The organism is Pseudomonas sp. PDM26, from assembly GCF_019219185.1.
Lineage (GTDB): Bacteria > Pseudomonadota > Gammaproteobacteria > Pseudomonadales > Pseudomonadaceae > Aquipseudomonas.
In genome coordinates this window covers 115,343-230,685 of sequence record NZ_JAHUWC010000002.1, presented here as the reverse complement: position 1 = coordinate 230,685, position 115,343 = coordinate 115,343, and the positions used below count along the sequence as shown (strand labels likewise).

Genomic DNA, 115,343 nt, shown 5'->3' with positions numbered 1-115,343 from the left:
GGCAATTCACGCATCCATGTGATGGCCGGGCTGTTGCCGTCGGAAAGCGATCGCCCACGGCATCACGCCGTGTACCTGGAAAACCTCGCCTACGCCACCGCCCAGGCGGCCAAGGCCGGCGTCACCGTATTGCTCGAACCGATCAATACCCGAGACATGCCAGGCTTTTTCCTCAACCGCCAGGACCAGGCCCAGGCCATCTGCAAGGAAGTGGGCGCCAGTAACCTCAAGGTTCAGTTCGACTGCTACCACTGCCAAATCGTCGAGGGCGACCTGGCCACCAAACTGCGTCGGGACTTCTATGGTATCGGCCATATCCAGATCGCCGGCGTGCCCGACCGGCATGAACCGGACCTGGGGGAAGTCCATTATCCCTATCTGTTCGAGCTGATCGACCAGTTGGGTTATGACGGCTGGGTAGGGTGCGAATACCGGCCGCGAGGCAATACGTCTGCCGGCTTGCAGTGGTTACGCGACTGGAAGGCGCGTTAAGAAACTTGTAGGAGCGAGCTTGCTCCGGGCGGCGTTCCGACGATGGACGTTAACGATACCGCGTGTTTACTGGATAAACACGTCGCCCTCAGCTCCATCGCGAGCAAGCTCGCTCCTACAAATCAGGCCAGGAGCCCGTCGTTTCAAGCCGGTGTATGGTCAGCCGGCAGCAACAGTTCGACACCCTGCTTGCGGATGCCATCGGCCGCGGCAGGGGTCAATGCGTCGTCGCTGAGGATGATGTCGAACTGCTCGAGCCCGGCAATCCTGTACATACTGAAGGTGCCGTATTTCGAACTGCTGGCCACCAGCACCACTTGCGCAGCCGATTGCATCGCGGCTTGCTTGACCTCGACCTTCAGCGCCGAAGGCGTGGTGAGGCCGCGCCGCAAATCCCATGAGCTGGTCGATATGAACGCGATATCGGTGACCACCTGACGCAAGGTGGCAACCGCCAGGCCGCCCACGCACGATTGATTGGAGTGATCCAGTTGCCCGCCGGTATGAATCACCGTGACATGGGGCGCTTCGATCAGTGCCTGGACAATGCCGAAGTCGTTCGTCACCACGGTCATGCCGGACAGCGCCTTGATGTAGGGGACAATTTCCAGCGTGCTGGTTCCCGCATCCAGGTAAACCGTCATGTCGGCATGCAATAGCCGGGCGGCGAGCCTGGCCATGGCCTGCTTCTGCGGCAACTCGACCACCGCCTTGGTCTGATGGCTGGGCTCACTGTGCAGCTGGCTGGCAATCCGCACCCCACCCGTTACCGAGTAAGCACGACCTTCCTGCTCCAGCAATGCAATGTCGCGGCGTATGGTCATGTGCGAGCAGTCGAACATTTCCATCAATTGATGAACGCTCAGCACCTGATGCTTGCGCAACTGACGCAGCATCAATTCACGGCGCTGTTCAGGGATCATCGGTGCGCCGCTTTCGGCGGCGATGTCCTTTTGACTAGGCATTCGGGCTCCAGAATGAAGAAATCCGCAGACGAGGAAGGCGGGGAATCATAGTAGCGAATCTGCGGCCGGATCAGTAGCGGGAGGAGATGTCGGGCCCATTCTTCTTTCGCTCGATCGGACTGGGGCTGGAGGATATCGCCATTGCCAATGAGCTTTATCAGTCGCATATGAAGAGCAACCGAGTAGAGGTTCAGAAGTCGTTCTGTCTATTTCAGCGTAATAATAAGCCGGGGGATGGAAACATCCCCCCGACTTATATTCGGGAGGGTGCCATGGCAGCTGTTACCGATACGCTTAAGCTGTTTCTCTGCGGCGACGTCATGACTGCCCGCGGCATCGACGCCGTACTGCCGCATCCTGGCGATCCGCGGCTTTACGAAGCTTACGTCAAGAATGCCGGCGATTACGTCCGGCTGGCAGAACGAGTCAATGGTTCGATTCCCCGCCCAGTCGATTTCACCTATGTCTGGGGCGCTGCGCTGGATGAGTTCGAAGTTCGCCAGCCTCACGCACGCATCATCAATCTGGAAACTGCGGTGTCCCGCCGCGGACGACCGGAGCCAAAGGGCATCAATTACCGCATGAGCCCGGAGAACTTCCCGGTCATCAGTGCAGCCGGCATCGACTGCTGCGTGCTGGCCAACAACCATGTCCTGGACTGGGGGGCCGCCGGCCTGGCCGATACGCTAGATACCCTGGCGAGCAATGGTATATGCAGCGCCGGCGCCGGGCACAACCGGCAATCTGCCGAAGCGCCCGCCGTGTTGCCGCTGCCTGGCGGGCGGCGCTTGCTGGTGTTTGGCCTCGGTGCGCCCGACAGCGGCATAGCGTCGGACTGGGCCGCCACGGATAAGGACGCGGGCGTCGCGCGGCTGGTGGATCTGTCGATGCAAAGCCTGCGCCCTGTGGCCAAACGGATTCTGGAGGGCAAAAAACCGCGGGATCTGGTGGTCGCCTCCATTCATTGGGGCGGCAACTGGGAGTTCGATATCCCGCGCGAGCAAGTCCAGTTCGCCCACGCCTTGATCGATGAGGCCGGAGTTGACGTGGTGCACGGGCATTCCTCGCACCACGTCAAAGGCATCGAGGTGTACCGCGAACACCTGATTCTCTATGGCTGCGGTGATCTTCTGAACGATTACGAAGGCATCGAGGGCTACACAGCCTTTCGCGGCGACCTGGGGCTTCTGTACTTTGCCTCGCTGGACCCGGGCGGGCACCTGCAGTCGCTGGACTTGATACCCACCCGCCTGCGGCGCTTTCGCCTCTGTCGCGCCGAAGGGGATGACCGTCAATGGCTGCACGACACGCTTTCTCGCGAGTGCGCACGCTTGGGCAGCAGCATCCAGCCGGGCGCGAAAAATGCCTTTGAGTTGCGTTGGTGAGCCCCTTTGGCGGCTCGACACTCGATTGCTTCGGGCGGCGTTCCGACGATGGACTGAAGGACGGCGCGTTTATTCAGAAAACACGCGTTATCGTTAACGTCCATCGCGAGCAGGCTCGCTCCCACAGGGGCGCAGCGTTTAGCCTGCGCACCTTCTTTGAAGTGTCGAGTGGTATTAAGCCCGAAGCCTTACATCGTCAGTTGCCGAAGGCTGCAGCAGCGAGAACAGGTTCTTGGGATCTTGCAGCTCTGGCACCAGCTGAATGTCGCTGCCAATGTCGAGCGTTCGTGCAACATCCAGCACATAGCGCAAGGCAGAGTAGTCCTCGATGGCGAAGCCGACCGAGTCGAACAAGGTGACTTCCTCGGCATGCTGGCGACCTTGGGTCTGACCATTGACGACTTTCCAGAATTCGATAACCGGTGAGTCGGCGGGCATCTGCTGAATTTCGCCTTCAATGCGGCTTTGCGGCTCGTACTCAACCATGACCCGCGCACGCTCGACGATGTCCCGGTGCAGTTCGGTCTTGCCGGGACAGTCGCCGCCCACTGCGTTGAGGTGCATCCCGGGCTCGATCATCTCGGGCGTTAAAATCGTTGCGTAGGCCTTGTCGGCTGTGACCGTGGTCACGATATCGGCGCCACGCACCGCTTCTGCGACGGTGTTGGCAACGGTCACCTGTATAGCGGGGTAGGCCCGCAGGTTGGCTACCAGCTTCGCCGTCGCGGCAGAATCGATGTCGTAGAGGCTGATTTCAGTGATGCCGAGCAGTGTATGGAATGCCAGGGCCTGAAATTCGCTCTGTGAGCCGTTGCCGATAAGTGCCATTCGGCGACTGTCCGGTCGGGCGAGGTAGCGGGCTGCGAGCGCAGAAGTGGCAGCGGTGCGAATGGCGGTCGTCAGGGTCATTTCACTCAGCAAGACAGGCTTGCCGGTATCGACGTCTCCCAGTGCACCAAAGGCCATGACCGTCAGCATGCCATTGTGGGTGTTCTTTGGATGCCCATTGACATACTTGAAGGCGTAGAGCGCTGCATCAGACACGGGCATCAGCTCGATGACGCCCTCGGGTGAGTGGTTCGCCAGGCGCGCGCACTTTTCGAAATCCGGCCAGCGTACGTAGTCTTGACGGATGTACTCGGCCATTTCGATCAGGCAACGGGGCAAGCCTTTTTCCTGCACCAGACGGCTCAGATCATTGACGTCGATGTAACGGGTCATATTGGGTTCCTTTGGGCGTTTTTTTTTGTGTGCCGGTCCGGACTATTGTCGAGGCAATGCAGAGAAGGTTTCGGCCAATACTGACCCGGGATACAGCAAGAAAAGTCGAAAAACAGCGAGCGCACAGCGCAATCGGCGAAGTGACAGTCACCGCAGTATCGTCATGCAGATGAAGACGGCCGCAAAGACAAGCACATGCCTGTGCCGCTCCCTTCAAGCGCAGACACAGTGACTTGCTGCGACGACAGAATCGGCTGTGAAAACTCTTTGTTCAGCGCAGGAAGGCTGTTTGAAGCAAGGGTTACGACACCAGCACTCTCCCGGCAATTGGCATTCTGACGGTCCGTTTCAAGCGCTTGTCGTTCGCTGCTTGAGATGGGGTGCAACTCCGGCGACTGGCTGCTTCCAGTCGAAAACAACAACAAAAACGGCTGCGGTGAAGACCGCATCGACTCTCCGCCCCTGTCAAAAAGTGTGGTCCGACGCAGGCGCCGGATCGCGATAAATCCAAATAATCCGGGACTCAAGAAGATGAACATCAAATGGCTGACTTTGCCGGCACTCGCGTTGCTGTGCTGCACCACTGGCGCCAGTGCCAAGGAATGGAAGGAGCTGCGATTTGGCGTCAACCCAAGCTACCCACCCTTTGAATCCACCACGGCCGATGGTGGGGTCCAGGGCTTCGGCGTGGATCTGGGCAATGCAATATGTGCCGAGTTGAAGTTGACCTGCGTGTGGGTCAGCAATGACTTCGACGGGCTGATTCCGGGGCTCAAGGCCGGTAAGTTCGATGCCATCGAATCTTCAATGACCGTTACCGACGCGCGCAAAAAACAGATCGACTTTACCGATCGCCTGTACGCCGGACCGACCGCCATCGTCACCCGCAAGGATTCCGGACTGCTGCCGACCGCCGAATCGCTGCGTGGAAAAACCATCGGTTACATGCAGGGCACGATTCAGGAAACCTACGCCAAGGCCAAGCTGGGGCCGGGCGGGGTGAAACTGCGGGCCTATCAGAACCAGGATCAGGTCTATGCCGACCTGGTATTTGGCCGTCTCGATGCATCGATCCAGGACAAGCTGCAAGCGCAGATGAGTTTCCTGACCTCGCCACAAGGGGCGGACTTCCAGAACAGTGAAGGCATCAGCGACCCGTTGGTGCCGGCGGAAATCGCCACTGGCGTGCGCAAGGACAACGAAGAGCTCAAAGGCATGCTCAATGCCGCCATCAAGGCCCTGCACGACAAGGGCATCTATGCGCAGATCCAGCAGAAACACTTCGGTGACCTGGACCTCTACAACAACTGATCCTCGCGCCCCGGTCACAGCGACCGGGGTGCATCAAGACAGGTGACTGGCGTGAACTCCTTCCTGAATCTAATCGGGGTCGACCTTTCGGCCCTGCAAGGCTATGGCCCTTTGTTGCTGCACGGCACCTGGGTCACCCTCAAACTGTCGGCGCTCGCGCTTTTGGTGAGCATGGCGCTGGGGCTGCTCGGCGCGGCGGCCAAGCTGTCGCCGTTGAAGCTGTTGAATCTCCCGGCGACCTTTTACACGACGCTGATCCGTGGCGTGCCCGACCTGGTGCTGATGCTGCTGATTTTCTACAGCCTGCAAGGCTGGCTCAGCGCCCTGACCGAGGCCATGGGCTGGCCGTACATGGAAATCGACCCGTTCGTGGCCGGCATCATCACCCTGGGTTTTATCTACGGTGCGTATTTCACCGAGACCTTTCGCGGGGCGATTCTGAGTGTGCCGCGCGGGCAACAGGAAGCCGCGGCGTGCTTTGGCCTGAACCGCTGGCAGCGCTTTCGATTCGTGGTGTTCCCGCAAATGATGCGTTTCGCCTTGCCGAGCCTGGGCAACAACTGGCTGGTGCTGCTCAAGGCCACGGCGCTGGTATCGATCATCGGTTTGTCAGACCTGGTCAAAGTCGCGCAGGAGGCCGGCAAAAGCACGTTCAATATGCTTGATTTCCTGCTGCTGGCCGCAGCGCTTTACCTGCTGATCACCAGCGCTTCAAACTACGTTTTGCGTGTGCTGGAACGGCGCTACAACCAGGGTGTACGGGGGATGGCGCGATGATCGAGTTGATTGCCGAATACTGGAAGCCCTTTCTGTTCAGCGATGGCGAGACCCTCACCGGGTTGGCCATGACCCTGTGGTTGCTGGTGGCGAGTATTGCCATGGGCTTTTTCCTGTCGTTGCCCCTGGCGATTTTGCGCGTCTCGCGCTTGGGCGTTTTGCGTTGGCCGGTCCAGTTGTTTACTTACGTCTTTCGCGGCACGCCGTTGTATATCCAGTTGCTGATTTGCTACAGCGGGATCTACGGCATCGCCGTGGTCCGTTCGCAGCCATTGCTCGAAGCGTTTTTCCGCGACGCGATGAATTGCACCCTGCTGGCGTTCACCCTCAACACCTGCGCCTACACCGTGGAGATTTTCGCCGGAGCGATCCGCAGCATTCCCTACGGTGAAATCGAAGCGGCACATGCCTATGGCCTCAGTGGCTGGCGCCTGTACCTGCAACTGATCCTGCCTTCGGCGCTGCGCCGCGCGCTGCCGTACTACAGCAACGAAGTGATCCTGATGTTGCACGCGACTTCGGTGGCATTTACCGCAACGATTCCGGACATCCTGAAAATCGCCCGGGATGCCAACGCCGCGACCTTCATGACCTTTCAGGCCTTCGGCATTGCCGGTCTGCTGTACCTCACGCTCTCGTTCGGGCTGGTCGGTGCGTTCCGCCTGGCGGAAAAACGCTGGCTGAGCTTTCTCGGCCCGGCCCACTGACTTCCACTCTTTATCCAGAGCGGCGCCGATAAGTCTGCCTCTCCAGGAGTATTCGCATGTACAAACTCACCGTTGAAAATCTGTATAAACGTTTTGGTGACAACGAAGTACTCAAGGGCGTCTCGTTAAACGCACGGGCAGGGGACGTGGTGAGCATGATCGGCGCCAGCGGTTCGGGCAAAAGCACCATGCTGCGCTGCATCAATTTTCTGGAGCGGGCCGACGAAGGCGCTATTGCTCTGGATGGCGAGCGAGTCCTCACCCGTCAGGGCGTCGGTGGCATGCGTGTCGCCAACCCGAAGCAGTTGCAGCGCTTGCGCACGCGATTGGCGATGGTGTTCCAGCATTTCAATCTGTGGAGTCACCTGACCGTACTGGAGAACATCGTGCTGGCGCCGTGTCGAGTTCTGGGCATGAGCCGCAAGACCGCTGAAGAAAGCGCGCGGGCGTATCTGGACAAGGTCGGCCTGGCGCAGCGGGTGGCCGATCAGTACCCGGCGTTTCTGTCGGGCGGGCAGCAGCAACGGGTGGCGATTGCCCGTGCTCTGGCGGTGGAACCGGAAATTCTGTTGTTCGACGAGCCGACCTCGGCGCTCGACCCGGAACTGGTGGGTGAAGTGCTGAAGGTGATTCAGGCGCTGGCCGAAGAAGGCCGGACCATGTTGATGGTGACCCACGAAATGGGATTTGCCCGGCAGGTCTCAAGCCAGGTGTTGTTCTTGCATCAGGGGCGGGTCGAGGAGCAGGGCGATGCTACGATACTCGACCGGCCGAACAGTGAACGTTTGCAGCAATTTCTATCGGGTCGTTTGAAGTGAGGCAAGGCGTACATGGCGGATATCCGCGATCTGTCGATCGTGCTTGATCGTATCGATCAGGCGATCATTGAAGTGTTGCGCCACGAAGGGCGCATCACCTATCAAAAGCTGTCCGAGCGCGTGCACCTGACCCCCAGGCCTTGTCTGGAGCGGGTGCGCAAGCTGGAACAGCTTGGGGTCATTCGCGGCTATGGCGCGATTCTCGATGAGAAGAAACTGACGCCGGGCTTGTCGCTGCTTGTGCTGGTGGCGTTGTCGAACCAGAGCGGACGCGCGGCGCAAAAGGCCTTCGAAGCCAAGGTTCGCGCCTGCCCGCAGGTGCTGGAATGTCGCCTGATCAGCGGCGCGTTCGACTACAGCCTGCGCATGCGCTGCCGTGACATGGAGCATTACCGGGTGTTGACCGAGGTCTGGTTCGACGACCCGGATTTGCACATCGACAAACTGGTCAGCCACCCGGAGCTGGCGATGGTCAAGACCACCATGGAGTAAGATCAAAAGATCGCAGCCTGCGGCAGCTCCTACTCGGACCGTGTTCACCGCAAATTTGCAGGTGAATGCCCATCCTGTAGGAGCTGCCGCAGGCTGCGATCTTTTGCTTTCCAGCGCCCGCCGAATCGGCTGGGCAATCGGGAATCTTCAGCCGTTTTCATCAGCGCAAAAGCCGTTATCAACCGGGTTTTTCCCGCTTCGAAACAGACAATGAGCCTCTCCCGACCCTCATTGAGTCTGTGCCCATGCAAACCACCAATACGGTTTTAATGATTCGCCCGACACGTTTCTCCTTCAATCAGGACACGGCGGCGAACAACCGATTCCAGCGTCCGGCAACCGTTGCCGAAGACGTACAACTCAAGGCCCTTGCCGAGTTCGATGGTTATGTTGACGCGTTGCGTCGGCACGGCGTCGAGGTCCTGGTGCATAACGATCGCGAAGCGCCGCATACCCCGGACTCGATCTTCCCCAACAACTGGTGGAGCAGCCACCCGGATGGCACCTTGGTCCTGTATCCGATGCAGGGGCACAACCGGCGTCTGGAGCGGGACAAAGGTGTACTCGACGGGTTGCTGGGTGAATACCGGGTCGAGAAGGTGCTGGACCTGTCCAGCCTCGAAGAGCAGGAGGTTTTCCTCGAGGGCACCGGCAGCATGGTCCTGGATCGGCAACAGCGGATCTGCTACGCCGGGTACTCGACTCGCACCCACGCCCGGGCACTGGATCAGTTGGTCAGTCATCTGGGCTATGAACTGTGCGCATTCAACGCGGTGGACCGCCAGGGCGTGGCGATTTATCACACCAATGTGATGATGAGTGTCGGCACCCGCGTGGCGGTGGTTTGCCTGGCGTCCGTGCCCCAACCGGGCGAACGTGCGGCGCTGCGTAATCGGCTTGAAACCAGCGGCAAACAGCTCATCGACTTGAACTGGGCGCAACTGGAGTCCTTTGCCGGCAACATGCTGCAAGTGCACAACGCAGCGGGCGAGCCGCTGTTGGTGATGTCGCGCACCGCCTGGCAATCCCTGGATGCCGATCAGCGTCGCTTGATCGAAACCCACACCACGCCGTTGCCGGTGAACATCGACACCATCGAGCGCATCGGTGGCGGCAGCGCGCGCTGCATGCTGGCCGAGGTGTTCCTGCCCAGGCATTCGTCCAACAAGGAACAAGTGCGATGATCGTCCGCCCGGCAACGCCTGACGATCTGCCGGCTCTGCTGGCTTTGGCCCATAGTGCCGGCACCGGATTGACCACCTTGCCGGCTGATGCATCGCCGGTGACAAGGTTATTACGGAAATGCGCGGTTATTCGATCGCAAAATTACCTTTGCCTGATCAGAAAATCTCCTGAAATGGATTTGGTCAGCGCTCGTTGACCACAGCTGTGCTGTTGCGCAACGTCAACTCAAACGGCAATACCACATGACGCTGTGCAATCGGTTTCTTCTCAATCAGAGAGATCAGCATATCGACGGCTTTCTGGCCGAAGACTTCGGCGGGTTGCGCGATGGTTGTCAGAGGCGGATCGCAGTACGCCGCGAAGGGGATGTCGTCGAAACCCACCAATGAAATATCCTCCGGTACCCGCAAGCCCTGTTGCTTGATTCGCTTCAACGCACCGATGGCCATTTCATCGTTTTCGCAAAACAGCGCGGTGGGACGATCAGATAGCTCCAGCATCGCTGCTGCTCCGTCATGACCCGCCTTCAAACTGAAATCACCGTGGCAGATCAGAGCGGGATCGGACGCGATGCCGGCTTGGCGCAATGCATCCTGATAGCCGGCCACACGGTCGCGGGTCAGCGGGCTGCTTTTCGGGCCTTTGATCAGACCGATCCGCCGGTGGCCCAGTTCGATCAGATGCTCGGTCATGGCCTTGGCGGCCGCGCGGTTATCGAGGCTGATCGTCGGATGGCGGCCGCCTTGAATCACCTCACAGGCGTTGACGATGGGTGGTAGCTCGGCGCTGGGGAAGGGGGCTTCAAAAGGGTCGTAGGCGCGCAGCTGAATCACGCCGTCGGCCTGATGGGCGTACACCAGCTCGGCGAATTCCCGTTCTACTTCCTCGCGGCCCTGGGTGTCGCACAGCAGAAGTCGGTACCCGGCGGCCTGGGCAGCCTGTTGGGCACCGCTGATCACCCGGGCGAAAAAGGTATTGGCGATGGTCGGCACCAGAATCACCAGGTTGCCGGTTCTGCGCGAGCGAAACTGCACCGCCATCAGGTTCGGTCGATAACCGGCCTTTTCCACGGCAGCGTTGACCTTGTCCCGAGTGTCGGGGAGCACGCGCTCAGGCGACTTCAGTGTTCTGGATACTGTGGCCACCGAGACGCCGGCAAGCCGGGCTACTTCACGGATATTGGACAAGACCACCTCATTATCGAACTGTGCGGTTGGCGAGCTTAGCGCAGGTCGGCCGTGCCCTGAAGTGTTCGTGGATTTTAATCCGGGTATTTGACACCTCGCAAAACTGCGCCTAAATTCTCGCCATGATGTAACCGGTTACATCATGACGAAAGATAAGCCTGACACCGCCTCAAACAGAGAAAAGTCACGATGAATGTTCCAGTGCCAAAAATAAGAATGGGGTTTGTCGGTGGCGGCGAGGGCGCCTTCATTGGCAAAGCCCATCGTCAGGCCGCCGCGCTCGACAATCGTTTTGAACTGGTGTGCGGTGCGTTTAGCCGAGACGCCCGCAACAACCAGGACACAGGCGCGGCGCATGGATTGCCCGCTTCGCGCTGCTACAGCGACTGGCAGCACATGCTCGATGCCGAGCACGCGCTACCCGCCGATCGGCGAATGGAACTGCTCGTCATCGTCACCCCTAATCACCTGCATGCCCCGATTGCCACTCAGGCGCTGAGTGCAGGGTTTCATGTGTTCAGCGAAAAACCCGCGGCGCTGAATCTGTCTGAGCTGTTACCCCTCAAAAAGCTGCTGGAGAGCAGCGACCGCCTCTATGGATTGGCCCACACCTACCTCGGTTATCCGATGGTCTGGCAGGCTCGGGAAATGGTCCGCGACGGTGTGATCGGCACGGTGCGCAAGGTCATCGTCGAGTATCCCCAAGGCTGGTTGAGTCAGGATGTGGCCGGGCAGGGCAACAAGCAGGCGGGCTGGCGCGATCAACCCGAACAGTCGGGGTTGGGAGGCTGCATTGGCGATATCGGTACCCATGCCTTTTCATTGGCCGAATTCGTGGCAGACCAACCCATCAAGCACCTGTGTGCGATGTTGAATACGCACCTTGCAAGCCGGCAACTGGACGACGACGCCGCGATGCTGTTCAAGATGGCCGACGGCGCGAGCGGTGTATTGATCGCCAGCCAGGTCTGCGCTGGCGAAGAGAACCCGTTGAAGATCCGCGTCTACGGTGACAAGGGCGGGCTGGAATGGCGTCAGGAAGAACCGTCGAGCCTGATTCATCGCTCTATTGATCAACCCTTGCGCATCCTGCGTTCCGGTGTCGGTCAACCCTGGTTGTGCGAAGCCGCGACCCGACGCATGCGTCTGCCCGCCGGACATCCCGAAGGCTATCTGGAGGCCATGGCCAACCTCTACGGCGACTTCGCCAGCGCGATCCGCAGCAACGTCGAAGGCAACGATGCCCCCGGCGTACCAGGCATCGAAGTTGGACTGCGCGGCATGGCCTTCATCGAAGCCGTGATCGCCAACCATCGTGGCGACACCAAGTGGACCGAACTGGTCTGCCATCCATGAATCCGGAGAATCCCCCCGTGAACCCTCCCCCCAAACCCCCGACAGGCTTGCGCGGGCCAGGTATTTTCCTGGCGCAGTTCATGTCCGCTGAAGCGCCATTCGATACACTGGCCAATATTGCTCGTTGGGCGGCGTCCCAAGGGTACAAGGCCATTCAGTTACCCACGTTGGGCACGCAATACATCGACCTGGCGCGCGCCGCCGACAGTCAGGATTATTGCGACGAATTGAAAGCCATCTGTGCTCAAGCGGGCGTCGAAATCAGTGAGCTGTCGACGCACTTGCAAGGCCAACTGGTAGCGGTGCATCCGGCGTTCGATGCCTTGTTCGATGACTTTGCGCCGGCGCACTTACGCGGTCAGCCGCAGGCGCGGACCGAATGGGCCATCGACCAACTGAAGCTGGCGGCCCGCGCCAGTCAGCGGTTGGGGTTGAAGGCCCATGCGACCTTTTCCGGCGCGCTGCTCTGGCCGTATCTCTACCCTTGGCCGCAGCGGCCGAGCGGTTTGGTCGAACAGGGTTTTGCAGAATTGGCCAAGCGCTGGTTGCCGATCCTCGAGTGTTTCGAAGAGGCCGGCGTCGACCTGTGCTACGAGATCCACCCCGGCGAAGACCTGCACGACGGCGCCTCGTTCGAGCGTTTTCTAGAGGCTGTCGACCATCATCCACGCGCCGCCATTCTGTATGACCCGAGTCATCTGCTGCTCCAGCAAATGGACTACCTGGGTTTCATCGATCGCTACCACGACCGCATCCGCATGTTCCACGTCAAGGACGCCGAGTTCCGGCCCGATGCCCGTTCGGGTGTCTACGGCGGGTATCAGGCATGGGTCGATCGACCGGGCCGCTTCCGTTCTCTGGGCGATGGCCAGATCGACTTCAAATCGATCTTCAGCAAACTGACCCAATACGACTTTGCCGGTTGGGCCGTGCTGGAGTGGGAGTGTTGTTTGAAGGATTCGGCACAGGGTGCCGCGCAAGGAGCGGCGTTCATTGAGCAGCACATGATCACCAGGACACAAAAGGCGTTCGACGACTTCGCCAGCGTGACGTCCGACGAAGGTTTCAATCGTCGACTGCTGGGTTTACCCGATGCCTGAATAAAACGTTGTTCGTTCCTTTCTCCAAAAAGAAAAACAATAAGACGGTGACTGTTATGACCATGATGACCGCGCGATTAAGCGCCATGATGTTCCTGCAATTCTTTATCTGGGGCGGATGGTTCGTCACCCTCGGTACATTCCTCGCCAGTAATCTGGGCGCCAGCGGCGGGCAGATCGGCATGGCATTCTCGACACAATCCTGGGGCGCGATCATCGCGCCGTTTGTGATCGGGTTGATCGCCGACCGTTTCTTCAATGCCGAGCGCATCCTCGCCGTGCTGCACCTGGTGGGCGCTGTGTTGCTATATCAGCTTTATCGAGCGCCAGATTTCAGCACGTTTTATCCGTTCGTACTGGCCTACATGATGATCTACATGCCGACCCTGGCATTGGTCAATTCGGTCGCGTTCCGGCAGATGAGCGACCCGGCCCTGGAGTTTTCCCGTATTCGCGTGTGGGGCACCCTCGGTTGGATTGTGGCCGGTGTGGTAATCAGCTTTGTGTTTGCATGGGACTCTCAAGTCGCAATTTCATCAGGTGGATTACGCAATACCTTTCTGATGTCGGCGGTTGCTTCTCTGGTTCTGGGCCTCTACAGCTTCACCTTGCCGCGCACCGCACCCCTGAAGCCAGCGTCGGGCAGCGGTGGCTTCAAGCAAATGCTCGGGCTGGACGCCTTGGGCTTGCTCAAAGACCGCAGCTACCTGGTGTTCTTCATCGCCTCCATTTTGATCTGCATTCCGCTGGCGTTTTATTACCAGAATGCCAATCCGTTTCTGGCGGACATCGGCATGACCAACCCCACGGCGAAAATGGCCATCGGTCAGGTCTCGGAAGTGTTGTTCATGCTGCTCCTGCCGCTGTTCATTCAGCGCTTCGGCATCAAAATCGCGCTCTTGGTGGGGATGCTGGCGTGGGCCTTGCGCTACCTGTTGTTCGCCTACGGTAACAATGACGACTTGGCCTTTATGCTGTTCACCGGCATCGCCCTGCACGGCATCTGCTACGACTTCTTCTTCGTCTCGGGCCAGATCTACACCGATGCCAAAGCCTCGGAACACTTCAGAAGCTCCGCCCAAGGCCTGATTACCCTGGCGACCTACGGCCTGGGCATGCTGATCGGCTTCTGGGTCGCCGGGCAGGTGACCGATCACTACGCGTTGGCGGACAGCCATGACTGGAAAAGCATCTGGTTGTTTCCGGCAGGTTTTGCCTTAGCGATTTTTTTCTGTTTTTCGCTGGCGTTCAAGGGACAGATCGTTGAGACGCCAGGTACTTCGCGCGAAGACGGACGAAACAGTAGGGTACCGCTGCACAAACCCTAGCGTCTCGGAATGTTCGTCCTGAGTATAAAAAACTGACTGGTGAGGGCAGGGGAGACAGCATTTAACTTATGGCCGATGACCGATGTTCATAAGCGGCTGTAATCCTGGATTTTGAGACCCGCTAGCCAGAAAGCAGGTTAGAGTGTTCATCAATGTCTATTCATAAGGGCCCTCCACTCGATTCGCGTAGTCGCGCCAAGCGGTTCCACCGAACGAACAGGGCAAAAAAAACCGTATATCAATCGTTGTTTGAAGAATGAATCGTCCGCTGTTTATTTCTCTGGATGGGCCCAAGGGAGCCGGCAAAACCACACTGTTGGAGGCCGTTACGAAAGTACTGAGGGCAGACAACAAAAAAGTGATCCGACTTTGCGAGAAAAAAAGCGATCCCTATAGGGGTGAAACAATGACCCTCGTTAACAAACTCGTCAGAAATCCCTCCCGGGATTTGGAGTTGGAGATTTGTGAGCGCTTTGCTGATAGCCGTACCTGGATTTCCCGGCACGTGCTGGCTAAACAGCCACCGGGTAGCATCATCTTGATCGATCGCTGGTACCCGTCTGATGCCGCGTTTCGCCGGATAGTCCCGTTTGCAGAGATTCTACAGTTGAACATCGATCGAAACGTGCGAGTGCCAGACCTGCATGTCGGGGTTGTCACCGCCCCTGATATTTCATGGGCGAGGGCAGCGGCACGACGGCGTGGGCTGAGCAGTACCGTGATCCATAAGCTGGAAGAACATGTCGCTTGTACCAAGGCGTTCGAGCGAGCGATTGCAGATCACGGCTGGGTTTTATGCCGTAATGAAGGAACGATCGAAGACGCGACGATGCAGGTTATTTCTGAGATCTATAGAGTCCTTCGATGCTAGCGAAGGCGCCAACAAACGCCCCGACATGTTCGGGGCGTTTGTTTTTGTGCTGGAAAAAAGCCTTTCAGCCAATTAATACCATCAATAGGTGAACATCAGCTGTAATGACTTGCCGAGCCAGCAGCGGGTTTGAGTTTCCTGGTATGGGTCAGCTGATAGGCAATCGCCAGCCATATGAACCACCCTGGCATGACAATCAAGGCAATACGGGTGTCAGGTCTCAATGCCAGCAGACAGAGAACGAAACCCAGAAACCCCAAGGAAAACCAGGCCATCGGCACGCCGCCCGGCATCTTGTAGGCCGATATCGCATGCAAATCGGGTCGCTTTTTGCGATAGGCAATGTACGACGCGAGGATGGTCGACCAGGTGAAAATCACCAGGATTGCCGACACGGTAGAGACGATGGTGAACGCGGTCATGACTTCTGGAACGATGAACAGCAACAACACGCCCACCAGCATCAACAGTGTGGTGAACGCCAGGCTCAGCAGAGGCACGCTATCGCTCGACAGACGTCGGAAAATCCCCGGAGCGTTGTCCTGATTAGCCAATCCAAACAGCATGCGGCTAGACGAAAATACACCACTGTTGGCCGATGAGGCGGCGGATGTCAGTACCACGAAGTTGACGATGCCGGCTGCTGCGGGAAACCCTGCAACCAGAAACAGTTCGACGAAGGGGCTCTTGTTGGGCGAAACCTGTTGCCAGGAAGTCACTGCAATAATGCAGGCCAGTGCCAGCACATAAAACAGGATGATTCTCAGTGGAATCGAGTTGATGGCTTTAGGCAGGGTCTTTTCGGGCGAGCGCGTTTCGGCGGCTGCGGTGCCGATCAGCTCGGTGCCCGCAAATGAGAAAATCGCCATCTGGAACCCGGCAAAGAAACCGAACAAGCCGTTGGGGAAGGCGGCCTGTTTATCCAGCAAGTGGTTCAGGGATGCGGTGACGCCACTGGGTGAGACAAAGGAGCTGGCAATCATCACCATGCTGACGCCAATCAGGGTGACGACGGCAATGATCTTGATGATCGCGAACCAGAACTCCACCTCACCGAAAAGCCTGACAGTCAGCACATTCAAGGCGAACAGTGTCATCAGCATGCCGATCGCGGGTATCCAGGCGGGTACATCGGGGAACCAATACTGAAAAAATCCACCCACCACGACTGCATCACCTATCACTGCAACGCTCCAGCTTAGCCAGTATGACCAGCCGAGAAAGAATGCTGCGCGTGGGCCAAGGTAGGCACCGGCAAAATCCGCGAAGGTTTTGAAGTTCAAGTTGGAAAGTAACAGTTCGCCCATGGCGCGCATGACGAAGTAGACGAACAGACCGATGATCATATAGATGAGGATGATCGACGTGCCGGAGAGGGCGATGATCTTCCCGGAACCCATAAACAGACCGGTACCGATGGCGCCTCCCATGGCCATTAACTGAATGTGACGATTGCTGAGTGTGCGCTGCAGCGCGGGCTGTTCAACCCGCTCGGACGGAGTCGATTTCATTACAAAACCTCTTGATTTTATGTTTTTGAGTTTTGGCAGAAAAGTGGGTGTTTAGCGTTCTTGTTGGAGATGTAACGGCTACTGACGGTGGTGATTTGCTGGCGGCAGGGTTGGTTGTCCACTCACACAGTGATTAGCCCCTTGGCACTTTGCTCAGGGGCATCACCAATGGCTATCAACTCACTGTGCGCAGGCGTGAGGGGACGATCGCTGGCGGTTGATCAAGCAGCTGGTAGAGGTTTTTTATATTGGCAGGCGTCGGCACCAGATGGATGCACTCACCGATTGCATGCTCCCGCGCCAGGTCATGCACGTAGCGCAGTGACGAAAAGTCTTCGAGGGCAAAACCCACCGAATCGAACACGGTGACCTGTGCGTCGTTCTCGCGGCCTGGGACTTCGCCCTGAACAATCCGGAAGAATTCGACGACGGGAGAGTCGGCATCCAGTTGTTGAATATCGCCTTCAATCCGGGTTTGCGGTTCGAATTCAACGATGACCCGGGCGTTTCGCAGGATGTCGGCGTGCAGTTCGGTTTTGCCTGGGCAGTCACCGCCTACGGCGTTGATGTGCATGCCGGGCTCAATCATCTCGGGCGTCAGAATCGTTGCATAGGCTTTGTCTGCGGTGACCGTGGTGACGATGTGCGCGCCCTTGACCGCTTCCTGTATCGAGTTGGCCAGAATCACTTCAATCCCAGGGAAAGCGGCAAGGTTCTGCTTCAACTTAAGTGAAGCGTCACGATCGATATCGAAAATGCGGATTTCCTTGATGGACAGCATTTCGTGGAAGGCGAGGGCCTGAAATTCGCTCTGGGCACCGTTGCCGATGATTGCCATGGAGCTTGCACCTGGGCGCGCCAAGGACTGCGCGACCAGGGCGGAGGTCGCTGCCGTGCGCACGGCTGTGGTCAGCGTCAGTTCACTGAGCAAGGTGGGATAGCCACTGTGGACATCGGCCAGGACACCGAAGGCCATGACCGTCAGCAATTTGCTTTGACCGTTGTCCGGGTGACCGTTCACGTATTTGAACGAGTACTGTTGGCCATCGTCGGTCGGCATCAACTCGATCACACCACTGTCCGAATGATTGGCGGTACGGGGCGACTTATCAAACTGCGCCCAGCGTGAGTAGTCAGCTTCGATGTAAGCCGCCATTTCGCGGATTGCCCGGCGGATTCCCACCGTGGCGAACAGGCGTGCAGCATGATCGACGTCTATAAAAAGAGTCATGTTTTTATTCTCCGATTCAATAGTTGAAGCGTTGCGACTCAGGGGATGACTCAGGCGCGTTTGCTCTCGTAGCCATGCAGTACGTTGACCGCATTGATCCCGATCTCATCGACCATGTAGCCGCCTTCCATGACGAACAGGGTGGGGCAGCCGACGCTCGCGATCAGCTCGCCGATGCCGATGAAGTCTTCGCTTTCCAGCAGGAAGTGACTGATGGGGTCGTCCTTGAACGTGTCGACGCCCAGTGAAATCACCAGCACTTCAGGCCCAAATTGCTGGAGTTTCTTGCAGGCGTGGAGCAAGGCGTTGCGATAACTTTCCCAGGTGGTGTTCTTCGGCAGCGGATAGTTCAGGTTGTAACCTTCGCCCTGGCCTGTGCCTACTTCGTGGCGGAACCCTGAGTAGTACGGATAGGACACCACCGGTTCGCCGTGCAGCGAGACAAACATGACGTCACCGCGCCCGTAGAAAATGTTCTGGGTGCCGTTGCCATGATGAAAGTCGACGTCCAGTACGGCGACACGTTTGGCACCTTGGGTAATGGCCTGCTGTGCAGCAATGGCGGCGTTGTTCAGATAGCAGTAACCGCCCATGTATTCACGCGCTGCGTGATGGCCGGGCGGTCGGCACAGGGCAAAAGCACTGTCGTGGCCTTCATCGATCAGCGCCAGGCCGGTGAGGGCGATGTCTGCACTGGTTTTCACCGCTTGCCAAGTGGTGGCGGTAATCGGGGAGCCGGCGTCCATTGCATAGAAACCGAGCTTGCCGTCGATGAACGTCGGGACTTGCTCGTTGGACAGGTCACGCACTGGCCATACCAGCGGTAGGGCATCGTGCGTACGTCCGGTGGCGCACCATTCTGACCAGGCGCTTTCTAGAAAGCTGACGTAGCGCTCGCTGTGCGCATTGACGTAACACGACCGGTCAAATGCTCGCGGTTCGATGATCTGGCCTAGGCCTACCTGCTTGACACGGTTATGGACGGTATCGGCTCGACTGGGCTGTTCGAACGATGGCTTGAGGACGCCGTCTTTCAATTCGGTGCCGTGGTGCAAGCGGTGGGAATCACTGAAAACTGTAAACATTCTGCGCATCCGTTAATGTGAGCCAGTGCAAATATTCTGTTCCGGCCGGGATGCGCTTTCTTTGCTTTGTTTTCGTGGTTTGCTAGATTGTTCGGGCGTTTTTACTCTGGAATGGCGTAATGCAGAAAAAATTATCCAAACGCATCAGTCTCGACGATACCGACTTGGCAATCCTCGCATTGCTGCAAGAAGATGCGAGTATTTCCAACGCTGAGCTCAGTGAGCGCTTGTCGTTAAGCCTGACACCTTGCTGGAGGCGGCGTAAGAGAATGGAGGAGGCGGGTGTGATCAAGGGCTATCAGGCGAACCTTGATCGACGAATGCTGGGGCTGGATATCATGGCGTTCGTGCACATCCGTTTTTCCACCCACGCCGATCATGCTCCCGACGCTTTCGAGGCGGTGATTGCTCAATTACCTGAAGTGTTGTCCTGTCACAAGATCACCGGGGATGCCGATTACGTGCTGCAAGTGTTGGCAGAGGATCTTGATAGCTACAGTGACTTTATCGAGCAGGTGCTCAGGCGTCAGGTGGGTATTGCGTCCATCCAGTCCAGTCTGGCTTTACGCGAGGTCAAGACCAGTAGCCGTATAGCGATACCCAAATCGAGCAAGGAGTGAATGGGCAGGGGTTAGATCACCTTTTGAAACCCTGTCTTTGACGTAGCCCGTTGTAGTCAACCGACACACTGTTGCTCGCTCAGTGACTGAGGCTTGTCCGTATTCTCACGGGCAAGCTCAATGGTCAGCCGTTGGTCTTTGCAGATGCCGTCAGTGGAGCCTGCTTTAATGCCACGGTCTCCATAAATCGACTCCATGATCAACGCATGGTAGTCCGCGCCAGATCATCTTCTGTAAGATGCAACGCCTATCCCACTACGAGCGTTGAAAATGGAATTTCACTCGATTCTTGCTTTTACCCTGGTCGCTGCGATTGCCATTGCGAGTCCAGGGCCTGCGACCCTGATGGCGATCAACAACAGCTTGGCCCACGGACAGCGCAGCGCCGTGTGGTCGTCCCTTGGTAATGCCAGTGGCCTGTTCTGCCTGTCGGCCGCTGCCATGCTGGGGCTGGGGGCGTTGCTTGCCAGTTCCGAATGGCTGTTCAATGCGGTGAAGATCATCGGTGCCGGCTACCTGTTCTACCTGGGGCTAAGGCAGTTGTTCAAAAAGAGCCCGATGCTCGCGGAAGGTATGCAGGATGGCTCGAAGAAGAGCAGACCCACTCGCTTAAAGTTGTACAAGTCGGCTTTCCTGACGGCGGTGACCAACCCTAAGGCGACGATGTTCTTCACTGCGCTGTTCCCGCAATTCATCGATCAGAGCGCGACGTTGCTGCCGCAGTTCCTGATCCTCACCTCGATCTTCATGGCGTTGTCGGTTACGTCGCTGAGCCTGTATGCCGCGCTTGCCTCCCGGGCCAAGGGCGTGCTGACGCGGCCTGATTTGTCCCGGTGGGTCAGCCGGGTGGTAGGGTCGACGTTCATCTGCTTCGGAGCCGCCATCCTGACCATGCGTCGACAGGCTGCATAAGAGGAGGGCGGCTAGTCGCCCGTTCGGGCATCACCGAATTAACTGAATCTCATAGCGATGCCCTAACCACCAATGGACAATCTACTGGCTGGGCTCCCGATACGTCGAGGGTCTCGATCAGGTGCCGGGCAGCCTTGCGACCGATCTCGTAGTACGGCAGTTGCACCGTGGTCAGCGGCGGGATGAACAGCTCGGCAATACCGATCATGTTGTCGTAGCCGAGCACGGCGACATCGTCGGGAATTTTCAGGCCACGGCCCAACAACAGCTGATAGGCACAAAAGGCAATGCGGTCGTTGCCACAGATCAGAACATCGAACTGGGGACGACCTTCGATGATGTGTCGGTCGAGGATGGCTGCCGTTTCACCATAGGCATCATGATCGGAAAGGTCGTATTGCAGCAGTGCGTCAGGCGCCAGGCCGAATGCCTGACAGGCGCGCTGCAGGCCTTTTTGTCGCAGTTCCCAGGCCAGACTCTGTTTGGGCAGATTGATACACAGAGGACGCCGATAGCCTTGGCTCAACGCGTGATGTACGGCGCGATACTGCCCCGATTCGTCGTCCGGCACATAACTGACCAGGTGACTGTCATCGGCCAGGCAATTGGCGAGGACCAGGGGTTTACTCTTCAAACGCTCGGGAATGCTCACCTGGCGAAATCCCATGGCGCTGAAGATCAACCCGTCGGGACGGTGCGACAACATCAGGTCGATGTTCTGGTCGGTGGGCGGATTGCTCAACAGGTTGAGGATAAAGACATTCCAGCCGGCTTGCTGTGCGGTCTGTTCGATGGACAGCAACAGTTCGACCGCGAACGGTGTGGTCGCGGTGTCCAGCGCGAACACTCCGATGGTTCGCGACTGGAGGTTGTCGCCGCGCATCTTGCGCGCCGACAGGCTCGGTACGAATTGCAGTTCATCAATGGCGCGACGCACCCGCTGAAGGGTTTCGGGGCTCAGTTTTTCCGGATTATTGAGCGCTCGAGAAACCGTCATCAGGGACACGCCGGCCAGCTGTGCAACATCTTTCACTGAAGTCATGCGAGATGAGACCGGTCAGGTTGACGCAGAATCATGACACAGGGCCCGGGCTTCTCGCGACTCGAATGACGCAGCTCACAGCCATCCAGAGCCCAGAGGCCATGCCTTGGGAATCGAGACACGCCCGCCACTTCCGCTGGCAAACAGCTTCACGCCCAGACTGTCGGGCCCCGGATAGAAGCGACTGCTAAGGCTGAAGCGCCCGTTCTCGTCGAACACTTCGATGGACGAGCGATCGAGAAACACACGCAGTTCCAGTCGCTCTTGTGTCGGGTCTATCGCCACGCTGCGCTGACCGGTGACTTGTGCACCCGAGCGGCTGCGGTCAAGCACCAGACGCTGCAGTGATGCATCGTAGTAGAGCAGGGTTTCTTCCTGACCATCGTCGCTGCAACGCAAGGCGATTCCCAGGTGGCCGTCGGTGCAGCCGAGCAAATCCAGATGCACATGGATTTCGAGCCGGTCGCCATTCACTTCCCGCACCCATCGGGCTCCCGAACCATCCCACCAGGACGTGCCCGGCAATGGCGCCTTACGCAGAGCGGTAAGCTCCCGTGCCGGATACACGTAAAGGCGATCTGCATGCAGTTCAAGTTCGCGCGGTAAACCGAGCATGCCGCACCAGTGATGGGCCTGGCTCGGCATCGGGCTTTCCCACATGTCGAGCCACGCCCATACAAGGCGCCGGCCGTCGGCGGCCAATAGCGTTTGCGCGGCATAGAAATCGTGGCCGTTATCCAGTTCGATAAAAGGCCCGCCGGTGAAGTGCCATTCGCTGTCGAGTCGGCCCACTCGATAACCGGTCTGGTACTTGTTGAGCCGTTCGTAACCCTCGGGTTGCATGCCCTGGGGGGAGTACAGCAGCACATCGCGCCCGTTCAGTCGGAACAGATCCGGGCACTCCCACATATAGCCATCGCCCTCGCTGCCGCTGGACACATAATCAAGGAATTCCCAGGTGTGCAGATCCGTGGAACGGTATAGCGGCAGTAGCGGTTTATCACCCAGACGCGCGCCGGCAATCAGGTACCAATAGTCTTCCTTCTGCCATACCTTGGGGTCACGAAAGTGCATGATCGTGTCTTGCGGCGCGTTCTCGATGACGGCGCCATGCTTGACGAACCGGATGCCGTCGATGCTGGTGGCCAGGCACTGGACCTGGCGGATCGAGCGTTCGTCACCCACTTCCCCCAGCCAGGTGTGCCCGGTGTAGATCAGTGCCAGGGTATCGCCACACACCACCGCGCTACCGGAAAAACAACCGTCACGGTCGAAGTCGTCGCCGGGCGCCAGCGCAATGGGCAAATGTTGCCAATGGACCAGATCGGCACTTTTGGCATGCCCCCAATACATCGGGCCCCATTTCGCTTCGAAAGGGTGGTGTTGATAGAACACATGGTATTCGCCACGAAAGTACACCACCCCGTTGGGGTCGTTCATCCAGCCCACGGGGGGAGCAAGATGATAATCGGGTCGATAATCGTGGATGACACGAGACAGGCCATCACTCAGCGCATGCTGCGCAATCTCAAGGGCAGCGGACATTGGAACGCTCATGGAATTCAAAGACACAGTCATAGGACGCCTGCTCGTGCCGAGCGTAGAGGGACGCCATCCGGCAGGGTTTCAATGGCGTGTGGGTGGCGCTTCAAGGCCGTGCCGTCGGCGTCGAACAGGTGCAGGTTGTCGACGTCCAGTTGCAGCTCGACCCGATCGCCCGCCTGCCATCCGGCGTTGACCTCACAACGACAGATCAGTGGCTCGTCCTGACCTGTATCCAGGTGCACATAGGTTTCGCTGCCCAGGTATTCGACCGCGGTCACGACGACGCCGGTAGTTCCCTGCGCCGCCTTGAGCGACACGTGTTCCGGGCGAACCCCCAGGCTCAGTGGAGCGTCCGCCGCCAGGTTCGAGCTGTCGAAGGGCAGGGAGGTCATACCCAGGACGGGAGTATCGACCAGGCTGGTTTCACCCGGTGCATGCAGGCGTGCCGCAAGAAAGTTCATTCTGGGCGAACCGAGGAAGCCGGCGACAAAGCGACTCGCTGGGCGCTCATAGAGTTCGCGCGGTGAGCCGACCTGTTCTACGCGACCGCCATTGAGCACGACAATTTTGTCGGCCAGGGTCATCGCTTCCACTTGATCGTGAGTGACGTAGATCATGGTCGAGCCCAGTCGGGCATGCAGCCGGGCGATTTCGTTGCGCATCTGCACCCGCAAGGATGCATCCAGATTGGAGAGCGGCTCATCGAACAACAAAATGTCCGGCTCACGCGCCATGGCTCTGCCCATTGCCACACGCTGGCGCTGACCTCCAGACAGTTCCTTTGGCTTGCGTTGCAGCAGTTTGTCCAACTGCAGGATTTGCGCAGTTTTCAGCACGCGCTCGCGCAAGCTGCTCTTTTCAGTCTTGGCCAGTTTGAGACCAAAGCTGATGTTGTCGTAGACGCTCATGTGCGGGTACAGCGCATAAGACTGAAACACCATGCCGACGCCACGCTCGCGCGGCTCCAGGTCGTTGACCCGTCGCCCGTCGATCAGCAGGTCGCCGCCGCAGATCGAATCCAGTCCGGCGATCAGTCGCAGCAGAGTCGACTTGCCGCAGCCCGAAGGGCCAACGAACACCACGAATTCACCCGCAGCGATCTCCAGGCTGACGTCGCGAAGAATCCGCGCGCCGCCCAATTGTTTGTTCACGTTGTCCAGTTTCAATTTGATCACGATGCTGTTCCTTGTAGTTGTCGGGCATCAACCCTTTAACGCGCCGGCAGTGAGACCGGAAACGATTCGGCGCTGGAAGATCAGCACCAGAATCACCAGTGGGACGGTGACCACCACCGATGCAGCCATCAATAATCCCCAAGGCAGCTCATGAGGACTCCCGCCGGAAATCAAGGCGATGGCGACCGGCACCGTGCGTTGCGTGTCTGTGAGGGTGAAGGTCAAGGCAAACAGGAACTCGTTCCACGCTGCGATAAAGGCCAACAAGCCAGTGGTGACCAATGCGGGCCATAGCAGCGGCAACAGCACCCGGGTAAGCGTGACCCAAGGCGAAGCGCCATCCATGATTGCCGCTTCTTCCAGTTCATGTGGCAGTTGCCCCATGAATGTGGTCAGCACCCAGACGGTGAAGGGCAGGGTGAAAATCGTGTAGCTCAGGATCAACGCCCAGGACGTGTTGTACAGGCCCAGGGCGCGGATCACTTCGAACAGACCCGACAGCACGGCGACTTGGGGAAACATCGACACGCCAAGAACCAACATCAACACCGTGCCACGCCCTCGGAACTTCACCCGGCCCAAGGCATAGGCGGCGGTCAGGCTGAGGAACAGCGCCAGCGTCACCACGCACAGCGCCACCACCAGCGAATTACCGATAGCCCGCAGGAATGAGGCTTGATGGAGTACCGCCGCGTAGTTGGAGAAGTCGGGGTTGTCGATCCAGTAGCTCACCTCGAACAAGGCGCTGGACGGCTTCAGTGAAGTCACGATGGCGTAGTAGAAAGGGAAAACCGCATACAGCAGCAATACCCCGATCAGGCACCAGAACCCGAGGCGCAACAGTGCTGTTTTCAGTAGGCGCAGGTTCATGACCGGACCTCCAGTTGACGGCGTCCGAGGTAGAGATAAAGCATGGCGATCACCGCAACCACCAGAAACAGCAGCGTCGAGGCCGCGCTGCCGTAACCGACGTCCTGGAACTCCACCAGGTGCTGGCGGGCATACACCGACATGCTCATGGTGCTCGACGAGTTCGAGGTCAGCACATAGATGACGTCGAATACCCGCAGGGAGTCGAGAATGCGGAAGATCGCCGCCACCAGCAATGCGGGCATCAGCAGGGGAAGGGTGACACGCCAGAACACTTTCAGCGGATGAATGCCATCGACCCTCGCGGCTTCGTAGCAATCGCTCGGCAACATCTGCAAGGCCGCCAGCATCAGCAGCGTGACAAACGGCACGGTCTTCCAGACGTCGACGAGGATCACCGCCCACATCGACAGGTCCGCATCGGCCGTCCAGGCCAGGGGCGCGTCAATCAGGCCGAGGCTCAGCATCAGGTGATTGATGATGCCGAACTGGTCGTTAAGCATCCATGACCAGATCTTCGCCGAGACAATGGTAGGAATCGCCCAGGGAATCAGAATCATCGCCCGCACCAGGGAACGGCCGGTGAACTTGATGTTCAGCAGCAACGCCACCAGCAGTCCCAGTACGACTTCCAGTCCCACCGATACCACGGTGAAATGCAAGGTGTTGCGCACAGCGTTCCACCATTGTGGATCGACCAGGATGCCCGACCAGGTGGAACCGTTGTGAAACAGATAATTGCTCAGGCCGACGAAGGATCCGCCAGCGGTGTCCGACAGACTGGCATCGGTCAGGCTGAACCAGAATGTACGCAGTAGCGGCCAGGCTGCCACCAGGGCCAGACACAACAGCATCGGTGTCAGAAACAGCCAGGCGGCGCGTACCCGGCGTCGTTGTACGGGCGTTTCCCTGGTGAGCAGAAGCTCGTCACAGGGGACATGGGTAGTAGAGACAGACATGGTGATTTTCTTCCTTGTGGCTTACCAGTTCCGGCGTTTGATGCGCGTGAGTTCGCTTTCCAGCTCGGCCAGCGCCTGATCCACAGGCAACTCGCCCGCCAGCACACCATGCACTCGATCGAAGAACGCATTGGAGACCCGTGGATAGCGATCGGCAGTGATGGAGGCGGGGCGCATGACCCCATCGTTGAGAATGCTATGGAGCTGACTGTAATAAGGCATTGCCGCGAGCAATTCGGGATCCTGATACAGCGACTCGATCACCGGGTTGTAGGCGGCAGCCAGAGCACGATGTTTTTGCTGTTGGGCACTGGTCAGGTAGCTCACCAGTTCTGCGGCAAGTTTTGGATGGGCGCTGTAACGCGACACCGCCAGGCCCCACCCACCGAGGGTGGAGGCATGGGTACCGGTCTCGCCGCCACGGGGCAGGGGAGCGACCCCGACCTTGTCTTTTACGGCACTGTCCTGGCTTTGCACCAGGGCCCAGACATAAGGCCAGTTACGCATGAACAGCGCATTGCCCGACTGGAATACGCCACGGCCTTCTTCCTCGGTGTAGTTGAGTACGCCACGCGGGGAGATGTCTCCTATCCAGCTTTTCGCCAGGGTCAATGCCGTTCTTGAGGCCTGGTTGTTGACCACGATGTCGCCTTGCGGATTGACCAGCCCGCCTTGCGGTTGGCTGCTGATCCACTCCAGCGCATTACACGTCAGGCCCTCGTAGGCGCGCCCTTGAAAGATGTAACCCCAGGCATTGGGGTTCCCGGCGTTGCGCTCGGCTTGCTGAACATCCCTGGCCGTAGCGGTCATATCCTCCCAGGTCTGGGGAACCTGCTTGTCGTACTTATTGAGCAAGTCCTTGCGGTAATACAGCAGGCCTGAGTCGGTGAACCACGGCATCGTCACCAGCCGTCCGTTCACCGTGGCGTTATCCACTTGTGCCTGGAAGTAGCCCTGGGTCGCATTGGCAGGAAGCACTTCGCGCAGATCCATCAGATGTTTGGCCAGCATCCCTGGCCACACCATATCGATCTGAATGATGTCGATGTCGGAGGACTGCGCACTGAGGATCTGTTGGTAGAACGACAACCTCTCGGTTGCCGAGTTAGGTGTTGAGACCACCTCGACGTGGTTGCCGGTCTGTTTGGACCACGCCTCGACAGCCTCTTTGCAGAGTTGTAGCTCCGCACCCACCGCGCCGCAGGAGATAGTCAAATCAGCTGCGTTCGAGAGGGATGGAAGCCCGGCACAAAGGGTGAGCAGTGCTGCTGGAAGAAGAGATTTAAGCTGTTTCATAAAGCCCTCTTTATTTTTGTTTTTAGAAAAGTTAACGTTAACATCGCCAAATGTAGCAGCGTATTTGCGATGAGGCACCTTTTTTTTCGTCGATTGCGACAATTCGCAACTCACGAAAAATGGCCGGTCGCGGGAACAAGACAATAAAAACAAAACAGGAAATCCACATGCAGAAAGCATCAAGCTGGCTACTCGCAGGCGTGCTCGGCACCTCGGCGGTAACCTCTCAGGCCGCGACTCTGGAAGAACGCATGGCCTCGTTCGAAGCCCGTGCCAGCGCCGCGGAAAAGCGTGCAGCCGCAGCCGAGCAGCAAACCCAGGCACTTGCCAGGGAATTGCAACAGATCAAGCTCGCCACTGCTCCCTTGCAGCCCGCCGCGTCTACTGCGGCAGTAGTTTCGGCGCCCGCTTTGGATACCCGAGTGGCAAAACTCGAGGCCCGTCAGCAAAGCCTGGAGAAAGAGGGCAGTACCGGACACCTCACTGATGGGTTCAGCTTCAACGGCTACGCCCGCTCCGGATTGCTGATCAACGATCGGCTGGGTGGTGGTCGTGGTGGCCCTTATGAAACGCCTGCCGGTTCAGTCGGTGGTGCAGTCGGGCGACTCGGTAACGAGGACGACACCTACATGCGTATAGACCTGTCGAAAGAAATCTATGCGCAAAACGGCACCCGTTCCAAATTCACGGTCTCCATCGCCGACGGTGTGGAAAGTTCCAATGACTGGACGGCCGACGAAAGCAAACTGAACGTGCGCCAGGTATTCACAGCGCTTGACCATCTCGCTGCGTTCAAGGGCAATTCAGTGTTCGAGAACGCCACCCTGTGGGCAGGCAAGCGATTCGATAGAGATAATTTCGATATCCACTGGCTGGACTCGGACGTTGTCTATCTGGCCGGCACCGGGGGTGGAATCTACGATATGCAGATGAACAAGAATTGGCGTTCGAACTACTCTTTGATCGGGCGTAACTACGGGGATTTCAGTCAAGGCGATCTTAGTGCCGATGTAGAAAGCTACATTCTGACCTCCAACCAGTTCTTCGAGGATGGTCAGTGGCAGTGGATGTTCAATGGCATCGGCGCAAAGAAAAACGATTTCGCTACCCGCACCAATGCAGCGGGTTTGACGCCTGCGGATTCCGGCTTGCACAGCATGCTGGCCAACCACCAGAAAAACTTTTTCGGCAGGGAAGGCTTCTTCAAAACGGCGCTGCTCTATGGGCAAGGTCTGGGAGCCGAGGTCAAGAACATCGGCTCGGATGGCGAACTCATCGACGATGCCCGCGCTCTGCGTCTGGCACTTTACGGTGAGACACCCCTTGCGCCTGACTGGCGTATCGGCCCTAGCTTGCTGGCCGAACAGAGCAAGGATAGATACGTCAAGGGTGACGACTACCGCTGGCTGACCCTGAACGTGCGTTTGGCCAATAAAATCAACAGCAATTTCGAGATGGCCTACGAAATAAGCTGGCAAACCATGAACCTCGACCCGAAGGACTATCTACAACGTAATGCGGTCGACGGTAACTTTTGGAAGTTCACTGTCGCCCCGACATTCAAACCTGAGGTTGGAGATCTTCTCACACGTCCCGAATTGCGAGTGTTTGCAAGCTTCATGAACTGGTCTTCGGATCTGGACGGATTCAGTACCACAGACTCCTTTGGCATGACGGACTTCAAAGCCGGAGGTGTATGGCAATACGGTATACAAATGGAAACCTGGTTTTAATATTTGAACGCGTCCGGCCAACATCTGCTTTGAGGTTGGCTAGGAGAACTTCTCTGACTTCAACAAACCCTGCCTTTCATCAAAGCGCATTGAGTCAGTGATTACCGGTCGAATCTGATCAGCCAGCAGTTCCCTACGACAAAAAATTGAGGAAATGACGATGGTATTGCCTCGCGCAGTAGTATTTGGCGAAGCCCTGACCGATCTTGTCCAAGGCACTCCTGGACAGTGGAAGGGCTACCCAGGTGGTGCTCCCTGGAACGTTGCACGAGCGCTAAGGCGCTTGGGTGTCAGCAGTGCTTTTGCTGGGTCGGTGAGCATGGATTCACTGGGTGACGAGATAGTTTCGCAGTCGGAAGCGGCAGCATTGGATATGAGGTTTATCCAACGGGTAGACCGAGATCCTTTGGTCGCCATCGTTCCGTCGAGCCGTCCTCCAAGGTACTTTTTTGCTGGAGATGCCGATCTGTTTTTTGATCCGGATCTGATGCCCGTAGGATGGATCAACCATGCAGAGCTGTGTCATTTCAGCTGCATCAGTTTGGCTCGACAGCCACTCGCAGACAGGCTGGTTAAAATTGCTCAGCAGGCCAAAGAAGCCGGTAAACGGATTAGCTATGATCCGAACTGGCGCAATTTAATGGATAGCCATTATCGGGAGCAGACCTTCCCTACGATGACCACCCTTGCTGACATGATTAAGCTTTCCGACGAAGACCTTCGGCAAATTTATCCAGGGCTGACAGAACACCAGGCAATGGATGAGCTTCGCGCTCTTAATCCTCAGGCGCAGATCCTTTTTACCCGAGGGGAACACGGGATGGTTCTCCACACCCCGGACAGCCAACTCGATCAGCCGGCTATTGCCGTGAAGGTAGAAGACACGGTTGGAGCAGGAGACGCTTGTATGGCTGGTTGGCTGGCTGCGCAGTTGTTGGGGATCTCAGACTTGAGAGAGCGCCTGCAATTTTCAGCGGCTTGCGCATCCATATCTTGCCGCCATGCAGGAGCCCATGCTCCAGCGCTAGCTGATGTGGAAGGTTTGCTGAAGCGGCTAACATTGGCAAACCCAGGGGATTGCTCATCCGTGTAAATCTGTCGCTACCACCTTGTGTTGGCAGTCAAATGCTCTAGTCCGAAGCTTTGGCCAATCGCTGTCGCAAAACTGTAATGTTGTCGTCATAGAATTGACATGACTTCTTACACACTTCAGCCGGCCTTTGGCCTTTTTCATGGATGAGCAAGCCCTATGCGTCGTGTCATATTCAATCAGAAAGGGGGCGTTGGGAAATCCAGCATTGCCTGCAACCTTGCCGCCGTGAGTGCTGCCGAAGGTTACCGAACGCTGCTGGTAGATCTCGATCCCCAGGCAAACTCGACTCACTACCTCACGGGCCTGACCAACGAGCACATTCCCGCAGGCATAGCCGACTTCTTCAAACAAACGTTGTCCAGTGGCTTTGAAGGCAGAAGGAATCGAGTGGCCATCACCGAGACCCTTTACGACAACCTTCACCTGGTGACTGCCAGCTCTGAACTGTCAGACCTCCAGTCAAAACTCGAGAGCAGGTTCAAGATCAACAAGCTGCGCAAGTTGCTGGTAGAGCTGTCCGAGGACTATGAGCGCATCTATATCGATACGCCTCCGTCGCTGAATTTCTACACATTCAGCGCGCTGGTGGCTGCAGATCGATTGCTGATTCCATTCGATTGCGACAGCTTTTCTCGCCAGGCGATGTACCGTGTTATCGCACAGGTAGAAGAACTACGTCTTGATCACAATGAATCACTGAAAGTGGAAGGGGTGGTGGTCAACCAGTTCACCGGGTATACCGGCCTGCATCAATCTCTCGTGAATGAGTTGCTGGCCGAAGGCTTGCCAGTGCTACCGGTCTATCTGAGCAGCTCCGTCAAGATGCGCGAATCTCACGAATTGTCAGTTCCCATCATCCATTTGGCCCCGCGACATAAGCTTTCGCTGGAGTTTGTTGGCTTGCTGGACGCCCTGGAGCGGGCCGCTTAGCTTCATCGCGGATGGGCTGTTACAAGTGAAATCGTCCCCTCAGGGGCGTCACTCCAGCTAGTGTCAAACCAGCCAGAGCCGGTGAATCAAAACCAGTTCGTGCAGTTGAAACACTAACGAAACATTCCGGCCATATGATTCGCACCACCGAAACCTGGGGGGGTTGTAGATGAATCGGCCATCAAGAAGCATGCGCAAACTGCTCGACGCCGTTGCCACCAACAATGAGGCTGCGTCGCTTGATGTGATGCGTGCTGCAGAGCAGCTCCAGGATGAGGTGTTGCGCCAACGATTGCTGAACTTGATTCATCGGCTCAACCAAGACGCCAATGACTTGCGAATGGCGCGGGACGATATCCAAGGCGGGGCCATCAAGCTTGCGTGACCTGCGTCCACCACTTAACGCTGGTCCGTCTATCCTGCCGATGCAGCGGGCGAGTGAGATTACGCAGCTGCTGCCGCATAACTGGACTTCCGCCTGATAACGTAAGCCGGGATGTACGGATGCTCACGTTGAAACTCCACAGGGAAGACTTGGAATGACTCGAATTATTGAAATCCTGATGTACACCTTAAAGCCAGGATCGGGATTGGATTTTCATCGAATAATGCAGAATGTAAGTGTTCCGCTTCACCTGGAAGCTGGCATGGATGTCGTTTCTTATGGCGGCTCATTGCATGATTGTGACAGCTATCACCTGATTCGCGCCTATGAAAGCGAGAGCCATCGCCTGGCATTTCAAGATGTTTTTTACGCAAGCGCTGCCTGGAAACAGGGCCCGCGAGCAGACATTATCAGTCGGATTGAAATCAGTACAACGACAGTTATGGCGCTCACTCAAGACGCAATTGATGCCTTGAGAGCTTCTAGAGCCGAAGCTCGATCCGCGTAGCTGACATCGACAAAGGCAGACCCCGTAGCCTTAATTGCGGGGATCAGGAAGATGTGTTGGCCGGACGGTTACCGTAGAAGCTCCATTCGTCGCAGTTATCGAATATCAGCGTCAAGCTTACCTCTGCCTGGTGGAGAAAATCGCTGGCATTTGGAGCTCCTTGTAGATAGCGAGAAACCTGAATCCTGAGGTAAATATCAAAGCGATCCAACCAGCGATCCGGATTGACGGAAATGTATCGCGCAGCAAGACATACAAGGTGCACCCCAGCAGGACTGGTGTGGCGTAGATCTCACGTGACATCAACAACGAGGCCCTGCCGGCTAGCACATCACGCGCTATGCCGCCCCCGATACTGGTCAGCACGCCCATCATCACCGCCAAAGGTGCACCAAGCTGTAATGCCATCACTTTCTCAGTAGCGACTAATCCGAACAGTGCGGCCGCAAAACCATCGAGATACAGCAATAGCTGATAGCGTTTGTGCAATCTATTGGTGAGAAAAAATGCCAGTAGTGAGGTAACCAATGCGACCCAGATGTAGTTGAAGTCTGCAATCCAGAAAATCGGTTGATCGAGCAGTAGGTCTCGAATGGTGCCACCACCAATAGCAGTGATGATGCCCAGCACTACGGCCCCGAACAGATCGACACCTACCTTTTGGATAGCCAACAATCCGGTAATGGCAAACACGGCGGTGCCCAACATTTGCTGAAAATAAAGCATCCGTTACTCCGTTCTCAGGGAACCCATCGGGTGAACGATGGCGATGTGGGGAATGCAGGCGCGCGCCATCTGCAAGGCATCGTCGTTGGCCTGGCAATGCGGGTTGTAAATGTAGAGGGTGCTTCACCCACCGGAAGTCTAGTGGGTTTGTGCCCTTCCCACATCGGAGACTGCATTGAGGTGGAGGAGAGGGGAGTGCTCGCATAAGAGTCGTCATCGTGCCTTTTCTGCCATAGGCGAGATCCAGGATGAATGTGCTGTGGTGTTCAGGCACAGGGTCGCCTTGTGGGCCAGTTGCCTGAGAAATCCTGCGTCCCGGGATAACGGTGTTAGAAAAGCATTTTCAGATCGGCACTCTCCGCCATCGCCTTGTTGCCAACATCACCGGGGTGCAGGTGGTCTCCCGAATCAATAAGTGGCAGCAAGCGAGTGGGGTGTTCAGGATCGCGGGTCAGGAGATCGAAGTCGATCACTGCGTCGAAGGCGTGACTGGTTCGTATCCAGTGGTTGATCGCCTGGCGCAATTGTTCTTTTTCCGGGCTGTGATAATTCTTCACGATCGTTCCCTCCAGGGCGCCTTCGACGGGCATCAGCGTTGTTCCAATGATGCGAATGTTGTTCCGGCGCGCTTGATCGATCAGTTGACGATAGCCAGCAATCAGTTTTTCCTTGGGCGGCACGAGCCTGTCTGGTTCGAAGGAGCTGCCCGGCCAACTGATGTCATTGATGCCGAGCATCAGAACCACCGTTTTTACCCCGGGTTTGACCAGCACATCACGCTCGAAACGTGCCAGCGCGCTGACCCCCATGCCATCCTCGAGCAGACGAGCCCCGGAGATGCCGGCGTTGAGTATGGCGAGCTTCTGTGTAATCAAGCGCTGGGCGAGGAAGTCCGTCCAGCGTCGATTGCTGTCCAGGGTCGAGCCATTGCCGTCGGTAATGGAGTCGCCGAGCACCACGAGCGCACGGGTGTCGGGCGGTGCGTCCACCAGAATGTCACTGAGAAACAGCCGCGCCTCCACGTGCTCGCGGCCTTCCAGCCGCTGAGCGTTGACCTGTTTTCCGGGTGTGATGAATGCCGTTTGTTTGCCATCCCAGTGGAAGGTCGTCAACGGCGTGTGCTGCGGCAGATAAAGAGAGATCGCAAGCTCACTGAGTGCTGGCACTGCCAGGTCTATCGGGTCACTGATCCGCGTTTCGCCCGCGGCGATGCTGACCTGCTCCTGATCGCTGAACGTCAGGCTGTGCCCGGAACCCGCGCGAATGTGATCGATACCCTCTATGAAGGCGACACGCGCGGCACCGATGACCAGCGGTTGCCGGCCATATTCGTTAGAGACCACCACGCGTATACGGCTGCCGCCGCTGCTGATACGCACTGTCTGGTGGATCGTGCTATCGGCCAGCGCTTGAGGAATTCGCGTGGGCAGCGGCAACTCATTGCCCCAGGTGGGTTGAGGGCTGGCCATCCAGGTGGTGACCCAGTTTTCCGTTGCCATGACAGGGCTTGCGGCAAGCAGGGCAGTCAATGCGAGAGACAAGGGTATTCTCGAGGGAAGGGCAGTCATCCAGGTTTCTCCTTGATCGGTAAATGGTTCAGGAAGACCAGATTGATCTATTCAAAATGAGTGTGATAGAAGGGGAAATCCCATACAGCCCATTCCTGAATCGAATACCCATGGACAATCTTAAGGCGATGCAGTGTTTCGTCCGCGCCGTCGAGCTAGGAAGTCTGTCATCTGCCGCCCGTGAGTCGGGCAGCACCCAGCCCACGGTCAGCAAGCTGATCGCCGCTCTGGAAAAGCAATTGGGAGCCCGCCTGCTGATTCGGGGCACGACCGGGCTGACACCTACCGAACCGGGAAAGCGTTTCTACGAACGTGCCAAAGGCGTGCTGGAGGAGTACAGCGAAGCTGTTGCAGAGGTGCGCGGTCTGACCGAACGCCCCGAGGGTTTTCTACGCATCAACGTTCCAGTCAGTCTAGGAGTGTTGCGTCTGAATGCGTTGCTGTTATCGTTCATGGAGCAGTATCCGGCCATTGAAGTGGAGCTGATCCTCAATGATCGTTTCGTCGACCTCACTGAGGAAAATGTCGACCTGGCCCTGCGCCTGGGAGGCAGCTTGCCACCGAACGCCGTCGCCCGACGCATAGCGACCTCACCGCGGTATCTGGTGGCAGCCCCTGAATACCTGCGTCAGCATTCCCCCTTGAAAAGCCCGGCAGACCTGAGCGACCACAATTTCCTGCGGTTTGCGTGGTTGACTGCAGGCGATCGTCTGCAACTCAATGGCCCTCTGGGTGAGCAGGTAAGCGTCACGATTCAGGGGCGCTATCGAACCAACAGCTCATTGGCCATTCGCGACGGTCTTCTGCAGGGCGCCGGGCTCTGCATCACCCCGGCCTGGCTTGTCAGCGACCTGCTTGAAAGCGGGCAGTTGGTACGTGTTCTGCCCGAGTGGAATGGCCCGCCAAACGACGCTTTTCTGATTTATCCCGAGCGCCGCTACCGCGCACTGCGTACGCGATTACTGATGCAATATCTGGCCGAGCGGGTGGGGCAGTTACCTGGGTTCATGCCCTAGCTAAAAACCTCTATTGACGCAAAACGGTTGGGTCACAGGGCGAGAGGCATACGGCCTCTTGCGTCAAGGAAAGCGCCAGCTCGGCGAGTCTACCTAAGCGTGCGGATCTCGAATGTGCTGTCGCCTGCGTTGAAAAAAGTCGAAAAAAGCCCGTTGACACTCATAAATTTTCACTCGTAGGATCAGGGCTCTTCAGGGAGCAACAACCGGGTCAGGGAATGACTGGTCTGCCGTTATGGCATGCGTGCCACAGGCACGTCCGTCGACAAGACTTCCCTCGCAGCCACCGAGCGCCACTCTATAAACAATCAGAGTGCCTCTTCGTACTGAGTTCCGAAAACCTGTAGAAGCTGCGGTGCGGCGATCCGACTTGCCAGCGATGGCGACCTTTCGGCCGAGCATTTTCTTCCTGGTGTACATATCCATTGTTGCGGTTACGGCCACTTAGGGTTCCGCCCTGACGGCGGGTCACTTGGAAAAGCCCCAAGTAACCAAGGGCTCTTGCCCCTGACATTCGGTGCCTCGCTGTGGCTCGGCATGCCCTCGCTCCGGTCCTGCTCCGTGGGCCCGCCGCGATCGGCCATCCATGGCCGTGCGCGGCTAACCCGGCATCCATGCCGGGTTGCCCACTGCGCAGAACCTGCGCTCGGCCTCTCGAGGGGGCGTGCACCGCAACAGCACCGCGAGGCGAGCTAACGCTCGACCTCTTGTTTGGTGGTGCACGCGTTCCCCTGTAGGAGCTGCCGGAGGCTGCGATCTTTTGATCTTGCTTTTGCGATCTGGAGATTGCTGAAGATCAAGATCAAAAAGATCGTCCGAACGCGGCCCGAACCTTCGGCAGCCCCTACAGATATTTCGTTATATGTGTTCCCCGGAATTCCGTGAAGAACCTTTTTTCAGACCTGTTGAGTGACTGTGCGGAGTTGATGATATGAAATTGTTCAGGCCGTTGCGTCAGCGGCCCGTAGCCTTGCTGTGGGGAGGGTTGGCGCTCTCTTCGATCGGTGACGAACTCTTCGCGATTGCCATCGCCTGGATGGCGGTGCAGATCGCCGGAACCGATGCAAGCTGGCTCAGTGCTTTACGCGGTGCTGCCGCGTTGGCAGGTGCTTTGCTGGGAGGAATATGGGCTGAGCGCTGGGACCACCGCCGCACGATGATCGGCGCCGACCTGGCGCGGGCCGGGCTTGCCTTGATTCCGGTGCTTGCTTGGGGGCTCGGCATCGTGAGTCTGTGGATGCTGGCGGTGCCGCTCATGCTCATGATGATCGTCAACTCGTTGTTCGAGCCGGCGCTGCGCGCCAGTCTGCCGCGCATTGCCGCGGCGCCGGACCAGCTGCAATCGGTCAACGCGCTGTTCGATGCGATCATCCGGGTCGCCCGGGTGATCGGGCCAATGCTGGCAGCGGCGATTACGCTGCTGATTCCGATCGAGCATCTGTTTACCCTGAACAGCATCACCTTCCTGATCTCCGCGTGGGCGGTCATGAAGTTGGGCAAGGCGTTGCCGCGCCAACCTGTCAAGGCAACAAGCCGGCGTGCCGGATTTACCGCCGGCTGGAGAAGTCTTGCGGGACGCAGCCAGATGCAGGCGGTGTATGTGTGTGCGGGACTGGGCAATGTTGCCTGGAGTGTGGGTATATCGATCGGCATGGCGCTGGCAGTCGTCAAATACGATATCCAGGGATTCGGCGTACAGGGTTTTGCTGCCTACGGCCTGATCATGGGGGCTTACGGGGCAGGGAACCTGATCTCCATTTTTGTTGTGGGCAATCTGCAGATCCGTCGCTTGTATCACGGGTTTACCTTCGGTTCCGTGGTTAACGGCCTGGGCATCGCGATCATCGGTGCGGCGGTGCTGTACCTGCCACCGGAACACGTCCTGACGGGGATGATGGTCGGCGCAAGTCTTGCGGCACTCGGCGGGCCACTGATCGACATCTCCTTCATTCTGCTGATTCAAACCCGGTTCAGACAAAGCGAAATCGCCGGGCTGGCACGGCTGCGTTTTGCGGCGCTGGGCGCGTCGATTCTGATTGCCGGTGCCTGCGGTGCTGCGCTGTATGCCCGCTTTGAAACCGGCCTGGTTATTGTCGGTGCCGGGATTTTCGAAGTGATCGTGGGGGCAATTGTGCTGCTAGCCCCCAAGGATAACGAAGTCGTGCAGGCGAACAGGGAAGACGGCTCTTCGTCGTCATCCTTGGCGGATGGCAGCGAGGTGGCCCGATGACCCCGACTATGCCGTCGGTGACCCTGACCCGGAAATTTCTCGAATAATCCGCAGTAAGTCTACTCCTCTACACGTACGGCAATACCTCAGGGGTTGGCCGTCTCTCTTGCATGCCTTTTTTGCATCATGACTTGGCGTTTTCGCTCCAGACGTCATCTCTTGGTGCATTTTTGTGATCATTAGTAGTGCGTCGCCATTAATCATCGTGCTGCGCGGGAGGCTTTGTATTACAAGGGCAATAAAAACAGTGAGTAGAAATTTCCCGCTTATAGGGCACAAAACCCACTTGAGTTGCTAATTGCACCGTTTTCGTACGCTTCAGAGTTGTGCAAGTTACAAGTGGAAAAACCGTTTCAGTAAGCTTTACGGTTTTCGACTCAAAAGTGACACAATATGTCGCCAAGGTATCTTTATTGAAGGGTTTTTGCCTTTTTGCCACCTGTAACACTACTTAGGCACAGCCTTTGCAAAAGTACTTTCAAATCACCGAAAGTGTGGTTTTCTACGAAAAAGATAATGGGGAGCGTTATAAATTGGGCGCCAGAAATCAAATCAGAAAGGCAAAATCTCTGGCGTCGGAACGCGTCAATAGATTGCCGAAATCATGAGGAATTTATTTTCGCATGAAACAGGAAGTTAAAGACGCACACTGAGGTGCTCAACAGAAACAGTACTCACTAAACAACGTAAGGCCTGATTTTATTGAAATAGCGAAGTTATAAGAAAATGCCGTCTGTATCGCGGCAAGGAGTAGGGTATGTCCCGAGCTTTTTTTAACGAAATGTATGATGCGAGTGGTGGCTGCCGCCCACATTACCAGGAGTTCGCGCGTTGGTTGGCGGACACACCTCTGGAGTTGCTGGATCAACGTCGTCGCGAAGCCGACCTGTTGTTCCACCGAGCCGGCATCACCTTCACCTTATACGGGGACGAGCAAGGCACAGAGCGGTTGATTCCGTTCGACATCATTCCACGCAGCATCACAGCCTGCGAATGGCAGACGGTCGAGCGTGGCTGCATTCAACGGGTCCAGGCATTGAACATGTTCCTGGCCGATATCTACCACGGGCAACGCATTCTCAAGGAGGGCATTATTCCGGCCGAACAGGTGTTGGCCAACGAGGGTTATCAGGTCGCCATGCAGGGCCTGAATCTGCACCGCGGCATTTATGCCCATATCTCCGGGGTCGATCTGGTCCGCGACGGTGATGGCAGTTACTACGTGCTGGAAGACAATCTGCGCACCCCCAGCGGCGTCAGCTACATGCTCGAAGACCGCAAGATGATGATGCGCTTATTCCCCGAACTCTTCGCCGCCCAGCGTGTGGCGCCCATCGATCACTATCCCAACCTGCTGCTGGACACCCTCAAGAGCTCCAGCCCCCTGGACAACCCCACTGCCGTGGTGCTGACCCCGGGTCGCTTCAACAGTGCCTACTTCGAACACGCGTTCCTGGCCCGTGAAATGGGTGTGGAGCTTGTGGAAGGCGCCGATCTGTTTGTCCGTGACGATCATGTCTACATGCGCACCACCGCTGGCCCGAAACAGGTGGATGTGATCTATCGCCGTCTCGACGATGCGTTCCTCGATCCGCTGTCCTTCAACCCGGACTCCATGCTCGGTGTGCCCGGCCTGATTGCCGCTTACCGCTCGGGCAATGTGGTGCTGGCGAACGCCGTCGGCACCGGTGTGGCCGACGACAAATCGATCTATCCCTATGTCGACGACATGATCCGCTTCTACCTCAGCGAGGAACCGATCCTCAAGAACGTGCCGACCTGGCAATGCCGCAAACCCGAAGAGCTGTCCCATGTGCTGGCTCATCTGCCCGAACTGGTGGTCAAGGAAACCCAAGGTTCCGGCGGCTACGGGATGCTGGTCGGCCCGGCCGCCACGGCGGCGGAAATCGAGGACTTCCGCCGGCGTCTCAAGGCGCGCCCTGAAGCCTACATAGCCCAACCGACCCTGTGCCTGTCGACGTGCCCAACCTTTGTCGAAAACGGCATCGCTCCACGCCACATTGACCTGCGCCCGTTTGTGTTGTCGGGCAGTGAAACCCGTCTGGTGCCCGGTGGCCTGACCCGCGTGGCATTGCGCGAAGGCTCGCTGGTGGTGAACTCGTCTCAGGGCGGCGGCACCAAAGACACTTGGGTAGTGGAGGACTAAGACATGCTTTCAAGAACCGCTTCGGACCTCTACTGGATGTCCCGTTACCTGGAGCGCGCCGAAAACCTGGCGCGCATGCTCGAAGTCAGTTACTCGCTGTCGCTGATGCCCCAGGCCGGGCGCACCGATGGCCGCGCCGAGTTGGCGATGTCGCTATTGGCCGCCGGCACGCTGGACGACTACAACGAACGCTACGGCGAACTCAACACCGAGCGCATGCTGCACTTCTTCGCGCTGGATGAAACCAACCCCGACAGTATCTATTGCTGCCTGCAGGCGGCTCGGTCCAATGCTCACGCCGTGCGCGGACGTATCACTGCCGATATGTGGGAGAACATCAACGCCACCTGGCTGGAAATGCGCAATATCGCCAGCAATGGTCTGGGTCGATACGGCATCAGCCATTTCTGCGAGTGGGTCAAGGAGCGCTCGCACCTGTTTCGCGGGGCGACCTCAGGCACGATCATGCGCAACGATGCCTACTGCTTCATTCGCCTGGGCACCTTCCTCGAACGGGCCGACAACACCCTGCGTCTGCTGGATGCGCGCTACGAAATGTTCGGCGAAGAGTCGGAGGAGGTGAGTGATAACTCGGCTCGCGGCTACTACCAGTGGAGCGCGTTGTTGCGGGCGCTGTCGTCGTTCGAAGCGTTCAACGAGATCTACCGCAATGCGCCCGGCGCCGAGCAGGTTTCCGAAATGCTGCTGTTGCGCGGCGATGTGCCACGCTCGCTGCACGCCTGCATCGAGGAACTGGACCAGATCCTCGCCGGCCTGCCAGGCAACAACGGTCGTCCGGCCCAACGCCTGGCCGCAGAACTGAATGCGCGGCTGCGTTACACCGGGATCGACGAGATTCTCGGCTTCGGTCTGCACCTGTGGCTGACTGATTTCATCTCCCAGGTTCGCCATCTCGGTCAGACCGTTCACGAATCCTATCTGGAGGTCGTATGAAACTGTCCATACGCCACGACACCACTTACAGCTACGCCGACGAAGTCTGCGCCAGCATCCAGTTCCTGCGTTTGACGCCCAAGAACACCGAGCGCCAGCACATTCTGGAGTGGCACCTGGAGCTGCCGCGCCTGGTGCGCAGCCAGCTCGATCCTTACGGCAACGTCTTGCATGTGTTGACGATGGACGAACCCCACGGCACCCTGGTACTGACTGCCTATGGTCAGGTTGAAATCGATCAGACGATGGACGTGGAGCACGACACTCAGTCGCCGCTGCCGTTCTTGCGCACCAGCCATCTGACCAAGGCCGATGACGCCCTTAACGCCTTTGCCTTGCAACACTGCGGCACGCGGCGTGACCGGGCGGCGCTGATCGACTTGATGAATGGCCTGGCCGACCACATGGTCTACAACCCGGGCGCGACCACGGTGGATACCACCGCAGCCGAGGCATTTGCGGGCGGAGGAGGGGTGTGCCAGGACCACACCCATGCTTTCCTGGCCTGCGCCCGCAGCCTGGGAATTCCCGCACGTTATGTCTCAGGCTACCTGTGTACCGAAGATGAAAATCACTTGGCCAGTCATGCTTGGGCCGAAGCGTGGTTCGACGATGGCTGGTACAGCTTCGACGTGACGAATCGGTTGGCCCGGCCCGAACGCCATTTGAAACTGGCGGTGGGTCTGGACTATCTGGACGCTTGTCCGGTACGCGGTATGCGTCGTGGCGGCGGGGCTGAGTCGATGCTGGCTCGGGTACAGGTAACGTCCCTGTTTCAGGTTCAACACCAATAACCCCCGAATCAGTCGCAGCAAACTGGCTATACCGTCGTGGAGACGGTATGGCCTCTCATCTCAAATTCATGAGTTAACACGAATGACTTATTGCGTCGCTATGCACTTGGCCGACGGGCTGGTGTTCATCTCCGACTCACGAACCAATGCGGGCATTGATCAGATTTCAACGTTCCGTAAGTTGTTTATTTTCAGCACGCCGGGCGAACGCCTGATTGTGTTGCAAGTCGCAGGCAACCTGGCCACTTCGCAATCGGTGGTCAACCTGCTCAAGCAGCGTTCCATGGGACAGGGCCCGCACCTGTTGAATGTCCGCTCGCTCTATGACGCCACGGTACTGGTGGCCGAAACCGTTCGCGAAGTCGTCGCCCGCGATCACACCAAGTTGGCAGGCAAGACCGACTTGAGTTGCTCATTTCTGGTCGGCGGGCAGATCGCGCACGGGCCGATGGACGTGTACAGCATTTACCCGCAAGGCAACTTCATTCAGGCGACAGAGGACACACCTTTCCTGCAATTGGGTGAAAGCAAATATGGCAGGCCGATCCTCGATCGCAACCTGACACATCGAGCGTCACTCGAGGAGGGCCTGCGTTGTGGGCTGATCTCGTTCGACTCGACCATGCACAGCAACCTGTCGGTAGGCATGCCGCTGGATCTGCTGGTGTACAGGAAAGACAGTTTTAGCGGTGCCAAAAGTTATCGCATCACAGCCGACGACCCGTACTTCATTCGTGTCCGAATGCAGTGGGCTGCCGGACTACGCGACATGCTTGCCGCACTGCCGGAACCGCCTGACACCTACATGTCGGGGGCCGCCAACAAAAACTGACGTGTCACCTTTTTTTCAGGCGCCGCCCGGATTCCCGGGCGGTTTGAGACGTCAGGGTCGTGGCGGATGAATATCCCAACGAATCAATGAGTCAAGAGACTAGTGAGGCCGTTTCCGGGGATTTCGCGATTGGAGCATTTGATAACCCTCAGATCGAAGACCCTTGCAGTGGGGGCCTGCCTCAATACACGATTTAACATAATATACATTATGCGTAATGATCTATACGGACGTGAGGGGCTCTGGTTATCAGATTTGAAGCCTGACGCGACTTATCTCACACGCCTGAACGATGTCCTTCATCCGTTGGCAGATGTCCGATCAAGCATGAACGAACCCTCGTTCATCTGATGCCGATCGTTAACGCTCAAATATGAACGCTAACGTTCAGGCTTGACCTACCCCTGGCTCACCAGAGAGCTACTTAGTCAGTAGCCAGATTTGAAGCACTGGCTCACAGGGTCTCCGGCTCCTGATCGGCATCCGGCAGCAGCTCCAGCGGCGGCATTCCATAACACACGATGAAAATGTCTTTGCAGCCCAGTTCGCGATACCAATGCACAACGTGTTCAATCAATTCGTCCAGGACACCGATCAAAATGTCGTCGTATCCTTTAGCGGCACCGTTCTCGTATTGATAACGCGCATTCGTGAAAACCTCGCGGTCTTTATCGATCCAATGCTCATGACGATCAAGCCGAATACGTCGCCTAATCGGTTCAGGTATCGCATAAAACAACGTAAGTAGATCGTGCTTATTAGGCGGTTTGTCCTTCCTATAAGCCGGAATTCTGTCTGCCGTTTTCAAATGTTCATGAGCAGACTTTATTACGCCGTAGTCCAGCTCGTAGGTTTCATCCACCTGGCCAAGTTTGCCATTGGGTTTCGATACAAAGCTTTTCAGCAGGATCTCCATGCCGATTGCAGCATTAATCTGCGCAATGTCCAGCATGTCATGGCCACGTCTCAGATGTTTTGCAGCCGTCAAATAACGGTAAGCGCTCTCGACCATCCTTGGCGTTAGATGCTGCTGCATTAGGCTTACTCCAGATTGAAATTTTCAACCAGAGCTTAACTCGAACAGATGCAGAGGGTTTGACAGTGGTATGAACACTCCCCTTCAGCTACGATTGATTTATAACTGGAAAGAATAACTAAACTAAATGACTATTTAGTTGAGCTATGTTTGGAAAAAAACTCAATCCTATTCTCTTCCGCGACAGCCAGTCTCCTTAACCCCCTCTGCCCCCTTCATTGCGTTCAGCGTGATGACGCCCAGGCTGGATTGCCAAATGCACAGGACGTGCTCAGGGGGCGAGTATTTCCTGAAGAAACTCAATGAACACATTGATGCGACTGGAACCACGATGATTGGGCAGGTACAGCGCATTGATACAAGTGCTCGCGCTGCCAGGGTTGACCTCATACTGCTCCAGCACGCGCGTCAGGCGACCTGCGCTGACATCGTCTCGCACCAGCCAATCAGCCAATAGCGTCACCCCGCCCCCGGCCAACGCTGCCTCGCGCAGAATGTCGGCGTTGTTACTTTGCAGCCTTCCTTGCACATTCAAGCGAATGATTTCCTCATCGCCCTTGAATGTCCAATTGTGGTGGCCCGTGCGGTAATCAAAACGCAGGCATTGATGCTCCAACAGATCACGGGGGTGTCGTGGCAGTCCGGTACGCGTCAGGTATTCGGGACTCGCCACAACCCAACGCTGGAAATCGCCCAGGCGCTTGCTGACGATGTCATCACTGACGACCGATGAACCAAGACGCACTGACACATCTATTTGCTCGCTGAGCAGGTCACTGACCTCGTCGCTCAGACAGAGGCTGATCTCCAGCCCGGGATGACGATCCAGCAGTCGCCCCAGATGAGGAGCGATGATGCGTCGGCCGAATTCCACCGGGACGCTGGCCCGTAAGCGTCCTTGAGCTTCGCTGCCACGATCGGTCACGACGGCATCCGCTTCGTCGATGGCCTCGAGGATCGCCACTGCCTTTTCGAAATAGCTCTGCCCCGCCACCGTGACGCTCGTGTTGCGCGTGGTGCGGTTCAACAAGCTGGCGCCCAGCTCACTTTCCAGCCCCGCTACCTGCCGAGTCACAGACGAAGTGGAGATGCCAAGTTTGCGCGCCGCTGACGAATAACCACCACAGCGTACGGTTTCGACAAACATTTTGAGCGCCAGCAACTTATCCATAAACGGCGTCCAGGATCGAAAAGGAAAGGTAACGACTGTGCATGACCAGGCGTCGTACGTCTTGCATGGCTGTGCTCAATCAGTAGTGGATCAAGCCCGATAAGGGCCGCTGATTCAGGATGGAGTGATGCCCATGATCCGATTGCCCATGCTCACCCCCCAGTCCCCCATGCGCCTGCCCTCTGCAAGTTGCTGTTTTTGCCAGGCCTGCAGGGCTTTATCGAGGTCGCCAATGTTGTCGATTGCCTGAGCCAGGAACAGTGCATTGCGGGCCGCCTTGGCCGTGCTTCCGGCGGTATGAGGTCGCGGCACAAAAGCGGCATCGCCGGTCAACAGCACACGTCCGAACACCATTTGAGGAACGTTGAGATCAAGGATCGCCTGGACAAAAATGTCCTTGGTCTGGCGAATCAATTCGCGAAAAGCCGGGTTCGCATGCCGCTCCGCCATTTCCCGTATGTAAGCCTCCTGCTCCGCAGCCAACGCCCCCGGTGGAATGGAGTGGCTACGTCGCTGGCCGTCGCGATCAGTGAGCACGGCGTCCAGTTCCCGCCCTTGCGCGGTTTTCAAATACCATAGCCAGTTGAACCGGCGCTCGCCAGGATCAATGGAGCCGTTCAAGCCCGGCACCATGTATTCCAGCATCAGCGATCCAGGGTCCTGTTGAAAAACAAAATCCTGGTAAAGCTGCGTCTTGGCGAAGTCTGGAAGTCGGTCTTCATCAACAAGCCCACGCCAAACCACATAGCCCGAATAGCTATGTTGCACCCCGGGCAACACCCTGCTTCGCACGGATGAGCCCGCACCATCGGCCCCCACCAGCAGGTCTGCCTCGGCACAACTGCCGTCGGCAAAAAACGCGGTCACTCGGTGCTCATTCTGAGTCAGATCCACCAGCGTCTTGCCACGGTGATAATGCTCGACAGGAAATGCAGAAAATAACGAGCCATACAGTGTGTTCCAGGACGTCTGCGTTTGCGGCATCGGTTCTTTATGCACGACGGTACCGGCTCGATCCAGATACAGACGATCATAGGACCGGACACCTAGCGCACGGGTATGTTGGATACCCGCATAGCGGAAATGCTGCAAGACATCCGCTTGCAGAACAATGCCACCGCCACGGCTATCCATTGCCGCAGGGGATCGCTCGAAAACATCGACCTGCCAGCCAATCGCCCGCAACGCCGTGGCGGCAAACAGTCCTCCCAGAGAACCACCAATGACCAGGGCCTTTGGAACATCCGGACTCTTCATTACCCTTCTCCTTGCAGAGTGGTGATTCCCATATCAAGCGGTTTTGAGCTGCGTCATGCCAGCGCCGGATAGTCGATGTACCCCTTGGCGTCGCCACCAAAAAAGCTGTTGCCGTCCGCCAGGTTGAGCTCGGTACGCCCGCGCAGGCGAGCCGGCAAGTCGGGGTTGGCAATGAACGGCCGACCGAAAGCGATGAGGTCGGCACGCCCCTGCGCGATGGCCAGTTCAGCGGTTTCTCCGTTGTAACCACCTGCCAGCATCAGAACGCCGTGGAAGTCAGTACGCAGCTGTTTGATGATGGCGTCCCAGCGCGGATCATTACTTTCATCGAGCACCGTGCCGACCATCATCGGTTCCACCAGGTGCAGGTAAGCGAGATTCCATTGATTGAGCCGGGAAGCAATGTAGCCAAAGGTCTGTTCCGGGGTGTCATCACCCATCCCCATGAAACGTCCCATCGGTGTCAGGCGCACAGCAACGCGTTCGGCACCTATTTCTTCGGTTACCGCTTGCACGACTTCGAGCAGTAGCCGCGCACGGTTTTCAATATTTCCACCGTAGCGATCGCTACGCTGATTGCTGGCACTGTTGATGAACTGGTCCAGCAGGTAGCCATTGCCCGCGTGGATTTCCACCCCGTCCATACCGGCCAGAAGCGCATTGCGCGCGGCCTTGCGGAAGTCGGAAACGATCGCTTCGATCCCCGGAATGTCCAGTTCCTGAGGGACAGGTACATCCCCCCACACCCCCTCGCCCTTCTCATTCAGGATGAAGGTCTTGCCGGGGACCGGCTGTGCGGTCGGTGCCACCGGTAAGCCGCCGTCGGGTTGAAACACGGGGTGTGACACCCTCCCCACATGCCAGAGCTGCAGGAATATGCGCCCGCCCTCTGCATGCACGGCGTCGCTGACCGCTTTCCAGCCGTGAATCTGCTCGTCGCTATGGATGCCCGACGTCCAGGCGTAACCCTGACCCTGCTGCGAAATCTGCGTAGCTTCGGTAATGATCAACGCGGCACTGGCGCGCTGGCGGTAGTACTCGACGTTCATCGATGTCGGTACGTTGCCCGGCTGCCCCGCCCGTGAGCGAGTCAGAGGGGCCATGGCGACACGGTGATTGAGGTTGAGTTGGCCGAGTTTGATTGGGCTGAACAAGTGATGGGACATGATGATTTCCTGAATGGATCGGGATTGAACAAGCGGCTCAAGCTGCCTGGTTTCGTTTCAGTATCTGGATCATTATTTCGCTGGGTTGCGCGCCACTGATCACGTCATCCGCGATCTGAATACTCGGCACCGAGCGCACACCGGACGCCTTGATTTGCTCTTCGAGCTTCAAGACTTCAGCAGTGCCTTTATCGGTGTTGAGAAAGTCGACAATGCCCCCTCGGTCCAGCCCTGTTTCGGCACCGATATCGGCCAACACATTAAGGTCGCCGATATCCCGCCCCTCGCCGAAGTACGCCTTGAAGATGGCCTTGACCAGGAATGAAGCGTCTTTACCCGCCTCTTGCTCCCGCCATACCAACCGATGCGCTGCCATGGTGTTGGGGGTTGTTTCGACACGCTCATAATGGAAGCCGAGGCCGACGGCCTTACCGGCGTGGGTGACCTGCGCGTCCATGGCCTGGCTGCGCGCCCAACTGCCGAATTTGCCAGAGCGATAGGCTTTACGATCCATGCCTCGAACAGGCATGTCCGGGTTCAATTGGTAAGGCAGGAAACTAATTCGGCGGTCAGTTGAAAAACCCGAAGCGGCAAGCGCGCGTTCGAGATTCACCTCACCGATCCAGCACCATGGGCAGATGAAGTCGTAAGTCACTTGAATAGTGGTGGAGTGCAAACTCATGACGGTCTCCGTGGTTGAATGTTTTCACCCCCCCAAGGTAAGCGTCCGACGCCCTTCGGAAAATCCACCTGCCGCGCAACATTGCTTTTCGCAAAACGCAACGATGAGGTGATCTGCGCGCCAGCGCACTGCCGTCGTTGCGCCCGGCGCAATGTAGCGTTGCGCCTTGATGGGGTACTCCATCACAAGCGCCCTGTCTAAGCTCGCTGAGCAGAAAATCGCCGTACGCCAATCGCACGCGGCGGATTGAAAAATCTGTCGTTTACTCAGTTCGAGAGGTTGGGCGATGCAGCGCAAGACGATCATCGGTGCCGTTCTGGCGCTTGGCGTGGTGGGGATAGCGTTCGCGTTCTGGATGATGTGGAGACCGGAAATAGCTACTGTCAGCCAGCCTCAGAGTGCCGGGCGCGAAACCCTGGACAGAGGCCGGCGCATCGTCGAAGCGGGAGACTGCGCGGTCTGCCACACGCGGCCAGGAGGCGATTACATGGCGGGCGGATTGCCATTGAAAACGCCCTTCGGAACACTCTTCACCACCAACATCACCCCGGACCGGGAAACCGGTATCGGCAAGTGGTCGCTGGAGGCCTTTGAACGAGCCATGCGTGAAGGCATCGCCCGCGACGGTCACTTTCTCTATCCGGCTTTCCCGTACGTGCATTACCGAAAGTTGAATGATGCCGATATCGCGGATGCCTACGCCTTCCTGATGAGCGTGGACCCGGTCAAGTACATCGCACCTGAAAACCAGATGGTTTTCCCCATGAACTTCCGTGCGCTGGTGTCTTTCTGGAACTTGCTGTTCCTGCATGGGGATCCATTGGAACCACTTCCCGACCGGTCAGCGCAATGGAACCGCGGACGCTACCTGGTCGAAGGCGCGGGACACTGTTCATCCTGTCATTCGCCCCTGAATCCGATTGGCGGCGAAAAGCGCAGCGAACTGTTCAGCGGCGCTATCGTCGACGGCTGGACGGCCCCCTCCCTGCGCGGGATGGCCGAAGCGCAACACCCCTGGAATGAAGCCCAATTGGTCGCCTATCTGACGGGCAAGGTCGCCGAAGATCACGGTGCAGCGGCGGGCCCGATGTTGCCGGTCAGCCTGAGCATCGCGCAATTGCCGGTGGAAGATGCCCATGCCATCGCCCGCTATATTCTTGACCTCAAAAAAACCTCTTCGCACGTGACGTCACCGCCCTGCCCCCCTGAGGCCAAGCCCAGTGCCAAGGCGCTGGCGGGCGCGTCGCTGTTCGACGGTGCCTGCGCAAGTTGCCACGGCTCCGCCGCCCCCATGCGCGCCATTGAATCGAGGCCCGCTCTGGCAAACACCAGCGCAGTGACGGCGGACTCGCCACGTAACCTGATCCAAACCATCCTGCAGGGCATCCCGATGTCCACCGCCGCTTCCAGCCACTACATGCCTGCCTTCGCAGACAGTCTGGATGACTCCCACCTCGCCGCAATTGCCGAGTACTTGCGCAACGAGAACTGCCCGACCAGACCCTGGACAGACCTCGACAAGACAATCAAGAGCATTCGGGCTCAGGAGTAGCAACCGTGATCACACTCGACATCAACGGCAAGACGCATGAACTGGACATCCCGCAAGACATGCCGCTGCTGTATGCCCTGCGCAACCAGGTAGGGCTCAATGGCGCGAAATACGGCTGCGGTTTGGGTCAGTGCGGCGCTTGCACCGTTTTAGTGAACGATAAACCGGTGTTTTCATGCCTGACACCCTGCGGCGCGCTGGCGGGCAAATCAGTGCGCACGGTGGAGAGCCTGGGCAGCGCCGACAAACCGGGGCCGTTGCAGAAAGCCTTTATCGACGAACAGGCGGCCCAGTGTGGCTATTGCATCGCGGGGATGATCGTACGGGCGCAGGCTCTATTGGAGGCCAACCCTCATCCGGACGATGCAACGATCCGTCGCCACATGGCGCCCAACCTGTGCCGCTGCGGCACTCATGTGCGGATCCTTGCCGCTATCAAGTCGGTCATCGCACAGGGAGACATGGTATGAAACCCACAACGCAAAACGTCGATCTGAGCCGCCGCGCCTTCGTGATAAACGGCGCGTTGGTGATGGGGTTCGCAATGCTCCCGGGTATTCCACGCGCCTTCGCTGACACCGAAGTGGACACCTTGGGTACGGCGATCCTGGCGCCTGATCTGCCGGGCAACCTGCGGGCCACGCCCTATCTGGACGCCTGGATCCGCATTGACGCGAAAGACGGCATCACCGTCTACACCGGCAAAGTGGAGCTGGGCACTGGCGTCAAGACTGCGCTCCTGCAGATCGCCGCTGAGCGCCTGGAAGTATCACCCGGTCTCATCCGCTTTCTCACAGCCGACACTGCGCTGACACCCAACGAGGGTTACACCGCCGGCAGCCATACGATCGTCGACAGCGGCACTGCATTGTTCAATGCCGCCGCCCAGGTGCGTCAGTTGTTACTCGAATCCGCGGCACGCCAATGGCGATGCAACATCGACAGCCTGAGCACGCGGGACGCTGTGATCTACGATGGGCAAGGCCACAGCATGACCTACACACAAGCGGTGGTCGGGGTTCAATTGCATCGCTATGCATCGGCGAGTTCCCCCTTCAAGCCAGCCAGCAGTTTCACCCTGATCGGCAAATCATTGCCTAGGCTGGACATCCCGGACAAGGTCAGCGGCGGTTCGGCCTATGTGCAGGACATGCGCCTGCCCGATATGCTGCATGCCCGCGTGATACGTCCACCCCGGCGCGGCAGTCTGCTTCTGGACATTGACGAAGCCGCACTCAACAAACTCCCCGGTGTGGTAAAGCTGGTCCGCAACGGCAGTTACCTCGCCGTGGTCGCCACCGATGAATGGCTGGCGGTCAAAGCGATGCGCGAGGGCTACGCCACTACCCGCTGGACAGAAGGTAATCCGTTACCTGATTCGACACATATCCATCAATTCCTCACCGAGCTGCCAGCGCGGCGCTACCCGGTGAGCGCCAAGGGTAACCTCACGCAACCTGAGTCGCGTGCGTACAACGCACGGGTGACCAAGCAATACCTGATGCACGGTTCCATCGGGCCGTCTTGCGCTGTGGCGTGGTTCAAGGATGGGACGCTGACCGTCTGGACCCACACCCAGGGTGTTTATCCTCTGCGGATGGGCATCGCCGAGATGCTAGGTCTGCCTGTGCAGCAGGTACGCTGCATCCATGCTGAAGGCTCCGGCTGCTATGGTCACAACGGCGCCGATGACGCCGCCGCCGATGCTGCGTTGATCGCCATGACCCTGCCTGGCAAGCCAATACGGGTGCAATGGATGCGCGAACAGGAAAATCTCTGGGAGCCCTACAGCTCGGCAATGCTGGCCGAAGTGGAAGCGGGACTGGACGACAGCGGGCGTCTTCGTGACTGGAAATACGAGCTCTGGAGTACTCCGCACAACGAACGCATCGTCAATGCCGGGCGCCTGTTACCGGCGTGGCTATTGGCCAAACCCTTCACCCCTGCTCCTTCAGTCCCGATCGCCCAACCCGAGGGAGACGGCGACCGTAACGCAGTTCCGTTGTATGAGATACCCAACCTGCAGGTTGACCTGAATTTTGTGCTGACCATGCCATTCAGGACTTCGGCCATGCGTTCGCTCGGTGCCCATATCAACGTGTTCGCCATCGAAAGCACGGTGGATGAACTAGCGGCTCGGGCCGCTGTGGATCCGGTGCAATTTCGCCTGGATCACTTGAGCGATCCGCGTGCACGGGCGGTGGTGGATCGCGTGGTCAGTGCGTTCCGCTGGCCGCAAAAAGCAACAGGCCCCGGCAGCGGAATCGGCTTCGCCTTCGCACGCTATAAAAACATCATGGGTTACTGCGCCATCGCCGTGCAGTTGCATGTACAGCGCCAGACCGGGCAAGTGACGATTGATCGGGTGGTTGCCGCCGTCGATGTGGGGCAAATTGTCAGCCCCGATGGGCTGCTCAATCAGATTCAGGGCGGCATCGTGCAGTCCGCCAGCTGGACGCTCTATGAGCGAATCCTCTATGACGCCAGTGGCCTGCATAGCTTCGATTGGAGTGGCTATCCGATCATGCGTTTTCCCGAGGTGCCGAAACAGGTCGAGGTCCACATGATCGATCAGCCGGATCAGCCATTTCTCGGTGCCGCGGAAATCGTCCAGGGCCCCATGGCCGCAGCGCTGGGCAACGCCATCAGCGATGCCACCGGCAAGCGTTTGCTTGATCTTCCACTGGCTCGACGTGGTTGGCAGGAATCGTTGGGATCATGATCGATCCTGACGTGCTGAATCGGTCGCCTATCGCACACACGGAATAAAAAAAGGCGGTGAAGGATCACTTGCACCGCCCTACCCCAATCAAGGGAAATGTTTCTCTTCTATAAAACATGCCGTTGGAAGAGAACGGCATGTACACGCAACACTCCTCAAAGCGCTGCCTGTCAGTCAAGCGGCCCGCTAACCCGCTGAATATACTTTCACTTGCGTTCTATCGATAACGCCTAAAACAACGCCAACTGGTAATTAATGATTATCCGATTTTCGTCTTGTTGGCGGGTGTTTGGGATGTTGTTTCGTACCATTGCGTTTTTCCACATGACGCTAATGCCTTTTAACGGTCCCGATTGCACGACATAGGCCAGCGTTATATCGCGTTCCCACTCACTGGAATTGCTGGAAGCGATGGTATTGATGTCATCACCTTTAACGTATACAACCCCCGCCGTCGCACCGGGCAAACCCAGTTTCGCGAAGTCAAAAGCGTAGCGTGCTTGCCAGGACTTCTCGCCAGCGTGCACGAATTTCTGGACCTGCATTTCCGTGATGGTGTAAGTGGTCGGACCGTCACCCTGGTTCAAATAAGGGAAATCGCTTTTTCCGTTGCTAACCTCATAGCCGGCTCCGAAGGTGTGACCGGCAACGGCATAGGTCAATAATCCACTGAACAGGTTATTGTCGACTTTGCCTTTTATCGTATTACCGCCGTAGTAGCCTGTCGTAAAGAAAGCAGGGTCATGGCCGTTCGCACCATCATCCTGGCTATTGAAATATCGAATATCACTGGTCAGAACGCCCGAACCGATTGCCCAGTTATGAACCAGCCCTAGAAAGTGTTGCTTATAAAAATCTTCAAGGTTGCCGTAATAATATTGCAAGGTCAGATCTTTGGTCAGCTTGTAATCGCCGCCCGCATAAATGAATTTATTACTGAAGCGACCGGTGACAGGATTGTTGGCACCCGCAATTGACATGTTTTCGATATTGCTGGAGTTCCGGCCCTTGACCCCGTCAATTTGCCCTCCTACCAGGGTCAGATCCTTGATGTCCGCGGAGGTAACCTGGGTTCCCTGCCAGGTTTGCGGCAGCAAACGCCCGTCATTGCTGAAGATAACCGGCAGTTTCGGGACCAGAGTACCCAGCTTCAACTCGGTCTTGGATATCTTCACTTTCCCGGTCAATCCCAGGCTGGAAAAATCGTCAACCGCATGGTCGCCGTCGCTAGGAAACACCACGCCACCGAAGTTGGTACCCGTTGGATTGCCATGCTTGCCGGCGCTTGAATCGAGCTTTACGCCAAGCATGCCTAAAGCATCGACACCGAACCCTACAGGGCCTTGGGTGTATCCGGAGATGAATTCCAGCTGGAAAGCCTGTCCCCATTCCGCTTGATAACTTTGATTGGCGGCTTGCTGCGCGGGTGTTGCAGAGTCACGATAATCGCTGTTGATATAGTAATTACGCAGTTTAAGCGCAGTCTTACTATCATCAATGAAACCAGCCGCATGGGCTTGCTGCGCCAATACACACATGGCAGCCGCAACGGTCAAAGTAAATTTCATTTATATGCACCCAAGTCTAGGTTATTATTTTTGTATTAACTCTTCAGCGATTTTTCAGGCACAAATGCCCAAACAGCACATGGAGCGTGAGCGCTGCTATTCAGAAGTTGTTTATTGCAGGCAGCCACTACATGGATCAATCAGCTTTGAGCTGAGCCTTCCATGTTGCCGGCGTACCCAACTCAGAGTCGACCAACTGATTCTCGAATCGATTGCGCTCAGTGACGGCACTGGCGGAGCGATCGGTAATGGAAAACCAGAAAATACCGATGAATGCTACGGCCATTGAAAACAGGGCCGGATATTCATAAGGGAACCAGGCTTGCTGATGATGCAGGATCTTGACCCAAACAGTTGGACTGAGAATGCACAGGGTGATTGCCGATACCAGCCCCAGCGATCCGCCAATCACGGCGCCACGGGTCGTCAAGCCTTTCCAGTAGATCGATAACAACAGTACCGGAAAGTTGGAACTTGCGGCGATGGAGAACGTCAAGCTCACAATAAAGGCGATGTTTTGCTTTTCAAACGCAATCGCCAGGAGGATCGACAACACACCCAGTACGATGGTCGTAACACGAGAGACGCGCATTTCGTCACGGTCGCTGGCGGTGCCGCGGCGCAAAGCATGTGCATAGAGATCATGAGAAACAGCTGACGAGCCAGCCAGGGTCAACCCTGCCACTACCGCCAATATCGTCGAGAACGATACCGCACACATGAATCCGAGGAAGACATTACCGCCGACGTTATGGGCGAGGTGAATCGCAACCATGTTAACGCCACCCAATATTCCACCTGATGCATCGTGATAGGCAGGATTGCTGGCAACCAGGGCAATGGTGCCAAAGCCAATGATGACAATCAGCGCATACCCTATGCCGACAAGACCGGAGGCATAAAGAATGCTTTGGCGCGCGGCTTTAACGTCACCGACGGTGAAAAACCGCATGAGAATATGTGGAAGACCTGCCGTACCGAAGACCAGTGCCAACCCCAGGGAAATGGCGGATACCGGGTCGGTAATCAAACCTCCGGGGCTCATGATTGCCCCATGGGATGGATGAACCTGAGCGGCTTGAGTGAACAATTGGTTCAGGCTGAATCCAAACTCGGATAACACCATGAACGCCATGAAAACACAGCCGGTCAGCAGTAACACTGCCTTGATGATCTGAATCCAGGTAGTTGCCAGCATCCCGCCAAAGAACACATAGATGACCATCAGCGTACCGACGAGCAGTACAGCCGCGGTGTAATCAAAGCCGAACAGCAGTTCCACCAGTTTTCCAGCGCCTACCAGTTGAGACACCAGGTAAAGCAGCACGATCACGATAGAGCTGGACGCCGCAAAAGCCCGTATGGGTCTTTGCTTCAGCCTGTAGGACAGAACGTCCGCCAGGGTGTAGCGCCCAAGGTTGCGCAATGGCTCCGCGATCAGGAACAGAATGATCGGCCAGCTTGCAAGAAAGCCGATTGAGTAGATCAGCCCATCGAAGCCACTGGTAAAAACCAGGGCGGAGATGCCCAGTAACGACGCTGCGGACATGTAGTCTCCGGCGATGGCCCAACCATTCTGGAAACCGGTAATTTTGCCGCCTGCCGCATAGTGATCGGCAACACTGTTGTTTTTACGCGCGGCCCATCGTGTGACAAATAGAGTGAATACGACGAACGCCAGGAACATGCCTATGGCAATGGGATTATGTTTGGGCACTGCGGCGGGGACATCGCTCGCGTATACAGTTGCCGAAGCAAGGATGGCCGAGAATGTAATAAGAAGACGCTTCATTTTTTGAAGCTCCTGATGATTGTTTTTATTTTTGGGTCGTAGCAGGTGTTGGTGCGCCATACGTAGACAGCAACGAGAAGAACCGTAAAGGCGAGCATTGCGAAGCCAATCGGCACGCCCCACGTCATGGGTTGACCTTCGGTGATAGGTGTACCCAAGCGGGCGGGAATAAAGGCCAGCGAAAGAATAAAGCCGAAATATACCGCCAGCATCAGAGCAGTCATGCTCCACGAAAATATTCGTCGCTGTTTTACCAACGCACGAAACTGCGGGTTTTCGAGAATCGGATTTTGAATCGCGTCTTCAAGCTGTTCAGCGGACACGGCCGGGCCACCGTCTTGCGGATATGCATGTTCCATGGTTCTCTCCTGCGAAGGGCGTGTAACTGAATTAAAACTTCACGGGCACTGCGGTTTCACGCATCACGGCTTCTGGAGTCCGGTACAACTCAGCCATTTCGCGCTCTTCCTCGCTTTTCAATTGCGCCTGCATATACGCGCCAAGATGCCTGGCGTGCTGAACTATCGAAGCGCCGAAACGGCAGCGTTGTTGGCTATAGTCCGCCAAGGCATCTTCAACGGATGCATGCCGCTCAAGTGCTTCGACGATTGCCAGGGCATCGCCGGCCGCCTTGGTGACACCCATCCCGCAATGAGGACGGACCACAAATGCAGCGTCGCCGAGCAAAGCGACTCGTCCGAAATTCATCTTCGGTACTTCCAGGTCGTAAATCGGCTGGAACAGCGGTTGCGTGGCTTTCTTCACGACTTCGGCAAACTGCGGGGCAAGTAGCGTATCGGCGGACTTATACATATTGGCGAGCACATCACGACGTATCAGTGCCGGAGGAATTCCACCTTCAAACTGTTTACCGCTCTCATCCCGGAGCAGATCCTTCAACTCATCGTCGCCGCTGGTGCGGTACCAGACAAAGTTGTAACGACGCTCTCCTGCAAGGGTGCTGTTCGACTGGCCAGCAACTGGATACCCCAGAATTTGCTCGCGCGGGGGTAAACAGAACGCAAATTTATCGAAGAGCGATGCGTGGGTGGAGTCGCAAAGAACACCTTCATCGACCAACCCACGCCATGCGATATAGCCAGCGTATTGCAGGTGTAAGTCAGGCAAAAGCTGCTGGCGAATCGTCGATCGGAATCCATCGGCAGCAATAATGATGTCCGCTTGATGAGTTGTGCCATCAGCCAATGTGACACTGGCATGGGACTCCGTGCTTTCGACCGAGACGACGCTGCCACCGCAACGATAGAGCGAGTCTGGAAAAGCGGCGCGAAGAACCTGGTACATCTTCCCCCACGCAGTCAGCGTTTGCGGGAGCGCGTTTTCGAGTACGACATCGCCGTCCTGGTCCAACGTGACGCGCGACAGCACTTCGATACCTACCGACGCATCGAGTGGGATACCCGCTGCAGCCATCGCCTCGAACAATTCAGGGTGGGTAACGATCCCTGCGCCACGTCCAGCGAGTTCGTCCGGAACACGTTCGAAGACTTCTACATCCCAACCTTTGCGTAGCAACATGTTCGCTGCAAACAGACCTCCCAACGAACCACCTACGACAATAGCGCGGCGCTTGTTCGACCTATTAATCATGGCTGCACCTCCACAGTCGCAGCGGCATGGGCGGTGTAGGAACCGACGGCTTCAATCTCGGAGGCCGGAAAGTTGAGTTCGATGGTGACACCGCTAGGATCTTCGATGAAGACCTGATGCAGGCCCAGGCTCGGAACGGTGCGATCACGCCAGGCAATGCCTTGCGCTTTGAAGACGCTCCAGAACTCAACCAGGCCTGTTACCAGAAAAGCAATGTGATCAACGGTTCCAGTGCCCTTCAGCGGGATTTCCTTGTCGCCGAGATACTTCTTCAGTCCCTCGGGGTTGGAGGGATCGATCCCGATAATGTGGACCGTACCAAAGTCTTGCTCATCCCCTCCCATGTACAACCACACGCCAGGAAAGTCGAACGGCGGCCGGTAGCCAGGGGTGAAACCGAGCACCCTTTCATAAAATTGGCTGGACTTTTCCAGGTCGAACGACCGGATCGAGTAATGAGCGAGTTTTCGGACTTGCATGGTGCCTCCAACAGTTTTTTGTAGTTATTTATCGTTCGATAAACAGTAAGGCCTGACGAAATTGAAGTAAATAGCCGCAGGACCAATTTTTTTGAGGACTGCCCCTGAACCACATCGTGGTGTCGTCTCGGCAGGGCGAGTTCCAGGTGTTTGGAAAGGGCTTTTCAGAGCGAAATAGCGGGATGCGCGCCCTCCCGCCACCTATCCAGCTAAAGGCTGAAACAGGTGATGAGTGGTCGACAAAAAGAAGGGTGGAAGCAGGATGTCATCAGGTGGGCAAGTGGAAAAATCAATTCAAGCGAGGCTTTTCGCCGAGGTCGTTGTCGACTTGAGCCAATACATGGGGACCGCCATTGAGGAACGCATCGACCATCTGCTCAATCAGCGCATCAATGTCCTCGGTCACTGGAAGATCGTAGATCCATTTGCGCACGCCAATATAGAAAATGCTGGCATGCAAACTCCAGATCAGTTCGAGCTCTTTTTCATTGATCGTTTCACCGCAGGAAGGCGCCAGACCATGGGTATGGCGAATTTCCGCGATAACAGGAATGAAGACTCGCTCACGCAATTTGGCCAGATACCGATCGTTGATGCCTTCACGGGTCAACCCGGCAAAAACGAAGATGCGAATCCATTCTCGCCGCAAAATCACGTTTGCGTATGAGGTATAGAAACGAACCAGGCGAGCCTGAAGGGGTTGCGAACGATCCTTGATCATCGTCTCCCAAGAGGCATCCCACTGATATACCTCGTCGTAAACACGGTCGATCAATGCCTCTTTGCTGGGGAAGTAGCGATAGAGCAACGGCTGGGTAACGTCCAGTTGCCGCGCCAGCTCACGGGTGCTTCCCGAGAATCCGCACGTCGCAAAGTGCTCGATGGCTTTGTGCACGATCTGCTTTTCCCGGACCTCTGGCGAAAGGCGCCGAGTCGCCGCTTTGACGGTACCCTGTGAGTCCGCTGATTTTTCCGGCGTTCTCCCGTCTACGTTTTTTGAGTCTTGCATAACGCCTCACTAGAGCTTCATCGAGGCATCATACAAAACAAAAGAATGCGCTGGCTATGAACCCCGACCCGGCGTCCGAGAACGTGAGCTGTTCCGTTACCGGGCAGGCGTTCAGGCAGCGCAATAACTCAGTGACTCTGCCCGTCTCTACGGGACACCACCAGGAAGACGATCAAGGTGACCAGTGACAGTGCACTTGCGACTGCCGCAATCGCCGACCAGCTGAAGTGTTCATAAAGCGAGCTGGCCACCGAGGAGCCGATCGCTCCGCCAATGAAGATGCTGATCATGTACAACGCATTCAGACGGCCTCGGTTGGCAGTGCCCAGGGCGTAGACAGCTCGTTGCCCAAGCACCATGTTCATCTGCACGGCAAAATCCAGCGCGATACCCGTAACCGCTAAGCCGATCACACCGTAAAAAGGATTGATGAAGGTCGGCAGGAAACTCACTGCGCCCAATATCATGGCCAACTGTGAGGCTCGTCGAGTGTGCCCTGCATCAGCGAGTCGACCACTGATAGGTGCGGCGATTGCACCGATGGCGCCGACCAGAGAGAACATCGCAATCTGACTTTGCGTGAGGCCGAACTCACGGCTCAATACCAGGGGGACAGCGGTCCAGAACAAACTGAACGCCGCAAACATCAACCCTTGATAGAACGCTCGTTGACGCAATACCGGCTCACGGCAAAACAATTGTCCAAGGGACTTCAGCAACTGACCATACGACGCGCGATGGGTCGGTTGCCATTTGGGCATGGTCATGCCGATCACCATGGAGATGACGAGCATCAACGCAGCCGCGCCGATAAATACTGCCCGCCAGCCAAAATGATCAGCAACCAGGCTCGACAGCGGCCGCGCAAGCAGGATCCCCAACAGCAAGCCCCCCATGATTGCGCCCACCACTCGGCCACGAGACTCTTCCGGCGCCAGGTGCGCGGCCAATGGAATCAGCATTTGCACGGAGACCGAGCTGAAACCGATGAGTGCCGAGACGACAAGAAACACACTCGGCTGCCTGGCCAAACCAGCGGCGAGCAGGCTGAAAATTGTAACCACGATCGTCGCGATCATCAGTCGGCGGTTCTCCATGAGGTCCGCCAAGGGAACCAGGAAAAACAATCCGAGTGCGTAACCAATTTGAGTCAGCGATACGATAAAGCTGGCGCTGCCATTCGACATGCCGATATCCGGGGCGATCAAGCTGATAATCGGTTGTGCGTAATAGATGTTGGCCACGATGGCACCACAACAAAACGCAAAGAGAAGCACCATTCCCCTCGTCATTGAAGCTTTTGTTATCGCCGCTGCTGTGCCGCTTGTTGAAACGCTCATGCCATGAACTCCTGAGGTTCGACAGCGGTGACGTTCCAATGAAGGTCACCCGCCTGATGATTGTCAGGTCACAAAATAGGCGGCACGCCCCACCGAGTGAATATGGACATGGCGCAACGTCATGTTGCGTCGTGCGCAAAAGCTGCCTGGGCGCAATCAACGCCTCCCGTGTGCATCATTGACGGGAATGAGAAGGACAAAAGCGGGTTATGTGTGTCGACCGGGTTACCAAGAGGCTCAGGCCAAATCTCTGTGTATCACAGTGTGTCAACGCCAACGCCCGATACACAGACTTTCATCCGCCCGGCGATTCGACACAGGCCGGATACGTTGCCGCGTTTCAATGCAAGCCAGGTTTGCAGGGGCACAGACCGGCCCCCTGACCCATCACTAGCAATGGAGACATCCCATGAAGATGGCACTGCGCAACAGCAACATCGGCAACGCTCGCCGCCACTTGGTCGGCCCTTCGATCCTTGCGCTGACCCTGTTCGGCGTTTTCGGCGCAGCCCACGGGCAAACGGCCGCTACCGCGCAGCCAGCGGCAACCGCGGCTGGCACCACTCAGGCGGCGCCCTTGCCGTTCGGCCCGCTCAAACATGTCAACGCCGGGCTGCTGGACGTGGCGTATGCCGAAACCGGCCCGGCCAACGGGCCGGTGGTGATCCTGCTGCACGGCTGGCCATACGACATTCACAGCTATGACGAGGTCGCGCCCTTGCTGGCGGCCAAGGGTTACCGGGTGCTGATGCCCTATGCCCGCGGCTATGGCGATACGCATTTCCTCTCTGACAAAACCCTGCGCAATGGCCAACCGGCTGCGCTGGCCAGTGATGTCATCGACTTCATGGATGCCCTGAAGATCAAGCAAGCGGTGCTCGGTGGTTATGACTGGGGTGCGCGTTCGGCCGACATTGTCTCGGCGTTGTGGCCGGAGCGGGTCAAGGCGCTGGTCTCGGTCAGCGGTTATCTGATCGGCAACCAGGCGGCCGGCAAGAACCCGTTGCCACCCAAGGCGGAATTGCAGTGGTGGTATCAATTCTACTTCGCCACTGACCGTGGTCGCGCCGGTTATGAAAAGAACACCCACGACTTCGCCAGGTTGATCTGGCAATCGGCTTCGCCGAAATGGGCGTTCGATGACGCCACCTTCGACCGCAGTGCCAAGGCGCTGGACAACCCGGACCATGTCGACATCACCGTGTTCAACTACCGCTGGCGCCTGGGCCTGGTCCAGGGCGAAAGCCGATACGAAGCGCTGGAGCAGAAACTGGCCACGGCGCCGTCCATCAGCGTGCCGACCATTACCCTGGAAGGCGATGCCAACGGCGCGCCCCACCCTGCCCCCGAGGATTACGCCAAGCGTTTCACCGGCAAGTACCAATTCCGGCTGATCAACGGCGGCATCGGCCACAACCTGCCGCAGGAAGATCCGCAGGCGTTCGCCAAGGCGGTGATCGATGCGGATCATCTTTAAGGGCGGATCCGGCATTCGCCTGCTGTTCCCGAATAACCACCTTCGTGGGCACGATCCCTTGCAGGAGCCAGCTTGCTGGCGATGGTCGTTAACGATAACGCGTGTGAACCGGATAAACGCGGTGCACTTGAGTCCATCGCCGGCAAGCCGGCTCCTACAGGTATTGCTGCGGCAAACATGAGCTATCTTTTCAGCAACTCACCTGCATCAGGTGACCGCTGACAAGTCAGGACGCATTATGATTCGTTTGCCCCGACGCCACGCTCTCTTTGCCTTGACCATTGCCAGTACGCTCGCCGCCACTCCTCTGCCGGGGGCACAGAACCGCGCTGTCGAAGCCACCGCCGCCAGCGCGGTCGCGGGCCCCGTCGCCGGCACCAAAGTCACTGAGCCGTACGTGCGCATGATGGCGCGCGAGGCGTACTTCTGGGGTTGGCCGCTGGCTAACATCTTCAATCGTCGCGAGACCTTCAAAAACCTGCCCGAACCCGGATTGATGGGCGGCATCGTGCCCGTGGCTCCGATCAATCGGTTGTCGATGCTCAGCGACTACATCGACCCGGCCGAGCGGTGGGTGGCCTGTCCTAATCAGGACGTGGTGTACGGCGCCGGCAGCATCGCCCTGGACATTGAGCCGGTGGTGCTGCAAGTACCGGACTTCGACGGCCGTTTCTGGGTGTATCAGGTGGTCGATCTGCGTTCCGACAGCTTTGCCGAACTGGGCAAAATGTATAACACCCAACCGGGTTTCTACCTGCTGGTCGGCCCGGACTGGAACGGCAAGGTGCCGCCCGGCATCAAGCGGGTGTACCGGGCGCGCACCAACACCGGGTTCGTGATCCCGCGGGTATTCCAGGATGACACCGCTACCGACCGGCTGGCTGTGCAGCCGGCACTGTCGGGCATCGACATGTACCCACTGTCGCAGTACGACGGCAAGATGAAGAAGCGTGCCTGGGCCAGGCTGCCGAAATTCCCGGCCCAGGCTTCCGAAGGCAACGCCGAAACCAAATGGGTGATACCGGAGAAGTTCTTCGACGAACTGCCGGCCCTGCTCAAGGATGCCAAGCCATTGCCGGGCGAAGAGTCCCGCTACGCACAAATGGCCGCCTTGGCGGCCATCGCCAAAGCCGACCCGCAACTTCGGGCCGCGATGATCGACGAGGCGAAGAAGGCTGACAACGAAGTGATCGACCCGCTGTTGCAGTTCCGCAACTATGGCCTGCAATTGCCCGATCACTGGAGCACAGTGAGCAACGGCGCAGCGTTCGGCACTGACTATTTCAGCCGTACCGCCGTGGCGCGCTCGAACATTTTCGTGAACCCGCAGAAAGAGACCAAATACTTCTACCAGGACCTGGATGAGAACGGCCTGCGCCTTAACGGCCAGTACGGCTACAGCGTGACATTCGCCAAAGGCAAGCTGCCGCCGGTCAGGGGCTTCTGGTCGCTGACGCTGTACAACGAACAACACTTCTTCGCCCCGAATGCCCTCAAGCGCTATTCCATTGGCACCAAGAACAAGTCCCTGCAAACCAACCCTGATGGCTCGTTGACCCTTTACGTGCAAAGCGAATCACCGGGCAAGGACAAGGAAAGCAACTGGTTGCCCTCGCCCAGGGATGCCAATTTTTCGCTGTATATCCGGGCTTACTGGCCAGAGTCCGAAGCACTCAACGGCCAATGGACCCCACCGGCCGTGGTGAAAACGAACTGAACCGGATTAAACACAAATCCCTGTGCAAGCGAGCTTGCTTGCGAAGGCGTCGGCACATCCAACGTAAAAGTGCCTGACACGCCCCTTTCCGGCGTGCGCAATCCGTTGGCTTTCAACCGGGAATACGCTGACTGTGGTTCTCCTCCCATCGCAGGCACTTTTCAGAAGGTTGAAGGATCAGCGTGAGCTGGTTGAACAGATGAATGTCGGCATACAGGCCGAAGAAGCGATGGAGCATTTCGCCGAACAGGCAGATATCGCCTTCGCCACAGAAGCCGTTGGCGTCGAGGGTCACTTCGATGTCCACGCCGCGCAGCACAAAGCCCTTCTCGAAACGCTCGATCAGGTGATGCTGGACCTCGACGATCGCTTCCAGGCGCCGCCGGTTCAGTTCACTGCCCGTCCAGTCATACAGCGCCAGGGTGCCGCGCAGCACCTCGGCGTTATCGAGCATCGGCAGGAAATTCGAACCCAGGTGGCTGAGCACTCGCCAGTGGAACCGGTCGCGGTTCGGCGGATAGCACGGCAACGTCGGTGCACACAGGTTACGTACCCGCAATCTGGTCTGAGCGGACTGTGCGACGGTATCGAGCAGCGTACTTTGCAGGGCCTTGCGCGGCAGTTGGCCGTTGGTACCCGTCATTCGCAATGACAGGCCTTCACGCTGAAACAACCGGTCCTGATCGAAGCCCTCACCGCCCAGAATCAGCCAGGTGTCATGCAAACCATTGGCGCCTTGGCGCAAACGCGTATGGAAATAACACTCGGGCGCCTCGTCGCGCAGCATGCCGCCCTTGTGGTGAAAACTGCTGAACGGCACGTAGTCATGCCGCTCGGCGTTCCTCGAAGACGTGACCTGATCCACCGAATAAATCTCGGTGTGACCGTCCTGCAAGCGCATGGGGCGCAGCAGGTAGTCGGTTTGCGAGGGTGCCAGTTCCAGTGGATCGGCTTCCAGCGCAAACAGATTGATCACCGGCACGGCATGCAGGCGAATGTGCTCGACACTCAGATCGAACCCATGCGGCCATGCTTCGCCAAGCACCACGTCCAGTTCGAACCAGGGTGTACCCTGCTTCAGGTTCAGGCGTTCCAGTCCGCAAAGGGTCACGAACATGAATTTTTCGCGGAACGTGAAGTACTCCAGCAACAACTGATAGCCGCTGAACACGCTGTCGCCCTTGGGCCACAAACGGTCCTCGTCGGCGAAACCCTTGGGCGCGAAATGACCCGCCAGCGGAGAGCGCGCAGTCTCCCCCGGCAGGCGCACATACAACGCCCGGGCATTGAGGGTCAGCGCCTGATGCAGCGCGCTGGCCAAGGGTGCATCGGCATTGAGGTACAGTGGCAGGCGGCTCAGGTCGACCTGCTTCCAGTCGGCCATTTTTCCGCAGGCAAAGCACAGGCGCAGCACCGAGCGCCCGTCGGGCTCCTGGGCATGTCGTACAGACTCCATGGCCAACGGTTGCAATGTCAGGTCCTGAGTGGTGGTGTAGCGGCATCGGGTGCGCTGCGCTCCGATGGGCTGCGACAGCACTTCAAAGCCCTTGCCGATTGGTTCGCTGAGCTTCATCTGCGCGAACTCCGGCGTCAGTTCGATGATCGACAACGAAGCGATGGTGCGCAGGTAATGGGGCCACAGCAGGCTGACCAGGCCTTCGGTCAGCTCCGGCAAATCATCGTCGAGTTTTTCACGCAGTCGTCCCATAAGGAACGCAAAGCCTTCGAACAGACGCTCCACATCAGGGTCCTGCGCCCCAGGTTTATCCAGGTTCAGTTGCGCGGCCCGATCGGGGAACGCCTCAGCGAACTCCTTGCCGGCCTCGCGCAGGTAACGCATCTCCGCGTCGAAATAACGCAGCATCAGATTTTCCGTGTCCACAAATACATCCTGATAAATGAGGTTCAACCGCAGCGCACTGCATCGCGTACCGGATCGATGGATTCCAGCGCCCCCTGCAACACGTTCATGCGCCGGGACAGCGCGGGATTATCCGTGTCATTGAGTTGCGCTTTGAGGCGCAGCAATTCGGGCATAAGGCTCGGCGTTGTTGCCCTCGTCGAGAAAAATCTGCGCCGGCAGCTTGAACCCGCGCAGCTTGAGCAGCGCCAGCGGTCCTGCGCCCAGTTCGGTGCGCAGGTGCCAGGTCAGGTACAGGCCGTCAGGGGCCTTGAGTTGCACGCGGTACTGGCTGTCCGTGTCGTTCAGCGCGGTGACCCGTGCCTGTTCGAGCAGGCGGATCAGGCCCCAGGTGCCTTCGTAGTCGCCGAACAGGCGTTCGTTGGCCTGCACGCTGATCCAGCTCAGGCGGGTCCCCGGGTGGTCGCTGAAGCCGGGCCAGCTGAAGCGTTGCCAGCTTTCCTTCTGGTTGAAGTATTCGTGTTTTTTGCCGTTGAGGACGAAGGTGGTCTGCACCACGTCGCGCACCGGTTTGCCCCGCAGTTCGAAACTCAGGCCCATGCCGCCATCGGTGTAGAGCACGTCGGCCAGGTGGCTGAGCTGATTGAGTGCCGCGAGAAACTGCGGATTGATGCGCAGGCCCTGACTGTGCCGCGGATCGGCCACCCAGCGCTGGCCTTCCTTGCGCAACACGCCGCCCAGTTGCTGCTGCAAAAACTGCTCGATGCGCCCGGCGTCGGCACGGATCATTTGCCCCAGCATCGGCAGCGAGGCATCGCTGGCAGTGGCGGCAAACGGGTAGCGCCCGGCGAAGGCGCCCTGCCAGTCGCTGACGATCGCCCGTTGCCACTGGCGGTTGAGGCTCGCCGCCGACGGCTGCAGCACCCGTTGCCAGGCCTGTTCCAGCGGCTGCACGAACAGGGTCTGGCCGACACCGCCCCACTCCTCCCCCAGGCTGGCAGCGATCAGGCTGCCGTAGGCGCGGGTGTCGGTGAGATCGACACTTTTGCCCTGGAACACGGTTTGCGCCAGGGCTTGGGTCATCGCCTGCGGGTCGGCGGCGTTGCTCACTTGCTGCAGTTTCAGGCGCACCCGGGTGACTTGGGTGAGGAAGGCCTGCAGGCTCAGCCGGTCGTTGTCGTTCTTGCCTTCGGCCTCCTTGCCCAACAGGGCCAGCAGCGGGCCGAAGGTGGCGTCCAGCGGGCCGCTCGCGCCGGGGGCCTGTTGGTCGATCAGCGGCACCTTGTCCTGGGCCATCAGCTTCTGCGCCGACTTGAGTAACGAATCGCCCAGGGCCTGGCCGCGAGTGCCGGCCTGGCCCTGGTACGCCAGGGTGTTCATCAGCGCGATCAGCGGCGACTGGCGCACGTCGCTCATCAGGGTCAACTGGTCGATCACCTGATCCAGGCTGCGTGCTGGTTGCCAGTTCAGACGATTGAGGAAGTCCAGCCAGGCGCTGGCGTAGTCCTGGAAGTAGCGCTCGGTCAGGCGCTCGCGCAGTTGCTCCGGGCTCAAGTCGGCGGCGAGGCTGGCGGAATTGTCGCTGAGCACCCAGTCGATCTCTTCGCGGCGGGCCTCGGCAATGGCGTCGATGGCTTGGCGGACCTGGCCCTCCCAGGCCTGTCGCGTGAACACCCCGGGTACGCTGGTGGTGGTGGCGAACAGCGCGCGGGCGTCGGTGTCGCCGACCATCTGCTGCAAGCCCAGGGCCGGGTAGTGATTGGCCGCCGCATCGAGCACCTGACGGTACAGGCTGGCTTCGGCATTGCGCTGGCCCAACTGGCCGAGCAGCACCTGACGGGCCTGGGCCACCAGCGTCGGGTCGGCCTCGATGCGCCAGGCCGGATGGGCCGCCAGTTGCTCGGCGTAAAACGCCCACAGGGTCGGCGCCAGCGCTTGCCAGAGCCCCGGCGAAAATCCGGCGCGTTGCGGTTCGGCGTCCACCAGGGCCTGGGCGAGGAAGGCCGGGTCGGTTTTCTCAGGGCGGGCCAGCATCAGGTAGGCCTTGAGTTGCCCGTAGGCGGCCGGGGCCCGCTTGGCACGTTCGGGGCTGTCCGGCGGCAGCTTGACCAACGCGTCGAGTTGCCTGAGCAGATGCGCCAGCGCCGGGTCGCGCAGCAGGCGCTGATTGGCCTCGACGTAACGCGGCCACAGCGTGGCCAGCAGCGCATCGTTCTGGTTCAGACCGAAACGCTGGTACCACGGCGTGCCGTGGGCGGCGCGGTAATCGAGGCGCGCCAGTTCGCGCACCAGTTCGTTCAGCGCCTGCAACTGCGCGTCGCCGGGGGCCGATTGCTCCAGCTCGGTCAGCGAGGTGTGCACCTGGGTGACCTGCGCACGGTTGCTGACGAATGACAGCAGCAACCCGGCGCCCCAGAGCAAGGCCAGGCCCAGCGCCAGCCCATAGATGACGCGCGGTAAGCTCCAGCCCAGGCGACGGCTGGCACGGCGGTGGTCGCCGAGCACGCCGTGCCAGGCCGGGTTCATGGGCCAGAAGTGGTCGCCTTTTTTACGCTCTGTTTTGCCGGTCAGCGGCAGGCTGAACCACAGTCCGCGCAACGGTAAATCCTGCTTGCCGGTGGCGAACCACGGCGCCAGTACGTGGCGCCAGCGGGGCATGCCTTCGACCTCCAGGTCCCGCGCCAGTCGCAGCAGGAAATCATGCTGAAGTGCCAGGTTCATCTGAGCCCAGCCATCCTGACGCAGGGGGCCCAGCAGACTGTGCAGCGAAGTTTCCAGCTCTGTTGCGGTGAGAGGTGACGGCAGAGCACAGCCCACCGCCTGGCTCGGACGCGGGTCCTGCGCCCACGCACTGGCGCAAACCTGCCACAAGTGCAGCGGCAGCGACCAGCCGAGCGCGCGCGCCAAACTTTGCAGGTGATTCACACCGTGGCGCATTGCCGCGTCGTCGGTGCTTTGCGTAGCATTCAGCGCCCAGACCACGCCGTCGAGGGCACGCCAGCGGGTCAGGCGGTGACAGCGCTCACGCACCGAATCGTCCATCTGATTTTGCACACTGCCGCCCCAGAGCAGCACAGTGTCCTGGTCTACCAAACAGTGGTCCTCGGTCAGGCCGGGGGCGATGGCCTTGATCTGCTCGGGCTCTCCAACGATGAGCAGCAAGCGGATCTTGTGGCGCCAGAAACGACCATGACTTTCGCGTAACGCCACATCCATGGCCGGTTTGTCTTTACCGGAATCGTTTTTCACGGGCTGCGAAGCCGGCAGCCATGGCCCGATTATCAGCTGGCGCATACCGTTCAACATCGTCTGCCAAGTCAACAGCGCCATGATGAACAACAACGCCCAAAACAATGCGGCCTTAAGCAATACATCCAGCATCCAGGCACGAGTGACAGGCCCCGGCTCCATCCATAACCACCAAACCGCAATCCCAGCAGCGATCAGCACCGCCAGGAACACAGCCAGCAATAAGGTCGTACGCCAGGCAGAGACTTTCAGGGATTCAGATTGTTGAGTCATCGGGTTCCATAACTCCAAGCACAAATGTGTAATTAGGATCGCTTGCCACCCAGGCACAGGGCACTCGCTGCAATTCGCAGCAGGTGGCAGCCAGGGTTTGAACGACCATGCCTTCCAGACCGCCCAAGGCACCAAAGTTGGCGTCTTGCAGGTGCTGCCCGGTGTTCCAGTCGAGGGGCGCATCGGTCTGGGAGAACGAGACACAAACAGACGGAGGTGAGGTCAATTTGCTCTGTTGCAGCGCGCGCTCTGCCACCGTCGGGAGCTGTTCGGTGTCCGCATCGAACCATTCGCCGCGAGTGAAACCGACTCCACCTTGGGGACCGAGCAGCCACAGCAGCGCGGCCTCTCCCGCCGGCAAATGACTGCCTTGTCCGGGCGACCAGGATTGGCAGCCGGCACAGAGAATCCGCGCATCCGCGGGGGCGCCATGCAGTCGGTCGATGATCGAATCGAGACTGAAGATGCCCTCCCAGGACTCGGGCTTCTCGGGCAATTCAATCTGGGGAAAGGACTTCGTCATCTGCTCGGCGAAGGCTCGCCAGACGGACAGGGAGCCTTGCCAGTAGCATGCCAGTGGTTGTAACCCGGAAGGGTCAGGCCTCTGTGCCTGCCACTGTAGAACCAGCAGCTTCGCCAGTTGACGCTCGCGCTCGACGAGATCATCGCCGAAGACCTGAAGCAGTTTGAGCGTTGCTCCGCCTGGCGTACTTTGAGGCGTGGGGGGACGGTGGTCCGCACTGAACAGGGCTTGTCTTTGCAGCGGATTGGTACAGGCTGGCCCCACCAATACCGTGTCGATCAGCGCTACCTTCTGGCGATGGTGTTCCCACCAGCTTTGCTGTACCTGTTGCGCGTTTTTTTCATAGTATCGCGCGCTATGCCAATCGAGACAGTAGACAAGTACGCGTACTAGAAATGCCAGTAGCCATAGTGCCGACAGACCGCCAAAAAGAAGAATCAGTGGTAATCCGGGCATAACGTTGTCAACGTTCGTCCATACGAGCCGTGTCAGAACAAGTAGGACAGCACCAACGACAAACCAGCGCAAATAACGGGCTTCGCGCGGCTCGGGATATGGGCGGAATTTCGGAGCTGGCTTCATTTGAGCACCTGGCTAAGGGGTATGGAGCTGGCTTGGGTGCAGCTATCAATGCACCGATCAAACAAAGCGTTCATTGGCTTGCCTCCGGCCATTTGGCCGCAGATTATTTTGGGCATGACTGAGGCTCCGGCAGTCGCAGCGGGGTCTTGATCGGGTATTCGGGGCTGCCGTAGGCGTAGCAGGAGGTGGTGACCTGCAGCTCATCGCAGGGCAGGAAGTGCACGGTGAGGCCGCAGACTTTTTGGCCGGTGTAGTCGGGGACGGGAACTACTTGGGTGTGTTGGCGTTTATAGGAGCGCATTTCATCTCTCCAAGCTAAGTACTTGGGTCTATCAGCAAAACCGGGGAACCCATCGGGATAAGCCACTCCAGTCTCCCAATCGATCTGCACCGTCATCCCCGGTTGCCAGCGCGACGGCGCGATGTAACAACACCCACCGCCACCACCTTTGTACGCGCCGATAATGTCGATGCCCGAGCGTCCATCGACGCTGAATCGGTTGATCGCCCAATGGGTATGGTTGATTCCTTCGATCGTGCTAGCGTGGATGGTTTGCGTGAGCAAGGTCACGGCGAGGCCGCACAGGGCGCCGAGCAACGGGCGCCTCGTGAGCCTGATGTCGACTCTTTGTCGCGAATGGCGGACAGCCAATTCAGACCAGCGCATCGTTCACCTCGCCGCCGTTGGCGTCATAGGCATCCCAGATCGCGTCGATGGCACGATGGACTTCAGCGAGGCGCTCAGCGTCCATCACCGGTGGCGTTGAACGAACAGACTCGGACGCGGGTGCGGTCTTGCCTGCCGCCAGTTGAACGACACCCTCTTCTCCATACAGCGCCAGATCCCGACGGCCGAAGTCACCGAAGAACACCATGCGCTCGTTGAAATAGTGACGTCCGGGCTCACGCCCCAACTTATAGAGAAACCAGGCCCTTGAGTCGTGGACCTGATCGTCGAACAGGGCACGCAGCAGGCCCTCCGGCTGCGCGGCGTTGAGGTGTTCAGCCACATGCCCGCGGGTGTGTTCGTAGCGGTGGTTGCCCCAATCACTGGGGGACGGGAACAACCGACTGACCAAGGCTCGCCCCGCAGCTTTCATGCGCTGATGCTCGGCAAGAATAACTTCGTAGGCCTGATAGGGTTGCTGACCGAGCGCCAGCAGGACCACGCGCCGGGCGATGGTGCGCAGCGATCCGGGGCTCCGGTAGGCCGCGGCGAACTCCTCGGCGGCTTCGCGCAACTGGGTTTGCGCCATGTCGGCATCGAAGTCCTTGACCCCGGGTTCAAACGGCGTTTTTGCTACATCCTCCCGGCGTTCGCGGTTGTGTTGTAGCTTGCGCCGGTCCTCGACTTTTTTCTGCTCGGCGTCGCGATTGTTCTCGGAGTCCTTGCGCACTTGCGGGTCGGCTTCTTTGTCGCTGGCCTCGCGGTAGAAGTCGGTGTCGATCAGGCTGGCGAAGCCATAGCGGTCGATGCGCCAGGCGGTAATCCAGCCCAACTGGGCTTGCAGGGCCTGCTCCAGGCTGTCGCTGGCGAGGAGTGGTTCGTAGTGTTCGATTTGTTGGAGGGTAAGCGGGGGCAGTGCGGGCTCAAGGGCGAGAGTCACCTGCCGCCAAGCGTTGAAGCGGCTAACCAAAATTTCAGAAACGTCATACTGCTCTTGCAAATCAAATTCCATCGCCCGCCACAAGTCCTGGCGTAACTCTATAGGTAGGGCATCCTTAGGTACTTTAAACGGTGAGCCATGAGCAAACGCGTCGGCATACAGATCATGCAAGGCGATCTGCGACAGCAATAGACCATCCCCCTCGATATAGTCCTCGCTGTAAGCCTTCCCTTGATCCCCCGGCGGATACCCCCCACCCTGATCCGAATGCACCCCCGGGTAGATCACCTCGACACTGTTGACCGGGTAGCCCCCCTGCGCACGGCGAATCGACTCCAATGGAAAACACAACCGCTGCTCATGGCTGGCCACCAGGTGCAAACAGCGCTTGACCAGGTTGGCGGGCAACTGCTGATTGCCATCGGCCCAGCTCATATGCCCGTTCGCCCCCGGGATGATATCGGCAAGACCCACCGAGGCCACGGTATCCAACAGTCCGAGGTATTCCACGCTCACCGGCAAGTGCAGGTCGAGCAACCTCAGGCTCTGCGTAGCCCGGGCCAACAGTTGGTTCAGCGCACTGACAAACGCTCGCGCCGCCGCGGCACCGCGGGAAAATCCGTACACATAAAGCTTGAGCCCCAGCAGCTTGACCTGCCCGGGCTGGTGCTGCTGCAGGGCGATGCGCAACGGCCGGGTCAGGGCGGAGAACTGTTTGTAAAACTCACGAAGGCGGTTGCCGGAACCGGTCGCCCACTCCAGCCCCGGCAGGCTGCCCATGGCCCGGACCGCCGCCAGCAAACTGGTGTTGTCCAGCCGCGGCTGACCCAGCGTACGGCGCAGGGCGTCGAGGATCATCATCAGCGCCCAGTTGATGCGCTCCTCGCCATAGCTGGCACCACCCAGGCCGAACAGGCTGTAGTCCAGGTCGCGGACTTCGGTGAACGGCGTGCCGACGCCGGGCATGTAGTACTTGAAATACTGGCCGTTTCCGGTGCCTGGCGCATCGGTCAGACCCCGGGCGGTGCTGGAGCCGTGGGTGGTGCCGCCGGCATGGCCGTCGCCAATGCTGGCGCGGAACAGGCGAGCGACGTTGGTCGGATGTTTGGGATTGGACAGGTACAAGTCGTTGTTGAGGTTATTGCCGGTGCCGTCGAAAAACAGGCTGACGTGCACAGTCTTGCAGCAGGGTGGCAATACGCGGCGACCTGCCGCGATGCACAGTGCATCGTGGTAGTCACGTTCCTGACTGTTCTGGCGATGCAGGTTCTGATGGACCTGCGCGGCCCGGGTGGGCAAGCGGCCCTGCAACGGGAACTGCGGCGGGTACCAGACGGGGGCGTGTTTCACTTCGGACATGACGAGGCTCCGGCAATTGCAGCGGGGTATTGATCGGGTATTCGGGGCTGCCGTAGGCGTAGCAGGAGGTGGTGACCTGCAGTTCGTCGCAGGGCAGGAAGTGCACGGTGAGGCCGCAGACGTTCTGGCCGGTGTAGTCGGGAACAGGAACCTCCTTGCTGTGCCGACGTTTCTGAGCCTCGATTTTGTCAACCCAAGCCAGATACTTGGGCCAATCACCAAAGCCGGGATACCCCGCCGTGCTACCAACTCCTGTTTCCCAGTCGACCCGTACTGTCATCCCCGGCTGCCAACGCGAAGGCGCGATGTAACAACATCCGCCTCCTCCGCCTTGGTACGGACCAATGGTATCCAGGCCGGAGCGGCCATTGACGCTGAACTGGTTGATGGCCCAATGGGTGTGGTTGATGCCTTCGAGGGTGCTGGCTTGAGTGCTTTGAGCGAACAAAGTACCGATCAGAACGCAGAAGGTTGTCCCCCAATGACTAGCGACAGATGATTTAGGCATAGGCTTCATTTCCCGGGTTTCCACGGTGACTCCACTCCTGTGGTTCGCACCTTTTCAAGAACAAAAGCTTCTCGCTGAGAATCGGATAGCAACCCGGCTTCAGTTGCCTCGATCATGGCCACGTAGCAAGCGCGGAAACGACGTTCTGCGCACCACTCCAAAGGGAATGCATCCCTCAGGCGCTTCACGACCAAAGTGGCATCGCTGACACACCCAAGGATGTCCAGTTGATCGTCACTGAGTTCGATGAGGCTGAAACACTCGGGCCTGTCCGGCGGCTCGCTGCTTCCCAGCAGGCGCTGCGGTGCACCATCGCGATCGAGCCAGCTCCAGAACACCGCCGGGGCCAGCAGGATGTGCTGTTGATCAGGTTCAAGCACATGGCTGAACAGCAACGGAAATACCCGCGGGTCGTAGTAACGCAGTAGTCCCAGGTAGCCGCCGTTGACGGCCTCCAGACAGCGCCCCAGGCACTCGGCCAAGTGTTGGAAAGGCCAATGGGAGGCCAGCATCAACAGTTGCGAGCCACCCCGCAGCGCCTGCATCAAGCCGATCAGCCATTGCCGTTGCAGGGGCTGCGCCAGATCGATGCGCACCAGCAGCGGAGCCAGTTCGTCGGCACCGGCCTCCGGTAACCCGGTGAACAACGAATGCCAGGGGATCGCCGGTTCGACACTGAGCACGCTGGGCAGCCACGGAGTGGCGCTGCCCGCCTGGTCGATGATGACGTCCAGGCAGCCAATAGAGGCCTTAGCGCAGGAGACTTCCAGCAGTTCCAGCCATTTTGTGTGAGCAACAGCCGTCATCCTCGTGCCTCCCTGAGAACGAAACCCTGAGCATTTGCCTGAGCCTTCTTCAGGCACTCCTTGCACACCGAGCCAGGCAGTTCAGGCAAAGGAAACGCTTCGCCGGCAGGCGGACCGAAAATGCATCGCCCGTAGAAGTCGATCACCTCTGGACTGATAAATTGGATCCTGCCCTGCGGGGTAATCCGGATACAGCCTTCGCCGGAGCCCAGGGTGATGCCATTTCTGGCCGTCAGCTGCAGATGGCCCTGCACCGATTGCATGGTGATGTCGTGTTGGGCAATCAGGTTCATCAGGTCGCCGTGGGATTCAATTTCCAGCGGGCCTTTGCCGGAGACCAGGCGCAGGCCTCCCTGCTGGGCCAGCAGGGAGATGCCTTGAATGGCGTGGGCTAAAAGACGCTGAACGGCGGCCAGGTTGATGTCGTCGCCACTTTGCAGGTGGAGCGCGTCGCCGCTGTTGAACAGCAGGCTGGCCGGGGTCACCGCTGCGATGCCCTTGGGCGCGCTGAGCAGGATGGCCGCGTCGGCCAGGTCTTTCGCGGCGGTTTGCAACTGCTGCAAGCCGTCGAGGGTGGGCTGGCGGCTGTGATGGGCCTGGGCGATGTCTTGCCAGTAGGCTATCTGCCGTTTCGCCCCCTCGATCAGGCTGGATGCGGCCCCCATCTCCAGCACCTGCCCCTGGGCCTTGGTTTGTTCATCGGCACTGATAAACAACCCCTTGCCCGCCCGAATCGCGCCCCAGGCATCGGTGCGCAACTCAAACCCCTCACCGCGCTTTTGACGCTCGGCATCCACCACGTGCCCGAGGTTGAGCTGGCTCTTGCCGCTGTGTTCGGTGCTGAGCTTGATGTGCTCCTGCCCGCGGGTATCGTCCAGGCGCAGCTTGTTGTTGGCCGGGGTGCGCAGCACGTTGCGCTTTTCGTTGTACATGGTGACGTGGTCGGGGTGCTGGCTGTCGTGCAGGGCGTGGGCGATGTACGGCCGGTCGGGGTCGCCCTGTTCGAAGGCCACCGCCACTTCGGTGCCGGCGATCAGCGGCAGGTGCAGGCCGTGGGTGTCGCCGGCGTACGCCCGGGCCAGGCGCAGCCAGGTGCTTTCGCGGCCGGCGTCCCAGGTGTCGCGGTCGAACAGGAACTGCACCCGGTAGCGGCCTTCGGCGTCGGTATCGGCGTAGGGGTTGTGGGCCTGTGCGCTGGTCACCCGGGCCGGCACGGTGCCGGCGATCAACGGCTTGGGCGGCACCTCAGGGCGAAAGCACACCGTCTGCGCATAGGGGATGGCCTGGAAGCTGCACTCGAAGCTGCGGTCGCGGGCGGCGCGGGCCTTGAGCTCAACGATCACCGCCCGCGGCGCGAAGGCCTGGGGCGCGCCGTCGGTGACTTCCAGCACCTGCCCCGGCGCCAGGCGGGGACTGCTGCTCATGCCGCTGAGGCGGGTGCGGCGATTGAGGTAACGCTCGTGGCGCAGGCGCGCATAGAAGTAGCCGCTTTCGCACTGCACGTCTTCGGGGAAAGCATGGCGGTCGCCGAGTGCGGTGTAGGGTTCGGCGTAGTGGTAGGCCTCGCCGTAGGTGCCCTTGGCGCCGCGCGTCTGGTCGATGTCGCCGTCGAGATACGCGCGGGCGTCGCGGTGGTGGTAGGCGCGGATATTCACGTGCTGCTCCACCACCTGGTGTTCCGACTGCAGGGCCCAGACGCTGTCCTGATCGCTGCTCAACCCGGAGAGCGGACGCAGCGGCAACTCGACGTCGAACTGGTAGGCGCGCGGGGAGTCGTGGAATTCGACGACGTCGATGCCCAGGCGCTCGTCGCTGGTGAAGCGGTACCAGATGCCGACTTCGGCCAGCAGGCGGGCGACAAAGGCCAGGTCGCTTTGGCCGTATTGCATCACCTGCTCACGCCTGGGGTATTCGCGGTGCAGGTGGAAGAGGAAGTCCTGGCCCCGGAAAGCGTGGCGGCTGCGCAGGATGTGCTCGACGATCTCGGGCACCGACTGGTGCTGGTAGATCCGGTATTGCCGGCCCCGCGCGAGCAGCGCCAGACGCGGTTGCAGGGTGACTTCGTAGCGCGCCTCGTCGATGGAAGCGGACAGGCGTTTGAAGCCGGTCACCACGCCGTGCAGGCTGCGCAGCGGCTTGACCTGGGGCGGCGCGAAGGCCAGGGACGAGACCTTTTCCGGCACCGCGTGCAGGCTGAAGCTGGCTTGTTGGCCGAGCAGGCGTTCGGCGTCGATGTCGAGCTGGCTGGAGGTGAACTCGATGTGGTAGCTGAAGGGCTGGCTGAGGTGCTCTTCACCGTGGAAGGCCAGGACATCGAGCGGGGCGTCCACCTCGCGGACCCAGAGTGTGTGGCGGCTGTGGTCGAAGAAAGTACGCAGTTCGTTGAGCATGTTCATACCTCCATGGCGGTGTTTTCCGCACTATCCAGTGTGTTGGGGAACTGCAGGGTGCTGAACTAAGCGCTATATACACCCTGGCCTTTTTCAGACAACGCTGTATCGCCGCGAGATTGCGCGAAAGAATGATCAGTGGACATTTAGAGTATTCCTGTGAAGCGAAGCGAACCTAAGTGAAGTCAACGAACTTCTTGTGGCCCAAAGGCAGCCAGTCCGGCACTCAGCGCATCATCAACTTCAGTGGCGACTCGACTTTAAATTCATTTTTTAATGCATAAAACCGTAACTTTAAGAGGTGCTTTTTGTTTCTCCCTATAAACGATGAAGCATCTGACGTTAATTCTCCATACCCACCTGAAATTTTCAGAAACTTCCCACACGGGCGGACAATAAAATGAAACTTTATTTGTAGGACGAGAACAATGGAATCAAACCTGTTCACGCCCGGGGCGCCTGGCACTCGGCAAAGACAGCACACCGATTCAATATTCCCGATTCGATCTGCGTAACCATGACGTCCTCACTCACCCCGTAAGGACCCTGTCATGGCCATTGCAAAAGCAGTCCCCGGCAAAACCCTGCTGACCCCGATCGACCACACCCTGATCATGATCGACCACCAGTCGCAGATGTCCTTCGCGACCAAGTCGATCGATGCCGTGACCCTGCGCAACAACGCCGCGCTGGTAGCCAAGGCAGCCCGTGGCTTCAAGGTCTCGACCATTCTCACCACCGTCGCCGAGAAGAGCTTCTCCGGGCCGATCTTCGACGAAATCAAAGCCGTGTTCCCGGAACACAACGTCATCGACCGCACCAGCATGAACACCTGGGAAGACGAGCGCATTGCCGTGCAAGTCAATGCCATCGGCAAGCAGAAGATTGTCCTCGCCGGTCTGTGGACCTCCGTTTGCATCGTTGGCCCGGCGTTGTCGGCGATCGACCAGGGCTTTGAGGTGTATGTGATTGCCGACGCCTGTGGCGACGTCAGCACCGAAGCCCATGAAATGGCCATGCAGCGCATGATCCAGATCGGCGCCCGGCCGATGACCGCGCTGCAATACCTGCTGGAACTGCAACGTGACTGGGCCCGCACCGAGACCTACGACGAAACGGTGAAAACCTCGATTGCCAACGGCGGTGCCTACGGTCTGGGCCTGATCTACGCCAAGACCATGTTTGGTGCATCCGAAGGCCATTAAGGTCCGTTGAAAAAACCAGCGACTGCAGGCGGACTCCCGTAGGAGCGAGCTTGCTCGCGATGGTCTCAAGAACGCCGCGTTTAGCCAGTAAACGAGCGTTATCGTTAACGACCATCGCGAGCGAGCTCGCTCCTACAGTGAATCATCGCAGTCGCTACCCCCTGTGGTGAGCCATTGATGACCCTCTTCCCGCAAGACTTCAGGGTGACGATTGCCCTGTGCTTCTGCCTGTTCGCTACCCACGCACTGGCCGATGAACCGGCGCAAGGCGCAGAAGGATTTTTCGACGGAGCAACGCTTGGCGTACTCAGCCGAAACTTTTACCTGAACAGCGACTATCGATCCCCTTCGCCAACCGGCAAGAGCTACAAAGCCGAATGGGCTCAAGGCTTTATCGGCGCTTTTACATCCGGTTTCACGCCGGGCACGGTCGGCTTCGGCCTCGATGCCCATGCCTTTCTGGGATTGAAACTCGATGGCGGCAAGGGCCATTCCGGGACCGGATTACTGCCGGTGGGCAGTGACGGCCGCAGTGAAAGCGATTACTCCGGCGGTGGCGGCGCGATCAAGCTCAAGGCCTCGAACACCACCCTGGCGTATGGTGAAATGGAGGTCGAAAGCCCGGTATTCGACACCGCGGACAAACGCCTGCAGCCGGAGTACGCCACCGGTTTTCTGCTCGATAGCCGCGAAATCGACGGCATGAACCTGCAAGCCGGCCACTTCACGGCATTCAAGAATCAGGACAGTGCGTCAGGCAAGGGCAACTTTTTCGGTTATGGCGCCAACACCGAGGCCGGCGGCATTTCGTTTGTCGGCGCCGACCTGTTTACCCAAAGCCCGGTCGGTGGCGCCCTGTATGCCTCGGATCTGACTGACACCTGGCATCAGTACTACGGCAACCTGCACTTCAAGCAGACCGAAGTCTTCCTCGACGCCAACCTCTATCACACCCGGGACACCGGTCAGGCACTGGCCGGTGCCATCGACAACACGGCGTACAGCCTGTCCGGCCGATACACGCTGGGCGCCCATGGTTTCACCCTGGCCTATCAGAAAATCAACGGTGATACGCCGTTCGATTTTGTCGGTGGCGACTCCATCTACCTGGCCAACTCGATCAAGTACGCCGACTTCAATGGCGCCCGCGAACGCTCCTGGCAAGTTCGCTACGACCTTGACCTGGCCACCTTCGGCATACCCGGCCTGAAGTTCATGACCCGCTACGTCACCGGCGACCAGATCGACGGCACCCACGCACCACAAGGCGGGGCCTACAACCCGTTCGACCCGGCGACCGGCACCTTCGTGCCGCAACAAGGTGACGGGGGCAAGCACTGGGAGCGAGACATTGACCTGCACTACGTCGTGCAGTCCGGGGCGGCCAAGGGCTTGTCGCTGCAACTGTCCCATGTGTCGCACCGGGCCAACGCGGCCCAGGCCGGCGATGACATCGACCGGGTGTACGTGGTCATCCAGTACCCGTTGGACTTCGGGCCGTTCTGAATGGAAAGTGGCGGAAGGCAGCCGGAGTCGAACCTGCCCGGGAACGGATGCCGTCCCCAACCGGGTTTGAAGCCCGGCCGCGCCACCGGGCGCGATTGCCTTCCTTGAAGTCTTGCCTTTGAATCAGTGCTCTGTGTGCTGGGCCAACGCACTGTCCGGGCGAATCTGCCGTCGATCGCCAAAGCGACGGGTCAGGCCGATACGGTCGAAGTACTCCAGTATCTGAATGCTGCGCTTGCGCCCCAGGCCCACCGCATCCCGAAATGCCGCCACCTGAATCACCGGGTTGGCGTCGGCCAGTTGCAACAGCATAGCCGCCAATCGGCGAATCATGCTGTCGGTATAGAACAGGTCGCGCACCACCTGGTGCATCAAGCCCAGGCGCGCCATTTTGCGCAGCAAGTCGCGCACAGCCGCTTCCTCATGCCCCAGGTCGCGCACCCACGGCGGGTCGAAACCGGCCTGTTCGAACAGCGGCTGCAAGTGTAGCCACAGGGTTTCGTCCGTTTCGCTCAAGCGCACCTGATGCCCGGGCAGGTGCAACCACGGGCCGCTGCTGGCGATGTCGCCGCTGGCCAGCAACTGGTCGATCAGGCTGATAAATGTCGCGCGTTCAAGAGTGCTGCCGGCGAATCGACGCAAGCGATCCCGGTCCGGTCCCATCTGATCCGGTTCTTGCTGATGAAAGCGTGCGAGGTGCTCCAGTACCGCCACCTTCAAGGCTTCCCATCGACCGGCACTGAACAGCAACGCGCCTTGACGGGTATCGATCAAGCGCACGTCAGCGGGCAATACCCAACTGCTGCGCGGTCGATTGAACTGCCGTTCCAGGCGCTGCGGATCGATCCCTGTGTCGCTATGGGCCAGCAATGCCGGCAATACATCTTCCAGCGTTGCGCTGTTCGCCAGCGCGACCAGCTGCGCCAACCGTTCGGGGCTGCGACGTTGTCGGGTGGGTGCAAACGGATCGAGCACCCTGCCGCCACCCAGCGTACGTTGGGCACTCTGGTCGCGCAGGATCAGCGGGTCGTCTTTCACCGCATGCACCGCCGTATTGAGCAGCAGTTGCGCAAACATCCGTCCACCGGGCGCCAGGCTGGTGCCTTCGAGCAAGGCGACTCGCCCGGTGACGTCCTGGGTGCCAAGGTGCACATGCACCGGTTGAAAGTGCTCGAAGGCGCGGGATTCGTCGGGGAGTAACTGCATGTCGATGTCCAGGCGCTGTGTCGGTGCGTACAAGCCGGCGCCCAGCAACCAGTGGCCGCGATGGATGTGCTCCAGGGCCAGCCGTTCGGCACTCAGGTTCAACGCCACGCGCTGGCCGGCAATGGCGTGGTCGGTGGCCTGGTTTTGCGCGTGCAGGCCGCGAATGCGCACCGGTTTGCCTTGTGGCCCCAGTAGCAAGGTATCGCCCACCGCAACCTGGCCGGACAGCGCCGTACCGGTCACCACGATACCGGCCCCGGCCACGCTGAAGGCGCGATCGATCGCCAGGCGAAAACCACCTTCGGTGCTGCGTTGCGACACTTCACGCTGGGCATCGAGCAACGCCTGGCGCAAGGTGTCGATGCCATCAAAGGTCACGCTCGACAGCGCCATCAGCGGTGCATTGGCATACGGCCCCGGCGCCAGTAATGCTTCCACCTGCTCGCGAACAGCCTGCACCCGGTCGCCATCGACCCGGTCGCATTTAGTCATGGCCACCAGCGCCCGGGGAATGCCCAGCAGCTCGACAATCGCCAGATGCTCGCGGGTCTGTGGCATCACCCCGTCATCGGCGGCCACTACCAGCAACACCAGATCGATGCCCTGCGCTCCGGCGAGCATGTTGTGGGTGAAGCGTTCATGGCCGGGAACATCGATGAAGCCGGTCAGGCCCGCTCCCGGCTCCAGCGCGGCATACAGGTAGCCGAGGTCGATGGTCATACCGCGCTCGCGCTCTTCGCGGCGCCGGTCACCCGCCTGACCGGTCAGCGCCTGGAGCAGCGCGGTTTTGCCATGGTCGATGTGCCCTGCGGTGCCGACAATCACCCTGTCCGGCCCTCCACTTGTAATTGATCGAGCTGCGCGAGCCATGCCGGCTCGTCGTCCAGTTGCCGCAGGTCCAGCCACAGGGCGTCATCGTCGATGCGCCCGAGAACCGCAATCGGTAAACCGCGCAAAGCCTCCTCAAGATTCAGCAAGGATCGCCCGCGCAAGCGCTTGGAGGTGAGTGGTCGCACACACAGCGCCGCACTGGCCAGCCGTGCCACCGGTTGGCTGCCGCTGCCGATCATGCCCAGTGCCGGCATGGCACTGACGCTCCAGCCCTCACCCAGCACCTGGGCCAGCGCTGGCCGCAATCGCTCGGCCTGGGCGAGGATATCGGCCTGTGCTCGGGTCAACAGACGCAGGCTCGGTAAGCGCTCGGCCAGTCGGTCCGGGTTGCGGTACAAAGCCAACACCGCTTCCAGGGCAGCCAGGGTCATTTTGTCGACCCGCAGCGCACGCTTGAGCGGGTTTATCTTGATTCTGGCGATCAATTCCTTGCGGCCGACGATAAGCCCGGCTTGCGGTCCGCCAAGCAGTTTGTCGCCACTGAAGGTAACGATGTCCGCGCCATCGAGCAGCGCCTGGCGTACCGTCGGTTCGGCGGGCAAGCCCCAGCGGGTCAGGTCCAGCAGGCTGCCGCTGCCGAGGTCTTCAAGCAATGGCAGTCCATGTTGGTGGGCGATTTGCGCCAGTTCAGCCGTCGCCACATTCGTGGTGAAGCCTTGAATGCTGTAGTTGCTCGCATGCACGCGCATGATCAATGCGCTGCGCGGGCCAATGGCGGCCTCGTAGTCGCGGGCATGGGTGCGGTTGGTGGTGCCGACCTCAACCAGCTTCACCCCGGCGCGGCCCATGATGTCGGGGATGCGAAAGGCACCACCGATTTCAATCAGTTCGCCCCGGGAAATAATCCCTTCCTTGCGCGCACCCAGGCTGTTGAGGGTCAGCAAGACCGCTGCGGCATTGTTGTTGACCACGGTCACCGCTTCAGCGCCGGTCAGTTCGCGGATCAAGCCTTCGATCAGGTCGTCGCGGTCACCGCGCTTGCCGCTGCACAGGTCGAATTCGAGGTTGAGCGGATAGCGCGCAGCCATTTGCACCGCTTCAATCGCCTCTTCGGGCAACAACGCCCGCCCGAGGTTGGTGTGCAGCACCGTGCCGGTGAGGTTGAACACCCGGCGCACCTGGCCGCGATGCTGGGCTGTCAACCGTTCGCCGACCCTGCCCGCCAGCACTTCGGCGCTGACTTCTGCGGGTTCGAGCAAACCCTGCTGCACCCCTTCGCGCAACTCATCCAGCAAAAGCCGCAAGGTACTCAGCAAGGCGTCGCGTCCATAGCGCTCGGCCAACGGCTGGCACGCCGGGTGCCGCAACAGACTGTCGATGGAAGGTAGACGCAGGGGTTGGCTGGCACCGCGTGCAGACATCTGGCGCTCCTGAAAACGAAGGACCCTCGCGCCAGAGTGTAGACGCTGCGCTTATTCGTCTCCCGGAGCCAGCAGCAGATTCGGGGCCAAACGCTGATAACCGTCCTGGGTCAGGCGCATGTCGAGCATCAGGCTGGACAGGTCTGCCGATAGCGCTTCGGCATCCGCATCGTTCTCCAGATAGAGCAACTTCAGATAGCTGTTGCAACCGGGGCAGACTTCAGCGCGCAACGGCGCCTGGTTGGCGGCATGGCGGTCATCTTCAAGGCTGAGGTATTCCAGGCCCTTGCTCTGCTCGCAATACACGCACTTGACCCGCACCACATGCCACTCGCAGGCGCACAGCGAACAGACCAGATAACGCAAACCATTGTACTTGCCACGATGGCGGATGACCCCGGCCATGGCCGGCGAGCCACAGGCCGGGCACTGGCTGAGGCTGTCACCGGGGGTTAGTTGCAGATTGGGCGTGCTCAACAGCCAGTGGCTCCAGGCTGTTTGCAGTGCCGCACCGAGAAACGGCACCAATGCTGCCGACACCAGCGAATACTGGCCGCTGACCAACGCCACCGCCCAGGCGCGACGCTGCCCGGCACCGGCCAGGCGCAAGGTTTGCACGGCATCGGCCACGGCGGAGTGTGACGGTGCGCTATAGCGCTGCAGCAAAGCATCGAGGTAAAGCTGCCAATCGTCTTCGCGCGCCAGGCTGTCGGCCGCGAACGGTGGCAGGCCGTGTTGCTGGCACAACTCGATGCGTTGCCGATCGAGGGGTTCGCTCAGCGGCGGGTCGTCCAGCACCTGTTGCTGCACCCGGCACAATCCGGCAATCAGGCGCAGGTAATCGGCCAGCGGGTGCCCTTCGGCCAGCGTTTCCAGGCGCAGGGCGCGCAGGCTGAACAGGTCATGCGGTGGCATGTACAGAAACGGCGGCGAACTGGCCGCCGCTTCGATTTCTCCAGGTTCCAGGATAGTTGGCAAATGTCAGCCCTTTTTGGTGATCGGTCGCTTGGGTGATTCGCCGCGCGTCTCATCTTGAGTTACTTGGCGGTACCAGAGTTCGTGGTGCTTCTTCGCCCAGGCGCGGCTGACCCAGCCGTGCACCATGGCGCTGACCGAGCCCTTGATCCAGATACCGGCATAGATGTGCACGATGATGCTCAGGATCAGCACGAAAGCGGCCAACGCATGCAGCAAACTCGCCCAGCGGATAAGCGTGATGCCGAAGTAATCGCTGAAATACGCGCGCCAGATCACCAGGCCGCTGAACAGCAACACCAGCATGCACAGCAGTAAAGTCCAGAACAGCAACTTCTGCCCGGGGTTGTACTTGCCAATGGGCGGAACGCCCTCCTCTTCATTCTTGATCACCCGGTCGATGCGCTTGAGCCACAGGCGATCGTTGGCGATGAAGTAGTTGGCGCGCCAGAAACGCAGCACTAAACCGAGGAACAACAGGAACATCAATACACCCATGAACGGATGCAGAATGCGCGTCCACGGCCCGCCGCCGAACAGGTTGCTCAGCCAGAACAGCGCCGGGTGGAACAGCGCCAGCCCGGACAACCCGGCCATGAAGAACAGAATCGCCACCAGCCAGTGATTGGTGCGCTGGTTGCTGGTGTAGCGCAGGATCGTCTTGTCGCTCATGGCTTGCCCTCCCCACGGGGATCGAAGGTATGCACCGCCGGGTCGACTTCGTGCACCGAGGTATCCGGTGGGCTCGGGTGTTCATCCTCTTCGACCACTTGCGGGCCGACCCGCACGTAGTGGAAGAACCCGGCCAGCACCGCCGCGCCCATGGCGAGCAGCGCCAGAGGTTTGCTCACGCCTTTCCACAGGTTGACCAAGGGACTGATGATCGGATCGGCCGGCAAACCGGCGTACAGTTTCGGCGTATCGGCGTGGTGCAGTACATACATCACATGGGTGCCGCCGACGCCCGCGGGGTCATACAGACCGGCGTTTTCAAAGCCACGGCTCTTGAGATCAACGATACGCTCGGCGGCGTGTTCCTTCATGTCCTCCTTGGAGCCGAACACGATGGCACCGGTCGGGCAGGTTTTCACGCAGGCCGGTTCCAGCCCTACCGCCACCCGGTCCGAACACAACGTACATTTGTAGGCCTTGTGATCCTTCTGCGAGATCCGTGGAATGTTGAACGGACAACCGGTGATGCAGTAGCCGCAGCCAATGCAGTGGTCCTGATCGAAATCGACGATGCCGTTGGCGTGCTTGATGATCGCCCCCGGGCTGGGGCATGCCGCCAGGCAACCGGGCTCGGCGCAGTGCATGCAGCCGTCCTTGCGGATCAACCATTCCAGGTTGCCGGCGTCGGTCTCGTGCTCGGTGAAGCGCATCAAGGTCCAGGTTTCTGCGGTGAGGTCCTGCGGGTTGCCGTAGGTGCCATGGTTGTGACCGACCTCGTCACGCAACTCGTTCCATTCCGAGCAGGCGACCTGGCAGGCCTTGCAGCCGATGCATTTGGTGGTGTCGATCAGCTTGGCGACTTCCTCCACGCCGCGTATCGACGGCGCGGGGGTGGTGGTGGCCGAGCGGGCAATGATGTCTTGGCTGGCCATTTAGACTTTCTCCACGTTGACCAGGAATGACTTGGATTCCGGGGTCTGGGTGTTGCCATCGCCGAGGAACGGCACCAGGGTGTTGGTCAGGTAGCCGTGACGGGTGGCGCCGGTGAAGCCCCAGTGCAAGGGGATACCGATCTGGTGAACGACCTGATTGTTGACCTGCAGCGGACGAATCCGCTTGGTCACCACCGCCACCGCTTCGATATGCCCGCGCTTGGAGCTGACCCTTACTCGGTCACCGGCAGCAATGCCCTTCTCCTTGGCCAGCACCTCGCCGATTTCGACGAATTGTTCCGGTTGGGTAATGGCGTTGATCGGGCAATGCTTGGTCCAGAAGTGGAAGTGTTCGGTCAGCCGGTAGCTGGTCGCCGCATACGGGAAGTCCTTGGCCTGCCCGAGGGAGTCCCAGACTGAATCGAAGATCCGCCCGGCCGGGTTGCTGGTCGCCTGCTTGTTGTTGGGGTGCATCGGGTTGATGCCGATGGGCGTCTCGAACGGCTCATAGTGTTCCGGGAACGGCCCTTCGTTCATCTTGTCGAGGGCGAAGAAACGCGCCACGCCTTCGGGGTTCATGATGAACGGGTTGATGCCCGCTTCCGGTGCGGCGTCGACTTTGTAGTCGGGCACGTCGGTGCCGGTCCAGACCTTGCCGTTCCACCACACCAGCCGTTTGTTCGCGTCCCATGGTTTGCCTTTCGGGTCGCACGAGGCGCGGTTATAGAGGATCCGTCGATTGGCCGGCCAGGCCCAGGCCCAGCCGAGGTTCTGCTTCATCCCGTAAGGGTCGCTGTTATCACGCCGGGCCATGTTGTTGCCCTGCTCGGTCCAGCTGCCGCAGAAAATCCAGCAACCGGATGCCGTGCTGCCATCGTCCTTGAGCTGGCCGAAGCCGGACAACTGCTGACCGGCCTTGACCACCGCGCCCGAGGCGTCGGTGACATCGGCGACGGCGTAGCCGTTGAACTCCCGGGCCAGCTCTTCCGGCGTCGGGTCATCCGGTATTTTGTAGGGCCAGTCGAGCTTGAGGATCGGCTCGGCCCAGGCACCACCGTTGGCCTGGTAACGCTTGCGCAGGCGCAGGAACAGCTCGGCCATGATTTTCACGTCGGTGCGCGCCAGCCCCGGGCCATCGGCACCCTTCCAGTGCCATTGCAGCCAGCGGCCGCTGTTGACCAGCGAACCGTTTTCTTCGGCGAAGCAGGTGGTGGGCAGGCGGATGACCTCGGTCTGGATGTTGGCCGTTTCCACGTCGTTGTAAGGCCCGACGTTGCGCCAGAACTCCGAGGTTTCGGTCGCCAGTGGGTCCATCACCACCAGCCACTTGAGTTTGGCCAGCGCCTTCATCACCCGGTTTTTGTCCGGCAAGGCGGCGATCGGGTTGAAGCCCTGGCACAGGTAGCCATTGACTTCGCCCTTGCCCATCATGTCGAACATTTTCAGGATGTCGTAGCCGGGAATGTCCAGCTTGGGCAGCCAGTCGTAGCCCCAGTTGTTCTCGACGGTGGCATTGGCGCCGTACCAGGCCTTCATGAGGCTGACGTGGAACTTGCCGTAGTTCTGCCAGTAAGACATCTGCCCGGGACGTAGCGGCTTGAGTGCGCGCTTGGCGATGTAGGTGTTGTAATCCTGTTCGGCTTCGGCCGGCAGGGTCAGGTAACCGGGCAGCAGGTTGGACAGCAAGCCCAGGTCAGTCAGGCCCTGGATGTTGGAGTGCCCGCGCAGGGCATTGACGCCCCCGCCCGGCATGCCGACGTTGCCCAGCAGCAATTGCACCATGGCCGCGCTGCGGATCATCTGCGAGCCGGTTGAGTGCTGGGTCCAGCCCAACGCGTAGAGAATCGTCATGGTTTTGCCCGGTTGCGAGCAGGTGGCGATCTCTTCCCAGATTTTCTGCATTGCGTCCACGGGCATGCCGCAGACCTGACTGGACAGCTCCAGGGTGTAGCGGCTGTAATGCTGCTTCATCAATTGGTAGACGCAGCGAGGGTCTTGCAAGGTCGGGTCGACTTTGGCGAAGCCGTCCTCGCCGATTTCATAGCCCCAACCGGACTTGTCGGTGTAGCTGCGCTTGCTCGCGTCGTAACCGCTGAACAACCCGTCCTCGAAACCGTAGCTGGCCTTGACGATGAACGACACGTCCGTATAGGCCCGCACGTACTCGTGCTGGATCTTGTCTTCGGTCAGCAGGTAATTGATCAGCCCGCCCATGAAGGCAATGTCGGTCCCGGTGCGGATCGGCGCGTAATAGTCGGCCACCGAGGCCGTACGGGTGAAACGCGGGTCGACCACAATCAGCCGCGCCTTGTTGTGGGCTTTGGCTTCGGTGACCCATTTGAAACCGCAAGGGTGCGCTTCGGCGGCATTGCCACCCATCACCAGAACCAGATTCGCGTTGGCGATATCGGTCCAGTGGTTGGTCATGGCACCACGGCCATACGTCGGGGCAAGACTTGCCACCGTCGGACCGTGTCAGACACGCGCCTGGTTATCGAACCCCAGTATGCCGAGACTGCGAATCACCTTGTGGGTGATGTAACCCGCTTCGTTTGACGACGCCGATGCCGCGAGAAAACCGGTGCTCAACCAGCGGTTCACCGTTTGCCCCTTGGCGTTCTTCTCGATGAAGTTGGCGTCGCGGTCGGCCTTCATCAGGTCGGCGATGCGATCGAGCGCTTCATCCCAGGAGATTCGAGTCCACTCCGTGGTACCAGGCTTGCGCACCTGCGGGTACTGGAGACGACTGGGACTGTGAATGAAGTCCAGCAGGCCCGCGCCTTTGGGGCAAAGGGTGCCGCGGTTGACCGGATGGTCGGCGTCACCTTCGATGTGGATGATGTTTTGCGCGACATTCTTCGCGTCATCGCCCTGGCTGTACATGATCAACCCGCAGCCGACCGAGCAGTACGGACAGGTGTTGCGGGTTTCATGGGTATGGGCGAGCTTGAAGTGACGCACCTGTTCGGCAAAGGCTGTCGTCGGGGCCATGCCCAACGCGCCCAGGCTAGAGCCTGCAAGGCCGATACCGGCGACCTTGAAGAACTGACGACGGCTGAGATCCATCGTGCACTCCTGATCAGGTGGAACCCGGTATATGGCCGGGTTTTTTTGAACAACCACGGTAGTGGCAGTCTGGCTGCCGACACTACAAACTGTAGTCAATGCACTAGTGCTTTGTGTGAAAACCGACCGTCGGGCAAATCCAGCGGGCCGTGAAAATCCTTGTAGGAGCGAGCCTGCTCGCGATGGTGTGTCAGTTGACATCACCGTATCTGACACTCCTTCGCGAGCAGGCTCGCTCCTACAGGGGATTGGCGCTTATCATTGGCGCATGTTCAACCCCGCTTCTACGAGATCCCGCATGACTTTCGATTTTGATCAGGTGTTCGACCGTCACAACACCGGCAGTACAAAATGGAGCCGTTACCCGGCCGATGTGTTGCCGATGTGGGTCGCCGACATGGATTTCGCCGCACCGCCGGTGATCATCCAGGCCCTGCAAAAACGCCTGGAACACCCGATGGTCGGTTACAGCGTGGCCCGGGATGACCTGCGCGAGGCGATCGTCGCCGACCTCTGGAATAAGTACGCCTGGCGCGTCGAGCCCCAGGAGCTGATCTTCCTGCCGGGCGTTGAATCCGGCTTCAACATGGCGTTGAAGGCCCTGGTGCAGGCACCACAGAACGTCGTTGTGCAGGTGCCAAACTACCCACCGCTGCGCCACGCACCCGGGCATTGGGGCCTGAACAAGGTCGAGCTGAACTTCGATGTGCAAGCCGATGGCACCTACACCACGCCGCTGGACACCTTGAGCCAGTCGCTGCAAGGTGGCGGCGCACTGCTGCTGAGCAACCCGCATAACCCGCTGGGCAAGGCCTTCCCCCGCGCAGAGCTGCAAGCCATTGCCGACATTTGCCTTGAGCACGACGCCTGGATCATTTCCGACGAGATCCACGCCGAGTTGTGCTACGACGGGCGCCAGCACATTCCGATGGCGACCCTGAGCCCGCAAGCGGCCCAGCGCACCATCACGCTGATGTCGGCGAGCAAGGCCTACAACATCGCCGGTCTCAAGACCTCGTTCATGATCATCCAGGACCGTCACCTGCGCGAGAAGGTCAACCACGCTCGTTGCGGCATGGTCGACAGCGTCAATCCGCTGGGCATGGAAGCCACCCGCGTTGCCTACAGCGAAGCCGCGCCGTGGCTGGCCGAGCTGAAGGTCTACCTGCAAGGCAACCGCGATTTCCTCGCCGAGGCTGTGCGCACCCGCCTGCCGGGCATCTCCATGAACCTGCCGCAAAGCACTTATCTGGCGTGGCTCGACTGCACGGCACTGGGGCTGGACAACCCGCAACAGTTCTTCCTCGAACAGGCCAAAGTTGGCTTGAGCGCCGGGCTGGACTTCGGTGATGACTGCAAGCAGTTCGTGCGCCTGAACTTCGGCTGCCCACGATCGCTGCTGGAAGAAGGCATTGCGCGGATGGAGCGCAGTTTGCGCAACCTCAAGGCCTGATCCCCCTTGTAGGAGCGAGCTTGCTCGCGATGGACTCAAGAGCGCCGCGTTTAGCCAGTAAATACGCGTAATCGTTAACGACCATCGCGAGCAAGCTCGCTCCTACAGGGTGACAACCCAATTACCCGCTATGTCCCACCAACGCGGCAGCAATTGCCTGACCTTGCTCTCGCCAAAACGGTCGTCGATCAACATCACCACCCCTTGATCCTGTTGGGTGCGGATGACCCGTCCAGCGGCCTGCACCACTTTCTGTACGCCGGGAAACAGATAGGTGTAGTCGTAACCGGCGCCAAAAATGGCGGCCATGCGCCGTTTCAGTTGCTCGTTCACCGGATTGAGCTGCGCCAGCCCCAAGGTGGCGATAAATGCGCCGATCAACCGGGCACCAGGCAAGTCGATGCCTTCACCAAAGGCCCCGCCCAGTACCGCAAAGCCGACACCCTGGCCGTCGGCGTGGAACTGATCGAGAAACTGCTGACGCTGCGCTTCGCCCATGCCTCGCGACTGCGACCACAGACTGATGTGCGGATGCTTCTCGGCGAGTAACTGCGCCACCTGCTGCAAATAATCGAAGCTGCTGAAAAACGCCAGGTAATTGCCGGGGCGAGCGCAGAACTGTCTGGCGATCAAGTCCACGATCGGTTCGAGGGAGGACTGGCGATGCACGAACCGCGTGGAAATCTGGTCGACGATATGCACTTGCAGTTGATCGGCATGAAACGGCGACTCGACGTCGATGCACACCGTGTCCGCCGGTGTCCCCAGTAAATCGGCGTAATAGTGCCGGGGGCTGAGGGTCGCGGAAAACAGTACCGTGCTGCGCGCGGCGGTCAGGCGCGGGCGGATGAACCCGGCGGGGACCACATTGCGCAGGCACAACTGCGAGAGGTTGCGTTGGCGCTCCAGGTCGCGCTTGCTGATGTCGAACAGGAACTGCTCATCGAACAGCTCGGCCACCCGGCAAAAATGCAGCATGTCGAAGTAAAAACCTTGCAGTGCACTGTCCAGCCCTTGAGGGTGATCGTTCAGGTAATCACCGATGCTGGCGCTGCACGACGACAGTGCCTGAAGGAGCTTTTCCGGCGCCTTGTCATAGGCCTGATAAGCACCGGTTTGCGCGCCATGCAGGGCATTCCACTCGCGGTTGACCCGCTGCATCGGCTTTTTCAGCGCTTCGGGTGCGGATTTGCGCACGCTGTTGAAAGTCCCTTGATCGAGGCTGGCGCTGTACATCTGCCGGCCGCGTTCCACCAGGTTATGGGCTTCGTCGACCAGCACCGCGACTTTCCAGTTGTTGGCCTGGGCCAGACCGAACAACAAGGCGCTGAAGTCGAAGTAATAGTTGTAGTCGGCAACCACCACGTCGGCCCAGCGCGCCATTTCCTGGCTCAGGTAATACGGACAGACATCGTGCGCCAGGGCGATCTCGCGCAAGGCGCTCTGGTTCAACAGGCTCAGTCGACTGGCCGCCTGCCGCGCGGCGGGCAGGCGATCGTAGAAACCCCGGGCCAATGGGCACGACTCACCGTGGCAGGCTTTGTCCGGGTGTTCGCAGGCCTTGTCCCGGGCGATCATCTCCAGCACCCGCAACGGCGGCGCATCGGCGCTGGCAAGCATCACTTGCGCGGCGTCCAGGGCCAGTTGGCGTCCCGGGGTTTTCGCCGTGAGGAAGAACACTTTGTCCAGTTGCTGCGGCGCCAGCGCCTTCAGCATGGGGAACAAGGTGCCCAGGGTTTTGCCGATTCCGGTGGGTGCCTGGGCCATCAGGCAGCGCCCCGTGCTGACCGCCTTGAACACCGACTCGGCCAGATGGCGTTGCCCCGGCCGAAAGTCGGCGTGGGGAAACGCCAGACGCTGCGCCGCGAGATTGCGCCCGTCACGATGAGCGACTTCCTGTTCGGCCCATTGCAGGAACCGCGCGCAATGCCGTTCGAAGAACGGTTGCAGCTGCGCCGCCTCGAAGGGCTCGACCAGGCAGGTTTCCTTTTCGCTGACGATGTCGAAATACACCAGCGCCAGGTTGATCCGGGGCAGGTCCAGTTTGCGGCACATCAACCAGCCGTAGATTTTCGCCTGGGCCCAATGCAACTGACGGTGGTTGGCCGGTTGCTTGCTCAAGTCGCCGCGGTAGGTCTTGACCTCTTCCAGGCAGTTTTGCCCAGGGTCGTAGCCGTCCGCCCTGCCCTTGACCGTCAAGGTTCGATACTGGCCCTCAAGGGCGACTTCGCTTTGGTAACCCTCGCTGCGCCGCGATGCCACCGTACGGTGCCCGACGATGCCCTCCAGCGCGGTGGGTGACGGCGTGAAGCGCAGATCGAGATCGCCGGCCTTGGCGGTGAACTCACACAGCGCCCGCACCGCAATGCTGTAGCTCAAGCGCCCTGCTCCGCCCATTGCACGTAGCACACGGCAATCGGCATCTGGTGTTCGTGGCAGAACTCCAGCCAACGCAACTGGTTGTCCTGCAGGCGATCGCCCGGACCTTTGACTTCGATCATGCGGTAGGTCTTTTGCTGCGGCCAGAACTGGATCAGGTCCGGCATGCCGGCGCGATTGGCCTTGATGTCCAGCAACAAACGGTTGAACCAGTGCTTGAGGTGCTCGGCCGGGAGGCAATCCAGAGCTTGCTCCAGCAGTTCTTCACTGAGCACGCTCCAGAACACGAAAGGCGACTGCACGCCCCACTTGGCGGCATAACGTTCGCGGATGGTCTGCCGGTAGCGCCCGTCGTCGAGTTCGGCCAGGCACGCCTGAAACAGTTCGGCCCGACGGCCATGGAAGTCTTCGCTGAGCAAATCCACCGGCCCGCGCTGGAACGGGTGAAAAAACGCGCCCGGCAAAGGCGCAAAAATCGCCGGCCAGCACAACAAGCCGAACAGCGAGTTGATCAGGCTGTTTTCGACGTAGTGCACCGGTGCCGAATCCTCAGCCAGATGCGCCTGAACATAAAACTCGACCGACACGGCGGGATCGACTCTTGGTAGTTGCAGGTCCAGACGCTGCATTTCCCGAGGCGCTGCCCGCTTGATGGGCGGCCCGCCGAGCTTGCGCCGCAGGCGCGGCAGCACACGGAGCAGCTGTTGTTGTTCGGCGGCGCTTTCCGGTGCCTGTTCGGCCTGTGCGGCCAGTTCCATCGCCAACTCAAACTCGCCACTGCGTTCCAGCACGCGAATCAGCCGTGAACGCGCGCCCGGATAGGCACATTCGCGGTAGAGGTTCAGGGCCATGGCGAAATCCGCGGTGCGTTCGCAATACTGGCCTATCTGGAACAGCAGCTTGCCGCGCCGCCGTTGCAACCATGGGTTGTCCAGCACCAGCCCCTTGATGCGCTCGACCATCTCTTCCAGCGCTTCACCGGCCTCGAATTGTTGCTGGTACGCGTGCAGGAGGACACAGGCATCCACGTCTTCGCGGCTGCGCAAGCCACGGGACTCGGCACAGAACTCGACTTTTTCGTAGGTATAAATACCCAGGTCGGCCAACACAAACTCCGACCAGTCCTGGTACAGGTTGCCGAAGAACATCAGGCGCAGGCGATCGCACAACTCCATGATGGTCAGGCTGAACAGGCGCTCATCCAGCCACGGGCACCAATCGTTGAAGCTCTGCGTCTGGGGAAGTTGCGCGCTCAGCGTCGGCAACCAGTCGTTTTTCCTGCCTTTGGGTTGATCGATGGCAGCGGCAAAGGTCTGGAGGATTTCGGCCTTGAGCAGCACCTCGAACAGCTCGTCGATGGTGATGGGCATTTGCCTGTCGACCCAACCCAGTTCAAGCAATGGGCCGATGGCTGTGCCGATATCGCCGATTTCGTCGTAATGCAGCTTGCTCGCCCTGAAATGAATGCCTTTGCGCATCACCATTCTGACCAGCAGTGCCTGCGATTCACGGGGTAACCCCTTGAACGCTTGAATGAAATGCTGCTCTTCGACGCTCAACACATCGCCAGAGCGCCGCTCAAGCCAATCAAGCACTTGCATGAAGTTGTTCAGGTAATAGAACGGATCGTCGAGGGGATTTGCAGTCACAGGGAAATGGGCCATGGCGAGCGAGTACTGGTTATGCGTACAGATACCAGTTCCACCCTGCCCGGTGCAATCGGAAAAGGATAAATGGCGCTGTAGGAATTTTTCCCGAGCAGTAGAACTTTCTGCCCCCCGGCGGCACCAACCGCGATAGAGGTGCAGTGATGGCCATCGAACTGATGGCGCTGCTTCAGTACGTATGGAGGTGATTATGGATATCAAGACTTTGGGCTTGCCCCTGGCGGGAGCGGCCCTGCTGACGCTGGCCGGTTGCTCGACGCCAACGGTGGTGACGCTGCAGAACGGCACTCAGTACCTGACCAAAGACATGCCGAAAACCAAAACCCGGGACGGCTTCTTCGAGTTTGAGGACATTTCAGGCAAGAAGGTGAAAGTCAGGTCTGACGAAGTGGCGACGATTCTCAAGGAAGACTAACGTTTCTGCTGGCACGATGTGGCAGGTTTCGAGCACTGCTTTACACTCGATAGGCCCCGTGCGACCGAATGACTGTGCAACGCTTCGACACGATGCGTTGCAATGCGGGCATCACGCAAAGACTCAGGTGACGTCGAAATGAAAATGGTCACGCCACTTCTGGCCTCTGTGCTCGCCGTCAGCGCGTGCGTGACGGCGAGCCTGTGTGACGCCGCCACAAAGGCAAAACCAAAACCAAAGCCCTTGCCAACGTACAAAACCAGTTTCGATTGCGCCACGCCCCAGGCATCCGCCGAAAAGCTCATCTGTCACGATGCTCAACTGGCGAGCATGGACCTGGAGCTCAATCGTCTATATCTGCTGGCGCTCACCGATGAACATTCAGTGCCGCGCCCGAATAAAGTCGAGATTGATCATCGGTTTTGGTTAGAGTCCCGTAACCAGTGTGGTGCCGGGCCGCAAGCCAGGGCGTGCATCGTGCGAAGTTATGCCGAGCGTGCGTTCCAACTGCGTCAGGGTTCGGCCATAGCGAGAACCAAGGACCCAAGCAGGCTCACGGAAGGCCCCTTGGCTTATCGTTGCGCAGGGTTTAACGCATTGGTTGCCGCGACCTTCTTTACGGTCGAACCGGGCGTTGTGCTCCTGAAATGGGCGAACACCTCCATCACCCTGGACCAGGTACCGAACAATTACGGAACCCAGTACACGGGCAAGGATTACAAAGGCAACTACAGCTTCTGGCAAATCGGCGATGACGTGTTTTTGCAGATACCCGGCTCAGCAAAGATGAATTGCGCAGCCGAGCCGGTCGGCTGAGGACGATGGCATCGGGACGTCCTGTCCCGATGGCCGCTCACCGCTTCAACTGCCGGTGCGAATCTTGTTCCACACTCGCGTACGCACCCGATCGATATTCAGCGGCATGGCCTCCAGCGCAAACAGCTTGCCCATCATTTCAGGACTTGGGTAAACCTTGGTGTCGTTCTTGATCGCCGGGTCGATCAGGCTGTCGGCCGTCTCGTTGCCATTGGCGTAATGCACGTAGTTGCTGACGCTGGCCATGACGTCCGGGCGCAACAGGTAGTCCATGAAGGCGTAACCGGCCTTTTCGTCCGGAGCGTCGGCCGGCATGGCAACCATGTCGAACCAGATCGCGGCGCCTTCCTTGGGAATCGAATAGCCGATGTCGATGCCGTTGCTGGCTTCCCTGGCGCGGTTTTCCGCTTGCAGGATGTCGCCGGAGAAACCGACCGCGACGCAGATATCGCCGTTGGCCAGGTCACTGGTGTACTTGGACGAATGGAAATAGCTCACATACGGCCGCACTTTCAACAGCAGGGCTTCGGCCTTTTTGTAGTCTTGCGGGTTCTTGCTGTGAGGCGGCAACCCGAGGTAGTTCAATGCGGCCGGCAGCAGTTCGGGACCATTGTCGAGGATGGCCACGCCGCACTTCTGCAATTTCTGCATGTTCTCGGGCTTGAAGATCAGGTCCCAGGAATCCACCGGGGCGTTGTCGCCCAGTACCGCTTTGACCTTCTCAATGTTGTAGCCGATGCCGGTGCTGCCCCACAGGTACGGGAAACCGTGCTCGTTGCCCGGATCGTTGGTCTGCAATGCCTTGAGCAATACCGGGTTTAGGTTTTTCCAGTTCGGCAACTGACTCTTGTCGAGCTTCTTCAGTGCGCCGCCTTCAATCTGCCGGGCCATGAAGTGGTTGGACGGAAACACCACGTCGTAACCGGATTTGCCGGTCATCAGCTTGCCATCGAGGGTTTCGTTGCTGTCGTAGACGTCGTAGGTGAAGCCGATGCCGGTTTCTTTCTGGAAGTTTTTCGTGGTGTCCGGCGCGATGTAATCCGACCAGTTGTAAATCTTGACGGTTTCGGCGGCCTGACTGATCGATGCAACCAGCAACAACGGGGCCAGAGTCAGTGTCTTTCGGAGCATGAGTCGATTCCTGTAGGTTTTTTTTGTTGGCAGGCAATCAAAAGGGTCAGCTTTCAAATTTCAAAAAATCAGTACGTAAGTCTTGCGCACGGTTTCCTGGATGTCCCAGATACCGAGGCTGTTGGCCGGCAACATCAGTGCATCGCCGGCTTCGATGTGCAGCGGCTCACCGCCGTCCGGGGTGAAGGTGCAACGCCCCTGAATGAAGTGACAGAATTCCTGGGCGACGATCTGCCGCCGCCAACGCCCGGGCGTGCACGCCCAGACGCCGGTCTCGACGCCGTCGTCGCGTTCGACGCTGGTGGTCGAAGCCACGGCCACGGGCGTACCCAGGGGCACGGCGACCGGGTTGGACTCTTCCAGTTTCAGGGTTGCAGTGTTCTTGAATTGCGTGATGCTCATGGGAATACCTGTCGATGTAGCCTGTAGATGAAGAGCGCGCCGTTCAGTGCATGAAACCTTCCATGAAACCGGCAACCCCGCTGGCCAGCTTGCGCCGCCAGGGCGCGGTCGCCGGGTTGGCCAGGGTCTGGTCCTCATGGACAAAACTGCGGATGATCGCGTTGTAACCGAGCCAGCGGATGGGCTCCGGCTCCCAGGCCCTGAGCGCGTCGAGGCCGCGCTGCGGGATGACCCACGGCTGGCGCACCAGATCGGTGTCGCGGCCCAGGATCAGGTCGGCCAGCGTCCGTCCTCCCAGGTTGCTGGCGCCGACACCCTCCCCGCCATAGCCACCAGACAAGGCAATACCGTTGGCCCGGTCGCAGAGCATGTGCGGCTTGAAGTGCCGGGACATGCCCAGGTTGCCGCCCCAGGAATGAGTGATCTGCACGTTCTTCAGCTGCGGGAACAGCTCGCCGAACAGGTAGCGCCGCAGGTCTTTTTCATCCGTGGTCAGGTCGGAGTCGTGGCGCAGTTTGCCCGCGAACTGATAGCCGCCACGGGCGCCAAAGATCAATCGGTTGTCAGCGGTGCGCTGGCCGTAGGTGACCTGGCGACTGGCCTCGCTGAACGCCTGGCCGCGGCTCAGGCCGATTTCGTCCCAGGTGGCCGCCGACAATGGCTCGGTCGCGACGATCAGGCTCTGCACCGGCATCTGGTAACGCCCCAATGGCGGCAGCGTCACGGAGTAGCCTTCTACCGCCGGCACCACCCAGCGACAGCGCACCGAAGCTTTCGCCGTGCGCAGGCTGCCGGACTGCCAATGGGTGACCGGGCTGTTTTCGTAGATTCTGACTCCCAGGCGCTCCACGGCCCGGGCCAGCCCTCGGACCAGCCTGGCCGGGTGAATGGTCGCCACGTGCGGCGCGAAGATTGCGCCGTAGGGTTTGGCGACGCGGATCTGTTGCGCCAACTGTTCCGGGCTCAGCCAGCGATAGTGGCTGTCGTTGAGGCCCTGGCGGTGGAGATCGTCCAGGTAGTGGCGAAGGCTGGCCTCCTGCTCCGGATAGCGCGCAGCGCAGTACAGCGCTCCGCCTTTACGGTAATCGCAGTCGATCCCCTCACGTTCGAGGACAAGCGCCACTTCGTCCGGAATGCTGTGCAACAAATCGTAGGAGGCACGTCGCTCTTCGGCCGGCAGGTCGGCCAGCAGGCGATCTTCACCCAGCAAGTTGCCCATCAGCCAGCCGCCATTGCGCCCCGACGCGCCGAAACCGGCGGTCTGCGCTTCGACAATCACAATGCTCAGGTCCGGTTTGTGCTGCTTGAGGTAGTACGCGGTCCAGAGACCGGTGTAGCCCGCGCCGATGATCGCTACGTCCACATCCAGGTCCCGCTCCAGCGCCGGACGCGCCAATAGAGGCTCGTCGAGCTGGTCCATCCACAAACTGATAGTGCGCCATGCCGGCATGCAAGACTCCGCCACTCAAACTTCGATGGCGTCGATCCTAGTGCGTGGGCTCAGGGGCTGTCTTGCGCGCGTGCACGCAAAGAAATCTGTTTGACGTAGGCCTTGGGTGACTGGCCGGTGTGCTGGCGGAAACAGCTGTAGAACGCCGACAGCGAATTGAATCCGGCAGCGAAGGCCAGCTCATCGATACGCAGCGGCGGCGTGGCGGCATCCAGCGCAGTGAGCAAGTGTTTCAGGCGCGCCTGATTGACGTAGCGGTAGAAGCTCTGGCCCAGCACCTGGTTCAACAGATAGGAAATCTGATTGCGGCTGTACCCGCACTCCTTCGCCACCCGTTGCAGATCGAGCTCCGGTTCCAGATAAGGTTGCTGACGCTGAAAATATTGTTGCAGATCATCGGCCATGAAGCTCAATTGGCGTGGCGACAACCCGAGTCGGCTGACCGCCGGGCGCTGGTTGCCGGACGTTTTGCTTGCGGGTTGCTCGTGCACCAATGAAGCGTATTCGTTGACCCGCCAGATCAGCCCGTCCTTGACGGTAATCGCTTCGCTGGCGCGGAACGACACCAGCCCTTCACCGCCGCGCAAGGTGATGCGGTATTGAATGAACGCCGTGTTGCCGTCCAGTCGTATGCGGTCGGAATGCTCCAACGCTTCATCCGGATCCCGGGGCATGCTGTTGCGCACGTATTCGCGCAATTGGTCCAGGCCCATGACCCGGTTCTGGAAAAAGTCGTTGTACTGGACTTCAGGGTGATAGAGCGCCATGACGCCGTCCAGATCCCGGTGCTTCCAGCGCAAGTGATAGCGCATGACCGTCTCGCCCGTAGCCTGGGTTTGCAGCGGACCATCATCATCGGCGTGCATTGAACATCTCGACGGGAAAACCCCGAGCTTGCCCAACTTGCGCCTTGTCTTCAACGACTAAACGGATGATGGCTTTTGGCCGCAAATGCACACGGGCGTGACTGAATCAAAATAATGGCGGCAATCGCCAAATGACCTGAAAAAGCCACACTCTTTTCACATCCGGATGCTACTTTTAAACATTGTCACTGGTTGAACCAATGAAGGTTCTTCCCTCCTACCATGAGCTAATGGAAGCGCTCGATAATGAAGGCGGGTAACACATGAATAGAGGGTTCAGTAAGGTCACGTTTCCAAACGCCTGCCAGCTGATGCGCTGGCATTTTCATCCCATGGGTTTCGAGGCGAGCATGGACGCCCCGGGCAGCATGATTGCCCGTCTTTTTGATCGTGCCACTGGCGAGACCATGATCGCCATTGCCGGTATTCCTTGCGCCACCGTCATGAATGCTGCGGATGTAGAGCTAATAATCGAAGCGGTGGAGGATGAACTTGAAGCCTTCGTTCCACCAGAAGCGTTCAGGAGTTATGCCTGAAGGCTGAACGGCCACAAAAAAGCCCACGTCAGGTGGGCTTTTTTGTGGGTAAAGAAAAGATCAAAAGATCGCAGCCTTCGGCAGCTCCTACATAAGGGTGCGATTTTTGCAATTCAGGCCGACGCTTTGCCCTGTCGATGGTCGACAAAAAACGCCTTGCCCTTGCCGATCCGGTCGGATGCCTTGGGCATGTTCGCGGCCTGGGTGTCTTGCGCATCGACGTACCAGTAGCAATGGCTGATGGCGCGGGTAATGCCCACGTAGGCCAGCCGCAGGATCTCGTCCTTCTGGGCGTTGTCGTAGGGTTCGCTGTCACCGGCCTTGCCCAGGCCCGCCATCCGGTACACCTGATTCTTGTAAGGTGAGCTGGTCAGGTGCTGGCAGTCGCCCAGCAAAAACACCGCATCGGCCTGGAGGCCCTTGGCACTGTGATAGGTCAGTTGCTTGAGCCTGCGAGCCTCATGCGGCAAGCTCGAATCAACATTAACTACAGACTGAATATGCTCTTCTATCAATGACTTATCGCTGCTTTTTCGATAAAGCATCAAGATCGAATCGCCCTTTCGGTAATGCTCCATCAGGCGCTGTGCCATGCCCTGGTCATCACGATCGAGCACGTTCACGGGCAGCAATGCCTTGGGTTCGCCGCTGGCCTTGGCCTTCTTCCCGGCAATCGCCGGTGCAGCGCGCACGATGTGCTCGGCGGCATCGATGATGTGCTGGTGGCTGCGGTAATTGTCGCTGAGCATGACCTTGGTGGTGCTCGGCGACGGGAACGCCTTGTTGAACTCCATGAAGTAGGTCGGCGAACTACCGCGCCATCCATAGATGGATTGCCAGTCATCGCCTACACAGAGCAATGAGGAACGCTGGGCTCCACGTCCGACGTGCATGGCCGGTCCGCGACTGCGAATCTCTGCCAGGCTGGCCCTGATCCAGGAGACGATTTGCGGCGAGACATCCTGAAATTCGTCGATCATCAGGTGCGACAGCGGCCGCAGCAGTTCATCGCCAAGCAGTTTGAGGTTCTCCGGCGAATGCTCGCTAAACAGGGCAAACATCCGGTTGTAGGTCATGATCGGCGGTTTCTGATCGAGCAAATGATCTTCCAGCGCCCGCCAGTAAAGGCTCAAGGCCTCGAAGAAGAACCGGTCGGGATCGTCCTTGGCGAAACTCATCTGGCCGACAGCGCTCGGCACATCCAGGCCGAGGTTTTCAATGAATCCGGCAGCGGCGACAAAGCAATCGAGCAACGGCGCGGAGGCGAGTTCGCCCTTGACCTTGTAATCGAAGCCCGGCCCGGCGCTGGCATCACCCGCGAGCGAGGCCAAAACACGTTTCGATGATTCGTAACTATCCAGCCATATCAATGGCTTGCGACAGAAAGCTTGAAACAGAGTGCGCTTGACTGCCCACTCTGCGCGTACCGACAGCTTGGCGTTTGGTCGCGTGACCTGCGGGTTTTCCCGAGGATCGAACCCCAGCACCACCCAGGCATCCAGGGACGGGATGTAGCCGTGACAATGGAATGTCGAACCGTTGATATCGAACGACTGGCGATTCGGTTCGATACCCTTGATCGGCCAGGCACCGGCGCGAAACCACAGGTCTTCAATGACGTCGCACAGTTCTTCATCGCGTTTGGCCGCCAGTTCGGTAACGCCCATGCGTTTCTGCACATCCGGGTGGTCCCGCTCCAGCTCCTTGAGTTGCAAGGCGTGCCGGGACAATGGCTTGATCAGCTCGCGAAAGCGCTCATCGTCACGGTGCAGCCGGTGATAGCAGGCGTTGAGCTGTTGACGTTGAGCGTCGTTGATCCGCAGATCGAACGGGTTGCTGTCGACTTCCTCGTCACCCTGTGCAGCCCGCAGGCTGAGGTTCTCGAAAGCCTGCAAACGCTCGAAACCCGGAAGACTGCGCACCATCGGCAGGATCCGCGAGTGAAAAGTGCGCACTAGATCCCGCGCCGCCTTGAAACTGATTGCGTGGCCCCAGAGCGCAAACAGTTCGATCAGCTTGTTGATGAAATCCTTGCGCGACTCGCGGGTGAAGGTGACCACCGTCATCGAACTCAGCTCGAAGCCCAGGTAATGGCTCAGCAGCAGGATACGCAGCACCAGCGTGGTCGATTTGCCGGCACCCGCGCCCGCGATCACCGAGGTGGATGGCGTGTCGCTGAAGATCATTTTCCACTGGGCGGCACTGGGTTGGGCATGAGCCGGCAACAACCGCGCGACATCCGCCTTCATGCGCTTCTTCAATTCGACGTTCAGCGGCAGGCGCCAATCGTCGAACAACAGGTCATCGACATTCGGTGGCCGGTGTTCAGTGGCGCGCGAGTCGCGGATCAGCAGGACCTGTCGACCCTCCTCCAGTCCTTCGAGCTTGCCTTCCTTGTAACCGTAATCGACCCCGGCGCTGTGGCCACTGCGAAAACCGTCAGCCTGGCCGTGCAACCACGATGCTCGGTGCTGGGCATGCAGACGGGTCAGGCTGTAACCGAAAAATCGGGCGAGCAATCGCTTGATCAGCGGCATCTCGGCCAAGGGGCGAAGTTCAGGAGGAAGATCGGGGGTGTGTTGCGGCACGCGGACTGACTCCAGGGTGTGAGGCTGTTGAGCGCTATGGTGTCTGCATTTGCTCTCGAGTTCTAGTCAATTGCTTATGACTCATTGGCTTATGCGATGAAGTGAAAGCTGGATGAGAATCTTTCGAGTTCGTTTTATATCAATGTATTCGATGGGAATGCTGCATTTTTTACGCTTTTTATCGATTATTGCCTGTTGGATGATGGCCGTCATCACCCACCGGTCTCGCTTCGTGGCTCAGGCGCCTTGCCCCATGACGAACCTTTTCTGGAGACGATCATGCTTGAACTCAGACCTTTCAACTCGCTCGGCGGCGCTCACCATGGCTGGCTGGATGCACACCATCATTTTTCGTTCGCCGAGTACTACGATCCCAAGCGCATGAACTGGGGCAACCTGCGGGTCTGGAATGACGACGTGATCGCCCCCGGCACCGGTTTCCCGCAACACCCGCACCGGGACATGGAAATCATCACCTATGTCCGCGAAGGCGCCATCACCCACCAGGACAACCTTGGCAACAAGGGCCGCACCGAAGCGGGCGACGTCCAGGTCATGAGCGCAGGCACCGGGATCGCCCACAGTGAGTACAACCTGGAAGCGACACCGACCAGGATTTTCCAGATCTGGATCATCCCGAATGAGTCCGGCCTGGCCCCTTCCTGGGGCGCCAAGCCGTTCCCGAAAGGCAACCGCGAAGGTTTTGTCACCCTGGCCAGCGGCAAGGAAGGCGACGACCAGAGCTTGCGCATCCGCGCCGATGCCCGGCTGGTAGCCGCCAACTTGAAGGCCGGCGAGTCTGCCGAATACCATCTGGACAACGGTCGTCGTGCATACCTGGTGCCGGCCACCGGGGTCATTGAAGTCAATGGGTTGCGTGCACAAGCTCGAGATGGTGTCGCGGTTGCCGATGAGACCGTGTTGCGGGTGACGGCCATTGAGGACAGTGAGATCGTTCTGGTGGATCTGGCTTGATCTTCTGAGTGCAATCCAAAAAAAGGGGCGCCCGTATTGGTCGCCCCTTTTTTACATGTGAATCATTTGTGGCGAGGGAGCTTGCTCCCGCTGGGTTGCGAAGCGACCCTGAAACCGGCAAACGCGGTTTCATGAAACACCGCATCGTCTGGGTTTACGACTGCTTTGCAGTCGAGCGGGAGCAAGCTCCCTCGCCACAGTTCTCACTCGGCACAATGCTGCGATCACTTCGCGGAAATAGCCCCATCCACCAGCGTTTGCGCCTCGGCCACCAGTTGCTTGAGGTGGTCGTCGCTGACAAAGCTTTCGGCGTAGATCTTGTAGATGTCTTCCGTGCCAGACGGACGCGCCGCGAACCAACCGTTTTCGGTCATGACTTTGAGACCGCCAATGGCCTGGTCATTGCCCGGCGCGTGGCTGAGGATGTTCTGGATCGGTTCGCCAGCCAGTTGGGTCGAGGTGACCTGTTGCGGCGACAGCTTGCTCAACAGTGCTTTCTGCTCCGGATTGGCCTTGGCGTCGACCCGCACCGAGAACGGCTCACCCAGCTCATCGGTCAAGGCACGATACGCCTGGCTCGGGTCGCGACCGGTCCGGGCAGTCATCTCGGCGGCCAGCAGGGCCGGAATCAAACCGTCCTTGTCGGTGCACCAGACGCTGCCGTCCTTGCGCAGGAACGAGGCACCGGCGCTTTCTTCACCGCCGAAACCGAGGGATCCATCGAACAGGCCGTCGGCAAACCACTTGAAGCCAACCGGCACTTCGTACAGGCGACGGCCCAGGCGCCTGGCGACGCGATCGATCAAGCCGCTGCTGACCACGGTTTTACCCACGGCCGCATCGGCACGCCATTGCGGACGGTTCTGGAACAGGTAGTCGATGGCAACGGCGAGGTAGTTGTTCGGCGCCAGCAAACCACCGGACGGCGTGACGATGCCATGGCGGTCGTGGTCCGGATCGCAGGCAAACGCCACGTCGAAGCGTTCTTTCAGGCCGATCAGGCCTTGCATGGCGTGGCCGGACGATGGGTCCATGCGGATCTGGCCGTCCCAGTCGACGGTCATGAAACGGAAGGTCGGGTCGACCTCTTTGTTCACCACATCCAGGTCCAGACGATAATGCTCGGCAATCGCCGACCAGTAGCGCACCCCTGCTCCACCCAGCGGATCGACACCCAGGCGCAACTTGGCATCACGGATGGCGTCGAAGTCGATCACGTTGATCAGGTCGGCGACGTAGGTGTTGAGGTAATCGTGACGATGGGTGGTGCTGGCCTTCAGTGCCTGCTCGTAGCTGATGCGCTTGACGCCAGCGAGCTTGTTGGCCAGCAGTTCGTTGGCTTTGGCTTCGATCCACTTGGTGATGTGGGTATCGGCCGGACCACCGTTGGTTGGGTTGTACTTGTAGCCACCGCTTTGCGGCGGGTTGTGGGACGGCGTGATGACAATGCCGTCCGCCAGGCCGCTGGTGCGACCACGGTTGTAGCAGAGGATCGCATGGGAAATGGCCGGGGTCGGCGTGTACTCGTCACCAGCGGCGATCATCACGGTCACGCCGTTGGCCGCCAGTACTTCGAGGGCGCTGGCGCCGGCCGGGGTGGACAACGCGTGGGTGTCGATGCCGACAAACAGCGGGCCATCGATGCCTTGAGCTTCGCGATACAGGCAGATCGCCTGGCTGATCGCCAGCACGTGCCATTCGTTGAAACTCAAGTCGAACGAGCTGCCGCGGTGCCCGGACGTGCCGAAGGCAACGCGCTGGGTCGAAATCGCGGCATCAGGCTGGCCGGTGTAATAGGCCGTTACCAGTCGCGGGATGTCGACCAACAATTCTACCGGTGCCGGTTTACCCGCAAAAGGACTGAGTGTCATGCAAAACCTCTGGAATAGAGTGGTTCAGGAATGGGGTCGCAGTTTACTGGCAGTTCGACCGCAACGCGATGGGATCGATCCAATAGAATGAAGGGTGTTATTTTTTGTCTCATCACTCACTCGATTGATTCCAGACGCAGCGCATCCCCTAACAGGCCCAGTGCGGCAGCCAGGTTGTGATCGCCGCCGAAGGTATGACTCAAACGCAAATGCTGCCCGTGCAGACCGTGGAGGCTGAACAGTTCGCCTGGCGCAATGACCACCTGATGCACCAGCAGGCGCTGGAACACACGACGTACGTTGACCCGACGCAAGGAGCGCACCCAGATCGTTGCACCGCCCTCTGGATCGACGAAATGCAAGGCATCACCCAATCGCTCCTGCAACAACTGGGTCATTTGACTCTTGCGTTCCTTGAGTAGCCGTCGCAGCACCAGCAGGTGTTGATCGATGCGACCGCTGCTGTATAAGCGGGCGATGGCTTTCTGGCGAATCGGCGAGAGACGAAAGGAGCGCAGCAGAAAGTGCCGTTGCAGCTCAGCGCTCAAATGCCTTGAAAGCAGGTAGCCGTAGGGCGCTTCCGGACCGATGATTTTCTCGAACGTGGAAAACACCATCAGCCGTTCAGGGTCCAGCAAGTCGCGAAAGCGCACACCTCCAAGGTCGAATCCGAGTTCGCCATAACAGTCATTTTCCAGCACCCAACTGTCATGCGCGGCCAACAGCCGGGCAATGGCTTGCCTGTTTTCGTCAGACGCCAGGCTGCCACGGGGCATATTCAGGGCCGATGAAAGCATCACCAGCCTTACCGGTTCGGTATCCAGCAGCATGTTCAGCCGTTCTGGATCCAGGCAGCCATCGGCCTGCACGGGCAACTCGATCACCCGCACGCAGGCAGCTTGAAACAGACGCAGGATCGTCCAGTCGCACGGCGATTCGACCACCACGGTGGCATCCTTCAAGCCCAGCACGGCGATCAGGATTTCCAGTACACCGCGAAGGTCGGCGCCGATGTAGACATCATCGGCATGCCAGTAACGCACCGGAGACGTGGTGTAGCGTGCAGCCAGGGCGGTGCGCAATTCGAGCTCGCCACAGGGTTGCGAAGGCGACTGCGGCTGTCGGGGATACTGGCGCAGCAACTCTCGCTCCAGCAGCAACAAAGGACTGTCGAGCGGCTGCAGCAGCGCCGGTTCATCGGCGCTCAGGACCAGCATCCCCGGACGCCTGGCATTGACGTAGACGGCTTCCAGCAGGTCGCTGCCGCTGTCCTGCAGGTTGATTGAGGACACCGGCAACGCGTAGTAACCGGACTTGGCCACCGAATAGACGCGCCCCTCTTTCTCCAGGAGCGAATAGGCGTACTGAATGGTCGAGATCGACACATTGAGGCGCTCCGCCAGATGCCGCAGCGACGGCAGGCGGATGGGCGAATCCCCTTCAGACTCGTTGATCAGGCTGGCCAGGTATCGATAAACCGCCTGATAGGCGAAATCCGTTTCTCGTGGACCTTTCATGAATGAAGGCCGGCCGCACTGGCTGAAAATCCGCCCACGCTCAGTGACCCGCCGACCATTCATCCACCAACGTGATATCAGCGTCGGGATCGCCCAGCGCATTTCGCAACGCCGCCGTCTGGATCAGTGCTTCAGGCGTCCTGCCAGCGCTTCCTGGCGCCCACTCCATGCGATAAAGCCGGCCAATCAGGCTGATGGGCAATCCGCTGACATCCATCATCCATTGCATGATCTGTTCGGCGACCGGGTGCCCCTGCATGGCCCGGTGCAACTCGGGTATGGCCACCAGCATGCCCGGATGGCACTGACGCAGAAAACGCTCGAGCCCCGCACCTCTTTCGATAAAAGGCGCAAAAAGCAGGCACACCAGTTGTGCTTCGCTCAGGCCCAGTTTTTTTTGCGCCTCGGCCGCTGCCCGGGCGCGCTGCTCGCTCTGTGTCGCCGGGTTGCCGAAGACCTCGATGGCCTGCTCGCACAAACGCTCAGGCAAGTGCTTGCGGCGCATCATCACCAAGGCGCGTTGCAGGTATTGCGCAACGCCGGACTCGTAATCGCGACCCTGCACGAAGCTCGCCTGCAACCCCCGCACGTGTGCCGAGATCGACGGGCTGACGAACTCGTTGTCACTGATCTGCGCGAACAGTTCGTCAGGCTGGAATCGGAGAAACTCCGTCAGCAATGGCCAGCGCTCTTCCAGGTTACTGACCAGCAGGTCGTGAATATCGATGCAGGCCGTACGACGACAGGTCTCAAAGCGCTCTTGTGGACGCCATCGGGCCTGGCCGTAATCAGCGTAGAACGCGTGATAGCAGTCGCTGCCCAGTTCATCGAGCAGCGAAAACAACCCCGAATAACCGGCCTCGCCCCCGTATGAATGCGTGAGCCCTGCCTTGGTCGCGGCACGTTTCAATCCATCGATGAACTGCTTTTGCTGACGCAACGTATCAGCGATGAGCAAGGCGTCCACACCACCGTCCCAGCGGGCGATTTGTCCGTAGAACTCTCCCGTGGCCAGATAACCGTCATCCCACAGGTCGAACCCGCCGCGCCAAGCCCGGCGATGGCCGATCATCAACAGGTTCAGGCGGCCGGACTCGCGACCGGCGTCGGAGGTCGGCGTCAGGTGGTTGAACGGCAAGACTTCGCGATCATCGACCATCAACACCTCGACTCGGGGATCGTCATAGACAAACAATGCGCTGTTGGTCCGGTGCATGTTCTCCACGGCCGCGCAGCTTGTCCCGTTCAACCGCAACGAGGCGATGCGCAACTGGAATGTCGCCGGCGCCCGCGTGGCGATGATCAACTGCGCAGCACGCAACAATGCCAGGGTGTAGCAGTTGTCACGGGTCCCGGACTGGATCGCCAACACCTTGTATTCGCCAATGCGCCCCATGCCCCCCGCCGCTACCGCCAGGCGCTGAATCAACAATTGCAATGCGGTGCGTTCGGCACGGGAGAAGAACCCCAGCAATCGCTGCAGCACCTGTTGATAGACATAGTTCATCGCTTGGTCATGGATGCTGGTCATCTTTATTTACCTGATACTCGTAAGTTCAATATCGCGCAGACAGCAAATCCCGTTGGACTGTCTGCACGTATGGAGTCATGGACTTTATTGCCAAATGCTAGCACTTGAATTTTCTTACGATCATTTGAAACGCTCGTAGCGCCCCCTCGGCTTAACGAGGTAAGCGAAGCTGTAGCGCCCAGCTGGCAAGGGCTTGCTCGATTTAAACCGCCGTCCTAGGAAACTTCCGACAATGTCCCACAGACACTTAACACAAGAAATAAGGAAGGAAGTTGTCTCTATCTTGTTGGCAACTACGCAACGACACACTAGTTTGGAGATGCGCACCGACGGCGCACATTGAAAAGTTTCAGCCTGACACCCAGCCATGACTCATTCCTTGAGATGAAAGTAATCATTCAATTATCAGGGCTTAGTGGCTGATTAGAAGCTACAGATTACGGGCAAAAACCAGTTCAGTTGCTGGACTGGCCTGCGGGTCGACGGTTTTTTTTGGGTTCTTCACGCAATCCCGGGGACCACATATAACGAAATATCTGTAGGGGCTGCCGAAGGTTCGGGCCGCGTTCGGACGATCTTTTGATCTTGATCTTCAGCAATCTCCAGATCGCAAAAGCAAGATCAAAAGATCGCAGCCTCCGGCAGCTCCTACAGGGGAACGCGTGCACCACCAAACAACGAGGTCGAGCGTTAGCTCGCCTCGCGGTGCTGTTGCGGTGCACGCCGCCTCGAGAGGCCGAGCGCAGGTTCTGCGCAGTGGGCAACCCGGCATGGATGCCGGGTTAGCCGCGCACGGCCATGGATGGCCGATCGCGGCGGGCCCACGGAGCAGGACCGGAGCGAGGGCATGCCGAGCCACAGCGAGGCACCGAACGTCAGGGGCAAGAGCCCTTGGTTACTTGGGGCTTTTCCAAGTGACCCGCCGTCAGGGCGGAACCCTAAGTGGCCGTTACCGCAGCAATGAATATGTACACCAGGAAGAAAATGCTCGGCCGTCAGGTCGCCATCGCTGGCAAGTCGGATCGCCGCACCGCAGCTCCTACAGGTATATGTGTTCCCCGGAATTCCGTGAAGAACCTTTTTTGGGGAGGGGGGACTGAAACGAAAGAGTCCGTGTGGGCACGGACTCTTGGGTGGGCTATTGCGGTGATTGTTATGCCGGTTCGACCTGCAGCGCGACCCTTTCGCGACACGGGCATTCGTCCATGTAGCGGTGTGCTTCGACAAACTCGGCAAACGGGAAGACCCGAGTCTTGAGCGGCAGCAGAACGCGGTCGGCAGTCATCTGATTGATGTCGCGCAAGGCACGTTGCAGTGCGACCTGATCCTGGGTGATGCCCAGTTCCGGCTTGCCAGTGAAGTTGCCGATGCAGTGTACAAAGAACTGAATGTTTTTCTGGAACGCGGCGCAGGCCGGGAAAGGCGTCTGGTTGCCGCCTTGCAGGCCGTACAGCACCAGGCTGCCGCGAGGCGCCAACACATCGCCAAGCAATGACATCTGCGGACCGCCCAAACCATCGAATACCACATCCACGCCGCGGTTATCGGTGATCTTGTTGATTCGTACCAGCAGATCTTCTTCCTCGGTGACGATGACTTTCTCGGCACCCAGTGACAGCAGATACTCACGCTCTTCTGCTGACTTGGTCGCGGCGATCACTCGAATACCCAAGGCCTTGCCCAGTTGTACGAACGAAGGTCCGGCGCAATGACTGGCGTCGGTCACCAGGGCAAACTGCCCGGGTTTGACCCGTGCCAGATCCGCATAGGCGAAATAGGCAATCAACAACGGCGTGTAGTGCACGCTGGCTTCAATCGGGCTGAGCACATCCGGGTAGCGGGTCAGTGCCGAGCGCGGCAGAACGATCTGCTCGCCGTAGACCGGGTAATCGTTCGGGCTTTCGGCCGGGAAACTGGCAACCTTGTCACCGACGGCCAGGTCTTCAACGCCATCGCCGACGGCGGTGACGATGCCGGCCATTTCATGACCAAGGCCCGAAGGCAGACGAGCGTGGGACGAGGCCAGGTTCTGGCGCCAAAGAATGTCATACCAACTGATGCCGATCGCCTCGACGCGCACCTGCACTTCGCCCGGTGCAGGCAGAGCCGCCGCATGCTCTTCGCATTTGAGCACCTCGGCTGGACCAAACTTGTGAAAACGGATCGTGCGGGACATCGCAAACCTCGCCAATTGAACCTCTAATGCCTTGAACTCTAGCTGGGCTTTCAACCCAACACTATCTGTGGCTATTAATAGTCGACATGCCTGTCATTGATTCCGCGGCGGCGGCAATATCGTAGGAAACTGGAGCCGCCTTTGTAGGAAATCTGAATTACCCGGTGCAGAGTACCAGCCTTTCCCCGTAATATTCCTGCTGGCCATTGTTCTCATATGGCTGCTCACGTCAAGTTTGCTGACTCTGCCAGGACTCCAGATGAATCGTAATGACCTACGTCGTGTCGACCTGAACCTGTTGATCGTTTTCGAAACATTGATGCACGAACGCAGCGTGACCCGGGCTGCGGAAAAACTGTTCCTCGGCCAGCCGGCCATCAGTGCGGCACTCTCGCGCCTGCGCGGCTTGTTCGATGATCCTTTGTTTGTGCGTACCGGCCGCAGCATGGAGCCGTCCGCCCGGGCGATCGAGATTTTCGCCCTGCTGTCGCCGGCACTGGATTCGATTTCCACCGCCGTCAGCCGTGCGGCCGAGTTCGATCCTGCCACAAGTACCGCCGTGTTCCGCATCGGCCTTTCGGACGATGTCGAGTTCGCCTTGCTGCCCATGCTGCTCAAGCGCCTGCGTGCCGAATCGCCGGGGATTGTGCTGGTGGTGCGCAGGGTCAACTACATCCTGATGCCGGGGATGCTGGCGTCCGGGGAAATTTCCATCGGCGTCAGTTACACCACCGATCTGCCGGCCAATGCCAAGCGCAAAGTGTTGCGCCGCAGCCAGCCCAAGCTGTTGCGCGCAGACACCGTACCGGGGCCGTTGAGCCTGGATGATTACTGCGCTCGCCCCCATGCACTGGTGTCGTTCGCCGGCGACCTCAGCGGTTTCATCGATGAAGAGCTGGAAAAACTCGGGCGCAAACGTCATGTGGTGCTCGCCGTGCCGCAGTTCAACGGGTTGAGCACCCTGCTCGCGGGCACCGATATCGTGGCTACGGTGCCGGACTACACGGCCGATGCACTGACTGCCGCGGGCGGTGTACGTGCCGAAGATCCGCCGTTGCCGGTGCGCAGCTTTGAACTGCATATGGCTTGGCGCGGGTCTCAGGATAACGATCCGGGGGAGCGCTGGCTGCGGTCGCGGATTCAGATGTTCTTTGGGGATCCGGATAGCCTCGCGTAACCGAGAAACTAGTGCGGGTCAGGTAACGTTTTGTCAGGCTGTTCGGGATCGAGAAAAGCCAGCGCCCTCGACACGAAATTGGCGTGATGCTGGAAAATCGCACCATGTCCGGCATCTTCGTAAATGATCAATTGCGAGTTCGGGATGCGGCGGGCCATATCAGTAGAGTTCACTGTCGGCACCATGATGTCGTTATCACCATTGGCGATCAGTACCGGGATCCGGATACTGCCGAGATCCTGGGGCGCCTGCCGCCCCCACGCCTTGATCGCCTTCAACTGCCGCGAAAAGGCACTTGGCGTGGGTCCTTTGTCCCGATCCGTTTTGCGCTCTTTCAGTCGTTTCAAGAAGGCCTTCGCGGCTTGGCGACCATTGGCCGTGGCGGTGAAGAACAGATAGAACTTCGGATCGCGCAGCGTCAGCAAGCCCTTGATCATCAATGGCCAGGATGCCGCCCCTACCCTGTCAATGTCTTTGCCGCCCGCCGGCCCCGTACCAGTCAAAATCAGCTTGCGCACCAGGTCGGGGACTTTCAGCACGATGTCCTGCGCCACGAATCCGCCAAGGGAAAAACCGATCAGATCAACCTTCTCGAAGCCTAGCGCGTGGATCAGGCCTATCGCATCCCGCGCCATTTCATCAATGGTCAGGGGTGCTGTTCCTCCCGATGTGCCGATGCCCCGGTAGTCAGTGGCGATGACGCGATGCTGACTGGCAAGACCATCGATGATCCGCGGGTCGAAGTTGTCCAATACCGCGCCCCAATGGTTGAGAAGAATCAACGGCACCCCGCTGCGAGGCCCCAGATCACGGTAGGCAAACACAGTCCCTGCGACATTGATCGAGCGGTTTACGGCAGTTACGTAGGACGTACCCGATCCAAGGTCATTGTCGGAATGGGTCATTGTTTACTCCATGCGTCTGGTATGGACCGGGAGTCCTGAGATGGGGAGGTCCCGGTCTGCTTTATGTCGATTGAAAGTGATGACGCCCCTGCCTCTACGTCGTCGCAATACTTACGCGGGCGTGCGATACCGCTCTGCTACATGCGCTTGTCGAATGTCCGAAATCAGCGCTTGTCGCGCGGCGTCCAGGGCAGTCCAGCGACTGGCGTCATGCAGTGGCGGGATGGTCACCAGCTCACGCCGATCGAAGCCCACCAGCGCGGCATCCACCAGTTCACCCACCTCCATCAGTTCCGGCAGCGCATTGACATCGATGCCCGCCCGCCCCCAAATCTCCGTGCGGGTACCGGCAGGAAGCACGGCCTGGACATAGACGCCTTTGGGCGCAAGTTCCAGGCTCAGTCCCTGGGATAGAAACAACACAAAGGCCTTGGTGGCGCCATAGACCGACATGCCGAACTCCGGCGCCAAGCCAACCACTGAGCCGATATTGACGATCGCGCCTTCACCGGCCTTTGCAAGCCGAGGGGCGATTGCGCTGGCGAGTCGCACCAACGAGGTTGTATTGAGCGCGACGAGTCGAGCGACATCGTCGGTCGCCTGCTCGATGAAGCTGCCAGACTGGGCTGCCCCGGCGTTGTTAATGAGGATGCCGATGCGCGAATCATCGCGCAGGCGCGTCTCGACGACGGCCAGGTCGCCGGACTGGGTGAGATCGGCCTTAAGGATATCGACTGCGACGCTGTGTTCCTCGCGCAGGCGAGCCGCCAGTGTCTCCAGCCTGCCTTTGTCGCGGGCAACCAGCACCAGATCGTGGCCGCGACGTGCGAAGCGCTCGGCATAGGTGGCGCCGATGCCGGAGGAAGCGCCGGTAATCAGGACTGCGGGATGGGTAGTCATATGGGTAGTCATATAGTTGCTCTCTTGATCAGGTGAACCCATGTCGGGCATGCAACGTATAAATCGACACCGCGCCAGTGTTACAGGGCATTGGCGTCAGCGAGGGCCGGATAGTCGATGTATCCCACAGCACCACCACCGAAAAGCGTGGTCGGATCGAACGACGCCAACGGCGCTGCGGTTTTCAGACGTTCCACCAGATCAGGGTTGGCAATGAATGGGCGCCCGAATGCGAAGAGGTCTGCCTTGCCTTCGGTGAGCCGGGAGGTAGCGAGATCCAGGTCATACCCGTTGTTGGCGATGTAGGTGTTCCTGAATCGCCGGCGCAGGGAATCGAAGTCGAACGGTGCGACCTCGCGCGGCCCGCCGGTCGCGCCCTCGACGACATGCAGATAGACGATGCCCAAGGCGTCGAGTTGATCGACGATGTAGTCGAACTGCCCCTGCGGATCGCTGCTCGAGACACCATTGGTGGGCGAAACCGGCGAGATACGAATGCCGGTGCGCTCGGCGCCGATCTCGGCCACCACTGCTGCCGTCACCTCCAGCAGCAGCCGCGCGCGATTTTCGATCGACCCGCCGTAGGCATCGGTGCGTACGTTGGCACCGTCCTTGACGAACTGGTCCAGCAGATAGCCATTGGCGCCATGGATTTCAACGCCATCGAAGCCTGCGGCAATAGCGTTTGCCGCGGCCTGGCGGAAATCGTTGACGATCCCGGGCAGTTCGTCGAGCGCCAGCGCCCGAGGCTCGGAAACATCGACAAAGCTGTTGTTGACGAACGTCTTGGTTGCGGCCCGAATGGCCGAGGGCGCCACCGGAGCGGCGCCGTTCTCCTGCAGATCAACATGCGAAACTCGTCCGACGTGCCACAACTGCAGGAAAATTTTCCCGTTCTTCCCATGGACGGCATCGGTGATCTCATGCCAAGCGTCGATCTGCGCTTGCGAGTAGATGCCGGGCGTATCCTGGTAGCCCTGCCCCTGCTGCGAAATCTGTGTGGCCTCGGAAATCTGCAGGCCGGCCGACGCCCGCTGGCTGTAATACGTTGCAGCGAACTCGCTTGGAACGAAGCCCGCGCCGGCGCGGTTGCGCGTCAGCGGCGCCAGGACCACCCGGTTGGAGAGCGTCAGGGAGCCGAGGGTGTAGGGCTCAAATAAAGTTTTTTCGGTCATGCCTTGTTTCTCCCACGTTGACTGATGGTCGTTGTTGCGAGTGTGCATTGCCATGCGATCGGCGCTTTCAGGTGGGCGGCGCTCATGGCCTGAGCCCTTCCAAAGTTGGCGAGCCATTATGATGATGATCATAATCTTAATCGTCAATGACTTTGATGATGATTGACATCAATGTATATTGAGCGCCTGACAGTCAGCAGATTCAAAGAGGCATGTGGGTATGAGAGTCACCAAAGCGCAGGCACAGGCGAATCGGGCGCACATCGTCGAGACAGCCTCCACCCTGTTTCGTGAACGCGGCTATGACGGTGTGGGGGTGGCGGAACTGATGGCCGCTGCCGGGTTCACCCATGGCGGGTTCTACAAGCACTTTCGCTCCAAAGCCGATTTGATGGCTGAAGCAGCGGCGAACGGGCTTTCGCAGAGCCTGGTCAATAGCGCAGGCCTCGACGTCACCGAGTTCGTCAATATCTACCTGTCACGGGCTCACCGTGATGGCCGCAACGCTGGCTGCACGATGGCGGCCCTCTGCGGGGACGCTGCGCGTCAATCAGAGGAGATCAAGGCAACGTTTGCCGACGGGGTCGAAAGCTTGCTGGCAGCCCTTGAGCCTGGGGACTCGCTGGGCGACGTGGATCCGCACACAGTGCGAGCACAGATGATCGACATGCTTGCCCATGTGATCGGCGCAGTCGTGTTGTCGCGGGCTTGTCCGGATGATTCCCCACTGGCGGATGAGATTCTGGAGGTCTGCCGCGAAAAAACTCTCGCGACACTGTCACCGTCGCAGTCCACGTAGGTCGGCGTGCTCATGGAACGGATCCATTCGCAGGTCAGCAAGACCTCGAGGGATGACTTGCCAAAAATGCGGCGATTCGCTCGATGACCTCGCCCGGCCGGGAATCAGCAAAAAAATGCCCGCCCACTATCGCAGAGGCCTCCATCACCGTGCAGCGACTTACCCAGGAGGCGGGTAAATCATAGTGCTTGGCCATCGCCCCCGAGGCGCCATAGAGAATCAGCGCGGGCGCGGTGATACGTCGTCCGGAGTCTGACAAATCGTCCTCCAGATCCACAGTGAGCGTGGCACGATAGTCGTTGCAAAACCCGGCGATCGTCGCCGGATCACGCCAGGCTTTCCGATACGCCGCCAGTTGGTCAGCATCGAAATCTTTCAGCCCCGCGGCGCCCCAGCCGAAAAGGCAGCTTTCGAAAAAGAAATCGGGATCTGCCTCAATCATGCGCTCCGGGAAGGGTGCGGGCTGAGACAGGAAAAACCAGTGCCAGTAACTGCGGGCTACGTCCTTGCGCAGATCTGTCAGCATCACAGCCGTAGGGACGATGTCCATTAGCGTGACGCTCGCCACCTTGTCTGGGTAATCCAGCGTCATCCGGTATGCAGTGCGCGCACCACGGTCGTGTCCGACAAGATGGAACCGTTCATGCCCGAGCACACGCATCAGTTCGACCTGATCCGCAGCCATG

Annotated in this window: 95 protein-coding genes, 1 tRNA gene and 2 pseudogenes (2 of these 98 running past the window's edge); 41 read left to right on the top strand and 57 right to left on the bottom strand. The window is 59.0% G+C overall.

Annotated features, from left to right (window positions below; all coding sequences use genetic code 11):
* Positions 1–492 carry the 3' portion of a 2-oxo-tetronate isomerase gene (otnI, locus tag KW849_RS05040; RefSeq protein ID WP_218428254.1) on the top strand. 291 nt of this gene lie to the left of the window's left edge, so only the last 492 of its 783 coding nucleotides appear in the window; its start codon lies off the left edge, out of view; the stop codon is at positions 490–492.
* A gap of 143 nt (positions 493–635) precedes the next feature.
* On the opposite strand, the gene KW849_RS05035 is transcribed toward otnI, so the two are convergent.
* Positions 636–1,457 (bottom strand): DeoR/GlpR family DNA-binding transcription regulator, encoded by an 822-nt coding sequence (locus tag KW849_RS05035; protein ID WP_218428251.1) that lies wholly within the window; start codon positions 1,455–1,457, stop codon positions 636–638.
* 272 nt (positions 1,458–1,729) lie between these two features.
* Here KW849_RS05035 and KW849_RS05030 point away from each other — a divergent pair, with 272 nt between their 5' ends.
* On the top strand, positions 1,730–2,842 hold the full coding sequence (locus KW849_RS05030) for a CapA family protein (RefSeq protein WP_218428249.1): 1,113 nt from the start codon (positions 1,730–1,732) through the stop codon (positions 2,840–2,842).
* A 174-nt stretch (positions 2,843–3,016) separates the two neighbouring features.
* Here the strand turns inward: KW849_RS05030 and KW849_RS05025 are convergent, their stop codons facing one another.
* A complete protein-coding gene (locus KW849_RS05025; protein ID WP_218428247.1) occupies positions 3,017–4,063 on the bottom strand; it encodes an ornithine cyclodeaminase in 1,047 nt (348 codons plus the stop codon).
* Between the two features lie 531 nt (positions 4,064–4,594).
* On the opposite strand from KW849_RS05025, the gene KW849_RS05020 reads away from it, so the two are divergent.
* From KW849_RS05020 to KW849_RS04990, 7 genes and pseudogenes are all read left to right on the top strand, one after another.
* Entirely contained in the window at positions 4,595–5,374 is a 780-nt protein-coding gene (locus tag KW849_RS05020) for a transporter substrate-binding domain-containing protein (RefSeq protein ID WP_218428245.1), read from the top strand.
* A gap of 51 nt (positions 5,375–5,425) precedes the next feature.
* On the top strand, positions 5,426–6,151 hold the full coding sequence (locus KW849_RS05015) for an ABC transporter permease (protein ID WP_108215659.1): 726 nt from the start codon (positions 5,426–5,428) through the stop codon (positions 6,149–6,151).
* The gene (locus tag KW849_RS05010) at positions 6,148–6,858 is read left to right on the top strand and encodes an ABC transporter permease (protein ID WP_218428243.1); all 711 of its coding nucleotides are present in this window, start codon (positions 6,148–6,150) and stop codon (positions 6,856–6,858) included. Before KW849_RS05015 ends, KW849_RS05010 begins: the two co-directional genes overlap by 4 nt.
* Before the next feature lie 56 nt (positions 6,859–6,914).
* Positions 6,915–7,676 carry an ABC transporter ATP-binding protein gene (locus tag KW849_RS05005; protein ID WP_218428241.1) on the top strand — a complete coding sequence of 254 codons (762 nt, stop codon included), beginning with the start codon at positions 6,915–6,917 and terminating at the stop codon, positions 7,674–7,676.
* A gap of 12 nt (positions 7,677–7,688) precedes the next feature.
* Positions 7,689–8,168 carry an Lrp/AsnC family transcriptional regulator gene (locus tag KW849_RS05000; protein ID WP_007974731.1) on the top strand — a complete coding sequence of 160 codons (480 nt, stop codon included), beginning with the start codon at positions 7,689–7,691 and terminating at the stop codon, positions 8,166–8,168.
* Positions 8,169–8,413: 245 nt separating this feature from the next.
* On the top strand, positions 8,414–9,352 hold the full coding sequence (gene ctlX, locus KW849_RS04995; protein WP_218428238.1) for a citrulline utilization hydrolase CtlX: 939 nt from the start codon (positions 8,414–8,416) through the stop codon (positions 9,350–9,352).
* Positions 9,349–9,441, top strand: a pseudogene (locus KW849_RS04990) (arginine N-succinyltransferase); the annotation flags it as partial. The gene ctlX and the pseudogene KW849_RS04990, both read left to right, overlap by 4 nt.
* Positions 9,442–9,535: 94 nt before the next feature.
* On the opposite strand, the gene KW849_RS04985 reads toward KW849_RS04990, so the two are convergent.
* Positions 9,536–10,540 carry a LacI family DNA-binding transcriptional regulator gene (locus tag KW849_RS04985; RefSeq protein ID WP_095942139.1) on the bottom strand — a complete coding sequence of 335 codons (1,005 nt, stop codon included), beginning with the start codon at positions 10,538–10,540 and terminating at the stop codon, positions 9,536–9,538.
* A 189-nt stretch (positions 10,541–10,729) separates the two neighbouring features.
* On the opposite strand from KW849_RS04985, the gene KW849_RS04980 reads away from it, so the two are divergent.
* From KW849_RS04980 to KW849_RS04965, 4 genes are all read left to right on the top strand, one after another.
* A complete protein-coding gene (locus tag KW849_RS04980) occupies positions 10,730–11,896 on the top strand; it encodes a Gfo/Idh/MocA family protein (RefSeq protein WP_218428236.1) in 1,167 nt (388 codons plus the stop codon).
* Positions 11,893–12,996: a sugar phosphate isomerase/epimerase gene (locus KW849_RS04975; protein ID WP_218428234.1), complete on the top strand. Its 1,104-nt coding sequence runs from the start codon at positions 11,893–11,895 to the stop codon at positions 12,994–12,996. Before KW849_RS04980 ends, KW849_RS04975 begins: the two co-directional genes overlap by 4 nt.
* A 56-nt stretch (positions 12,997–13,052) precedes the next feature.
* Positions 13,053–14,324: a nucleoside permease gene (locus KW849_RS04970; RefSeq protein WP_218428231.1), complete on the top strand. Its 1,272-nt coding sequence runs from the start codon at positions 13,053–13,055 to the stop codon at positions 14,322–14,324.
* 256 nt (positions 14,325–14,580) lie between these two features.
* On the top strand, positions 14,581–15,195 hold the full coding sequence (locus KW849_RS04965; protein ID WP_218428229.1) for a dTMP kinase: 615 nt from the start codon (positions 14,581–14,583) through the stop codon (positions 15,193–15,195).
* A 95-nt stretch (positions 15,196–15,290) separates the two neighbouring features.
* Here the strand turns inward: KW849_RS04965 and KW849_RS04960 are convergent, their stop codons facing one another.
* From KW849_RS04960 to KW849_RS04950, 3 genes are all read right to left on the bottom strand, one after another.
* Positions 15,291–16,706, bottom strand: coding sequence for an amino acid permease (locus KW849_RS04960; RefSeq protein ID WP_218428227.1), 1,416 nt, complete (start codon positions 16,704–16,706; stop codon positions 15,291–15,293).
* Between the two features lie 175 nt (positions 16,707–16,881).
* The gene (locus tag KW849_RS04955) at positions 16,882–17,937 is read right to left on the bottom strand and encodes an ornithine cyclodeaminase (protein ID WP_218428225.1); all 1,056 of its coding nucleotides are present in this window, start codon (positions 17,935–17,937) and stop codon (positions 16,882–16,884) included.
* A gap of 50 nt (positions 17,938–17,987) precedes the next feature.
* Positions 17,988–19,022: a histone deacetylase family protein gene (locus tag KW849_RS04950; RefSeq protein ID WP_218428223.1), complete on the bottom strand. Its 1,035-nt coding sequence runs from the start codon at positions 19,020–19,022 to the stop codon at positions 17,988–17,990.
* A gap of 119 nt (positions 19,023–19,141) precedes the next feature.
* Here KW849_RS04950 and KW849_RS04945 point away from each other — a divergent pair, with 119 nt between their 5' ends.
* Both KW849_RS04945 and KW849_RS04940 read left to right on the top strand, forming a co-directional pair.
* Positions 19,142–19,642 carry an Lrp/AsnC family transcriptional regulator gene (locus KW849_RS04945; RefSeq protein ID WP_056724899.1) on the top strand — a complete coding sequence of 167 codons (501 nt, stop codon included), beginning with the start codon at positions 19,142–19,144 and terminating at the stop codon, positions 19,640–19,642.
* A 270-nt stretch (positions 19,643–19,912) separates the two neighbouring features.
* The gene (locus tag KW849_RS04940; RefSeq protein WP_108215634.1) at positions 19,913–20,554 is read left to right on the top strand and encodes a LysE family translocator; all 642 of its coding nucleotides are present in this window, start codon (positions 19,913–19,915) and stop codon (positions 20,552–20,554) included.
* 49 nt (positions 20,555–20,603) lie between these two features.
* Here KW849_RS04940 and KW849_RS04935 read toward each other — a convergent pair whose 3' ends face one another.
* From KW849_RS04935 to KW849_RS04910, 6 genes are all read right to left on the bottom strand, one after another.
* Positions 20,604–21,596 carry a LacI family DNA-binding transcriptional regulator gene (locus KW849_RS04935; protein ID WP_218428221.1) on the bottom strand — a complete coding sequence of 331 codons (993 nt, stop codon included), beginning with the start codon at positions 21,594–21,596 and terminating at the stop codon, positions 20,604–20,606.
* Positions 21,597–21,671: 75 nt separating this feature from the next.
* Positions 21,672–23,174: a sucrose-6-phosphate hydrolase gene (locus KW849_RS04930; protein ID WP_218428218.1), complete on the bottom strand. Its 1,503-nt coding sequence runs from the start codon at positions 23,172–23,174 to the stop codon at positions 21,672–21,674.
* Positions 23,171–24,316: a sn-glycerol-3-phosphate ABC transporter ATP-binding protein UgpC gene (locus tag KW849_RS04925; RefSeq protein ID WP_218428216.1), complete on the bottom strand. Its 1,146-nt coding sequence runs from the start codon at positions 24,314–24,316 to the stop codon at positions 23,171–23,173. Before KW849_RS04925 ends, KW849_RS04930 begins: the two co-directional genes overlap by 4 nt.
* A gap of 27 nt (positions 24,317–24,343) precedes the next feature.
* Entirely contained in the window at positions 24,344–25,186 is an 843-nt protein-coding gene (locus KW849_RS04920) for a carbohydrate ABC transporter permease (RefSeq protein WP_218428214.1), read from the bottom strand.
* On the bottom strand, positions 25,183–26,145 hold the full coding sequence (locus KW849_RS04915; protein ID WP_218428212.1) for a carbohydrate ABC transporter permease: 963 nt from the start codon (positions 26,143–26,145) through the stop codon (positions 25,183–25,185). The genes KW849_RS04920 and KW849_RS04915 overlap by 4 nt, the downstream gene beginning before the upstream one ends.
* A 21-nt stretch (positions 26,146–26,166) precedes the next feature.
* Positions 26,167–27,441 carry an ABC transporter substrate-binding protein gene (locus KW849_RS04910; RefSeq protein ID WP_218428210.1) on the bottom strand — a complete coding sequence of 425 codons (1,275 nt, stop codon included), beginning with the start codon at positions 27,439–27,441 and terminating at the stop codon, positions 26,167–26,169.
* Positions 27,442–27,608: 167 nt separating this feature from the next.
* Between KW849_RS04910 and KW849_RS04905 the strand changes: the two genes are divergently transcribed.
* The 5 genes from KW849_RS04905 to KW849_RS04885 all read left to right on the top strand — a co-directional run bounded on the left by KW849_RS04905 (position 27,609) and on the right by KW849_RS04885 (position 32,090).
* The gene (locus KW849_RS04905) at positions 27,609–29,174 is read left to right on the top strand and encodes a carbohydrate porin (protein WP_218428207.1); all 1,566 of its coding nucleotides are present in this window, start codon (positions 27,609–27,611) and stop codon (positions 29,172–29,174) included.
* A gap of 160 nt (positions 29,175–29,334) precedes the next feature.
* Entirely contained in the window at positions 29,335–30,267 is a 933-nt protein-coding gene (locus KW849_RS04900) for a carbohydrate kinase (protein WP_218428205.1), read from the top strand.
* 156 nt (positions 30,268–30,423) lie between these two features.
* A complete protein-coding gene (locus KW849_RS04895; RefSeq protein ID WP_218428203.1) occupies positions 30,424–31,197 on the top strand; it encodes a ParA family protein in 774 nt (257 codons plus the stop codon).
* Positions 31,198–31,366: 169 nt separating this feature from the next.
* On the top strand, positions 31,367–31,582 hold the full coding sequence (locus KW849_RS04890; protein WP_218428201.1) for a hypothetical protein: 216 nt from the start codon (positions 31,367–31,369) through the stop codon (positions 31,580–31,582).
* 154 nt (positions 31,583–31,736) lie between these two features.
* Complete coding sequence (locus KW849_RS04885; protein WP_218428199.1) at positions 31,737–32,090, top strand: NIPSNAP family protein; 354 nt, start codon at positions 31,737–31,739, stop codon at positions 32,088–32,090.
* A gap of 117 nt (positions 32,091–32,207) precedes the next feature.
* Here KW849_RS04885 and KW849_RS04880 read toward each other — a convergent pair whose 3' ends face one another.
* Together KW849_RS04880 and KW849_RS04875 are read right to left on the bottom strand one after the other, a co-directional pair.
* On the bottom strand, positions 32,208–32,816 hold the full coding sequence (locus KW849_RS04880) for a trimeric intracellular cation channel family protein (RefSeq protein WP_218428196.1): 609 nt from the start codon (positions 32,814–32,816) through the stop codon (positions 32,208–32,210).
* Positions 32,817–33,145: 329 nt separating this feature from the next.
* Positions 33,146–34,384, bottom strand: a complete 1,239-nt coding sequence (locus KW849_RS04875; protein WP_218428194.1) for an SGNH/GDSL hydrolase family protein — start codon at positions 34,382–34,384, stop codon at positions 33,146–33,148.
* Positions 34,385–34,494: 110 nt separating this feature from the next.
* Between KW849_RS04875 and KW849_RS04870 the strand changes: the two genes are divergently transcribed.
* The 6 genes from KW849_RS04870 (at position 34,495) to KW849_RS04845 (ending at position 42,377) form a co-directional block, all read left to right on the top strand.
* On the top strand, positions 34,495–35,400 hold the full coding sequence (locus KW849_RS04870; RefSeq protein ID WP_218428192.1) for a LysR family transcriptional regulator: 906 nt from the start codon (positions 34,495–34,497) through the stop codon (positions 35,398–35,400).
* Positions 35,401–36,331: 931 nt separating this feature from the next.
* On the top strand, positions 36,332–37,630 hold the full coding sequence (locus KW849_RS04865; protein WP_218428190.1) for an MFS transporter: 1,299 nt from the start codon (positions 36,332–36,334) through the stop codon (positions 37,628–37,630).
* Positions 37,631–38,387: 757 nt separating this feature from the next.
* Entirely contained in the window at positions 38,388–39,797 is a 1,410-nt protein-coding gene (locus KW849_RS04860) for a circularly permuted type 2 ATP-grasp protein (protein WP_218428188.1), read from the top strand.
* A 3-nt stretch (positions 39,798–39,800) separates the two neighbouring features.
* The gene (locus KW849_RS04855) at positions 39,801–40,751 is read left to right on the top strand and encodes an alpha-E domain-containing protein (protein WP_218428187.1); all 951 of its coding nucleotides are present in this window, start codon (positions 39,801–39,803) and stop codon (positions 40,749–40,751) included.
* Positions 40,748–41,545: a transglutaminase family protein gene (locus KW849_RS04850; protein ID WP_218428185.1), complete on the top strand. Its 798-nt coding sequence runs from the start codon at positions 40,748–40,750 to the stop codon at positions 41,543–41,545. The genes KW849_RS04855 and KW849_RS04850 overlap by 4 nt, the downstream gene beginning before the upstream one ends.
* Before the next feature lie 82 nt (positions 41,546–41,627).
* On the top strand, positions 41,628–42,377 hold the full coding sequence (locus tag KW849_RS04845; protein WP_218428183.1) for a peptidase: 750 nt from the start codon (positions 41,628–41,630) through the stop codon (positions 42,375–42,377).
* A gap of 454 nt (positions 42,378–42,831) precedes the next feature.
* Here KW849_RS04845 and KW849_RS04840 read toward each other — a convergent pair whose 3' ends face one another.
* The 5 genes from KW849_RS04840 to KW849_RS04820 all read right to left on the bottom strand — a co-directional run bounded on the left by KW849_RS04840 (position 42,832) and on the right by KW849_RS04820 (position 47,689).
* Positions 42,832–43,413, bottom strand: coding sequence for a hypothetical protein (locus KW849_RS04840; protein WP_218428181.1), 582 nt, complete (start codon positions 43,411–43,413; stop codon positions 42,832–42,834).
* A gap of 271 nt (positions 43,414–43,684) precedes the next feature.
* Positions 43,685–44,584, bottom strand: coding sequence for a LysR family transcriptional regulator (locus KW849_RS04835; protein WP_218428179.1), 900 nt, complete (start codon positions 44,582–44,584; stop codon positions 43,685–43,687).
* A gap of 114 nt (positions 44,585–44,698) precedes the next feature.
* Positions 44,699–45,841 (bottom strand): FAD binding domain-containing protein, encoded by a 1,143-nt coding sequence (locus KW849_RS04830; RefSeq protein WP_218428177.1) that lies wholly within the window; start codon positions 45,839–45,841, stop codon positions 44,699–44,701.
* Between the two features lie 53 nt (positions 45,842–45,894).
* Positions 45,895–47,007, bottom strand: a complete 1,113-nt coding sequence (locus KW849_RS04825; protein WP_218428175.1) for an alkene reductase — start codon at positions 47,005–47,007, stop codon at positions 45,895–45,897.
* A 37-nt stretch (positions 47,008–47,044) separates the two neighbouring features.
* Positions 47,045–47,689, bottom strand: coding sequence for a DsbA family oxidoreductase (locus tag KW849_RS04820; RefSeq protein WP_218428173.1), 645 nt, complete (start codon positions 47,687–47,689; stop codon positions 47,045–47,047).
* A gap of 286 nt (positions 47,690–47,975) precedes the next feature.
* On the opposite strand from KW849_RS04820, the gene KW849_RS04815 reads away from it, so the two are divergent.
* From KW849_RS04815 to KW849_RS04805, 3 genes are read left to right on the top strand one after another with little or no spacing between them, the layout of a single operon-like run.
* A complete protein-coding gene (locus tag KW849_RS04815) occupies positions 47,976–49,241 on the top strand; it encodes a cytochrome c (RefSeq protein WP_218428171.1) in 1,266 nt (421 codons plus the stop codon).
* Positions 49,242–49,246: 5 nt separating this feature from the next.
* Positions 49,247–49,711: a (2Fe-2S)-binding protein gene (locus KW849_RS04810; protein WP_218428169.1), complete on the top strand. Its 465-nt coding sequence runs from the start codon at positions 49,247–49,249 to the stop codon at positions 49,709–49,711.
* The gene (locus KW849_RS04805) at positions 49,708–51,963 is read left to right on the top strand and encodes a molybdopterin cofactor-binding domain-containing protein (RefSeq protein WP_218428167.1); all 2,256 of its coding nucleotides are present in this window, start codon (positions 49,708–49,710) and stop codon (positions 51,961–51,963) included. Before KW849_RS04810 ends, KW849_RS04805 begins: the two co-directional genes overlap by 4 nt.
* Positions 51,964–52,193: 230 nt before the next feature.
* Here the strand turns inward: KW849_RS04805 and KW849_RS04800 are convergent, their stop codons facing one another.
* The 7 genes from KW849_RS04800 to KW849_RS04770 form a co-directional block, all read right to left on the bottom strand.
* Positions 52,194–53,531 carry an OprD family porin gene (locus KW849_RS04800; RefSeq protein WP_218428165.1) on the bottom strand — a complete coding sequence of 446 codons (1,338 nt, stop codon included), beginning with the start codon at positions 53,529–53,531 and terminating at the stop codon, positions 52,194–52,196.
* A gap of 136 nt (positions 53,532–53,667) precedes the next feature.
* Positions 53,668–55,323 (bottom strand): cation acetate symporter, encoded by a 1,656-nt coding sequence (locus KW849_RS04795; RefSeq protein ID WP_218428162.1) that lies wholly within the window; start codon positions 55,321–55,323, stop codon positions 53,668–53,670.
* Complete coding sequence (locus KW849_RS04790) at positions 55,320–55,682, bottom strand: DUF485 domain-containing protein (RefSeq protein ID WP_218428159.1); 363 nt, start codon at positions 55,680–55,682, stop codon at positions 55,320–55,322. The genes KW849_RS04795 and KW849_RS04790 overlap by 4 nt, the downstream gene beginning before the upstream one ends.
* Before the next feature lie 31 nt (positions 55,683–55,713).
* Positions 55,714–56,934, bottom strand: a complete 1,221-nt coding sequence (locus KW849_RS04785; RefSeq protein WP_218428157.1) for an FAD binding domain-containing protein — start codon at positions 56,932–56,934, stop codon at positions 55,714–55,716.
* Complete coding sequence (locus KW849_RS04780) at positions 56,931–57,413, bottom strand: VOC family protein (RefSeq protein ID WP_218428155.1); 483 nt, start codon at positions 57,411–57,413, stop codon at positions 56,931–56,933. The genes KW849_RS04785 and KW849_RS04780 overlap by 4 nt, the downstream gene beginning before the upstream one ends.
* A 289-nt stretch (positions 57,414–57,702) precedes the next feature.
* Complete coding sequence (locus tag KW849_RS04775) at positions 57,703–58,308, bottom strand: TetR/AcrR family transcriptional regulator (protein WP_371319108.1); 606 nt, start codon at positions 58,306–58,308, stop codon at positions 57,703–57,705.
* Positions 58,309–58,550: 242 nt separating this feature from the next.
* Positions 58,551–59,762, bottom strand: a complete 1,212-nt coding sequence (locus KW849_RS04770; protein WP_218428150.1) for an MFS transporter — start codon at positions 59,760–59,762, stop codon at positions 58,551–58,553.
* Positions 59,763–60,171: 409 nt separating this feature from the next.
* Between KW849_RS04770 and KW849_RS04765 the strand changes: the two genes are divergently transcribed.
* The 3 genes from KW849_RS04765 to KW849_RS04755 all read left to right on the top strand — a co-directional run bounded on the left by KW849_RS04765 (position 60,172) and on the right by KW849_RS04755 (position 62,956).
* Positions 60,172–61,239 (top strand): alpha/beta fold hydrolase, encoded by a 1,068-nt coding sequence (locus KW849_RS04765; RefSeq protein WP_218428148.1) that lies wholly within the window; start codon positions 60,172–60,174, stop codon positions 61,237–61,239.
* A gap of 72 nt (positions 61,240–61,311) precedes the next feature.
* Positions 61,312–61,461, top strand: coding sequence for a hypothetical protein (locus KW849_RS04760; protein ID WP_158273923.1), 150 nt, complete (start codon positions 61,312–61,314; stop codon positions 61,459–61,461).
* Between the two features lie 16 nt (positions 61,462–61,477).
* The gene (locus tag KW849_RS04755) at positions 61,478–62,956 is read left to right on the top strand and encodes a DUF1254 domain-containing protein (RefSeq protein ID WP_218428146.1); all 1,479 of its coding nucleotides are present in this window, start codon (positions 61,478–61,480) and stop codon (positions 62,954–62,956) included.
* A gap of 112 nt (positions 62,957–63,068) precedes the next feature.
* Here KW849_RS04755 and tssF read toward each other — a convergent pair whose 3' ends face one another.
* The 9 genes and pseudogenes from tssF to KW849_RS04715 all read right to left on the bottom strand — a co-directional run bounded on the left by tssF (position 63,069) and on the right by KW849_RS04715 (position 76,114).
* Complete coding sequence (gene tssF, locus KW849_RS04750) at positions 63,069–64,838, bottom strand: type VI secretion system baseplate subunit TssF (protein ID WP_218428143.1); 1,770 nt, start codon at positions 64,836–64,838, stop codon at positions 63,069–63,071.
* A 23-nt stretch (positions 64,839–64,861) separates the two neighbouring features.
* A complete protein-coding gene (locus KW849_RS31240) occupies positions 64,862–64,993 on the bottom strand; it encodes a hypothetical protein (protein ID WP_371319107.1) in 132 nt (43 codons plus the stop codon).
* Entirely contained in the window at positions 64,956–68,339 is a 3,384-nt protein-coding gene (locus KW849_RS04745) for an ImcF-related family protein (RefSeq protein ID WP_256357078.1), read from the bottom strand. The genes KW849_RS31240 and KW849_RS04745 overlap by 38 nt, the downstream gene beginning before the upstream one ends.
* Positions 68,323–69,444: a hypothetical protein gene (locus tag KW849_RS04740; RefSeq protein WP_218428141.1), complete on the bottom strand. Its 1,122-nt coding sequence runs from the start codon at positions 69,442–69,444 to the stop codon at positions 68,323–68,325. The genes KW849_RS04745 and KW849_RS04740 overlap by 17 nt, the downstream gene beginning before the upstream one ends.
* 103 nt (positions 69,445–69,547) lie before the next feature.
* Positions 69,548–70,111 carry a DUF3304 domain-containing protein gene (locus tag KW849_RS04735; RefSeq protein WP_218428139.1) on the bottom strand — a complete coding sequence of 188 codons (564 nt, stop codon included), beginning with the start codon at positions 70,109–70,111 and terminating at the stop codon, positions 69,548–69,550.
* The gene (locus KW849_RS04730; protein WP_218428137.1) at positions 70,098–72,410 is read right to left on the bottom strand and encodes a DUF2235 domain-containing protein; all 2,313 of its coding nucleotides are present in this window, start codon (positions 72,408–72,410) and stop codon (positions 70,098–70,100) included. Before KW849_RS04730 ends, KW849_RS04735 begins: the two co-directional genes overlap by 14 nt.
* Positions 72,398–72,918, bottom strand: a pseudogene (locus tag KW849_RS04725) (DUF3304 domain-containing protein). Before KW849_RS04725 ends, KW849_RS04730 begins: the two are co-directional and overlap by 13 nt.
* Positions 72,919–72,923: 5 nt before the next feature.
* On the bottom strand, positions 72,924–73,724 hold the full coding sequence (locus KW849_RS04720; protein WP_218428135.1) for a DUF4123 domain-containing protein: 801 nt from the start codon (positions 73,722–73,724) through the stop codon (positions 72,924–72,926).
* A complete protein-coding gene (locus KW849_RS04715; RefSeq protein WP_218428133.1) occupies positions 73,721–76,114 on the bottom strand; it encodes a type VI secretion system Vgr family protein in 2,394 nt (797 codons plus the stop codon). The genes KW849_RS04720 and KW849_RS04715 overlap by 4 nt, the downstream gene beginning before the upstream one ends.
* Positions 76,115–76,665: 551 nt before the next feature.
* Between KW849_RS04715 and KW849_RS04710 the strand changes: the two genes are divergently transcribed.
* Both KW849_RS04710 and KW849_RS04705 read left to right on the top strand, forming a co-directional pair.
* Positions 76,666–77,319, top strand: coding sequence for a hydrolase (locus KW849_RS04710; RefSeq protein ID WP_218428131.1), 654 nt, complete (start codon positions 76,666–76,668; stop codon positions 77,317–77,319).
* 177 nt (positions 77,320–77,496) lie between these two features.
* Positions 77,497–78,825, top strand: coding sequence for an OprD family porin (locus tag KW849_RS04705; protein WP_218428129.1), 1,329 nt, complete (start codon positions 77,497–77,499; stop codon positions 78,823–78,825).
* An 8-nt stretch (positions 78,826–78,833) separates the two neighbouring features.
* Here KW849_RS04705 and KW849_RS04700 read toward each other — a convergent pair.
* From KW849_RS04700 to fdnG, 7 genes are all read right to left on the bottom strand, one after another.
* Positions 78,834–78,929 (bottom strand) — tRNA-Sec (locus KW849_RS04700).
* A gap of 19 nt (positions 78,930–78,948) precedes the next feature.
* The gene (gene selB, locus KW849_RS04695) at positions 78,949–80,856 is read right to left on the bottom strand and encodes a selenocysteine-specific translation elongation factor (RefSeq protein WP_218428126.1); all 1,908 of its coding nucleotides are present in this window, start codon (positions 80,854–80,856) and stop codon (positions 78,949–78,951) included.
* Positions 80,853–82,283: an L-seryl-tRNA(Sec) selenium transferase gene (selA, locus tag KW849_RS04690; RefSeq protein WP_218428124.1), complete on the bottom strand. Its 1,431-nt coding sequence runs from the start codon at positions 82,281–82,283 to the stop codon at positions 80,853–80,855. Before selA ends, selB begins: the two co-directional genes overlap by 4 nt.
* A 51-nt stretch (positions 82,284–82,334) precedes the next feature.
* Positions 82,335–83,261 (bottom strand): formate dehydrogenase accessory protein FdhE, encoded by a 927-nt coding sequence (gene fdhE, locus KW849_RS04685; protein WP_218428122.1) that lies wholly within the window; start codon positions 83,259–83,261, stop codon positions 82,335–82,337.
* Between the two features lie 3 nt (positions 83,262–83,264).
* A complete protein-coding gene (locus tag KW849_RS04680; RefSeq protein ID WP_218428120.1) occupies positions 83,265–83,930 on the bottom strand; it encodes a formate dehydrogenase subunit gamma in 666 nt (221 codons plus the stop codon).
* Positions 83,927–84,862 carry a formate dehydrogenase subunit beta gene (gene fdxH, locus KW849_RS04675; RefSeq protein WP_218428118.1) on the bottom strand — a complete coding sequence of 312 codons (936 nt, stop codon included), beginning with the start codon at positions 84,860–84,862 and terminating at the stop codon, positions 83,927–83,929. The genes KW849_RS04680 and fdxH overlap by 4 nt, the downstream gene beginning before the upstream one ends.
* Positions 84,863–87,928 carry a formate dehydrogenase-N subunit alpha gene (fdnG, locus tag KW849_RS04670; RefSeq protein WP_218428116.1) on the bottom strand — a complete coding sequence of 1,022 codons (3,066 nt, stop codon included), beginning with the start codon at positions 87,926–87,928 and terminating at the stop codon, positions 84,863–84,865. It lies immediately after the preceding gene.
* Between the two features lie 298 nt (positions 87,929–88,226).
* Here fdnG and KW849_RS04665 point away from each other — a divergent pair, with 298 nt between their 5' ends.
* Positions 88,227–89,381 carry a MalY/PatB family protein gene (locus KW849_RS04665; protein ID WP_218428114.1) on the top strand — a complete coding sequence of 385 codons (1,155 nt, stop codon included), beginning with the start codon at positions 88,227–88,229 and terminating at the stop codon, positions 89,379–89,381.
* 102 nt (positions 89,382–89,483) lie between these two features.
* On the opposite strand, the gene KW849_RS04660 is transcribed toward KW849_RS04665, so the two are convergent.
* Both KW849_RS04660 and KW849_RS04655 read right to left on the bottom strand, forming a co-directional pair.
* Positions 89,484–91,760, bottom strand: coding sequence for an ATP-dependent DNA helicase (locus tag KW849_RS04660; protein ID WP_218428112.1), 2,277 nt, complete (start codon positions 91,758–91,760; stop codon positions 89,484–89,486).
* Positions 91,757–93,424, bottom strand: coding sequence for a VRR-NUC domain-containing protein (locus KW849_RS04655; protein WP_218428109.1), 1,668 nt, complete (start codon positions 93,422–93,424; stop codon positions 91,757–91,759). Before KW849_RS04655 ends, KW849_RS04660 begins: the two co-directional genes overlap by 4 nt.
* A gap of 193 nt (positions 93,425–93,617) precedes the next feature.
* On the opposite strand from KW849_RS04655, the gene KW849_RS04650 reads away from it, so the two are divergent.
* On the top strand, positions 93,618–93,842 hold the full coding sequence (locus KW849_RS04650; RefSeq protein WP_218428107.1) for a YgdI/YgdR family lipoprotein: 225 nt from the start codon (positions 93,618–93,620) through the stop codon (positions 93,840–93,842).
* A 138-nt stretch (positions 93,843–93,980) separates the two neighbouring features.
* The gene (locus KW849_RS04645) at positions 93,981–94,658 is read left to right on the top strand and encodes an MliC family protein (protein ID WP_218428105.1); all 678 of its coding nucleotides are present in this window, start codon (positions 93,981–93,983) and stop codon (positions 94,656–94,658) included.
* Between the two features lie 45 nt (positions 94,659–94,703).
* On the opposite strand, the gene KW849_RS04640 is transcribed toward KW849_RS04645, so the two are convergent.
* From KW849_RS04640 to KW849_RS04625, 4 genes are read right to left on the bottom strand one after another with little or no spacing between them, the layout of a single operon-like run.
* Positions 94,704–95,789, bottom strand: coding sequence for a polyamine ABC transporter substrate-binding protein (locus KW849_RS04640; RefSeq protein WP_218428103.1), 1,086 nt, complete (start codon positions 95,787–95,789; stop codon positions 94,704–94,706).
* Positions 95,790–95,849: 60 nt separating this feature from the next.
* Positions 95,850–96,191 (bottom strand): cupin domain-containing protein, encoded by a 342-nt coding sequence (locus KW849_RS04635; RefSeq protein ID WP_218428101.1) that lies wholly within the window; start codon positions 96,189–96,191, stop codon positions 95,850–95,852.
* Positions 96,192–96,234: 43 nt separating this feature from the next.
* Positions 96,235–97,641 carry an FAD-binding oxidoreductase gene (locus tag KW849_RS04630; protein ID WP_218428099.1) on the bottom strand — a complete coding sequence of 469 codons (1,407 nt, stop codon included), beginning with the start codon at positions 97,639–97,641 and terminating at the stop codon, positions 96,235–96,237.
* A 50-nt stretch (positions 97,642–97,691) separates the two neighbouring features.
* Complete coding sequence (locus tag KW849_RS04625; protein ID WP_218428097.1) at positions 97,692–98,507, bottom strand: nuclear transport factor 2 family protein; 816 nt, start codon at positions 98,505–98,507, stop codon at positions 97,692–97,694.
* 263 nt (positions 98,508–98,770) lie between these two features.
* On the opposite strand from KW849_RS04625, the gene KW849_RS04620 reads away from it, so the two are divergent.
* Positions 98,771–99,043 carry a DUF1652 domain-containing protein gene (locus KW849_RS04620; RefSeq protein WP_218428094.1) on the top strand — a complete coding sequence of 91 codons (273 nt, stop codon included), beginning with the start codon at positions 98,771–98,773 and terminating at the stop codon, positions 99,041–99,043.
* Between the two features lie 113 nt (positions 99,044–99,156).
* On the opposite strand, the gene KW849_RS04615 is transcribed toward KW849_RS04620, so the two are convergent.
* Positions 99,157–101,631, bottom strand: a complete 2,475-nt coding sequence (locus tag KW849_RS04615) for a UvrD-helicase domain-containing protein (protein WP_218428092.1) — start codon at positions 101,629–101,631, stop codon at positions 99,157–99,159.
* A gap of 279 nt (positions 101,632–101,910) precedes the next feature.
* Here KW849_RS04615 and KW849_RS04610 point away from each other — a divergent pair, with 279 nt between their 5' ends.
* Positions 101,911–102,606, top strand: coding sequence for a pirin family protein (locus KW849_RS04610; RefSeq protein ID WP_218428090.1), 696 nt, complete (start codon positions 101,911–101,913; stop codon positions 102,604–102,606).
* A gap of 224 nt (positions 102,607–102,830) precedes the next feature.
* Here KW849_RS04610 and pgm read toward each other — a convergent pair whose 3' ends face one another.
* The 4 genes from pgm to KW849_RS04590 form a co-directional block, all read right to left on the bottom strand.
* Positions 102,831–104,477, bottom strand: coding sequence for a phosphoglucomutase (alpha-D-glucose-1,6-bisphosphate-dependent) (gene pgm / locus KW849_RS04605; protein ID WP_218428088.1), 1,647 nt, complete (start codon positions 104,475–104,477; stop codon positions 102,831–102,833).
* A 116-nt stretch (positions 104,478–104,593) separates the two neighbouring features.
* Positions 104,594–105,994, bottom strand: coding sequence for a PLP-dependent aminotransferase family protein (locus KW849_RS04600; protein ID WP_218428086.1), 1,401 nt, complete (start codon positions 105,992–105,994; stop codon positions 104,594–104,596).
* A gap of 40 nt (positions 105,995–106,034) precedes the next feature.
* The gene (locus KW849_RS04595) at positions 106,035–107,525 is read right to left on the bottom strand and encodes a hypothetical protein (RefSeq protein ID WP_218428084.1); all 1,491 of its coding nucleotides are present in this window, start codon (positions 107,523–107,525) and stop codon (positions 106,035–106,037) included.
* A gap of 1,153 nt (positions 107,526–108,678) precedes the next feature.
* Complete coding sequence (locus KW849_RS04590; protein WP_218428082.1) at positions 108,679–109,701, bottom strand: zinc-dependent alcohol dehydrogenase family protein; 1,023 nt, start codon at positions 109,699–109,701, stop codon at positions 108,679–108,681.
* A gap of 259 nt (positions 109,702–109,960) precedes the next feature.
* Between KW849_RS04590 and KW849_RS04585 the strand changes: the two genes are divergently transcribed.
* Positions 109,961–110,878: a LysR family transcriptional regulator gene (locus KW849_RS04585; protein WP_108215513.1), complete on the top strand. Its 918-nt coding sequence runs from the start codon at positions 109,961–109,963 to the stop codon at positions 110,876–110,878.
* 8 nt (positions 110,879–110,886) lie between these two features.
* Here the strand turns inward: KW849_RS04585 and KW849_RS04580 are convergent, their stop codons facing one another.
* The 3 genes from KW849_RS04580 to KW849_RS04570 form a co-directional block, all read right to left on the bottom strand.
* Positions 110,887–111,783, bottom strand: coding sequence for an alpha/beta fold hydrolase (locus KW849_RS04580; RefSeq protein WP_218428080.1), 897 nt, complete (start codon positions 111,781–111,783; stop codon positions 110,887–110,889).
* Between the two features lie 111 nt (positions 111,784–111,894).
* A complete protein-coding gene (locus KW849_RS04575) occupies positions 111,895–112,683 on the bottom strand; it encodes an SDR family oxidoreductase (protein WP_218428724.1) in 789 nt (262 codons plus the stop codon).
* 80 nt (positions 112,684–112,763) lie between these two features.
* Positions 112,764–113,858, bottom strand: a complete 1,095-nt coding sequence (locus KW849_RS04570; RefSeq protein WP_218428078.1) for an alkene reductase — start codon at positions 113,856–113,858, stop codon at positions 112,764–112,766.
* A gap of 220 nt (positions 113,859–114,078) precedes the next feature.
* Between KW849_RS04570 and KW849_RS04565 the strand changes: the two genes are divergently transcribed.
* Positions 114,079–114,657: a TetR/AcrR family transcriptional regulator gene (locus tag KW849_RS04565; protein WP_218428076.1), complete on the top strand. Its 579-nt coding sequence runs from the start codon at positions 114,079–114,081 to the stop codon at positions 114,655–114,657.
* Between the two features lie 34 nt (positions 114,658–114,691).
* On the opposite strand, the gene KW849_RS04560 is transcribed toward KW849_RS04565, so the two are convergent.
* On the bottom strand, positions 114,692–115,343 hold the 3' portion of the coding sequence (locus KW849_RS04560) for an alpha/beta hydrolase (RefSeq protein WP_218428074.1). Its footprint extends 245 nt past the window's final position; 652 of the gene's 897 nt are visible here — the last part of the coding sequence; its start codon lies beyond the right edge, outside the window — the gene reads right to left on this strand; its stop codon occupies positions 114,692–114,694.

Coding starts and splice junctions, on each gene's coding strand:
- KW849_RS05035 (WP_218428251.1), bottom strand. CDS start 1,457: ATGCCTAGTCAAAAGGACATCGCCGCCGAAAGCGGCGCACCGATGATC.
- KW849_RS05030 (WP_218428249.1), top strand. CDS start 1,730: ATGGCAGCTGTTACCGATACGCTTAAGCTGTTTCTCTGCGGCGACGTC.
- KW849_RS05025 (WP_218428247.1), bottom strand. CDS start 4,063: ATGACCCGTTACATCGACGTCAATGATCTGAGCCGTCTGGTGCAGGAA.
- KW849_RS05020 (WP_218428245.1), top strand. CDS start 4,595: ATGAACATCAAATGGCTGACTTTGCCGGCACTCGCGTTGCTGTGCTGC.
- KW849_RS05010 (WP_218428243.1), top strand. CDS start 6,148: ATGATCGAGTTGATTGCCGAATACTGGAAGCCCTTTCTGTTCAGCGAT.
- KW849_RS05005 (WP_218428241.1), top strand. CDS start 6,915: ATGTACAAACTCACCGTTGAAAATCTGTATAAACGTTTTGGTGACAAC.
- KW849_RS05000 (WP_007974731.1), top strand. CDS start 7,689: ATGGCGGATATCCGCGATCTGTCGATCGTGCTTGATCGTATCGATCAG.
- ctlX (WP_218428238.1), top strand. CDS start 8,414: ATGCAAACCACCAATACGGTTTTAATGATTCGCCCGACACGTTTCTCC.
- KW849_RS04980 (WP_218428236.1), top strand. CDS start 10,730: ATGAATGTTCCAGTGCCAAAAATAAGAATGGGGTTTGTCGGTGGCGGC.
- KW849_RS04975 (WP_218428234.1), top strand. CDS start 11,893: ATGAATCCGGAGAATCCCCCCGTGAACCCTCCCCCCAAACCCCCGACA.
- KW849_RS04970 (WP_218428231.1), top strand. CDS start 13,053: ATGACCATGATGACCGCGCGATTAAGCGCCATGATGTTCCTGCAATTC.
- KW849_RS04965 (WP_218428229.1), top strand. CDS start 14,581: ATGAATCGTCCGCTGTTTATTTCTCTGGATGGGCCCAAGGGAGCCGGC.
- KW849_RS04960 (WP_218428227.1), bottom strand. CDS start 16,706: ATGAAATCGACTCCGTCCGAGCGGGTTGAACAGCCCGCGCTGCAGCGC.
- KW849_RS04955 (WP_218428225.1), bottom strand. CDS start 17,937: ATGACTCTTTTTATAGACGTCGATCATGCTGCACGCCTGTTCGCCACG.
- KW849_RS04950 (WP_218428223.1), bottom strand. CDS start 19,022: ATGTTTACAGTTTTCAGTGATTCCCACCGCTTGCACCACGGCACCGAA.
- KW849_RS04945 (WP_056724899.1), top strand. CDS start 19,142: ATGCAGAAAAAATTATCCAAACGCATCAGTCTCGACGATACCGACTTG.
- KW849_RS04940 (WP_108215634.1), top strand. CDS start 19,913: ATGGAATTTCACTCGATTCTTGCTTTTACCCTGGTCGCTGCGATTGCC.
- KW849_RS04935 (WP_218428221.1), bottom strand. CDS start 21,596: ATGACTTCAGTGAAAGATGTTGCACAGCTGGCCGGCGTGTCCCTGATG.
- KW849_RS04930 (WP_218428218.1), bottom strand. CDS start 23,174: ATGACTGTGTCTTTGAATTCCATGAGCGTTCCAATGTCCGCTGCCCTT.
- KW849_RS04920 (WP_218428214.1), bottom strand. CDS start 25,186: ATGAACCTGCGCCTACTGAAAACAGCACTGTTGCGCCTCGGGTTCTGG.
- KW849_RS04915 (WP_218428212.1), bottom strand. CDS start 26,145: ATGTCTGTCTCTACTACCCATGTCCCCTGTGACGAGCTTCTGCTCACC.
- KW849_RS04910 (WP_218428210.1), bottom strand. CDS start 27,441: ATGAAACAGCTTAAATCTCTTCTTCCAGCAGCACTGCTCACCCTTTGT.
- KW849_RS04905 (WP_218428207.1), top strand. CDS start 27,609: ATGCAGAAAGCATCAAGCTGGCTACTCGCAGGCGTGCTCGGCACCTCG.
- KW849_RS04900 (WP_218428205.1), top strand. CDS start 29,335: ATGGTATTGCCTCGCGCAGTAGTATTTGGCGAAGCCCTGACCGATCTT.
- KW849_RS04895 (WP_218428203.1), top strand. CDS start 30,424: ATGCGTCGTGTCATATTCAATCAGAAAGGGGGCGTTGGGAAATCCAGC.
- KW849_RS04890 (WP_218428201.1), top strand. CDS start 31,367: ATGAATCGGCCATCAAGAAGCATGCGCAAACTGCTCGACGCCGTTGCC.
- KW849_RS04885 (WP_218428199.1), top strand. CDS start 31,737: ATGACTCGAATTATTGAAATCCTGATGTACACCTTAAAGCCAGGATCG.
- KW849_RS04880 (WP_218428196.1), bottom strand. CDS start 32,816: ATGCTTTATTTTCAGCAAATGTTGGGCACCGCCGTGTTTGCCATTACC.
- KW849_RS04875 (WP_218428194.1), bottom strand. CDS start 34,384: ATGACTGCCCTTCCCTCGAGAATACCCTTGTCTCTCGCATTGACTGCC.
- KW849_RS04870 (WP_218428192.1), top strand. CDS start 34,495: ATGGACAATCTTAAGGCGATGCAGTGTTTCGTCCGCGCCGTCGAGCTA.
- KW849_RS04865 (WP_218428190.1), top strand. CDS start 36,332: ATGAAATTGTTCAGGCCGTTGCGTCAGCGGCCCGTAGCCTTGCTGTGG.
- KW849_RS04860 (WP_218428188.1), top strand. CDS start 38,388: ATGTCCCGAGCTTTTTTTAACGAAATGTATGATGCGAGTGGTGGCTGC.
- KW849_RS04855 (WP_218428187.1), top strand. CDS start 39,801: ATGCTTTCAAGAACCGCTTCGGACCTCTACTGGATGTCCCGTTACCTG.
- KW849_RS04850 (WP_218428185.1), top strand. CDS start 40,748: ATGAAACTGTCCATACGCCACGACACCACTTACAGCTACGCCGACGAA.
- KW849_RS04845 (WP_218428183.1), top strand. CDS start 41,628: ATGACTTATTGCGTCGCTATGCACTTGGCCGACGGGCTGGTGTTCATC.
- KW849_RS04840 (WP_218428181.1), bottom strand. CDS start 43,413: ATGCAGCAGCATCTAACGCCAAGGATGGTCGAGAGCGCTTACCGTTAT.
- KW849_RS04835 (WP_218428179.1), bottom strand. CDS start 44,584: ATGGATAAGTTGCTGGCGCTCAAAATGTTTGTCGAAACCGTACGCTGT.
- KW849_RS04830 (WP_218428177.1), bottom strand. CDS start 45,841: ATGAAGAGTCCGGATGTTCCAAAGGCCCTGGTCATTGGTGGTTCTCTG.
- KW849_RS04825 (WP_218428175.1), bottom strand. CDS start 47,007: ATGTCCCATCACTTGTTCAGCCCAATCAAACTCGGCCAACTCAACCTC.
- KW849_RS04820 (WP_218428173.1), bottom strand. CDS start 47,689: ATGAGTTTGCACTCCACCACTATTCAAGTGACTTACGACTTCATCTGC.
- KW849_RS04815 (WP_218428171.1), top strand. CDS start 47,976: ATGCAGCGCAAGACGATCATCGGTGCCGTTCTGGCGCTTGGCGTGGTG.
- KW849_RS04805 (WP_218428167.1), top strand. CDS start 49,708: ATGAAACCCACAACGCAAAACGTCGATCTGAGCCGCCGCGCCTTCGTG.
- KW849_RS04800 (WP_218428165.1), bottom strand. CDS start 53,531: ATGAAATTTACTTTGACCGTTGCGGCTGCCATGTGTGTATTGGCGCAG.
- KW849_RS04795 (WP_218428162.1), bottom strand. CDS start 55,323: ATGAAGCGTCTTCTTATTACATTCTCGGCCATCCTTGCTTCGGCAACT.
- KW849_RS04790 (WP_218428159.1), bottom strand. CDS start 55,682: ATGGAACATGCATATCCGCAAGACGGTGGCCCGGCCGTGTCCGCTGAA.
- KW849_RS04785 (WP_218428157.1), bottom strand. CDS start 56,934: ATGATTAATAGGTCGAACAAGCGCCGCGCTATTGTCGTAGGTGGTTCG.
- KW849_RS04780 (WP_218428155.1), bottom strand. CDS start 57,413: ATGCAAGTCCGAAAACTCGCTCATTACTCGATCCGGTCGTTCGACCTG.
- KW849_RS04770 (WP_218428150.1), bottom strand. CDS start 59,762: ATGAGCGTTTCAACAAGCGGCACAGCAGCGGCGATAACAAAAGCTTCA.
- KW849_RS04765 (WP_218428148.1), top strand. CDS start 60,172: ATGAAGATGGCACTGCGCAACAGCAACATCGGCAACGCTCGCCGCCAC.
- KW849_RS04755 (WP_218428146.1), top strand. CDS start 61,478: ATGATTCGTTTGCCCCGACGCCACGCTCTCTTTGCCTTGACCATTGCC.
- KW849_RS31240 (WP_371319107.1), bottom strand. CDS start 64,993: ATGCCCGAATTGCTGCGCCTCAAAGCGCAACTCAATGACACGGATAAT.
- KW849_RS04745 (WP_256357078.1), bottom strand. CDS start 68,339: ATGACTCAACAATCTGAATCCCTGAAAGTCTCTGCCTGGCGTACGACC.
- KW849_RS04740 (WP_218428141.1), bottom strand. CDS start 69,444: ATGAAGCCAGCTCCGAAATTCCGCCCATATCCCGAGCCGCGCGAAGCC.
- KW849_RS04735 (WP_218428139.1), bottom strand. CDS start 70,111: ATGCGCTGGTCTGAATTGGCTGTCCGCCATTCGCGACAAAGAGTCGAC.
- KW849_RS04730 (WP_218428137.1), bottom strand. CDS start 72,410: ATGTCCGAAGTGAAACACGCCCCCGTCTGGTACCCGCCGCAGTTCCCG.
- KW849_RS04720 (WP_218428135.1), bottom strand. CDS start 73,724: ATGACGGCTGTTGCTCACACAAAATGGCTGGAACTGCTGGAAGTCTCC.
- KW849_RS04715 (WP_218428133.1), bottom strand. CDS start 76,114: ATGCTCAACGAACTGCGTACTTTCTTCGACCACAGCCGCCACACACTC.
- KW849_RS04710 (WP_218428131.1), top strand. CDS start 76,666: ATGGCCATTGCAAAAGCAGTCCCCGGCAAAACCCTGCTGACCCCGATC.
- KW849_RS04705 (WP_218428129.1), top strand. CDS start 77,497: ATGACCCTCTTCCCGCAAGACTTCAGGGTGACGATTGCCCTGTGCTTC.
- selA (WP_218428124.1), bottom strand. CDS start 82,283: ATGTCTGCACGCGGTGCCAGCCAACCCCTGCGTCTACCTTCCATCGAC.
- KW849_RS04680 (WP_218428120.1), bottom strand. CDS start 83,930: ATGAGCGACAAGACGATCCTGCGCTACACCAGCAACCAGCGCACCAAT.
- fdxH (WP_218428118.1), bottom strand. CDS start 84,862: ATGGCCAGCCAAGACATCATTGCCCGCTCGGCCACCACCACCCCCGCG.
- KW849_RS04665 (WP_218428114.1), top strand. CDS start 88,227: ATGACTTTCGATTTTGATCAGGTGTTCGACCGTCACAACACCGGCAGT.
- KW849_RS04655 (WP_218428109.1), bottom strand. CDS start 93,424: ATGGCCCATTTCCCTGTGACTGCAAATCCCCTCGACGATCCGTTCTAT.
- KW849_RS04650 (WP_218428107.1), top strand. CDS start 93,618: ATGGATATCAAGACTTTGGGCTTGCCCCTGGCGGGAGCGGCCCTGCTG.
- KW849_RS04645 (WP_218428105.1), top strand. CDS start 93,981: ATGAAAATGGTCACGCCACTTCTGGCCTCTGTGCTCGCCGTCAGCGCG.
- KW849_RS04640 (WP_218428103.1), bottom strand. CDS start 95,789: ATGCTCCGAAAGACACTGACTCTGGCCCCGTTGTTGCTGGTTGCATCG.
- KW849_RS04635 (WP_218428101.1), bottom strand. CDS start 96,191: ATGAGCATCACGCAATTCAAGAACACTGCAACCCTGAAACTGGAAGAG.
- KW849_RS04630 (WP_218428099.1), bottom strand. CDS start 97,641: ATGCCGGCATGGCGCACTATCAGTTTGTGGATGGACCAGCTCGACGAG.
- KW849_RS04625 (WP_218428097.1), bottom strand. CDS start 98,507: ATGCACGCCGATGATGATGGTCCGCTGCAAACCCAGGCTACGGGCGAG.
- KW849_RS04620 (WP_218428094.1), top strand. CDS start 98,771: ATGAATAGAGGGTTCAGTAAGGTCACGTTTCCAAACGCCTGCCAGCTG.
- KW849_RS04610 (WP_218428090.1), top strand. CDS start 101,911: ATGCTTGAACTCAGACCTTTCAACTCGCTCGGCGGCGCTCACCATGGC.
- pgm (WP_218428088.1), bottom strand. CDS start 104,477: ATGACACTCAGTCCTTTTGCGGGTAAACCGGCACCGGTAGAATTGTTG.
- KW849_RS04600 (WP_218428086.1), bottom strand. CDS start 105,994: ATGAAAGGTCCACGAGAAACGGATTTCGCCTATCAGGCGGTTTATCGA.
- KW849_RS04595 (WP_218428084.1), bottom strand. CDS start 107,525: ATGACCAGCATCCATGACCAAGCGATGAACTATGTCTATCAACAGGTG.
- KW849_RS04590 (WP_218428082.1), bottom strand. CDS start 109,701: ATGTCCCGCACGATCCGTTTTCACAAGTTTGGTCCAGCCGAGGTGCTC.
- KW849_RS04585 (WP_108215513.1), top strand. CDS start 109,961: ATGAATCGTAATGACCTACGTCGTGTCGACCTGAACCTGTTGATCGTT.
- KW849_RS04580 (WP_218428080.1), bottom strand. CDS start 111,783: ATGACCCATTCCGACAATGACCTTGGATCGGGTACGTCCTACGTAACT.
- KW849_RS04575 (WP_218428724.1), bottom strand. CDS start 112,683: ATGACTACCCATCCCGCAGTCCTGATTACCGGCGCTTCCTCCGGCATC.
- KW849_RS04570 (WP_218428078.1), bottom strand. CDS start 113,858: ATGACCGAAAAAACTTTATTTGAGCCCTACACCCTCGGCTCCCTGACG.
- KW849_RS04565 (WP_218428076.1), top strand. CDS start 114,079: ATGAGAGTCACCAAAGCGCAGGCACAGGCGAATCGGGCGCACATCGTC.